96 protein-coding genes, 1 tRNA gene and 2 pseudogenes (2 of these 99 cut by a window edge) are annotated in these 115,343 nt (G+C 51.1%); 69 read left to right on the forward strand and 30 right to left on the reverse strand.

Annotated features, from left to right (window positions below; genetic code table 11):
* Positions 1-2,141, forward strand: partial view of a SpaA isopeptide-forming pilin-related protein gene (locus R50912_RS06765; RefSeq protein WP_042233403.1) — the 3' portion only. 4,216 nt of this gene lie to the left of the window's left edge; the window shows 2,141 of its 6,357 coding nt (coding positions 4,217-6,357); its start codon lies off the left edge, out of view; the stop codon is at positions 2,139-2,141.
* Between the two features lie 108 nt (positions 2,142-2,249).
* Here the strand turns inward: R50912_RS06765 and R50912_RS06770 are convergent, their stop codons facing one another.
* The gene (locus R50912_RS06770) at positions 2,250-3,395 is read right to left on the reverse strand and encodes a response regulator (RefSeq protein WP_081956401.1); all 1,146 of its coding nucleotides are present in this window, start codon (positions 3,393-3,395) and stop codon (positions 2,250-2,252) included.
* A gap of 272 nt (positions 3,396-3,667) precedes the next feature.
* On the opposite strand from R50912_RS06770, the gene R50912_RS06775 reads away from it, so the two are divergent.
* The 4 genes from R50912_RS06775 to R50912_RS06790 all read left to right on the forward strand — a co-directional run bounded on the left by R50912_RS06775 (position 3,668) and on the right by R50912_RS06790 (position 6,401).
* The gene (locus R50912_RS06775; RefSeq protein ID WP_042233405.1) at positions 3,668-4,210 is read left to right on the forward strand and encodes an RNA polymerase sigma factor; all 543 of its coding nucleotides are present in this window, start codon (positions 3,668-3,670) and stop codon (positions 4,208-4,210) included.
* On the forward strand, positions 4,207-4,671 hold the full coding sequence (locus tag R50912_RS06780; RefSeq protein ID WP_042233407.1) for a zf-HC2 domain-containing protein: 465 nt from the start codon (positions 4,207-4,209) through the stop codon (positions 4,669-4,671). The genes R50912_RS06775 and R50912_RS06780 overlap by 4 nt, the downstream gene beginning before the upstream one ends.
* Before the next feature lie 124 nt (positions 4,672-4,795).
* Positions 4,796-5,293, forward strand: a complete 498-nt coding sequence (locus R50912_RS06785) for a hypothetical protein (protein ID WP_042233408.1) — start codon at positions 4,796-4,798, stop codon at positions 5,291-5,293.
* Between the two features lie 19 nt (positions 5,294-5,312).
* On the forward strand, positions 5,313-6,401 hold the full coding sequence (locus tag R50912_RS06790; protein WP_042233410.1) for a DUF4097 family beta strand repeat-containing protein: 1,089 nt from the start codon (positions 5,313-5,315) through the stop codon (positions 6,399-6,401).
* A 102-nt stretch (positions 6,402-6,503) separates the two neighbouring features.
* Here the strand turns inward: R50912_RS06790 and R50912_RS06795 are convergent, their stop codons facing one another.
* On the reverse strand, positions 6,504-7,484 hold the full coding sequence (locus R50912_RS06795; RefSeq protein WP_042233412.1) for an aldo/keto reductase: 981 nt from the start codon (positions 7,482-7,484) through the stop codon (positions 6,504-6,506).
* A 240-nt stretch (positions 7,485-7,724) separates the two neighbouring features.
* Here R50912_RS06795 and leuB point away from each other — a divergent pair, with 240 nt between their 5' ends.
* The 5 genes from leuB to R50912_RS06820 all read left to right on the forward strand — a co-directional run bounded on the left by leuB (position 7,725) and on the right by R50912_RS06820 (position 13,345).
* Positions 7,725-8,807, forward strand: a complete 1,083-nt coding sequence (gene leuB, locus R50912_RS06800; RefSeq protein ID WP_042233414.1) for a 3-isopropylmalate dehydrogenase — start codon at positions 7,725-7,727, stop codon at positions 8,805-8,807.
* A gap of 238 nt (positions 8,808-9,045) precedes the next feature.
* On the forward strand, positions 9,046-9,585 hold the full coding sequence (locus R50912_RS06805) for a peroxiredoxin (protein ID WP_039301479.1): 540 nt from the start codon (positions 9,046-9,048) through the stop codon (positions 9,583-9,585).
* A 227-nt stretch (positions 9,586-9,812) separates the two neighbouring features.
* A complete protein-coding gene (locus tag R50912_RS06810; RefSeq protein ID WP_039301477.1) occupies positions 9,813-10,220 on the forward strand; it encodes a hypothetical protein in 408 nt (135 codons plus the stop codon).
* 331 nt (positions 10,221-10,551) lie between these two features.
* The gene (locus R50912_RS06815; protein WP_042233416.1) at positions 10,552-11,655 is read left to right on the forward strand and encodes an ATP-binding protein; all 1,104 of its coding nucleotides are present in this window, start codon (positions 10,552-10,554) and stop codon (positions 11,653-11,655) included.
* A gap of 145 nt (positions 11,656-11,800) precedes the next feature.
* On the forward strand, positions 11,801-13,345 hold the full coding sequence (locus R50912_RS06820; RefSeq protein ID WP_042233419.1) for a leucyl aminopeptidase: 1,545 nt from the start codon (positions 11,801-11,803) through the stop codon (positions 13,343-13,345).
* A gap of 112 nt (positions 13,346-13,457) precedes the next feature.
* Here R50912_RS06820 and R50912_RS36175 read toward each other — a convergent pair whose 3' ends face one another.
* The 4 genes from R50912_RS36175 to R50912_RS06835 all read right to left on the reverse strand — a co-directional run bounded on the left by R50912_RS36175 (position 13,458) and on the right by R50912_RS06835 (position 16,175).
* The gene (locus tag R50912_RS36175; RefSeq protein ID WP_256704057.1) at positions 13,458-13,589 is read right to left on the reverse strand and encodes a hypothetical protein; all 132 of its coding nucleotides are present in this window, start codon (positions 13,587-13,589) and stop codon (positions 13,458-13,460) included.
* 108 nt (positions 13,590-13,697) lie between these two features.
* Positions 13,698-13,880, reverse strand: a complete 183-nt coding sequence (locus R50912_RS06825) for a FeoB-associated Cys-rich membrane protein (RefSeq protein ID WP_039301473.1) — start codon at positions 13,878-13,880, stop codon at positions 13,698-13,700.
* A 43-nt stretch (positions 13,881-13,923) separates the two neighbouring features.
* The gene (feoB, locus tag R50912_RS06830) at positions 13,924-15,936 is read right to left on the reverse strand and encodes a ferrous iron transport protein B (RefSeq protein ID WP_042134496.1); all 2,013 of its coding nucleotides are present in this window, start codon (positions 15,934-15,936) and stop codon (positions 13,924-13,926) included.
* Positions 15,933-16,175, reverse strand: coding sequence for a FeoA family protein (locus R50912_RS06835; RefSeq protein WP_042134498.1), 243 nt, complete (start codon positions 16,173-16,175; stop codon positions 15,933-15,935). The genes feoB and R50912_RS06835 overlap by 4 nt, the downstream gene beginning before the upstream one ends.
* A 250-nt stretch (positions 16,176-16,425) precedes the next feature.
* Here R50912_RS06835 and R50912_RS06840 point away from each other — a divergent pair, with 250 nt between their 5' ends.
* The 3 genes from R50912_RS06840 (at position 16,426) to R50912_RS06850 (ending at position 19,848) form a co-directional block, all read left to right on the forward strand.
* Positions 16,426-17,385 (forward strand): aldolase catalytic domain-containing protein, encoded by a 960-nt coding sequence (locus R50912_RS06840; protein WP_197073108.1) that lies wholly within the window; start codon positions 16,426-16,428, stop codon positions 17,383-17,385.
* A 188-nt stretch (positions 17,386-17,573) separates the two neighbouring features.
* Positions 17,574-19,697 (forward strand): putative bifunctional diguanylate cyclase/phosphodiesterase, encoded by a 2,124-nt coding sequence (locus R50912_RS06845; protein ID WP_042233421.1) that lies wholly within the window; start codon positions 17,574-17,576, stop codon positions 19,695-19,697.
* Between the two features lie 77 nt (positions 19,698-19,774).
* Positions 19,775-19,848, forward strand: a tRNA-Gly gene (locus tag R50912_RS06850).
* 161 nt (positions 19,849-20,009) lie between these two features.
* Here R50912_RS06850 and R50912_RS06855 read toward each other — a convergent pair.
* Together R50912_RS06855 and R50912_RS06860 are read right to left on the reverse strand one after the other, a co-directional pair.
* Positions 20,010-21,365 carry a dipeptidase gene (locus R50912_RS06855; RefSeq protein ID WP_042233423.1) on the reverse strand — a complete coding sequence of 452 codons (1,356 nt, stop codon included), beginning with the start codon at positions 21,363-21,365 and terminating at the stop codon, positions 20,010-20,012.
* 157 nt (positions 21,366-21,522) lie between these two features.
* Positions 21,523-22,203 carry an SDR family NAD(P)-dependent oxidoreductase gene (locus R50912_RS06860; RefSeq protein WP_042233425.1) on the reverse strand — a complete coding sequence of 227 codons (681 nt, stop codon included), beginning with the start codon at positions 22,201-22,203 and terminating at the stop codon, positions 21,523-21,525.
* Between the two features lie 114 nt (positions 22,204-22,317).
* Between R50912_RS06860 and R50912_RS06865 the strand changes: the two genes are divergently transcribed.
* From R50912_RS06865 to R50912_RS34805, 4 genes are all read left to right on the forward strand, one after another.
* Positions 22,318-22,800 (forward strand): winged helix-turn-helix transcriptional regulator, encoded by a 483-nt coding sequence (locus tag R50912_RS06865; protein ID WP_231637795.1) that lies wholly within the window; start codon positions 22,318-22,320, stop codon positions 22,798-22,800.
* A gap of 44 nt (positions 22,801-22,844) precedes the next feature.
* Positions 22,845-23,795 carry a TRM11 family SAM-dependent methyltransferase gene (locus R50912_RS06870; RefSeq protein ID WP_042241772.1) on the forward strand — a complete coding sequence of 317 codons (951 nt, stop codon included), beginning with the start codon at positions 22,845-22,847 and terminating at the stop codon, positions 23,793-23,795.
* A gap of 78 nt (positions 23,796-23,873) precedes the next feature.
* Entirely contained in the window at positions 23,874-24,491 is a 618-nt protein-coding gene (locus R50912_RS06875) for an NUDIX hydrolase (RefSeq protein WP_042233427.1), read from the forward strand.
* 201 nt (positions 24,492-24,692) lie between these two features.
* A complete protein-coding gene (locus R50912_RS34805; protein ID WP_156122990.1) occupies positions 24,693-24,848 on the forward strand; it encodes a hypothetical protein in 156 nt (51 codons plus the stop codon).
* 97 nt (positions 24,849-24,945) lie between these two features.
* Here the strand turns inward: R50912_RS34805 and R50912_RS06880 are convergent, their stop codons facing one another.
* Both R50912_RS06880 and abc-f read right to left on the reverse strand, forming a co-directional pair.
* Positions 24,946-25,419 (reverse strand): ASCH domain-containing protein, encoded by a 474-nt coding sequence (locus R50912_RS06880; RefSeq protein WP_052416058.1) that lies wholly within the window; start codon positions 25,417-25,419, stop codon positions 24,946-24,948.
* 56 nt (positions 25,420-25,475) lie between these two features.
* Positions 25,476-27,413: a ribosomal protection-like ABC-F family protein gene (abc-f, locus tag R50912_RS06885; protein ID WP_042233429.1), complete on the reverse strand. Its 1,938-nt coding sequence runs from the start codon at positions 27,411-27,413 to the stop codon at positions 25,476-25,478.
* Between the two features lie 425 nt (positions 27,414-27,838).
* On the opposite strand from abc-f, the gene R50912_RS06890 reads away from it, so the two are divergent.
* Positions 27,839-28,216 carry a PH domain-containing protein gene (locus R50912_RS06890; protein WP_042241779.1) on the forward strand — a complete coding sequence of 126 codons (378 nt, stop codon included), beginning with the start codon at positions 27,839-27,841 and terminating at the stop codon, positions 28,214-28,216.
* 47 nt (positions 28,217-28,263) lie between these two features.
* Here the strand turns inward: R50912_RS06890 and R50912_RS06895 are convergent, their stop codons facing one another.
* Together R50912_RS06895 and R50912_RS06900 are read right to left on the reverse strand one after the other, a co-directional pair.
* Positions 28,264-28,803: a chromate efflux transporter ChrA gene (locus R50912_RS06895; protein WP_042233431.1), complete on the reverse strand. Its 540-nt coding sequence runs from the start codon at positions 28,801-28,803 to the stop codon at positions 28,264-28,266.
* On the reverse strand, positions 28,804-29,382 hold the full coding sequence (locus R50912_RS06900; protein WP_042233433.1) for a chromate efflux transporter ChrB: 579 nt from the start codon (positions 29,380-29,382) through the stop codon (positions 28,804-28,806).
* 237 nt (positions 29,383-29,619) lie between these two features.
* On the opposite strand from R50912_RS06900, the gene ggt reads away from it, so the two are divergent.
* The 15 genes from ggt (at position 29,620) to R50912_RS06975 (ending at position 48,937) form a co-directional block, all read left to right on the forward strand.
* Positions 29,620-31,206: a gamma-glutamyltransferase gene (gene ggt / locus R50912_RS06905; protein WP_042233435.1), complete on the forward strand. Its 1,587-nt coding sequence runs from the start codon at positions 29,620-29,622 to the stop codon at positions 31,204-31,206.
* 66 nt (positions 31,207-31,272) lie between these two features.
* Entirely contained in the window at positions 31,273-32,604 is a 1,332-nt protein-coding gene (locus R50912_RS35840; protein ID WP_042233437.1) for an amidase family protein, read from the forward strand.
* A gap of 689 nt (positions 32,605-33,293) precedes the next feature.
* The gene (locus tag R50912_RS06915; RefSeq protein WP_042233439.1) at positions 33,294-34,868 is read left to right on the forward strand and encodes a PucR family transcriptional regulator; all 1,575 of its coding nucleotides are present in this window, start codon (positions 33,294-33,296) and stop codon (positions 34,866-34,868) included.
* 43 nt (positions 34,869-34,911) lie between these two features.
* A complete protein-coding gene (locus R50912_RS06920) occupies positions 34,912-35,532 on the forward strand; it encodes an NTP transferase domain-containing protein (protein WP_052416060.1) in 621 nt (206 codons plus the stop codon).
* Positions 35,533-35,750: 218 nt separating this feature from the next.
* Entirely contained in the window at positions 35,751-36,923 is a 1,173-nt protein-coding gene (locus tag R50912_RS06925) for a BMP family ABC transporter substrate-binding protein (RefSeq protein WP_052416062.1), read from the forward strand.
* Between the two features lie 107 nt (positions 36,924-37,030).
* Positions 37,031-38,563, forward strand: coding sequence for an ABC transporter ATP-binding protein (locus tag R50912_RS06930; RefSeq protein ID WP_042233441.1), 1,533 nt, complete (start codon positions 37,031-37,033; stop codon positions 38,561-38,563).
* Complete coding sequence (locus R50912_RS06935) at positions 38,560-39,675, forward strand: ABC transporter permease (RefSeq protein ID WP_156122992.1); 1,116 nt, start codon at positions 38,560-38,562, stop codon at positions 39,673-39,675. The genes R50912_RS06930 and R50912_RS06935 overlap by 4 nt, the downstream gene beginning before the upstream one ends.
* Before the next feature lie 30 nt (positions 39,676-39,705).
* A complete protein-coding gene (locus R50912_RS06940; protein ID WP_039301426.1) occupies positions 39,706-40,635 on the forward strand; it encodes an ABC transporter permease in 930 nt (309 codons plus the stop codon).
* 252 nt (positions 40,636-40,887) lie between these two features.
* Positions 40,888-41,406, forward strand: coding sequence for a 2-oxo-4-hydroxy-4-carboxy-5-ureidoimidazoline decarboxylase (gene uraD, locus R50912_RS06945; protein WP_231637796.1), 519 nt, complete (start codon positions 40,888-40,890; stop codon positions 41,404-41,406).
* Between the two features lie 242 nt (positions 41,407-41,648).
* Positions 41,649-42,026, forward strand: coding sequence for a hydroxyisourate hydrolase (uraH, locus tag R50912_RS06950; RefSeq protein WP_042233444.1), 378 nt, complete (start codon positions 41,649-41,651; stop codon positions 42,024-42,026).
* Between the two features lie 66 nt (positions 42,027-42,092).
* Positions 42,093-43,487 (forward strand): allantoinase, encoded by a 1,395-nt coding sequence (locus tag R50912_RS06955; RefSeq protein ID WP_042233446.1) that lies wholly within the window; start codon positions 42,093-42,095, stop codon positions 43,485-43,487.
* Entirely contained in the window at positions 43,451-44,785 is a 1,335-nt protein-coding gene (locus R50912_RS06960; protein ID WP_231637797.1) for a Zn-dependent hydrolase, read from the forward strand. Before R50912_RS06955 ends, R50912_RS06960 begins: the two co-directional genes overlap by 37 nt.
* 73 nt (positions 44,786-44,858) lie before the next feature.
* Positions 44,859-46,091 carry a pyridoxal-phosphate-dependent aminotransferase family protein gene (locus R50912_RS06965; RefSeq protein WP_042233447.1) on the forward strand — a complete coding sequence of 411 codons (1,233 nt, stop codon included), beginning with the start codon at positions 44,859-44,861 and terminating at the stop codon, positions 46,089-46,091.
* 240 nt (positions 46,092-46,331) lie between these two features.
* Complete coding sequence (locus R50912_RS06970; protein WP_042233449.1) at positions 46,332-48,140, forward strand: adenine deaminase; 1,809 nt, start codon at positions 46,332-46,334, stop codon at positions 48,138-48,140.
* A 344-nt stretch (positions 48,141-48,484) separates the two neighbouring features.
* On the forward strand, positions 48,485-48,937 hold the full coding sequence (locus R50912_RS06975) for an IDEAL domain-containing protein (RefSeq protein ID WP_039301415.1): 453 nt from the start codon (positions 48,485-48,487) through the stop codon (positions 48,935-48,937).
* A 541-nt stretch (positions 48,938-49,478) separates the two neighbouring features.
* Here the strand turns inward: R50912_RS06975 and hemH are convergent.
* Positions 49,479-50,549, reverse strand: coding sequence for a ferrochelatase (gene hemH / locus R50912_RS06980; protein WP_042233452.1), 1,071 nt, complete (start codon positions 50,547-50,549; stop codon positions 49,479-49,481).
* A gap of 487 nt (positions 50,550-51,036) precedes the next feature.
* On the opposite strand from hemH, the gene R50912_RS06985 reads away from it, so the two are divergent.
* Entirely contained in the window at positions 51,037-53,310 is a 2,274-nt protein-coding gene (locus R50912_RS06985) for an FMN-binding protein (protein ID WP_042233454.1), read from the forward strand.
* 205 nt (positions 53,311-53,515) lie between these two features.
* The gene (locus tag R50912_RS06990) at positions 53,516-54,472 is read left to right on the forward strand and encodes a 3'-5' exoribonuclease YhaM family protein (RefSeq protein ID WP_042233456.1); all 957 of its coding nucleotides are present in this window, start codon (positions 53,516-53,518) and stop codon (positions 54,470-54,472) included.
* 90 nt (positions 54,473-54,562) lie between these two features.
* Here R50912_RS06990 and R50912_RS34075 read toward each other — a convergent pair whose 3' ends face one another.
* Entirely contained in the window at positions 54,563-55,957 is a 1,395-nt protein-coding gene (locus R50912_RS34075; RefSeq protein WP_081956404.1) for a TerD family protein, read from the reverse strand.
* 142 nt (positions 55,958-56,099) lie between these two features.
* Between R50912_RS34075 and R50912_RS35845 the strand changes: the two are divergent.
* Positions 56,100-56,573: pseudogene (locus R50912_RS35845) on the forward strand (TerD family protein); the annotation flags it as partial.
* Positions 56,574-56,774: 201 nt separating this feature from the next.
* Positions 56,775-57,440, forward strand: a complete 666-nt coding sequence (locus tag R50912_RS35850; protein WP_042241794.1) for a vWA domain-containing protein — start codon at positions 56,775-56,777, stop codon at positions 57,438-57,440.
* 328 nt (positions 57,441-57,768) lie between these two features.
* On the opposite strand, the gene R50912_RS07005 is transcribed toward R50912_RS35850, so the two are convergent.
* The gene (locus R50912_RS07005) at positions 57,769-58,899 is read right to left on the reverse strand and encodes an IS4 family transposase (protein ID WP_042233458.1); all 1,131 of its coding nucleotides are present in this window, start codon (positions 58,897-58,899) and stop codon (positions 57,769-57,771) included.
* A gap of 486 nt (positions 58,900-59,385) precedes the next feature.
* On the reverse strand, positions 59,386-59,970 hold the full coding sequence (locus R50912_RS07010) for a GNAT family N-acetyltransferase (protein ID WP_042233459.1): 585 nt from the start codon (positions 59,968-59,970) through the stop codon (positions 59,386-59,388).
* A 280-nt stretch (positions 59,971-60,250) separates the two neighbouring features.
* On the opposite strand from R50912_RS07010, the gene R50912_RS07015 reads away from it, so the two are divergent.
* The 12 genes from R50912_RS07015 to R50912_RS07070 all read left to right on the forward strand — a co-directional run bounded on the left by R50912_RS07015 (position 60,251) and on the right by R50912_RS07070 (position 71,435).
* On the forward strand, positions 60,251-61,147 hold the full coding sequence (locus R50912_RS07015; protein ID WP_042233461.1) for a LysR family transcriptional regulator: 897 nt from the start codon (positions 60,251-60,253) through the stop codon (positions 61,145-61,147).
* A 111-nt stretch (positions 61,148-61,258) separates the two neighbouring features.
* On the forward strand, positions 61,259-61,783 hold the full coding sequence (locus R50912_RS07020; protein WP_042233463.1) for a GNAT family N-acetyltransferase: 525 nt from the start codon (positions 61,259-61,261) through the stop codon (positions 61,781-61,783).
* Positions 61,780-62,661, forward strand: coding sequence for a transporter substrate-binding domain-containing protein (locus tag R50912_RS07025; RefSeq protein ID WP_042233464.1), 882 nt, complete (start codon positions 61,780-61,782; stop codon positions 62,659-62,661). The genes R50912_RS07020 and R50912_RS07025 overlap by 4 nt, the downstream gene beginning before the upstream one ends.
* A 35-nt stretch (positions 62,662-62,696) precedes the next feature.
* Positions 62,697-63,479, forward strand: a complete 783-nt coding sequence (locus tag R50912_RS07030) for an amino acid ABC transporter permease (RefSeq protein ID WP_042233466.1) — start codon at positions 62,697-62,699, stop codon at positions 63,477-63,479.
* Complete coding sequence (locus R50912_RS07035; protein WP_039301120.1) at positions 63,479-64,189, forward strand: amino acid ABC transporter permease; 711 nt, start codon at positions 63,479-63,481, stop codon at positions 64,187-64,189. Before R50912_RS07030 ends, R50912_RS07035 begins: the two co-directional genes overlap by 1 nt.
* Positions 64,186-64,938: an amino acid ABC transporter ATP-binding protein gene (locus R50912_RS07040; protein WP_042233468.1), complete on the forward strand. Its 753-nt coding sequence runs from the start codon at positions 64,186-64,188 to the stop codon at positions 64,936-64,938. Before R50912_RS07035 ends, R50912_RS07040 begins: the two co-directional genes overlap by 4 nt.
* Before the next feature lie 11 nt (positions 64,939-64,949).
* A complete protein-coding gene (locus R50912_RS07045) occupies positions 64,950-65,972 on the forward strand; it encodes an LLM class flavin-dependent oxidoreductase (RefSeq protein ID WP_042233470.1) in 1,023 nt (340 codons plus the stop codon).
* Positions 65,969-67,168, forward strand: coding sequence for an amidohydrolase (locus R50912_RS07050; RefSeq protein ID WP_042233472.1), 1,200 nt, complete (start codon positions 65,969-65,971; stop codon positions 67,166-67,168). The genes R50912_RS07045 and R50912_RS07050 overlap by 4 nt, the downstream gene beginning before the upstream one ends.
* Positions 67,161-68,342 (forward strand): N-methyl-L-tryptophan oxidase, encoded by a 1,182-nt coding sequence (gene solA, locus R50912_RS07055; protein WP_081956771.1) that lies wholly within the window; start codon positions 67,161-67,163, stop codon positions 68,340-68,342. Before R50912_RS07050 ends, solA begins: the two co-directional genes overlap by 8 nt.
* Positions 68,339-68,830, forward strand: a complete 492-nt coding sequence (locus tag R50912_RS07060) for a DinB family protein (protein WP_042233474.1) — start codon at positions 68,339-68,341, stop codon at positions 68,828-68,830. The genes solA and R50912_RS07060 overlap by 4 nt, the downstream gene beginning before the upstream one ends.
* A 29-nt stretch (positions 68,831-68,859) precedes the next feature.
* Positions 68,860-70,197, forward strand: a complete 1,338-nt coding sequence (locus R50912_RS07065; RefSeq protein WP_042233476.1) for an LLM class flavin-dependent oxidoreductase — start codon at positions 68,860-68,862, stop codon at positions 70,195-70,197.
* A gap of 5 nt (positions 70,198-70,202) precedes the next feature.
* Positions 70,203-71,435, forward strand: coding sequence for a M20 metallopeptidase family protein (locus R50912_RS07070; RefSeq protein ID WP_081956406.1), 1,233 nt, complete (start codon positions 70,203-70,205; stop codon positions 71,433-71,435).
* Between the two features lie 113 nt (positions 71,436-71,548).
* Here the strand turns inward: R50912_RS07070 and R50912_RS07075 are convergent, their stop codons facing one another.
* Together R50912_RS07075 and R50912_RS07080 are read right to left on the reverse strand one after the other, a co-directional pair.
* On the reverse strand, positions 71,549-72,217 hold the full coding sequence (locus R50912_RS07075) for a PspA/IM30 family protein (protein WP_052416067.1): 669 nt from the start codon (positions 72,215-72,217) through the stop codon (positions 71,549-71,551).
* A 48-nt stretch (positions 72,218-72,265) separates the two neighbouring features.
* Positions 72,266-72,481, reverse strand: coding sequence for a PspC domain-containing protein (locus R50912_RS07080; RefSeq protein WP_042233479.1), 216 nt, complete (start codon positions 72,479-72,481; stop codon positions 72,266-72,268).
* Positions 72,482-72,781: 300 nt separating this feature from the next.
* On the opposite strand from R50912_RS07080, the gene R50912_RS07085 reads away from it, so the two are divergent.
* Positions 72,782-73,411, forward strand: a complete 630-nt coding sequence (locus R50912_RS07085; RefSeq protein WP_042233482.1) for a YfbR-like 5'-deoxynucleotidase — start codon at positions 72,782-72,784, stop codon at positions 73,409-73,411.
* A 42-nt stretch (positions 73,412-73,453) separates the two neighbouring features.
* Here R50912_RS07085 and R50912_RS07090 read toward each other — a convergent pair whose 3' ends face one another.
* A complete protein-coding gene (locus R50912_RS07090) occupies positions 73,454-74,086 on the reverse strand; it encodes a CPBP family intramembrane glutamic endopeptidase (RefSeq protein WP_042233483.1) in 633 nt (210 codons plus the stop codon).
* Positions 74,087-74,384: 298 nt separating this feature from the next.
* On the opposite strand from R50912_RS07090, the gene R50912_RS07095 reads away from it, so the two are divergent.
* Positions 74,385-75,665: a glycoside hydrolase family 27 protein gene (locus tag R50912_RS07095; protein WP_042233486.1), complete on the forward strand. Its 1,281-nt coding sequence runs from the start codon at positions 74,385-74,387 to the stop codon at positions 75,663-75,665.
* A gap of 103 nt (positions 75,666-75,768) precedes the next feature.
* Here R50912_RS07095 and R50912_RS07100 read toward each other — a convergent pair whose 3' ends face one another.
* The 6 genes from R50912_RS07100 to R50912_RS07125 all read right to left on the reverse strand — a co-directional run bounded on the left by R50912_RS07100 (position 75,769) and on the right by R50912_RS07125 (position 83,572).
* Positions 75,769-76,464, reverse strand: coding sequence for a response regulator transcription factor (locus R50912_RS07100; protein ID WP_042233488.1), 696 nt, complete (start codon positions 76,462-76,464; stop codon positions 75,769-75,771).
* Positions 76,442-77,902 carry a sensor histidine kinase gene (locus R50912_RS07105; RefSeq protein WP_042233490.1) on the reverse strand — a complete coding sequence of 487 codons (1,461 nt, stop codon included), beginning with the start codon at positions 77,900-77,902 and terminating at the stop codon, positions 76,442-76,444. Before R50912_RS07105 ends, R50912_RS07100 begins: the two co-directional genes overlap by 23 nt.
* 69 nt (positions 77,903-77,971) lie before the next feature.
* Positions 77,972-79,144 (reverse strand): ABC transporter permease, encoded by a 1,173-nt coding sequence (locus tag R50912_RS07110; protein ID WP_042233492.1) that lies wholly within the window; start codon positions 79,142-79,144, stop codon positions 77,972-77,974.
* Complete coding sequence (locus R50912_RS07115; RefSeq protein ID WP_042233495.1) at positions 79,141-79,836, reverse strand: ABC transporter ATP-binding protein; 696 nt, start codon at positions 79,834-79,836, stop codon at positions 79,141-79,143. The genes R50912_RS07110 and R50912_RS07115 overlap by 4 nt, the downstream gene beginning before the upstream one ends.
* Positions 79,833-81,014 carry an efflux RND transporter periplasmic adaptor subunit gene (locus tag R50912_RS33135; RefSeq protein WP_052416073.1) on the reverse strand — a complete coding sequence of 394 codons (1,182 nt, stop codon included), beginning with the start codon at positions 81,012-81,014 and terminating at the stop codon, positions 79,833-79,835. The genes R50912_RS07115 and R50912_RS33135 overlap by 4 nt, the downstream gene beginning before the upstream one ends.
* Positions 81,011-83,572: a hypothetical protein gene (locus R50912_RS07125; RefSeq protein ID WP_042233498.1), complete on the reverse strand. Its 2,562-nt coding sequence runs from the start codon at positions 83,570-83,572 to the stop codon at positions 81,011-81,013. Before R50912_RS07125 ends, R50912_RS33135 begins: the two co-directional genes overlap by 4 nt.
* 442 nt (positions 83,573-84,014) lie before the next feature.
* Here R50912_RS07125 and sigK (R50912_RS07130) point away from each other — a divergent pair, with 442 nt between their 5' ends.
* Positions 84,015-84,719, forward strand: coding sequence for an RNA polymerase sporulation sigma factor SigK (gene sigK / locus R50912_RS07130; protein ID WP_042233500.1), 705 nt, complete (start codon positions 84,015-84,017; stop codon positions 84,717-84,719).
* 345 nt (positions 84,720-85,064) lie between these two features.
* Here the strand turns inward: sigK (R50912_RS07130) and R50912_RS07135 are convergent, their stop codons facing one another.
* The gene (locus R50912_RS07135) at positions 85,065-86,069 is read right to left on the reverse strand and encodes a LacI family DNA-binding transcriptional regulator (RefSeq protein ID WP_042233502.1); all 1,005 of its coding nucleotides are present in this window, start codon (positions 86,067-86,069) and stop codon (positions 85,065-85,067) included.
* 440 nt (positions 86,070-86,509) lie between these two features.
* On the opposite strand from R50912_RS07135, the gene R50912_RS07140 reads away from it, so the two are divergent.
* The 9 genes from R50912_RS07140 (at position 86,510) to ltrA (ending at position 104,181) form a co-directional block, all read left to right on the forward strand.
* A complete protein-coding gene (locus tag R50912_RS07140; protein ID WP_042233504.1) occupies positions 86,510-91,615 on the forward strand; it encodes a glycoside hydrolase family 66 protein in 5,106 nt (1,701 codons plus the stop codon).
* Positions 91,616-91,856: 241 nt separating this feature from the next.
* Positions 91,857-93,608 (forward strand): sensor histidine kinase, encoded by a 1,752-nt coding sequence (locus R50912_RS07145; RefSeq protein ID WP_042233506.1) that lies wholly within the window; start codon positions 91,857-91,859, stop codon positions 93,606-93,608.
* A 3-nt stretch (positions 93,609-93,611) separates the two neighbouring features.
* On the forward strand, positions 93,612-95,234 hold the full coding sequence (locus tag R50912_RS07150; RefSeq protein ID WP_042233508.1) for a helix-turn-helix domain-containing protein: 1,623 nt from the start codon (positions 93,612-93,614) through the stop codon (positions 95,232-95,234).
* 75 nt (positions 95,235-95,309) lie between these two features.
* Positions 95,310-96,272: an ABC transporter permease gene (locus tag R50912_RS07155; protein WP_042233510.1), complete on the forward strand. Its 963-nt coding sequence runs from the start codon at positions 95,310-95,312 to the stop codon at positions 96,270-96,272.
* Between the two features lie 12 nt (positions 96,273-96,284).
* Entirely contained in the window at positions 96,285-97,163 is an 879-nt protein-coding gene (locus tag R50912_RS07160) for a carbohydrate ABC transporter permease (protein ID WP_042233511.1), read from the forward strand.
* An 80-nt stretch (positions 97,164-97,243) separates the two neighbouring features.
* Positions 97,244-98,821: an ABC transporter substrate-binding protein gene (locus R50912_RS07165; RefSeq protein ID WP_042233513.1), complete on the forward strand. Its 1,578-nt coding sequence runs from the start codon at positions 97,244-97,246 to the stop codon at positions 98,819-98,821.
* A gap of 123 nt (positions 98,822-98,944) precedes the next feature.
* Complete coding sequence (locus tag R50912_RS07170) at positions 98,945-100,660, forward strand: glycoside hydrolase family 66 protein (protein WP_052416074.1); 1,716 nt, start codon at positions 98,945-98,947, stop codon at positions 100,658-100,660.
* Positions 100,661-100,671: 11 nt separating this feature from the next.
* Positions 100,672-102,303, forward strand: a complete 1,632-nt coding sequence (locus R50912_RS07175) for a glycoside hydrolase family 13 protein (RefSeq protein WP_042233515.1) — start codon at positions 100,672-100,674, stop codon at positions 102,301-102,303.
* A gap of 477 nt (positions 102,304-102,780) precedes the next feature.
* A complete protein-coding gene (ltrA, locus tag R50912_RS07180; protein WP_042233517.1) occupies positions 102,781-104,181 on the forward strand; it encodes a group II intron reverse transcriptase/maturase in 1,401 nt (466 codons plus the stop codon).
* Positions 104,182-104,292: 111 nt separating this feature from the next.
* On the opposite strand, the gene R50912_RS07185 is transcribed toward ltrA, so the two are convergent.
* Positions 104,293-105,213, reverse strand: a complete 921-nt coding sequence (locus tag R50912_RS07185; protein ID WP_042233518.1) for an AraC family transcriptional regulator — start codon at positions 105,211-105,213, stop codon at positions 104,293-104,295.
* 131 nt (positions 105,214-105,344) lie between these two features.
* On the opposite strand from R50912_RS07185, the gene R50912_RS07190 reads away from it, so the two are divergent.
* The 3 genes from R50912_RS07190 to R50912_RS07200 all read left to right on the forward strand — a co-directional run bounded on the left by R50912_RS07190 (position 105,345) and on the right by R50912_RS07200 (position 109,044).
* The gene (locus R50912_RS07190) at positions 105,345-106,400 is read left to right on the forward strand and encodes a Gfo/Idh/MocA family protein (RefSeq protein WP_231637798.1); all 1,056 of its coding nucleotides are present in this window, start codon (positions 105,345-105,347) and stop codon (positions 106,398-106,400) included.
* A 15-nt stretch (positions 106,401-106,415) separates the two neighbouring features.
* Positions 106,416-107,144: a ThuA domain-containing protein gene (locus R50912_RS07195; RefSeq protein WP_042233522.1), complete on the forward strand. Its 729-nt coding sequence runs from the start codon at positions 106,416-106,418 to the stop codon at positions 107,142-107,144.
* Between the two features lie 547 nt (positions 107,145-107,691).
* Positions 107,692-109,044, forward strand: coding sequence for a sodium-dependent transporter (locus tag R50912_RS07200; protein WP_042233524.1), 1,353 nt, complete (start codon positions 107,692-107,694; stop codon positions 109,042-109,044).
* 156 nt (positions 109,045-109,200) lie between these two features.
* Here R50912_RS07200 and R50912_RS36405 read toward each other — a convergent pair whose 3' ends face one another.
* Positions 109,201-109,347, reverse strand: coding sequence for a helix-turn-helix transcriptional regulator (locus R50912_RS36405; RefSeq protein WP_081956772.1), 147 nt, complete (start codon positions 109,345-109,347; stop codon positions 109,201-109,203).
* A 550-nt stretch (positions 109,348-109,897) separates the two neighbouring features.
* Between R50912_RS36405 and sigK (R50912_RS07205) the strand changes: the two genes are divergently transcribed.
* The 5 genes and pseudogenes from sigK (R50912_RS07205) (at position 109,898) to darG (ending at position 113,549) form a co-directional block, all read left to right on the forward strand.
* Positions 109,898-110,599, forward strand: coding sequence for an RNA polymerase sporulation sigma factor SigK (gene sigK, locus R50912_RS07205; protein WP_042233525.1), 702 nt, complete (start codon positions 109,898-109,900; stop codon positions 110,597-110,599).
* Between the two features lie 194 nt (positions 110,600-110,793).
* Positions 110,794-111,012 (forward strand): hypothetical protein, encoded by a 219-nt coding sequence (locus R50912_RS35855; protein WP_052416075.1) that lies wholly within the window; start codon positions 110,794-110,796, stop codon positions 111,010-111,012.
* Positions 111,013-111,303: 291 nt separating this feature from the next.
* A pseudogene (locus R50912_RS34815) lies at positions 111,304-111,516 on the forward strand (sigma factor); the annotation flags it as partial.
* 350 nt (positions 111,517-111,866) lie between these two features.
* Positions 111,867-112,502: a type II toxin-antitoxin system toxin DNA ADP-ribosyl transferase DarT gene (gene darT, locus R50912_RS07220; protein ID WP_042233529.1), complete on the forward strand. Its 636-nt coding sequence runs from the start codon at positions 111,867-111,869 to the stop codon at positions 112,500-112,502.
* A 12-nt stretch (positions 112,503-112,514) separates the two neighbouring features.
* Positions 112,515-113,549, forward strand: a complete 1,035-nt coding sequence (gene darG / locus R50912_RS07225; RefSeq protein ID WP_042233530.1) for a type II toxin-antitoxin system antitoxin DNA ADP-ribosyl glycohydrolase DarG — start codon at positions 112,515-112,517, stop codon at positions 113,547-113,549.
* A gap of 51 nt (positions 113,550-113,600) precedes the next feature.
* On the opposite strand, the gene R50912_RS07230 is transcribed toward darG, so the two are convergent.
* Complete coding sequence (locus tag R50912_RS07230; RefSeq protein WP_042233532.1) at positions 113,601-114,527, reverse strand: tyrosine-type recombinase/integrase; 927 nt, start codon at positions 114,525-114,527, stop codon at positions 113,601-113,603.
* Positions 114,528-114,538: 11 nt separating this feature from the next.
* Positions 114,539-115,343 carry the 3' portion of a tyrosine-type recombinase/integrase gene (locus tag R50912_RS07235; protein WP_042233534.1) on the reverse strand. The gene runs 290 nt beyond the window's last position, so 805 of the gene's 1,095 nt are visible here — the last part of the coding sequence; its start codon lies off the right edge, out of view — the gene reads right to left on this strand; the stop codon is at positions 114,539-114,541.

A 115,343-nucleotide genomic window follows, 5' to 3' on the forward strand; every position in this document is an offset into this window, starting at 1 on the left:
CCAATGGTGAAATTGTATTCGATGATTTGAAGCTTGGAACGTATACACTGGAGGAAGTCAAGGCTCCAACCGGATATGATTTAGATGGAATAGTGCGTAGTATCAAGATTGATTCAAAGGATCAGCAGGTGCTGGACCCAATTAAGAACACCAAAACCTTGGGCTCACTCAAGATAAGTAAGGTAGATTATTATAATGTGAATAAAAAGCTGGCCGGAGCAGAGTTCAGACTCACGAATACCAGCACAAATGTAGCGGTGACGGGTGTTACGAATGCCGATGGTGAGATTGAATTCACTGATCTGAATCTTGGGGACTATACCCTGGTGGAAACCAAGGCCCCATACGGATATGATTTGGATGCAAGGGTACGCAATGTCAAGATTACTTCGAAGGATCAGCTTGTACTGAGCCCAATTGCAAATATAGAGACCATAGGCTCGATTAAGTTTGTTAAGGTCGATGCAACTGACGGGAATAAGAAGCTTGAAGGAGCTGTATTCAAGCTCACGAATTCCAGCAAGGTTGTGGTAGGAACAAAGACTACCAATGCCAATGGTGAAATTGTGTTTGAAAATTTAAAGGTCGGAGTCTATACCCTGGAGGAGACTGCCGCTCCAGCCGGATATGACTTGGAGGGGACTCCACAGAATATCACGATTGATTCCAATGTACAGAAGGTGCTCGACCCTATTAAGAACCAGGAGACCCTGGGTTCGCTCAAGCTCATCAAGGTAGACGCCGCTGATGCCGCCAAAAAGCTTACGGGAGCAGAGTTCAAGCTTACGAATTCCAGCAGCGGTGCGGTAGTAACAGGCACCACCAATGTTAGTGGTGAACTGGTATTTAATGATTTGAAGCTAGGCAAATACACACTGGAGGAAACCAAGGCTCCAGCCGGGTATGATCTGGATGGAACAGTGCGTAACATCACAATCAGCGGGAAGGCCCAGCAGGTGCTGGCTCCCATTCAGAACGTGGAAACCTTGGGTTCGCTCAAGCTCATCAAGGTAGACGTCGCTGATGCCGCCAAAAAGCTTGCCGGAGCAGAGTTCAAGCTCACGAATTCCAGCAAGGTTGTGGTAGCAACGAAAACTACCAATGCGAACGGTGAAATTGTGTTCGATGAGTTGAAGCTGGGCACGTACACGCTGGAAGAAACCAAGGCGCCAACAGGATATGAAATAGATTCAACGGAGCGCACTATTACGATTAATTCAAAGGTGCAGCAGGTATTAGCACCAATCACAAACCAAGAGACCTTGGGTTCAATCAAGCTCGTTAAGATCGCCGAAGGTAATGCAGCGAGAAAGCTTGCCGGGGCTGAGTTTAAGCTTTATGATTCCAGCAAGAGCGTAGTTGCAACGGGAATTACCGACATGAATGGTGAGATTGAATTTAAGGATTTGAAGCTTGGAGTATACACACTGCAGGAAACCGTGGCTCCTATAGGCTATTATTTGGATTCATCGGAGCGCAGCATCATCATTGATTCGAAGGTACAACAGGTGCTGGCCCCAATTACGAATAAAGACATACCGGCACCGACAGGAGCGCCCGGAACGTACCCGGTGGTTACCCCAACACCTACTCCGGTTAGTACGGTAACGCCAGGTGTAACTAGTACACCTGGTCCTTCAGCAACAGGAGTACCTGGCGTAGCGGTTACACCGGGACCTACACCAATAGCGACCTTAAGTCCTACTGCACCTGCAGTAAGCAGTACACCGACGCCACAGGCTACGTCAGCAACTACTGTTCAGGATATTCCAATCGAGGGGGAGATTCCGCTGGGCGGCATTCCAAGCCTTAGCGTGGAACCGACACATGGTACAGTAGTCGTTACACCAGACGGCAAATGGACTTATACTCCTGATCCGGGATATACCGGCAAGGATAAGTTCACCATTACTGTAACGGATGAAGACAGCAATGATCAGGATATTATTATTGAGGTGGGTGTTGACGAAGTGCCGACAGGTACGGTAACTGATACAACCTCCAGTGAAGATGGCCTGCCTGGAGATCTCCCTAAGACAGGTGAAGAAAGCCCGCTTCCATTGTATCTGATGGGTGGAGGACTGATCGTTCTGGGGATAATCCTGGCACGGAGATTCAAGACACGCAATAAACCGGAGTAATAAGTGATAGCATAAACAAGGTTACAGTGGTATACAGACAACCCGCCCGAAGCAAATGCTCCGGGCGGGTTGTCTTGTTCTTATATTCAGCAGAAGCATAAGATTAATTCACAGACTTCTGAAATTATTCTGCTTCCATTCCTCGTACCACCGGGTTATATTTGCCGGCAGGCTGATCCCCAGTTCCCCGTTCCAAAGAGCTGTCATCGTGTTATATTGCTCCTCAACCCCTGAGCGTTCACCGATGATATCATACGTTTTCATAAGTCCGAAATATCCCTGCTCGAAATAAGGCTGAAGACGGACAAGACGCTGATATATCGTAACAGCCTCCGGGAGTTTGCTGGTCTCTATATAGAATGCTGCCAGACTCAGTGCATGATGCAGCCAGATCGTCCGGAGCCGCTGACGTTCACTCTCAGCCCACAAATAATCGTAGTCGGCCAAATAATCACCAGTGTAGAAATCCAGCAGACGCTGATGCTCTTGAATATTGCCTGCACTGACCGGCTCCAGAGTAAGAAGGCCTTTCTCCCATTCGTAGCTGTCAATTAAAGCGCCTCCGGTCTCCAGGGTATAGCCTTCTCCGCCGCTGACATTATTGATGGGGAGATCGATTTCTCCCTGCTTCAAGCACTGCCTTACCTGATAAATGGTAGTGTACAGGTGGGTTGAGGCTTTTTTGAGATTGAAATCAGGCCACAGGAGATCGATCAGGCTGTCCTTGCTGACAAACCGGTTACGGTTATGGAAAAGATAAGCAAACAGCTCCTGGGCTTTCGAGGTACGCCAGCGAATATTGCTTAGTGGCTGTCCGCCGCGCTCGAAACGCAGGGACTGGAGGCTGCGGATCATGATTTGATGATCTGCAATTTTCTTGTCGGGCTCCAGCTCTATCCGTTCCTCCAGCCGCTGGATAGTCTTCACCAGCCTGCTTCTGCTTACCGGCTTCAATACATAATCAAGCGCGTTTAGTTCAAAAGCATCTACAGCGTAGTTATTGTATGCGGTCACAAATATGATTTTGGCACGGGGGCAAAGATTCTGCAGGATTTCACCAGCTTGAACTCCATTCATCTCGGGCATATCAATATCCAGGAAAATAACTTCCGGGTCCAGCTCCGGCGCTGCTTTTACCGCTTCATAAGGGTCTGTAAAAGCGGCAAGGATCTGTACTGACGTTAATTCTTCAAGCATGAGCTGAAGTTTTATAAGTGCAAGACGTTCATCATCCACTAGCATAGCTCGAATCATTTCTGTCCACCGCTTTCCTTATCTTTATCGCTGAAACGGATAACATGCTCTTAAGGGGGAGCAGCCGCTTCTATTTGTATGCTGCCTAGCCATGATGATAAATGATTTCGACAAGAAAAGGGAATTCCCTTTCTGTAGAGGATAAGCTCCATGTAGGATATAGTAAAGTAGAATAGACTACAAAAATTATTTTTAAAAAATTCTACATATCCTGCAGGGGCATCAGCCTGCCCGGCGTCTAACGTTATGTAACTGAAGGAGGGGAGAATTACGTGGAAGAGACGGAGTGGATTACTGCTGTGCTCGGCGGAGAGCATCAGGCCTTTGGGCACCTGGTGACGCGTTATCAGGGCATGGTATATAGTGTATGCATCAAAATCACTGGAGAAGCCGAGTCGGCCAAGGATATGGCCCAGGAAGTCTTCATCAAAGCCTATAAGGCTCTCCCCTCCTTCAGAGGACAGTCCTCCTTCTCCACTTGGCTGTACCGTATTGCTTACCGGACCTGTCTGGACTGGAAACGGGCCAATGACCGGGAATGGCGGCACCGGAGCACTGCGGACTACACGGAGAATGATTGGGTGACTTCGCAAACGCCTGAGCAGATGGCGCTCCGTAAGGAAGCCTCCCAGGAGCTCGGTGAGAATTTGAACAGTCTGACAGAGCCGTACCGGTCGGTTGTGCAGCTGTACTACTTTCAGCGACACTCGTATCAGGAGATTGCCGATCAGAAAGGGATTTCGGTCAAAACGGTTGAATCGCAGCTGTATCGGGCCAGACAGATGATGCGCAAAAGCGGGGAGGAATGGCGATGAATTGTGCAACAGTAAAAGAATGGATGCCGCATTATATCGATGGCCAGCTGCCGCCTGAGGCGCAGCAGACAATCCGCCTGCATGCCGAGTCCTGTCCCGACTGCGCGCAGTGGCTGGAAGAGGCACGCGGTCTCGCAGCGCTGTGGAATGAGATGGAAGCAGGGCTGGACGGCCTTGGCCAGGAAGCAATGCAGCCTATGAACTTCCCTGATCTTACAGCGGATGTGATGGCTAAGATTGACCGTATGGAGAATGGCCGCAGGGAACGGGTAATTAAAGCAACAATGTCTAGACGGCGTACCGCCCCGGGAACCTCCTGGATGCATTATGGCGTTGCCGTGGGGCTGACTTTTCTCCTGCTGCAGTTCGGTGTGTTCGAACACCTTGCCTATGGCATTACCGAAATTAATGGGCAAATGTCCACTTCAGTCAGCGCCTGGTTCGGCCCTCAAGGCAAATAATCCAACAATCCGCAGGGGCTATTCCGGCTAATTCATACTAAAACCTGCGTACGATAGAAGCAGCTCTGCTGCAAGAAGATTTCGAAGAAGCGGATGTTCCGCAAAACTTTTAGGAGGGTATTATATGATTAAGAAAAGACGCTGGCTCACCTTTCTCCTGGCGATGGTTCCGGGACTGGGCCATATGTATTTAGGCTTCAAAAAGCTGGGTCTTGAGTATATGCTTGGAGCATCGCTGTGTATTATGTTCATTCCGTCGATGCCCACCGTATTTCCGTTCGCGCTGGCAGCACTCTGGTTCTATCAGCTATTCGATGCGCTGCAAAAAGCGGCCTGGATGAAGCTCTCTGCGGCTGAGCATGAGCGGATGATGTTCCATCCGGACAGCTTCGGGGCACCTTGGACTATGGGGATGCCGGCACCTCCGGTGTATCCGCATGATGATGTTAATCCGGTATGGGTAGGCATAGGCTGTGTAATAGCGGGTATTATGCTAATGCTCATTACGGCATTCCCAACCCTCTGGAGAATACTCAATGACATGAACATCGGGGCGATCCTGCTGTCTCTTGCCTTGATCGGATATGGACTGAGAATGCTGAAGAACAATTCTAAAGTATAGTGAAATGGGGAAATGAACCATGGGGAGATGGAAAATCGGCAGCTTTACCGCCGCGATAGGCTGCATTGTGATTGGGGTCATTGTAGTACTCGCCCAGTACGATGTAATCACTTACGAGGCGCTGGGCTATATCTGGCCGGCATTGCTTATTCTGTTCGGGCTGGAGATGCTGCTTAGGCTCTTCATTAAATCGGATGTCAAGAGCCGCGTGAGCGGCTGGGCGATTGTACTCATTATCGTGCTTGTCGCTGCAAGCGGGGCACAGACGGTACTGGCCGGCGGTTCGTTGAGCAGTATCTTGGGCAATACAACGCTTGTCCCGGTAAGCGGGACGGTAGAAGTGAATCAGGAAATTAAGAATGTGCGGATTGAATTGCCTGACGGCAAGGTTAAGATTGAAGGCGTGCAAGGAAACACCCTTGAGTATGAAGGAAAGCTGGAGCTGCCGGGCAATACGGACAGTGAAGCAGCAAGCGCACTGGAGCGTAAATGGAAAGTGACGACCGAAGGGGACACGATTGTCATGGAGCTGGAAGGAGATTCCGGCTGGCTCGCGAACATTCAATTCGGGATCAATGTCAAAGCTCCTTACCTGAATGTCAGCATTCCGCAGAATTTAGCCGCCCAGGTAGAGACCAGCGACGGATCCATCGAAGCTGCCGGTCTGACGGCAGGCATTGATGTGGACACCAGCAACGGGACAATGGATATCCATGATATTACCGGAGGCGTGGAGGCTCACACCAGCAATGGTACAGTAACCGTGCAGAATATACAGGGTAAAGTGGAGCTGGTCAGCTCGAACGGGGCGATCACACTGGGCAATATCGACGGCTCCTTATCTGCCAAGAGCAGCAACGGCAAGATTACGGTCAATTCTGCGGTGACAGGCAACTGGGAGCTGAAATCCAGCAATGGCAAGGTTGTGGTGGGCCTGCCGGCTGTTACGGATGCGACAATTCATGCGGATACGAGCAATGGCTCGCTTAAAGGGAATGTTACCTGGGACGGCGATGATGACAATGGAACAGCTGTGCTTGGAAGCGGAACCCATGAGGTTACTTTGTCCACCAGTAATGGTTCTGTGACGGTGGACACCGCAGAGTAAATTGCACAAAGAGCTGTTTACCGGATAATTGCCGGTGAACAGCTCTTTTTATGCCCTGCTATAGAATAGAATAGGAGTCAGATCTGGCTTCTTAAACCCTGCTTACCAAGCATAAGCCTTCGGAGCAGCACCGCCAGGTCCCGGGAAAATCTCGTCCAGACGTTTCAGCACGGACTCGTCCAGGGTGATCTCCAAGCTGCGCAGCGCGCTTTCGAATTGTTCCAGCGTACGCGGTCCTATAATCGGAGCCGTCACCGCAGGATTGGCCAGGAGCCAGGCCAATGCGAGATTATCCTGCGGTTCGCCCAGCTCCAGACTCAGCTCCGCAAAGGCTTCCAGCTGGCTCTTATGCTGCTCTACACGTTCTGAATTGCCCCCGCTGCGGCTGCCTTCGATCTTCTTCAAGGCATTGCGGCCGAGGAGTCCCCCGTCAAGCGGGCTCCACGGGATAATTCCAAGACCGAGATGCTGGGCCGCAGGCAGGACCTCCAGCTCCGGCAGACGGCAGGTGAGGCTGTATTTATGCTGCTCCGATACCAGTCCCAGGAACCCGCGGGCCTTCGCTTCCTGCTGGGCTACGGCAATATCCCAGCCGGCAAAGTTACTGGAGCCGACATAACCGATCTTGCCCTGGCTGACAGCAAGCTCAAAGGCGCCCCACAGCTCATCCCACGACACGTTGCGGTCGATATGGTGCATCTGGTAGAGTTCAACATGATCGGTCTGCAGACGCTGCAGAGAGGCTTCCAGGTGCCTGCGGATAATATAAGAGGAGAGGCCGGCCTCATCGTTTGGACCATCCAGCTTGTCACTCATGGCGCCATAGACCTTAGTGGCGAGAACGACCTTTTCACGGCGTCCGCCGCCCTGCTTGAACCAACGCCCGATAATGGTCTCGGTCAGGCCTGAATTTTCTCCCCAACCATACACGTTAGCGGTATCAAAAAAGTTGACTCCGGCGTCCAGCGCAGCATCCATGATGCGGAAGGCCTCTTTCTCATCGGTAATCGGCCCGAAATTCATCGTTCCCAGACAGAGGCGGCTAACCTTCATACCGGACTTGCCAAGCTTAGTATATTGCACCTTAGTATCACTCCCTCATTAAGATGGATGAACGGTTATTTACAACATTTGCATACTAATTGTAAACAACTTCAGATTTAAGAGCAAACTGTGCAGATTAAGTCAGTGCTTCCTCCTTTATAGGGAAAAACTATCAGTTCAATAGAATCTATATCTTTGTCCTTTGTCTGTTGTTATGATACAACAATATACAGAAGAACTATGTCTGCGAGCAGCAGGACTACCTAAGGAGTGACAGGAATGAGCGAGGTTAAGAAAATCGCCGTAATTGCCGGGGACGGTATCGGACCTGAAGTTGTGGCAGAAGCGGAAAAAGTATTGAAAAGAACGGAAGAAGTGTTTGGCTTTGCTTTTGAAACGGAGCACGCCCTCTTCGGCGGAATTGCCATTGACGAGCGGGGAACACCGCTGCCGGAGGATACGCTGGAAATCTGCCGCAGTGCAGATGCCGTACTCCTGGGAGCCGTTGGCGGACCAAAGTGGGATAACAACCCGAAGGAGCTGCGCCCGGAAACGGGACTGCTGGGTATCCGCAAAGCACTGGGTCTGTTCTCCAATCTGCGTCCTGCAGTTGTCTTCGACTGCCTGAAGGATGCTTCAACGCTGAAACCGGAAGTACTGGAAGGCACGGACCTGATGGTGGTGCGTGAGCTGACAGGCGGTATTTATTTCGGTGAGAAGCTGCGCCGTCAGGGTGAACACGGGGAAGAAGCTGTTGATACCTGCGTGTACAACGTAACGGAAGTAGAGCGCATTGTACGCCAGGCGTTCGAGATTGCCGGCAAACGCCGGAATAAGCTGGCCAGTGTCGATAAAGCCAATGTGCTGGAGACCTCGCGCCTCTGGCGTGAGGTAGTAAACAGACTGGCACCGGAATATCCGCAGGTAGAGCTGGAGCATGTGCTGGTGGATAACTGTGCAATGCAGCTGCTGCGCCGCCCTTCGAGCTTCGATGTTATCGTTACTGAGAACATGTTCGGAGATATTCTGAGTGATGAAGCAGCGATGCTGACCGGTTCCATCGGTATGCTGGCTTCCGCTTCACTGGGAGAAGGCAGCTACGGTCTCTATGAGCCGGTACACGGCTCTGCGCCTGATATTGCCGGCCAGGGGCTCGCGAATCCGATCGCGACGATTCTGTCGCTTGCGCTGATGTTCCGCATGACCTTCGGCTACGAAGAGGCAGCGGCTGCCATAGAAGCAGCTGTCGCTGAAGTGCTCGATGCCGGTCACCGGACCAGCGATATCGCGGTAGACAAGAGCAAGGCAATCAGTACTACTGAGATGGGCGATCTGATTGTTGCTGCTATCCGCAGAGCCTAGTTCTACCACATATGCCCTCCTTTGACGCAGTAAGAAGAAAAACTTCACAAAATGTTGCTTATTTATAATAATTATAAAAAAGTAATCAATGTAATATTGACTTTGATTTTGTACGATGATAACATTTGTTCTGTAGAAGCAACAATGTAACCATCCCATCAAAATCAAGAAAAGCATATTGCACCGGCTAACGGCACCGTAGTTGTTTTTCTTACATAATCAAAGGAGGATTTAAGCAATGGCAGAACGTTTGGTAGGTAAACCAGCCCCTGATTTCTTCATGGAGACAGTAACGGGCGACGGTAAGGATTTCGGTAAGGTTAGCTTGTCCGACTATCGCGGCAAATGGCTTGTATTCTTCTTTTATCCGCTTGATTTCACATTTGTATGTCCGACCGAAATTACAGCACTGAGTGATGCTGCGGCTGATTTCGCAGAACTCGATACAGAAATTCTTGGGGTGAGCATCGACTCCATCCACAGCCACAAAGCCTGGTTGACAACCCCTAAGGATATGAATGGCCTTGGTCCGGTTAACTTCCCGCTGGCGTCTGATATCACGAAGAAGGTTGCCAGCGATTATGGCGTCCTGATCGAAGAAGAAGGTATCGCACTCCGCGGATTGTTCATTATCGATCCTGATGGCGAACTGAAATATCAAGTGGTTAACCACAATGATGTAGGCCGCAGTGTAGAAGAAACTCTGCGTGTTCTGCAGGCTCTGCAATCCGGCGGGCTATGCGCTATGAACTGGAAACCAGGCGACAAGAATCTGTAAGCTGCCGGTCCTCATAGCTGCGATCTTTGATATACGAAGAGAACCTCCTTGCGGGAGTATTTCCCGGCAAGGGGGTTTTTTGCACCAAACGGCCCATCCTTACCGGACAAGCCGTTTGAAAATGGGCGTTAAGGTTAATATATAGCTTCAAGGAGAGGAATCTCTCCTGCCATTGTGTAATATAATAATAGGAATTCAACGGAAAAAATCAAGGAGGGTGAACAAAAATGAGCTTTTGCTGTGGAGCGAGTATGGTTGGAACTAAGGGGACCCTAAAGCATTATCGCACGCAAGTCCATAATGTTCCCCTGCTTTTTTGTCCGGTATGCCACCGGGTAGAGGTACATTATAAAGTCGAAAATGAATATGAAATCCTGGCAGAATATGCCCATGGCGACGGAGTTACGGATGTTGATTTCCAGGATTATGTAATGGAAGATGAGGAAGCGATCTTCGAGAATGTGATAAATATGGAGAGCGAGGATCCGCTCGCTATTGTGCGCAGCCAAATCGACATGTCGCTTGACCTGCTGGCCGTAGCCAAACAAATTGGCGATACCAAATGGGAACGTGAACTGAAAAAGCGTCTGGCGGTTATGAGTCAGCGGCGTCACCGGCTGCAGCAGAAAGCCTGAATACCAAGCTTAATGCTTCCACGGAATGTCATAAAAGAGGAGAGTCTTCGCGAAATGCGGAGGCTCTTTTCATTGTATTTGCAGGAAACGAAATATTCTAACGATATTTAATGTGTCTTAAGAATCATTTTAAGAATATTTTTATCATTCGACAGTTTCTCCGGTTGCGTTGTCTTCTTCTCTTGGATATGATTGGAATATAGTTGAAACGGTTGGATAATATAATACGATTTCCGAATGTTCTGGCGGCTTCGTCATATACTCATATACATAGTAATTTGATGTCGCTTAAGCGTCTCGTCAATTGCAGTAAAAGGGGGAACTTCGTATCGTGATAAGCCAATATCAGGAAAGCTTGCTTTTACCGGCAAGAACGTTTCAATCTGGACCGATGGATACTACATATGAGGATGTTCTGGAGCATATCGACAGCGGAATTATGCTTTTTGATGAAGAGGGAGTTCTGACGTTCGTAAATAAGCAGATGTACGGTATACTGGAGCTTAACCGCCATTCTCTACTCGGCTGCACTCTGAACCATCTGTTAGCCCATATTCAATTAAGCCGTTTTAAGAAGAAACAGGTATTGCGGAGCTACCGTGAAATGGTGGTCAAAGGTAAGCCAAGCTATGAATTTGTAGATGAATATGGCCGGTACTGGCGCGCTTCTCTCTGCAGTGGAGAGCAGATGAAGGGCTGCTACCTGTTCACGCTTAAAGAGATCTCAGACTTTAAGCTGATTGAACAGACAGCATACCAGAACGACAGTCTGGCGATGCTCGGCAGATTATCGGCTTCAATTGCCCATGAGATCCGCAACCCGCTGACTGCGATCCGGGGTTTTATTCAATTGCTGCATCCCCATCTTCACCTGCTCGGCAAGGAGGAGTATGCGAAGATTATATTGGCTGAGATTGATCGTGCCAATGACATTATTCATGAATTTCTGACTTCCTCCAAGCCATCGGTACCACAGGTCAGTATGATTCCTGTCTCGGCGCTGCTTAAGGAAGTTGTTCTGCTTACAGAGAGTGAAGCGCTGATGAAGGGCTGCCAGATTAATCTGCAGGTGCTTCAGGAAGATCTGTTCATCTCCGGAGACACGAAACAAATGAAGCAGGTCGTCTTAAACATGATTCGAAACGCTATGGAAGCGATCTCGGAGAGAGCGGATGATTCCATGGGCAGAATAGAGGTCGGAGCACGCAAAGAAGGAACAGAGGTGCGGATTTTTATCTCTGACAATGGCAAGGGCATGGATATCTGCACACTGGATAGGCTGTTCAATCCTTTCTTTACCACGAAGGAGAATGGTACGGGATTAGGACTCTCGGTCAGTGACCGTATCATCAAGAATCATGGAGGCTGCATCTCTGTCAGCAGCCGGCTGAATGAGGGAACCCGGTTCGTGATTTCGCTTCCACTCATTCATTAATCTCACAATAGACTCGGTATTTTCAGGCTTCCGGGTTATAATCAATATATTAAGGGCTGATTCCTGCAGTGCACGGTCATGTGCGGGAGATCGGCCCTGTCTGCGTTATTTGGAATAATACAGTGAGTCAGTGGAGGGGTGCAGCATGAATATTGAATGGAGCAGCGGTTCAGAGGCAGCTTCGCTGCAAGGCGATGCCTTATGTTTCATAGTCTCGGAGGCACAGGCGCAGGGAGAAGGACTTTCGGCGGAATGGGCGGAGAGGATCAGCCTGTTGTCCAGGGCAGGGCTGTTTAGCGGCAAGCTGGGGCAAATTCACCTGCTGCCGGTGACTGGCCGTCCGGAGCTGCCGGTTGTCATTCTGGCCGGAAGCGGCAATGGCAGCGCATCAGCCCATGACCTGCGGCTGCTGATGGCACAGGCCGCCAGGGCGGCTCACAGACTGAAGGCTGCTACCCTGATCGTGCAGATCCCCGATCAGCTGAACCAGCTGCCTGAGGCCCTGAAGGCAGAGACAGCAGGCCAGGTCCTTGCAGAAGGCCTGGTCCTTGGGGCCTACCGCCGCAGACAATACAAGCTGGAGCAGCCGGGCTACGCCGGCTTAAGCGCCGTAAGGCTGCATATGGAGCGTCAGTCCGAAGAGTCAGAGGATAAGCGATGGAAAACAGGCATGTTGCGGGGGCAGGCTTTTGGGGAAGCGACGAATCTGGCCAGGGACTTAACCAATCTCCCGGGTAATCTGCTGACCCCTTCAGAGCTTGCGGCAGCAGCCATAAAAGTAGCCGAACGCCACGGCCTTCCTGCTGAGGTGCTGGATGAACGTGAGATTGAGCTTAAGGGAATGGGCGGATTACAGGCCGTAGGCAAAGGCAGTGTGAATCCGCCGCGTATGATAGCCATTCGCTATCAGGGAACCAATCAGTGGGAGAATGTGGTGGGGATTGTCGGCAAGGGCATCACCTTCGACACTGGAGGTATTTCGCTCAAAAGAGCTCCTGGGATGGAGGATATGATCAGTGACATGGGCGGTGCAGCCGCAGTACTCGGAGTCATGGAGGCCTTGGGGCGTTTGCGCCCCCGGATCAACGTGGTCATGCTTATTCCGTCGGCGGAGAATATGCCGGCAGGCAATGCTTTTAAACCTGGTGATATTATAACCTCCCTCAGCGGAAGAACGATTGAAGTGCTGAATACCGATGCGGAAGGCAGAGTGGTTCTGGGAGATGCAATCACGTACGCGCGGGAGTGGGGAGCGGAACGGATTATTGATGTCGCCACGCTAACCGGGGCCGTCTTGTCCATTCTGGGCGATGTGGCTACGGGCGCTGTAACGAATGATGAAGAGTTCCTGGCGGAGCTTCTGGAGGCCTCCAGGCTGTCAGGCGAGCAGATATGGGCCCTGCCCGTCTATCCAGAATTCCGCGAGATGCTAAAAAGCGAGGTCGCCGATATCCGCAATGCTGCCGGAAGATACGGCGGAGCTACTACAGCCGGATTATTCATCGGCGAATTTGCCGAAGGTCTGCCATGGATTCATCTGGACATTGCCGGAACGGCATTTTTGTCGAAAGAGCGGGGAGTGAACCCCAAGGGGGCAACGGGTGTGATGGTGCGTACGCTGCTGGAATATCTGCTCCGCTTAGCTCCTGGCTCTGGATTCGAGGCAGATACTGCACAGTTCTCTTCATAAACTTGTTATGACCCGTATGTAGCTAAACAGCCGCAGTCTCAGGATTCCCGGGACTGCGGCTGTTTAAGCTTGGACTATTATTGAAAGAAGCGAGTTTAGTTTGAGTTACATCCTATTTTCTGGCTTTCATCTGTGCAGTAAAGGACTGGACCCCATTCATGATCTTGTCCCGCGTATTCTTATTCTTCAGCAAGTAGGCTGCTCCCAATGCTACCGTAGTAAACAATGTCTTTTTGGTGTTCATGGTAATTCCTCCTTGGTATGGTCTGGCTGTAATTGCTTATAACTAACATACCCGCATGCCAAGGATTCTAAACGAATTGTATTCTTTTCTCTAGAGACGCAGACGGATCTAGTGTTTGGGATCGGCTGTAGTTCCGCAGCAGGACAAAGGTGAATCCAGCGATGCGGCCGAACAGGTTTTGCTTTTGTCACAGCCGGCACAGGCGCCTTCTTTGCCCTTTTGAACATGACGGTACAGCATCCAGCCGGAGTACCCGAAGATAAGCGCTACAATCAGAATATTGACTATCATTGCTGCTCTCGCTTCCTCTCAGTAAATCTTGGACTTGCTGCCTCTACGACCATCCCAACAGCCGGCCGCCCTGGAAAATAACCAGTGACACGGCATACGCCAGTACCAGTGAATATCCCATGGAGAAGAAGGTCCATTTCCAGGATGCCGTCTCTTTCCTGATTACTCCGACCGTGGCCAGGCAAGGAATATAGAGCAGGATGAAGGCCATGAAGCTGATCGAACTAAGCGGTGTGAAGACTGAAGCGATTTGTCCTTCCAGCCCTGCGCTATCCGGCGCATGGTAAATAATATTCATGGTGGAGACCACAACCTCTTTGGCGAGGAAGCCGGGAACCAGTGTGGAACCGGCCTGCCAGGTGCCGAAGCCGAGCGGCTGCAACAGCGGTGCGATCAGCCCGCCGAATTTGGCCAGGAACGAGTGGTCCATCTCTACATTGAATCCGGCAGGACCCGCGTAGGACATCAGCCAGATAATGACCGAACCGGCAAGAATGATGGTTCCTGCTTTACGCAGGAAGCCTTTGCCCTTCTCCCAGGTGCTGCGGCCTAGTGTCTTGAACTGCGGCATCCGGTAAGGCGGCAGCTCGATGATGAAGATGGAGGATTCATTCTTGAACAGATGTTTGGAGAATAATTTACACAGAATCAGGGCGAAGACTACTCCCATCACATACATCGCCAGCACCGCCGTTGCTTGCCGGGCCGGGAAGAAGACCGCTGCAAACAGCAGGTACACCGGCAGCCGGGCTGAACAGGACATCAGCGGCATAAGCAGTGTTGTCAGCATCCGGTCTTTGGGCTGTTCGATACTGCGCGCAGCCATAATCGCCGGCACGTTACAGCCGAAGCCGATAATGAAAGGGATAAAGGCTTTGCCGTTCAGGCCCATCCGTTCCATCGTGCTGTCCATCAGCAGGCAGACGCGTGCCATGTAACCGGAATCCTCCAGGAAGGAGATCATCAGGAACAGAATGAAAATCTGGGGAACGAAGACAAGCACGCCGCCGACACCGCCGATAATACCATCGACAATCAAAGCATGAGTAAAGCCTGATGCACCGATCGCCTGCAGCAATGAGTTGGCTCCGTCACTGAGAGGGCCCCCAATGAAGCCGTCCAGAAGATCCGATAAAGGTCCGCCTGCCCAGTCAAAGGTCGTTTTGAACATAGCATACATAAAGACGATAAACAGAGGCAATCCCAGAAAACGGTGAGTCAGGATGGAATCCAGCCGCTCCGTCAGATTATGCGGCTTCTGCTTCGTCGCATCGATGGCCGCCGCGCATACACTGCGGATGTAGTCCATGCGGATGGAGCGGATCCATTGCGGGAGGGTAAGCGCCAGCTTCTGCTTTTGCAGCTGGGTCTGGCAGGCATCGCAGAGGAGCATCAGCTCAGAAGTATCCATACGTTTCTTGAGCAGCTCCAGTACTACCGGATTCTGCTCCATCAGCTGCAGGGAAACCCAGCGCAGGTTAGGCAGCCCGGAGATCTGCTGCAGTTGATTTGAAATAGAAGCTATCGTCGCTTCAACGAGTTCACCATAATTCAGATGGAAGCTCACAGGCGGAATATTAGCCGGCTTCTCCAGAACGCTGAGCACCTGGCTGCTGCCTTTGCCTGTTCTGGCAATCAGCGGTAACACGGTTATCCCAAGCTGTGCCTGCAGTACTTCAGGGTTGACCTGAATTCCGCGGGCATTGGCAACATCGATCATGTTCAATCCGAGTACAATCGGCTTGCCGTATTCGAGCAGCTGCAGGGTAAGCAGCAGATTTCGTTCCAATTGTGATGCATCGACAATATTGATGAGTGCTTCGGGTGATTCTTCGATCAGATATTGGGCGGCTACGCCCTCATCGCGGGAGAGCGGATGAAGTGAATAGATTCCGGGCAAATCGATCAGCTTGCCGGCTCCGTTCTTCAGGCTGCCGACCTTCTTCTCAACAGTAACGCCTGCCCAGTTCCCGACATATTCATACGAAGATGTGAGTGTATTGAAAAGCGAGGTCTTTCCGGTGTTTGGGTTCCCTACAAGGGCGATGGAGCTCATGAAACTTTCACCTCAATCATCGAAGCTTCCTTCCGGCGGATAGCGAATAATTGACCGTTGCATTCCAGCGTAATGGGGCCCATAAAAGGACCTTTACCCTTCAGGCGGATCATTACACCTTCGGATACTCCCAGATCGGCAAGGCGGCGGCGCAAGATGGGGTTCATGCCTTCGATTCTATAAATAGAGCCGGTAGTGCCCGGTTGTAAGCGCAGCAAGGAGCAGGATGCAGAAGCCATTGTAATCCCTCCGAGAGAGATTGATAATCAATCTCAATTATTTCTTGTACTGTAGCATTTTGTTAGGAACTTTACTGTGACTAATATCATTGTATTGATCTCCTGAAATCTATATGGAAATTACTGAAATTTTCTTTACAATTTATTCTTCATTAAAGTATGATTGAACGATAATGTAAGCATAGTAAGTTTGTGGCCTTGTTTATTATGAGGATATAATATGAAGCTAAGCCCGAAGGGAGAACAGATTGTGAAGACTAATCAGAGCAAAATTGTCGATTGTACCATCCGTGACGGGGGATTGGTGAATAACTGGGATTTCAGTATTGAATTTGTTCAGAAATTATACGCTGGTTTGAATGAAGCCGGTGTTGATTATATGGAAATCGGATATAAAAACTCACCGAAGTTGCTGAAAGGGTCCGAGGGTGCCGGGCCGTGGCGTTTTCTTAATGATGATTTCCTGCGCAAGGTTATTCCGCAAAAAGGCCACACCAAGCTGTCGGCACTGGTCGATATCGGCCGTGTTGACGTGAATGATATCCTGCCCCGCAGTGAGAGTATGCTGGACCTGATCCGTGTAGCCTGCTATAGCAAAGATGTGGACAAGGCGCTTGAGCTGGTGCAGACCTTCCACGATCTGGGGTACGAGACTACGATTAATATTATGGCTCTATCCAATGTCATGGAGAATGAACTGCTTGAAGCGTTTGAACAGATCCGCGAAAGCGTCGTTGATGTTGTATATATCGTTGATTCCTACGGCAGTCTGGATCACAATGACATCCATTACCTGGTAGAGAAGTTCAGAACACATTTGCCGGATAAACGCCTGGGTGTACATACGCATAACAATCTGCAGCTGGCCTTCTCCAATACACTGATTGCAGCGGAAAAAGGTGTCGAACTGCTGGACGCTTCCTGCTACGGCATGGGCCGTGCTGCCGGCAATTGTCCTACAGAGCTGCTGGTTACCCATTTGAAGAATACCAAGTATACCCTCCGTCCCGTTCTGGATATTGTTGAGAACCTGATGATTCCATTGCGCGAGAAGGAAGAGTGGGGGTATATCATCCCATACATGATTACGGGAACACTGGATGAGCATCCGCGCTCGGCGATGGCGCTGCGTTCTTCAGCCGATAAAGACAAGGCGGTTGACTTCTATGACAAACTGACTACACCTGAGGTTAATTTCGGGGATAAATAAACGTCCGGAAGATGAAAGCACTGACCTCTCTGTAGAGGAAGGTGCTTTTTTTCTGCCAGAGATGGTTTCTTTTAATATTGTAGGATGAACGATGTAACTTTACAGGAGTATTTAACCGATATTTATTCATAGGACCAAAAACACATCGACTAGTTATTATAGATATCATTTTTAGACGCGAGGGACATATGAGACAAGAAGAGAGAAAGACCATTCATGCGGCGATTATAGGGGCTGCGCTGTTCCTTCTGATCCAGATTTTCCGTACACCGCTGGGCCATATAGAGGATAAAGATTTACTGCTGGCATTCTATCTTATTTCGGGCTGCTGCACTGTGGCTTTCGGCTTTGCGATTTTTGCCCAGGGCTGGTTGTTATTCTCCAATAAATTATCCAGAGCAAGACTTTATACATCCGCTCTGTTTTTGGGTGTAAGCATCTTTGATTTCCTGCATGTTCTCGGTTTTGTAGGCATTCCCGGAGTTGCCTCTTATATTAGCTCCGGACAATCCCTATGGCTGCTGACCTTCTCGCGGCTTGCGAGTGCGCTGGGGATCGTGCTTATCTTCTGCAGGGCAGATCAGCCGATGTCGGTAGACAGCAAGAACAAGGTGTTCCGGAATTCCTTTTTGTTGATTCTGCTATCCGCGGCTGTGTTTGGCTCCGGCAACCTGATTGTTCCTGGACTGACGAGTTATCCGTGGGTGGAGACAGTAAGAGATTTGATGAATATGGCCGTACTGTTCGTTTATCTGCTTGGAGTAGGGATTATTGTATATCCGGGCAAAATTGAGAAGTCTGCTTCGCTTCTGATTATTATCCGCTCCCTTGTATTTTTTGCACTGGGCCAGGTCTTCTTCATGAATCTGTTCAGTGTCGGAGATATGGATTATCTGTTCGGGATGCTCAGCAGCGGAGTGGCTTATTATCTTCTGCTTACCGGTGTCTACAGATTAACGATAGAGGAGCCCTTTGAAGAGAACCAGCAGGCAGAGGCGCGGATTAATTATCTGGCCTTCCACGATGATCTTACAGGTCTTCCGAACAGGCGCCGCCTGATGCAGCGTATGGAAGAGATCGTGATCCAGAGTGAGAAGGACAAAAGCCGCGGATTCTCGGGTCTGGTCATCATGAACATCAATCATTTCAAGAATATTAATGACTCCCTTGGACATTATGCAGGAGATTTGCTGCTGCAACTGGTCGCCCAGCGGATCGGTAGTGAGGTTAGAGTGAATGAAGAGCTCTATAGTATGGGAGCGGATGAGTTTGCTTTTCTGATGACAGAGCGGACTGGTCTTGAGAACTGTCTGGTCCGGGCGAATGATCTGCTGCGGCTGTTCGAGACACCCGTAAGCCTCGAGTCCGGAGAATATCACATCTCGCTTAGTCTGGGGATGAGCATCTTCCCCGGAGACGGTGATACGGCAGAGCAGCTAATCCAGAACGCGGATACTGCTGTGCACAATGCGAAGATGCAAGGGGTGGATATCCGCCGCTATATTCCGGCTATGCAGATGAAGGCTAAGGAACGCCTCAAGCTGGAGAATGATCTGCGCAGAGCCCTAGAGCGGAATGAATTCTATCTCGTCTATCAGCCTCAGGTACTGCTTGAGACCGAAGAGATTGTCGGTATGGAGGCGCTGCTGCGCTGGAATCATCCCAAACGCGGACTCGTCTCTCCCGTAGATTTCATTCCAATCGCAGAAGAGAGCGGACTGATTGTTCCAATCGGGGAATGGGTGCTCAGAACGGCTTGCCAGCAGAATAAAACATGGCAAAATGCCGGTTATCGGCCCATTTGTGTCTCTATTAATCTATCGATGCGTCAGTTCCTGCAGCCGAATCTGGCTGGTAAGATAGGGGCGATTCTGCAGGAGATCGGTCTCGATCCCAGCTATGTTGATCTGGAGATTACCGAGAGCATGACACTGGACAAGGAGACTGCCTTTGACCAACTGAACCGCCTAAAGAGACTTGGCGTATGCATCAGTATTGATGATTTCGGCACAGGGTACAGTTCATTGCATTATCTCAAGAACATGCCGATTGACCGGCTCAAGATTGACCGCTCCTTTGTCTCGGATGTCATGGAGGACAGCAACAATGCGGCGATTGTCTCCACGATAACGTCCATGGCTCACCACCTGAAGCTTAAGGTAACTGCGGAAGGCGTTGAGAACAAGGAACAGCTGCAATTCCTGCGCCAGCAGCATTGCCATGAAGCACAAGGGTTTCTGTTCAGCAAGCCGGTCAAGGCGGAGGAATTCGAACTGTCTTTTTTGAAGCCGCTGCTGGAAATGCCATCGTAATATGATCCGGGAGATCCTGCTAGGGTTGCAATTTATTCGTAGTAATGCTACAATGTTTCTTGTACTCAATTTGAGTTGCGGGTGTAGTTCAATGGTAGAACTTCAGCCTTCCAAGCTGATAGCGTGGGTTCGATTCCCATCACCCGCTCCATATTTAAATTCCAAATCCTTGTCCGCAAGGGTTTTTTTGTTGTTTATTTTCGTTATACAACAAGTATTCTGATCCGCAACAAGCCAGGCTCCCGATTCTCCGGGAGCCTGGCTTTGCTGTTGCAGCTATTCGTGGACCAGCTTGGACAATGCTGTGCCGGATTATACGGTCTTCAGGAACTCCACAATCGTCAGCAGGCCTTTATCGAAATTCTCCAGATTGAAATGCTCATCCGGAGCATGCAGGTTCTCGTCGTCCAGCCCAAAGCCCATCAGTACCACAGGAGCCTTCAGGATGCGGGAGAAGCTCTCCATGATTGGGATCGAGCCGCCGTCTTTGGTGAAGAGGGCGCGGGTGCCGTATACTTTGCCGTAAGCATCTGCAGCGGTCTGCAGGATCGGATGAGAGGGATCGATGTTGAAGGCGCGGGCCTTCTCCATCTGTTTCACATGCACTTTCGCACCACTCTGTATATTGGCCTTCAGATGTGCTTCCACGGCATCCAGGATATGCTGCGGGTCCTGGTCGCCGACAAGGCGGCAGGTGATTTTGGCATGGGCTTCCTTCGGAATAACCGTCTTGCTGCCTTCGCCCTGGAAGCCGCCGTATACGCCGTTCAGCTCCAGGGTTGGACGTGCGCCAATGCGTTCTACGAAGCTGTAGCCTTCCTCGCCGTACAGCTGCTCCAGGCCAAGGGACGCTCTGATCTTGTCTTCGTCTACTCCCTGCTTGGCGAATTCATCGCGGAGGAGAGGAGAGAGTACAGGCACGCCTTCATAGAAACCTTCAACGGACACACGGCCCTTGTCATCATGAAGCGAGCTGAGAAGAGACACCAGTGCATGCAGGGCATTTGGAACGCCGCCGCCATAGGAGCCGGAGTGCAGATCCGTTAATGCGGTGTTTACAGTGACCTCAAGCGAGCATAGACCGCGCAGTCCGGTGCAGATCGCAGGGCGCCCGCGTTCCAGGAGGGAGGTATCCGAGACAAGGACGGCATCTGCCGCAAGCTTGTCCTGGTTGGCTTCCAGGAATGGAGGCAGGTTCACGCTGCCGATCTCTTCTTCGCCTTCGATGCACAGTTTGATGTTGACCGGCAAGGTGCCCTCCTGCTTGAGGATGGCTTCAATGGCCTTGATATGCATGAACACCTGACCTTTATCGTCAGTGGCTCCACGGGCGTACAGCTTGCCGTCACGGATCTCCGGTTCAAACGGAGGGGTGGTCCACAGGTTCAGCGGATCAACCGGCTGTACATCATAATGTCCGTACACCAGAATGGTCGGCTTACCTGGGGCATGAAGATAATCTGCATATATCACTGGATGTCCTGCAGTAGGGTGCAGCTCGATATTTTCTAATCCGGCGCGTTTCAGAGTCTCTACCAGCCAGCCTGCAGCGGCGTTCACATCCTCCTTGTGTACGGAGAGGGCCGAGATGCTGGGAATGGCCAGCCATTGCTTGAGTTCGGTTAGCTGAGCGTCACGCTCAGTCTGAAAATAAGTTTCGTAAGACATCGTAATTATGTACCTCCTTGGAATTCGCTGCCTAGTACCGCGGAGCCCTGTATCATGCAACGCAAGATGACAGGCCCCGTCGGTTTAGAATCGGCAGTGTAATGCATCCATTATACTGGAGATATAGAGATGGATCAAAAAGGATTGTTCAAGCACCTTACCAGAGGATGGTGGCTGGCGTTACACCTTGTGGAAAAGTATCCTCGGGCTGAGTTCTGCGGGAGTAAAGATCGTACCATGCACCGGCAATGAGATTCGGATCGGCATCAGTCCCGGGTCTGATAATGGCTCCTATAGCTAAATGACCTACATAAATGCCTAGTGGTGCCAGATCCGTGTGCAGGTTCATAGCGTAGTTGCGCAGCCCGCTAAATGCAATTCCCATGTTGCCCATCATAGGAATCGGATACAGGGAGGACAGTCCGGTTGTGAATAAAAGAGCGCCTGTATTCTTCTCCAGCATCTCCGGCAGCACCTGCTCCACACTACGGATCGCGCCGATGACCTGCGACTGGAAAGCGTCAAGTGCAATTTCTTCTGTTACCTGTGTTGCCGGAGTTGGAGGAAAGCTGCCGCTGGTAGGGCTGAATTCCAGTACATCAATGAAGCCGTATTTGTCTTTGATGTTCCGGAATGCTGTGGTGAGCCCTTCCTTGTTGTAAAGATCCGCAGGGAATGCGGCTGCTTCAATACCCAGCATTGTAAGTTCTTCTACCAAAGTTTTTAATTTGGCTCCGTTGCGGGCGATCAAAGCGACACGGAAGCCCTGTCCGCCAAACTTCTTGGCAATGGACAGGCCGAGGCCCGGTCCTGCACCTACGATAGCGATGGTTTGCATAGTCGATCAGTTCCTTTCAGGTTGTTGATTACTAACAGTAACCATGATAGACTTAGTGGGCCTAAGCGGCAAGAAGGCACTATTAGATGCTTAGGTTACATGGAGGTAACTGCCTTGAACAATCAGGAGAAGGATGGATTACAAGCTGGCCGGCAACTAACTATACTGGAGGATTGCACGGTTACCCGGCAGATCCTGGACCGTGTCGGAGATAAATGGAGTATGCTGATCATTGTGAACCTTGGAGCGCAGTCTTTACGTTTCAAGGAACTGCAGCGCCGTTCCGGCGGGATCTCGCAGCGCATGCTCACCCAGACGCTCCGCCATCTGGAGCGTGATGGACTGGTCTGGCGCAAAGCTACTCCGACAGTCCCTTTAACCGTAGAGTATGGTCTTACAAGTCTGGGCGAATCTCTTCTTGGCCCGCTGACTTTACTGGTAGAATGGGTGAGGGGAAACCGTGGAGAAATCGCCAAGGCAAGGATCAGCTATGATGGCGGGCATGGAGATGCTGAACCGGCGGATAGCCCGGAAAAGTTCAGTTTAGAATCAGAAACAGAAGCGCCGCAAGCGGCGGAAGCGATAGGAGCGGAATAACAGTGTCAGCGAATGTATCAGCAAGTCTTGAATATGAAGCACAAATGCCCGAGGGCGGAAACAATTCTTATATCTATACATACGCCCATTCTGAGGATGAGGCATCCCTATGCGGTATGGAGCTGCGCTGTCTGTTTGGCGGCGAGATCCCGCCGGCTATATTCTCAAGCGGGACCCGGGTGGACGTCAGCCGCAGCCCTTTTATCAAAGAGCGGATTGATGTGATGTACGAAGGGGACACGCTCCCGGAAATCTACCGGCAGACGGAACGGGTAGAACTGAATGGACGGACCTTTAAGGTGATTTTTGTGAAGACGAATGATCTGACACCAGAGCATAAAATTGAATACGATGAACGCAGAGTAATTGAACGGGAAATCGGCCTGCGGATCGAAGGCGAGGCGGATGTGAATCATCCGGAGCTGGTGTATGGAATTGTAACGCTGGGCGGACGCTGGTACTTCGGCGCTTATCATAAGAATAAGGCAACCTGGTTCCGGCAGATGAAAAAGCCCCGCAGCTACTCCATAGCACTCAGCACACGGGTGGCCCGGGCGGCGGTCAATATGGCGGTTCCCCGCATAGCCGGAGTGAAGATGATAGATCCCTGCTGCGGGATTGGCACGGTAATGGTTGAGGCACTGTCTATGGGAATCGATATTGTAGGACGTGACATTAACCCGCTTATTGCTGCCGGAGCGCGGACGAATATCGCCCATTTCGGCTTCGAGAGTGAAGTCACGCTCGGGGATATCGCCGACATTAAGGAGCACTATGATGTTGCTATTGTGGATATGCCTTATAATCTGTATTCGCGGATTACCCCAGAGGAGCAGTTTGCCATTCTCACCAATACCCGCCGGATTGCGGACCGGGTTGTAATTGTGGCGATCGAAGCGATGGATGAGATGATACATTCTGCCGGCTTCACGATCATCGACCGCTGTATTGCGAAGAAAGGTGCGTTCTCCCGTCATCTGATGCTGTGCGAGTAGCGCTAATATAATGAATGGAGCTGCTGGAGTTCTGAAAAAGTATGTTCTATCCCATATCTGATTAAAGGCGGTGTACTTATGGAACAGAAATGGTTAACCTGGGCCAAAGAAATACAGGGGATTGCCCAGACCGGTCTGACCTATGCCAAGGATGTATATGATATCGAACGTTACCAGGCGCTGCGGGAGCTGAGTGTAGATATTCTGGCTAACTATACGTATGAGAGCAAAGAACGCATCCGGCTCTCATTCGCGGGAGAGGGCGGATACAGCACGCCGAAAGTGGATATCCGCGGAGTGATTTTTGAGGATAACCAAATTCTGCTTGTACGTGAGAAGCTGGACGGTAAGTGGGCATTGCCTGGAGGCTGGGCGGACATCGGCTTGTCTCCAAGCGAAGTGGTTGTGAAAGAGATTGCCGAGGAATCCGGCTATCAGGCGGAAGCCGTACGTTTGCTCGCTGTGCTGGACAAGAAATTTCACCAGCATCCCCCGGAGCCTTATCATGTCTACAAAATGTTCATCCTGTGCCGGATTACCGGCGGGGCAGCGGAAGCGGGTGTGGAGACAAGTGGGGTAGGCTTTTTTGCCGAGGATGCCTTGCCTGAATTGTCTGAGGAGCGCAATACGGTGGAGCAGCTGCACACACTGTTCCAATATTTACATAATTCTGAAAAGGCAGTAATATTGGACTAAAGTACTGCATATAATAGATGATCAGGAGTATATAAGTTTTAAAGTAGACAAAAATTGGTTAATATTATTTATGTAAGCCTTTGCATTAATCAACCGCTGAGCCTTTATATCTAAAAAATTTATCAGAAACACAACTTTTTGGGCCAGGCGGTCTACATTTTTTCCTCTGCTGTGTCGATAACAATTTTAGGAGGGGATCACATGGAACAAGAAGAGTTAAGACTTCCGCTGACGCAGGAAGGTGTAACACGTCCTGCAGAAGGTAATATTGCCACCGGCCTGGTATGGGGCGTCCTAATCAGTATTCCATTATGGATCTCGGTTATCGGCTGGATTACGGGCATCTGGAAATTTTAAGATTCACCTTGAAGCTCTAACCTTATACTAACGTGCAACTATACAATGAAGGCTGCCTCTTCGGTTAAGAAGAAGCAGCCTTTTTAAGTGCTAAGATTTACAGTTTTTTATTGATATGCACCAGTCGAAAGGTCTCGCAGATGACCCGCATACCAGGGTCGAATGGCTTACCTTCATCCTCAAGCTCTCTGGTGAAGAATACTTCATGGTTATAGCGCCACGATTCGAGGCTGCGGTCATCCTCCCCTTCAGAATACGCGAACTCAGCCGTTACATCCGCAAACGGAACAATCTCAACCTTCGTAGTCTCGATGATTCCGCGCGGCTGCCCCGTACTGTCCAGCAGCACGGATAGCCCGCCCGCAAAGGGCAGAGGCGTACCGTGTGCATCATTTAACTCATAATTTTGTGCCGTTCCAGTCTTGATTCCAGCCAGGACCAGCTCCAGCAGTTCATCGGCCAGCCGGGGGTTGTCGCCAAAAGCCCAGGCGCTGTCGAAATTCTCCGCTGCCTCAGGATGGTCTTGCAGATAAGACTCCCAGTATTGTGCTATTGCCGGGGTTAATGTCACCTTGTTCACCTCTGTTATGGGATTAGTAATCAGTCTAAAGAATAATCGTAAATGATCTAAGAGTTATCCGCTTCGCTTAACCAGCTGCTGTACAAGTCATCCAGCTTCTGCTGTGCGGCATCCCGCGCCGTCATAAGCTCAGCCAGCTTCCCGGAATCGCTGGCAAACCGCGGGTTCAGCATCTCGCCGTCGATAACACTGAGCTGAGCCTCCGCAGCAGCAATGTCCTGCTCCCAGGAGACGGCCGGACGGGGCTTGCGGGAAGGAGCGGCGGATGCGGCACCACCGGCTGGATGGGGCTTAATGACGGCAGCAGCCGCACTCCCTGCTGCAGCTGCAGCTTGCCGTTCGGCAGCCGCGGCTTTCTCAGCCTGCTTCTCCTTGTAATATTCATAATTCCCGGAGAAGGATGAGAAACGCCCGCCATCAATATTCCATAGCTTTCCGAAGCAGCGGTTAATGAAATAACGGTCATGCGATACAGCCAGCACGGTCCCGGGGAACTCCTCCAGCGCCTCTTCCAGCGCTTCGCGGGAATCGATATCGAGATGGTTGGTCGGCTCATCAAGAATGAGCAGATTCGGACGGCGGTGCATCAGCACCGCGAAGCGCAGCCGTGTCCATTCTCCGCCGGAGAGATTGGTGATGTTCTTGAACACATCACTGCCGTAGAAGAGAAACCGGGCCAGCTGCCCGCGGGCTTCTCCTTCTTCAAGCCCTGCTTCCTCGCGGAAATAACGGAGCACGGATTGGCCGTTCTCCTCCGGTACAGCTTCCTGGGCCAGGTAGCCGACAACGGCTCTGGAAGCCAGCGTACAGCTGCCGCTGTCCGGGGCTTCCAGCCCGAGAATAATCCGCAGCAGCGTGCTTTTGCCTGCGCCGTTGCCGCCGATCAGTGCCGTAGTCTCTCCATATCTGAGAATATCACTGGCTGCCGAGAAGAGCTTACGCTCTCCGAAGGCTTTGCTAATCTGGTCAAGGATTACGACCTGATTGCCGGTCCGGTCATCCTGCTCCAGCTGCAGATCCATGGACTTGCGTTCCAGAACCGGCCGTTTGACTCTGACCATCCGGTCCAGCGCCTTCTGCATGGAAGCTGCGCGGCGGGGGAACGAGATGTTCTGCGGATTCAGCTTTCCCCATTCAATCAGCCGCTTGATGCTCTCCTGCATCTGCTTAATCTTCTTCTGCTGCTCCTGATAGTCAGCGAACTGCTGCAGGAGTCTGGCTTCCTTCTCCACCTGATAGCCGCTGTAGTTCGTATGGAAGGTGAAGGCTTCGCCGTCTTCGATCTCAATGACCTTCTTAACGACGGCATCGAGGAAATAACGGTCATGGGAAATGGCCAGCACAGTGCCGTCATAGCTCTGCAGGAACTGCTCCAGCCATTCGATAGCATCCATATCGAGGTGGTTGGTCGGCTCATCGAGCAGCAGAATATCGGGACGGCGCAGCAGCAGCTCGGCGAGGCCGACCTTGGTCTTCTCCCCGCCGGAGAGGGAAGAGAACCGGCGGTCATACTGGCCGCTTCCAATGCCAAGGCCGGCGGCAACACGGCTGATGGAGGATTCAATTTCATATCCGCCAGCGGCTTCGAATTTCTCCTGCAGGTTGCCGTATTCCTTAAGCAGCCGGTTCCAAGCCTGTTCATCGTCACTTGCACCGGAAGCGGACATGGTCTGCTCCAGCTCCCGCAGGCGGCGCTGCCACTGCAAGGGCTCCGCGAAGCTGCGCTGCAGAACCGCATATACGGTTTCATCGTCGCTCACCTGCTGAATCTGCGCGAGCAGTCCGATGACGCTGCTCCGGCGGATGGAGATCTGTCCCTGATCGGGACGTTCTTCCCCGCTCAGCAGATGGAAGAGGGTGGTCTTGCCGCAGCCGTTGCGGCCGATCAGGCCGATTTTTTCGCCTTGGCGGATATCGAAGGTGATGTTCTCCAGGACGAGCTGGGCACCGTGGTATTTTTGGACATTTTGGCATGAGATGATCATAGTTATTCTCCTTTTATAGGAACGCCCTGACTACAAAACAACATAAAAAGGCCGCAGGGAAATTTCCCCGCGGCCTGAGTATTCTCCGGTTTATGAGATCCGTTGAAGTGTAGGCGAGAAAGGCATTTCACAATGTTGTAGTGTTATTAAGTTCTTGTAAATGGACAGACCTCTCCCGTCCAGGGCATTTACATGAACGATGCCAGCCATAATATTAATCAGCCGGCTACTAACACTGTTGGTCCGATTGTGATCCATTCTCCTACACCTCCTTCTTCTAAATTTATAGTCATTTTAACCAATAAACCGGGAATAAGCAAGAGGGAAATCCCCTTGCTCTGGTATAAATCCATAAATCTGCAAGTAGTATGGACTATGGCAGAGGAGGATTTGCTGCCAATCTATTACAGGAAAAGGGGATGACTATGGCGATTTTTAACGGATTGCTGGGCAATGCTTCCCAGGTCCCGCTGGAAGATGTGAAGCGGGAATATGCGCAGATTCTGGCTCCGCAGGAAACGATCGAACGCGCCTACAAGCTGATCCGGGATATGTTTATTTTTACAGACAAACGCCTGATCCTCGTAGATAAGCAGGGGATGACCGGCAAGAAAACGGAATATCACTCAATTCCCTACAAAAGCATCACCCATTACTCGGTGGAAACGGCCGGGCATTTCGATCTCGATGCGGAGCTGTGCCTCTATGTGTCCGGTGCGGCGGTGCCGCTGAAGAAAACCTTCAACAAGTCCGTCAATATCTATGAGGTGCAGGCGGTGCTGTCGCAATATATTCTGAAGTGAGCGTGGTCCCGGAGAAGGTTATTAGCCAGGGGGAACGTGATCGTCAGCTAGAACGTGTACTGCAGCACCAGCCCGCCATAGGCAAAAGCAGCGAGAATAACCAGCGCGGGGTGGAGTTTTAAGTGCTTCAGGGCCCAGAAGGCTATTGCGGCAATGATCAGGGTCTGCCAGATGCCAATGGAATCTGCCGGGCCTTTGGCCATTTTAAAGGTAAGCACAACCATCATAATGGCGATAACCGGCTGGACAAGCAGCGTCATGCCTTTGACAACAGGCGACTGCTTGTATTTCTGCATCACGTTCAGCAGGATGATCAGCGCAGCAGCGGAAGGGACAATTGTCGCCAGCAGAGCAGCGGCCAGTCCGGGCCAGCCATAGACATCGTAGCCTACATAAGCAGCGATTTTGGTGGCAATCGGTCCGGGGAGCGCATTGCCGAGCGCCAGCATATTGGAGAATTCTTCATCGGTCAGCCAGCCGTAATGCGGCACAATCTCTTCGTACATTAGCGGAATGGAGGAGGGGCCGCCGCCGTAGCCGAGCACGTTGGCCATGAAAAAACCATAGATCAGCTTGAGCCATTCCATTTAGGCGGTCCCCCCTTTGTTCTGTTTCGCGAGTATCCGGTAATGGACTGTTCCATAACCGAGGTATAGCACGATGACTATGGCCGGATGCAGATGCAGCACTTCAAGCAGCACCAGAGCGAGCAGCAGGAAGCCGGTCCCGATCATTACACCAAGGCCTTTAAAAGCCTTCCGGGCAAATTCATAAGCCATCATTCCCAGCATAACCGCAATCACAGGGGAAACCGCAGCGATCATTCCGGCTACAACCTTGGAACCGCTTAAGTAATTTACGGCAGATAACAACGCGATCATCGCAATTCCGCTGGGGAAGATATGTGCCAGTACGGAGAGAGTGGCTCCCCGGACGCCTTTTAGCTTATAGCCGAGGTAAGCGGCCATTTTGGTAGCGATCGGACCCGGCAGCGCATTGGCAATGGCAAGTGTCTCGCCGAACTCCTCATCGCTCAGCCAGCCATAGCGGGTTACGGCATCATGCCGGATCAGCGGGATGACGGACGGTCCGCCGCCATAGCCGAGGATGCCTGTTCTGGACATAGCCATAGCCATCTGGATGTATTCGTTACCGGTGGTTTTCATTAGGATAGGCCCCATTTCATAAGTGGATTCCGCAGCGCGGAATGGTGCTTGGCCGCTTGATCAGCTTATTCTATACAATTCATATGCCCGGTTCTATATTACAGGCCCTTGTAGACGTAAAGTTTGTGCATGGCTCACAAAAATAACAGCGTGAATTTACGGTTTCCCGGAACCGATTGACAAAGGTTTCGGGCGTACTGTTAAATGACACTAACTTGAACGACACCGGAATGGGAGATGGTCAGCTTGACGAGAGGACCTGTAATCGGCACGAAAACGATGGTGGTCAGTCCCCATTATCTGGCATCCGCTGCAGGAGCACGGATGCTGGAAAAAGGCGGCAACGCCTATGATGCGGCGGTTGCAGTCAGCGCCGCGCTGGCTGTAGTCTATCCGCATATGACCGGGCTCGGCGGCGACGCCTTCTGGCTGGCCTACAGCGCCGGTGAAGGGCGCGTCCGGGCCTACAACGGCAGCGGACGATCCGGCTACGCCGTCCGCAGGGACTGTTACGCGGGGGAGAGGGCCATCCCGCAGCGGGGTGTGCGCAGCGCCATTACGGTACCGGGAATGGCGGACAGCTGGGAGGCCGTCCAGCGTGAGTATGGACGGCTGACTCTGGCTGAGGTGCTGGAGCCGGCAATCGGCTACTGCGCCGATGGATTTCCGCTGTCACCGGACCAGCATGGTGGCAGCGTTCTGGCCGGAGCCGCGCTGTCTCCTGAGGCAGCGGCGGTCTATCTTCCCGGCGGCCGGATTCCGGCGGCGGGCGGGAGGTTTGTGCAGCGGCAGCTGGCCGGGACGCTGCGGGCCTTGGCCGCCGGAGGCCGGGATGCTTTTTATAAGGGAAAGATCGCGGAGGAGATAAGTGAGTATATGCAGGCGTCGGGCGGATATCTCACCCGGGATGATTTCGCCGATCACCGGGGGAACTGGGAAGAGCCGCTGCCCACGGACTACCACGGGCACAAGGTCTATCAGGTTCCGCCCAACTCGCAGGGCTTCACAGCACTTATGGCACTCAATATACTGGAACGTTATAACTTTGCCGACATCGGGCATGGCTCGTATGAGTATTATCATCTGCTGGCGGAGGCGCTGAAGCTGAGCTTCCGCGACCGTGACCGGGTGCTGACCGACCCGGCCTTCAGCAGAATTCCGCTGGATCAGCTGCTGGATAAGCAGTATGCAGCGCAGCTGGCGGCATCCATCTCCCCGCGGCAGGCGTTGGCTATCGGCAGTGAGCCGGTCGGTCGGGATACGGCCTATGCTGCGGTCGTGGACGGGGAAGGCAACGCGGTTTCGTTCATCCAGAGCCTGTATTTCGAATTCGGCTCCGGGGTTGTGGCCGGAGATACGGGGATTCTGCTGCAGAACAGAGGCTCATTCTTCTCGCTTGATCCAGGTCATATTAATACGCTGGAGCCGCATAAGCGCACGTTCCATACACTGATGCCGGCGATGGCCTGCCGGGACGGCAAGCCCGCCTATCTGTATGGCACGCAGGGCGGCGAAGGTCAGCCGCAGACGCAGACCCTGCTGCTGACCCGGATGCTTCATTACGGCATGAACCCGCAGACGGCAGTGAATGAACCCCGCTTCGTCTGGGGCAGAACCTGGGGAGAGCCTACCCAGGAGCTGAAGATAGAGAGCCGGGTGGCAGCAGGCGTGCAGGCCGAATTGGCAGAAGCGGGGCATCTGGTCCGTGCGGTCGGGAGCTATGATGGCGTTATGGGCCATGCCCACGCCATCTCGATTGACGGCAACGGATACCGCAGCGGCGGTACGGACCCGCGTTGTGACGGTGCAGCCATCGGCTGGTAGCGGATTAACGGTAGCTGTAAGGATACAGAGGTACCCGGTCCGTCCGGGAAGAAAGGTGGGAACAGCATGGCTCTACATAATCATCACGGTGCGTTCAGAGTTCCGGAGCTTGCGGTTCCCGGCAGCGGACACGGAACCCTGATGGGCTTAAGCTTCACGGTTAAAGATGTATTCGCGGTGGCCGGACACCGTTCTTCCGCCGGCAACCCGGACTGGCTGCGCACCCATGAACCGGCGGCTGCCCATGCTCCGGCTGTGAGCAGACTGCTGCAAGCCGGAGCTGCGCTGCGCGGGGCGGCCCATACGGATGAGCTGATGTACAGCCTGGGCGGGGAGAATTATCATTATGGTACCCCGGTGAATCCGCATGGGGAGGGCCGGATTCCCGGCGGCTCGTCCAGCGGCCCCGTGGTGGCGGTGGCCTCCGGCAGTGTGGATTTCGCCTTAGGCACAGATACCGGAGGCTCTGTCCGTGTCCCTTCTGCCTATTGCGGTGTATACGGCTTTCGTCCAACGCATGGAGCGGTTGATATAGAGGGTGTAATCCCGCTGGCCCCGGGGTTTGATACGGTAGGCTGGATTGCAGGCAGCGCGGAGCTGCTGCTGAAGGCAGGTGAGGTGCTCTTGGGACAGCCCGTGAGGGTGACGGATCAGCCAGGTGAGATCCAAAAGGACAAGCAAACGGGTGCTCAAACCGGTGCTCAAACCTGTGAGCCAGCCGATATGAGGAACGGTAGGCAAACCAAGCCGCACAACATTAAGCCAAGCGGCAAGCAAACCGGCAAGCAAACCAATACGCACAGGCTGTCCCGGATGTTCATCCCGCCGGAATGCTGGTCATTAGCCGGTCAGGAGTGCGGCGGCTATCTGAAGCTGGGGCTGAATAGGCTTCAGACAGGTTCCGCATTGCAGACTGCCGTGATGGAGATTGCCCCGGAAGGCTTGAAGACATGGATGGATGTCTTCCGTGAACTTCAGGGCGCCGAGATATGGGCAACGCATGGCGCGTGGATTGAGCGGGAGCGGCCGGTCTTCGGACCGGATATTGCCGCCCGGTTCACTTGGGCGGCGGGGCTGGCCGGAGCGGACCACAGCGGGGCCCGCTCCTTGCAGAGGGGGTTCGCGGAGCGGCTGCGGGGGCTGCTCGGGAATGACGGCTGCCTCGTCATTCCGACCGTGCCCGGCCCGGCGCCGCTGCGCGGCGGAGATCCCGCGCAGCTGGAGCTGAACCGCAGCGGCGCCATGATGCTAAGCTGCATTGCCGGACTGGCCGGGCTGCCGCAGGTTACGCTGCCGGTGGCAGGACCCGGCGGCCTGCCGCTTGGACTGTCCGTTATCGGCGGGTATGGGCAGGATCTGGAACTCCTGTCATGGGTGCAGGAGGTATGGAAGCAGTGATACGCTGAGTACTGGGAAGCGAGTAAGAGAGGAATAAGAAGAGTGTGCTGACCATGTGGACGATACTTAAGCAAACGGGCAGCCGCAGAGTGAACCGGACTCAGAAGACCCTATTTTGCCCGAAAACCCATTATTCTGCCGGTTGCGGACTCAGGGGCCGTTATACTCTGAATTGGAGCTCAAAATGAGGAGAAAGTGGTTACTTAAGGGCATCTGTGTCCGCATAACCTGTGAAATGCTGTAATCCGTCCCGATAAAGGCTCTCCAGTCCGTAACGCTTCACGGCTATCGGTTTTAGACCCTTTAGCTAATTGGCCAAACCGGTGTTAGCCGCCGGATCATCCTGGAGGCAGCGCCAGCGGCTGCGTACAGCCCAAACATAAGCCATATTAAGTAGCACTACGCACAGAGCAAGCTCTAGTTCTCCCTGACGGAGAATCAGGGCTTTTTTCATATTGAACACCCTATCAAAATCTTTACTGAGGCCTTACAGATGGCCATTCACCGATAATTTGGTTTTTTACCAGCAACCCAATCGTTAAAATTCTGTGACTTACGTAATATTACCTGACATAACGGGTTTATATTTTCACTTCCCTCTTTCCATGAAGGGTCATTTTATCTATAATGTTACATAAAGTAACATAAAGATGAATTAAAAAAGATGAACCTATAGAAGGAGGGATGGCATGCATCTTACGGTTGAAGAAGCGTTGTCCATTTATCCTTTATCTGAAGCTAAACTCATTGCAGGTTCCAAGGGGAAACACAGGATTGTCAAATCCATCAACGTGATGGATGCCCCGGATATCTCGGATTGGATCAAAGAAGGGGAAATGCTGCTGACTACCGCCTATCTGATCAAAGACAGTCTCGAGGATGCCTCGGCACTGCTGCAGACGCTGAACCGCCGCGGATCGGCGGGTCTTGGCATCAAGCTGGGCCGTTTCTGGGATGCGGTGCCGGAGAAGCTGATTGCCGAAGCGGAAACGCTGAATTTCCCGCTGATTGAGCTGCCGTTCCAGTTCACCTTCTCCGATCAGATGAACGGCTTGTTCCGCGCCGAACTCTCGCGCAGCACAAGTGTGCTGCAGGGCATTATGGAGAAGCAGCGCAAGCTTATGCGCTTCGCCCTGCGTTCCGGGCGCAGCCGTCCGCTGCTCGAATCGGTCTCTGAGGTTATCGGCTATCCGCTGGCGGTGATCAGCGTCCGGGGTGCAGCGGTCTTCAATAACTCCGGTTATTCCGACAGCCAGCTGCTGGAGGGCTGGCCCTGGCAGAACCGGAATCAGCGCTTCCGCATCAGCGAATGCTCGGGATACCGTATTCCTCTGATGCAAGGCGAGAAATGCTCGGGTTATCTTCTGTACTGCAGGATTGATCCATTGCTGCTGCCGGTCGAGGAAAGCTTGTTTATCCAGGGTGCTGAACTTATTTCATATCATATCCATACCGGGTTTGAGGATTATTTCGAGCATCCCGAGCACCGGGAATTCAGCGGGCTGCTGCGGCGTTGTCTGAACGGCGGGCTGTCGTGTGCCGAGCTGTCCCAGGCGGCGCTTAAGCTGGATGTATTGCTGCTGCAAGCCCCGTTCCAGTTTCTGCTTACCGATGTGGCTGCTGCCGGAGAAGCAAGGCAGGCGGAGCTGCTGCGGCTGAAGGAGGAGTATCTGGAGCATCCGGTGCTGCATGGGCTGCAGGCGGTTCATTTGATAATGGAAGAGGGATTGCTCTCCCTCTATCCGGCAGGACCGCTAGCTCCGGAGCAGTTCCGGGAGCTGATTAATGAATGTTTTCACAATCTGAAGTTTGATAAAGGCTATTATCCGCGGGCTGCCGTCAGCGGGGTGAAGGTGAAGCCGGAAGGGCTGAAGGAAGCTTTTGCCGAGATTAAGGAATGTATGGGGATGGTCCAGCAATGGGGGGCACATGGAAATGTGGTGCATTACCGGCAGCTTGAGCTCCATCTGTTGCTGAACCAGATCCCGGCGGAGACGATGGAGAGATACTGCAGCGGCAGTCTGCGCGGTCTGCTCAGCCGTGAACCGGAATACGTCAAGGAAATGCTCCATACGCTGGAGGTCTATCTGGATAATGACGGCCATGTGAATGAAACTGCGAAGAAGCTGTTTATTCACCGCAATACCGCCACTTACCGCATTGAGAAGCTTAGTGAGCTGCTCGATGTCGATTTCAAAAAAATCAATGATCTCATGAGGCTGAAGCTGGTATTCCTGTTCCGCAGAATGCTGGAACGTGAATAGCTGTAGTATGCCTCTGCAAATTAACGGAAGGAGTGGAGTGCACATGAGAGTAGCCGGAATCTATCTGGCGGCAAGCCGGAGCAAGGAAGCAGCAACCGGAAGTGGTTCTCTGAAGCAGCCGGGTGGGATGTCGGCGGGAGCAGCCACGCTAAGTGAGCTGGAGAGATGCGGGCTTGACCCGCTGATTGTGGTGGTCCGGGCAGATGATCCTCTGAAATGGATGCCTCCCGCCAGTTCCCGGAGCAGCAGGCGCACGGAGACCTGCCTGACGGCTCATTTAGGGCTGTCCTTCTCTCTCCGGTGCGGATTGAATGCCATATCATCTCTACAGCCTGATGCCGTTGTCATCGCTCTGGCGGATCAGCCGTTTATTCCTGCAGCGCTGGTGAACCGGCTGACGGATGCCTTTGAGCGGAATCCCGGTCTCGACTATGTGGCAAGCATAACTGAAGGCATGGTGAATCCCCCTGTGTTGTTCGCGAAATCTGTGTTTCCGGAGCTTCAGGCACTGGACAGTGATAGGGGGTTATCGGCTGTTTTTCATTCTCCAGGCTATAAGGGAATGATGCTGCAGAGTGATTCCGGCCGGGATTTCATGGATGCGGAGCTGCCGGTCAGCTTTGGGGAGATTCGCAGGGAATGGAGTGCGCCAAGGGACATCTGACAGAGAAATTGCTATTTTCCAAAATTATGTTAGGGAATATCACATATTTTAAGCATAATTCAAGGTACTCTAGTGCACAAAACACAAAAACGATAGCAATTCTTATAAAATGACACAAAGCTATGTTATATAAATTTACGTAACTGCCGTGTCTCAGTATAGTAGAGATACATTAATGGCTAGAGCCATTAGAAGAGATATCCTGGAGGAGGAGAATTATGAAAAGAAGGGGTCAGGGATTTAAATTCAGCCTGGTAACCATGTTCCTGTTAGCGGTGGTTCTGACGGGGTGCGGCAACAACAATACGGTATCGAACACGAACGCGGCGGCCACTGAGGCGCCTGCGGCAACGAATGCAGCAGCCACCGAGGCAGCAGCAACAGCAGAGCCGGCAGCAGAGAAGCCGACGGTTGCTTTTGTCTACATCGGGCCTCCGGGTGACGGCGGGTATACGTATCAGCATGATCAAGGCCGTCTGTACATGGAGAAGGAACTGGGCATTAAAGCGGATTTCGTGGAAAATGTACCGGAAAGCGCCGATGCGGAACGCATCATTACAGAACTCGCCCAGAATCATGACATTGTCTTCACCACAAGCTTCGGATATATGGATTTCACCTTGAACGTAGCCGGCAAATTCCCTAATGTGAAGTTCCTTCATGCCTCCGGTTACAAAACAGCCGATAACATGGGGACTTATTTCGGCAAAAACTATCAGGCAAGTTATCTGTCCGGTATCGCGGCAGGCAAAATGACGACGAAGAATCATCTTGGTTATGTTGGAGCCTTCCCGATCAGCGAAGTTATTTATAACCTAAATGCTTTTACCCTGGGAGCACAAAGTGTAAACCCTGATGTCAAAGTGGATGTAGTATGGACCAACACCTGGTATGACCCTGCTACTGAACGTCAGGCGGCAATCAGCCTGCTGGATAAAGGTGCAGATGTTCTGCTGGCTTACCAGGATTCACCGGCTACGCTGCAGGCTGCTGCAGAACGCGGAGCTTTTGCCGGAGGAAATGACTCTGACATGAGCAAATATGCGCCGGACAACTATTTGACCAACCCTGTATGGAACTGGGGCCCTTATTACGTAAAAGCCGTTCAATCCGTTATGGATGGAACCTGGAAGAGCGAACAATACTCCGGCGATATGGCTGATGGTATGGTTGAGCTTGCGCCGTTCGGCAAGAAGGTTCCGGATGATGTGAAGCAACTGGTGGAAGAAGCCAAAGCCAAAATCATCAGCGGAGAGCTGGATGTATTCACCGGCCCGATCTCGGACAACCAAGGAAATGTAGTGGTTCAAGACGGCCAAAAGCTGACGCTTGAAGAAGTGCTTTCCATGAACTGGCTGGTTAAGGGTGTTGAAGGTACCATCCCGCAATAATGGCAGCTTTGAACTGAATACAGCACGGCCTTATGGGTGGGGCGGGTTCCGTATGTCGGAATCTTCCCCACCCGTACTACAACTATAAAGGAAAGGAGCTTCCCACAATGCAGGACCATTCAGTTGAAATGCGCGGGATAGTGAAAAAGTTCGGTTCTGTAACGGCCAGCGATCAAGTCGATTTTTCGGCAAATGCGGGTGAGATTCACGCGCTGCTTGGTGAGAACGGAGCAGGGAAAAGCACAGTCATGAGTATGCTGTCAGGTGTGTACAGGGCGGATGCGGGGGAGATCCTCATTCACGGCAAACCAGCCAAAATCCGTTCTCCGAAAGATGCGGCACTCCTCGGGGTAGGCATGGTATTTCAGAACTTCAGACTGGTGCAAAGTCTCACGGCAGCGGAGAACATCGTGCTTGGCGAAAAGTCGTCTTTCTGGCGTGGCAGCAAGTGGATCAAGCATAAACATGAAGAGATTGAGGCGCTCGGAGAACGGTTTGGACTTAAATTTCCGGTTGACCGGCCGATCTGGCAGTTGTCTGTCGGTGAACAGCAGCGTGTTGAAATTGTCAAAACCCTATACCGCGGTGCAGACATTATTATTCTCGATGAGCCGACCTCGGTGCTGACACCGGGAGAGGCGGAGCAGCTGTTTGAAACCCTCAAGGTGATGAAGCAGACGGGGAAGACGGTAATCATGACGACTCATAAAATGAAGGAAGTCATGGCTTCCTCAGACCGGATCTCGGTGATGCGCAAAGGGAAAATGATTGCCACTCTGGAGACGGCAAAGACGGATGAGCTGGAGCTGGCCCGGCTGATGGTGGGCAGAGAAGTGACGATCACCCGTCAGGAGCGCGAGGCTACTGCAGGTGAACCCCTGCTGGTTGTTAAGGAGCTGGATGTTGCTGCCGATCATGGACGCAAGGCACTCGATGCCTTGTCGCTCACCGTACGTGAAGGCGAGATCGTAGGGGTGGCCGGTGTCGCCGGCAACGGGCAGAAGGAGCTGGCCGAGGTGCTGACCGGGCTTAGAACGTGGAAGACCGGCGAGATTCTTTTTGACGGCAGTCCTGTAAAAACAGCCTCGGTAAGAGGCGCCATCGACTCCGGAATCTCGCATGTGCCGGAGAACCGGATGAAGAGCGGTCTGGCCGGACGTCTCGGTTCGGTCGATAATCTGCTGTTCAAGTCTTACCGCAGTGAGGAGCATTCCAGATTCGGCTTCCTGAAGGCTGCGAAGAACCGTTCCTGGTCACAGGAGCTGGTCCGCCGCTTCAATGTGAAGACACCGGAGCTGGATACCCCGGTGCAGCAGATGTCGGGCGGCAATCAGCAGAAGCTGCTGTTCGCCCGCGAGGTCAGCCACCAGCCGAAGCTGATGGTTGCCGTTCATCCGACCCAGGGGCTGGATGTCGGCGCGACGGCTGGTGTCCACGAGCTGCTGATGGAGCTGCGGAGCTCCGGCAGCGGCGTACTGCTGATCTCTGAGGATCTCGATGAGCTGCTGCAATTGTCTGACCGCATTCTGGTCATATACAACGGTTCAATCATAGGGGAAAGCGATCATGAGCATGCGGACCGGGAACAAATCGGACTGATGATGGCCGGAATCCGGAACATGGAGGGGAGCGCCGTATGAGTCCGAATACTGGAAGCAATTCTACAGTGCTGGAGCCCTCACCGGGGAAAAGCGGGAAATGGTACTCCCTCAGACTTGAATACGATTCAAGCCGTACCCGTTCACCGTGGTGGACGCCTGTTCTGTCTGTTATTCTGGCGCTGCTGCTCTGTGCGGTGTTCATTGCCGCCAATGGCATGAGCCCGATTGTTGTATACGAAAAAATGTTCCGCGGAGCCTTCGGGACCTCCTACGGCTTCACAGAAACCATGGTAAAAGCCATTCCGCTATTGCTATGCGGACTTGGTATCGCGGTGGCTTACCGGATTTCCGTCTGGAACATCGGTGCGGAGGGCCAGCTGACTGTAGGGGCTATGGCGGCTACAGCGGTGACGATTTATTTCCCTGATCTGTCTTCGTTCTGGTCGATCACACTGATGCTGGTCTTCGGTACGGCGGCCGGGGCATTGTGGGGTCTGATGACCGCAGTTCCGCGGACGCATTTCGGTGTCAATGAGCTGATTACCTCGCTGATGCTGAACTACGTGGCTCTGCTGGCTCTGGACTATGTGGTCTTCGGACCGTGGAAGGACCCGAAGGGCTTCAACTTCCCGGGTTCACCTATGTTCACCGCTGCTCAGTCACTGCCTGTCCTGGGAAGCACACGGCTGCATATCGGGCTGATCTTCGGGCTGGTGGCCGTCCTTATCTATTATCTGATGATCAAATTCACCCGCTGGGGCTATGAGCTGCGCCTGATCGGTGCCAATCCTACAGCTGCCCGCTACGCGGGGATTCATATCAAGAAGCATATCATTATCGTCATGCTGATTAGCGGCGGCCTTGCCGGTATTGCCGGCATGGCTGAGGTCTCGGGGGTTACACATAAGCTGATGCAGGGGATATCACCCGGTTATGGCTATACGGCAATCATCGTGGCTTGGCTTGCCAAGCTGAACCCGCTGGGTCTTATTGTCACCTCCATTCTGTTCGGCGGACTGATCGTCGGCGGCTATAGTGTACAGACCATCGGACTGCCTTCGTCCATATCGGAAATGCTGCAGGGTGCGATCCTGTTCTTCCTGATTGCCGGCGACATGATTCACCGTTTCCGCATCCGCCGGAGCGCATAACAGCATTCGCTTAGAGAAGGGAGTTTACTCATGGATTTCACTACACAGTTATTAATAGCCGCCATATCCGCCGGAACACCGCTGCTGCTGGCTACACTGGGAGGCATTCTGACCGAACGGGCCGGCATCATTCAGCTCGGTGCGGAAGGGCTGATGCTGATGGGGGCGGTGACGACCTGTATCGTCTACATCCGCAGCGGGAACCTGATCCTTGCCCTGCTCGCGGCTGTAGCCATTACTGCGCTTCTGGGTATGGTGCATTCCTTCCTTACAGTTACCCTCCGGGCGAACCAGACCATGTCAGGGCTTGCCATGACGCTGTTCGGCAGCGGACTCAGCGCCTATCTAGGTAAGTCCATCAGCGGCATTCCGCTTCCCGGCACCTCACCCAAGCTGGATCTGGGGGCGCTGAAGTCGGTTCCGGTGATCGGGGATATTTTTGGCCGGATGGATTATCTGACCTGGTTCAGCCTGCTACTTGTTCTCGTGCTGCATTTGCTGATTCATCATACCTCCTGGGGCCTGCATCTGCGGGCAGTCGGAGACAATCCGGCTACTGCGGACGTCATGGGCATCCGTGTACAGCTGATCCGCTATAGCTACGTTACAGCCGGAGCTGCACTGATTGGTCTTGCCGGGGCAGATATGGTGCTGGCCTATGCACCGACCTGGAATGAAGGCCTTACGGCCGGCCGGGGCTGGATCGCCGTCGGTCTGGTGATTTTTGCCAGATGGAATCCGCTGCGTGCGCTCTTCTGCGCATACTTCTTCGGGGCACTCGATTCCCTGGGCTTCCGCATACAGCTGCTGGGCAGTGTGGTGCCGTCGTATTTCCTCAAAATGATTCCTTATGTCGTTACGATTCTCGTCCTGATGTATCTCGGATACCGCAACCGCAACAAGCCTTCCGGCACGCCGGAATCGCTGGGAACCCCTTATGTTCGTGAACAGCGGTTCTGAGTTGCTGAATGCTGCATAGAAGGTACAATATAAGATAGTAAGTATATGCGAACAGGAAGGAATATCACACGGATTTCAGAGTAATACCGGTATGGTCCATTTCATGCAGTTCGGACATCTTAAATCACTAAGAGATCGGCACTTCAGGTGCTGATGGCTAAGTAGATGGCTTGAATGCGGAAATGGGCTTTTTTTACCCTAAATAATGTTTGAATTTAAACTATGCAAATTAGATGGATGGAGGATGAGCCATTGAATACACCTGCGGATATTGTGACACTGGAACAGATCAACAGCATGGAACAACCGGAATTTGTAGAGAGCCTTGGTGGTATATTCGAACATTCGCCCTGGGTTGCGGAAGGCGCCTACAGTGAGCGTCCGTTTGAATCGGTGCAGCAGTTGCATGACACTATGGTGGAAACGGCACGGAAGGCGGATCGTAGCCAGGTACTTGCGCTGCTCCGAGCCCACCCTGATCTGGCAACAAGGCTGCAGGTCACTCCGCTATCGGCGGCAGAGCAGCACGGGGCCGGGCTGGACCGGCTGACACCGGAGGAATTCAAGCAGCTTACGAAGCTGAATGCCGCCTATACTGATAAATTCCAGTTCCCGTTCATTCTGGCTGTGCGCGGCAAAAATAAAGATGACATCATTAAGGCCATCCGTGAGCGGGTGGACCGAAGCTTGCAGGAAGAATGGGATCAGGCGCTGCAGGAAATCGGCAAGATTACCCGTTTCCGGCTGGAGGATCTGCTGGCGGAGGAATAGGGTACAATGCAAGTGGCCTCATCCGATCCGCACATTACAGCATACTTGCTTCTAACAAATCAGCAGGAGGTATCGTTCATGACCGGAACCAGCGGCTTAATCCTTAGTATGGTGCGAAGAATGAACAAAAAAATAGGCAAAAAGTGCGGCAATCTGTGCGGGGGAAATAACCCAGAAATGCTTCTGCCGGAACCGGAAGTCCGCTGCATCAATAGATGCAGCAGGACTGGAGGGTACCTGTCATGAGCGGGCGGTTAACGACTCATGTGCTGGACCTGTCGCAAGGGAAGCCTGCAGCGGGCATGTCGCTACAGCTTTGGAGTTTCGGTGAGGGAATGCCCTCACTGTTATGCGAGGCTGTCACGAACAGTGACGGCAGGCTGGACGCTCCCCTGCTGGCAGGGGAAGCATTGCTGGCCGGAAGCTACGAGCTGCTCTTCATGGCTGGTGATTACTTCAGGGGTGCTCAGGCGGGTGCTGGCAGTGAACCGGCAAGCGGGACCGGCAGCATGTTTCTTGAGCATATCCCGATCCGCTTCAGCATTACGGACCCGGCAGAGCATTATCATGTGCCGCTGCTGGTTGCACCGGGAGGATACAGCACATACCGAGGCAGTTAAACGTACCTATACAAATACAAATACGAATACCATTACGAATACCACTAGACCGGAGGTGACCGTTACATGGAGGAATCCTATGAGCTTATTATCAGGAATGGGGATGTTGTACTCCCTGGAGAAGTCCGTAAGCTGGATATCGGTGTGAAGGACGGCAGAATCGCTGCCCTGGGCGAAGCGCTGCACGGCTCACCTGCCACTACAATAATTGATGCAGCAGGACAATATGTGCTCCCCGGCATGATTGATATGCATGTTCATTTCAATGAGCCGGCGTTCGGCCATTGGGAAGGCTTCCGCAGCGGATCGGCTTCCCTTGCTGCTGGAGGCTGTACCTGTTATGCGGATATGCCGCTGAATGGTAATCCGCCGACTGTAAATATAGAAGCACTCCGCTTGAAGACAGAAGCTGCAGCCGGGAATTCGGCGGTGGATTATGTGCTGTGGGGCGGACTCGTGCCCGGCAATCTGGAGGACCTGGAGGAGCTGGCGGCGGCAGGTGTTACCGGCTTCAAGGCGTTTATCTCGAATCCCGGCGGTGAAGGCGAAGGCCGGTTCCGCGAGGTGGATGACGACACCCTGTATCAGGGGATGGTCCGCATCGCCGCAATCGGCGGCATTCTCGCCCTGCATGCGGAGAGTGAAGAGATGACCTCGGCGCTCGGAGCAGCTGCACTCCGCGAGGGGCGGAGCACTGCGCGTGATTTCGCCGCTTCCCGCCCGCCCGAAGCAGAGCTTGAGGCTGTTGCACGGGCACTGCTATATAGTGAACGGACCGGCTGCCGGCTGCATTTCGTGCATATCAGCACCTCCGCAGCCTTGGAGCTGATTCACGAGGCGAAGAAGCGGGGGCTGGATGTTACAGCGGAGACCTGCCCTCATTATCTGATTCTGAACGAGGACAGCATGGAGGAGCTGGGGCCGCTGGCGAAATGTGCTCCGCCGCTGCGCAGCAGCGGGGAGCGGGAACGTCTGTGGGATGCGGTGGCTGCGGGCCTGGTGGATCTGATTGCTTCTGATCATTCCCCATGTCCGGCGGAATTGAAGCTGGCGCCTGGCTTGTCTTTTTTTGAAGCCTGGGGAGGAATATCAGGGGCGCAGAGCAGTCTGGAGCTGATGTTCCATGAGGGGGTGCGGGTGCGCGGCCTGCGGGTCACTCAGATTTCAGCGCTGTTGTCGGAGCTGCCTGCCCGGCGTTTCGGACTGGAGCAGCGCAAAGGCTCCATCGCTCCGGGGCTGGATGCCGATCTGGTGCTGCTTGATCCGAATGCGAATTATACCCTTCAGGCGGAGGATTTATATTACCGCCACAAGCATAGCCCTTATGCCGGTATGACCTTATCCTGCAAGGTAACGGCAACCCTCTCCCGCGGCAATGTGGTTTATACAGCCGGAGAAGGCATTGTTGCAGCGGATGGCGGTGAATGGCTGCGGATCTCCAGCCGCCGGCCGGCCCGATGAAGCTGCCGGTCCGGCATGTCCCGGCCGGAGAGATGCTGAAGCTGCTGGATGAACTCGCAGCCTTCAGTGCTCCCGGCCCGGGGGTTACCCGGCTGCTGTACACGCCGGAGTGGTACCGGGTTCAGCATTTTTTGCAAGAGAGAATGTCTGGACTCGGTCTTGAGGTCAGAACGGATGAGGTCGGAAATGTATACGGCAAGCTGGCCGGATCAGAGGTGGAAGATAAAGTCATCTTAACCGGCTCACATATCGATACGGTGGTGAGCGGCGGACGTTATGACGGTGCTTACGGAGTAGCTGCTGCTGTAACTGCACTGCATTATCTGCAGAGGACCTTCGGCCAGCCGCTGCGGTCGCTGGAGGTTGTGTCCTTTTGTGAAGAGGAGGGCAGCCGCTTTCCGTTAACGTTCTGGGGTTCGGGCAATGTTACAGGGCTGTATGACGGAAGTGAACGTGAGAGCTGTGCTGATGCCGAAGGGGTAACGCTCGCGGCAGCGATGGCTGCCTGCGGTCTGGGCGGCAGCCTTGAAGCCTCGGGAACCGGCTCGTATAATACTTCTGAGAGCGGAGACGCTGTCTTCGGACACAGTCCGGTCCGCAGTGATATTGCCGCCTACGTGGAGCTGCATATTGAACAGGGTATTATTCTGGAACGGTCATCCCGGGAGATCGGTGTGGTGCAGGCGATAGCCGGTCAGCAGAGATACAAGGTCAAGGTGTGCGGAACGGCCAATCATGCCGGAACAACGCCGATGGGGCTGAGGCAGGATGCGCTGGCAGGCAGCGCAGAAATGCTGCTGGCGCTGGAGCGTGCCGCTCTGGCGGAAGGAGATCCGCTGGTGGCTACATCGGGCAGGCTGGAAGTCTATCCGGGGACGCCGAATGTCATTCCGGGCGAAGTGCAGTTCACACTGGATATCCGGCATAGCGAAGCCTTGAGGCTGGAGCGCTTTTGCTCAGGAATTCTTGATGAATTCGCAGACATTGCCGGTAGGCGAGGCCTGATTCTGGAAGTGCTGCCTCAGTTGGCCACCACTCCTGCACCAATGGATGCCGGGTTGTGCACGCTGCTGGAACAAATCTGCCTGGAGCAGGGGCGATCGTACCGGAGCATGGTCAGCGGGGCAGGGCATGATGCCCAGCTGTTCGCGCCGCGCTGCCCGTCGGCAATGATATTCGTGCCCAGCCGGGGAGGGGTTAGCCATTCTCCTGATGAATATACGTCACCGGAAGAGCTGGCTGCGGGACTCGAAGTACTGACGGCAATCTTATATAAATTGGCTTATACAGAGAACTGAAGCTCAGGGGTTCATGAGAGGGTGCAATTCCGGAGATTCAGGAGATCCAGAGAGACAAGAGGGGGAGAGAGTGATGAAGCGCTACGAAGATTTATCGCCGTCCTTGCGGTGTATTATGACTCCGGGACCGGTAGAGGTTGATCCGCGTGTGCTGCGGGCCATGTCGTATCCGGTATTGGGTCAATTCGATCCCGAGTTTACAGATATTATGAACGAGACGATGGAGATGCTGCGGGAGCTGTTTGCCACAGGCAATAAGTGGGCCTATCCGGTGGACGGCACATCACGCTCCGGGATTGAAGCGGTAATGGTCAGTCTGATCGCTCCGGGAGACCGGGTGCTGATTCCGGTCTTCGGGCGGTTTGGCCATCTGCTGCATGAGATTGCCGAGCGCTGCGGTGCGGAGGTATTCATCATTGAGCAGACCTGGGGCAGCGTGTTTCCGCCGGAGGATGTGATCGCGGCCATACGCAGCTTTAAGCCGGATGTGGTGGCGATTGTCCACGGTGAGACCTCTACGGGACGTGTGCAGCCGCTGGCCGAGATCGGGCGGGCTTGCCGTGAGCAGGATGCCCTGCTGATTGTGGACGCGGTGGCGACCATTGGCGGGGTGCCTGTGGAGACGGATGCCTGGATGCTCGATGCCGTGGTCGGCGGAACGCAGAAGTGTCTGTCTGTCCCTTCGGGCATGTCCCCGGTCACCTATAACGAGCGTGCCGAAGCTAAACTGCTGAAGCGCAAACAGGTAGAGCGGGGCCTTAGAACCGGTGTCGATGAGGCAAGCGAGCTGCCGGTTGTCCGCAGTAACTACTTTGACCTCGGCATGCTGCAGGATTACTGGAGCCCCCAGCGGCTGAATCACCATACGGAGATGACCTCCATGCTGTACGCATTGCGTGAGGGACTGCGGCTGGTGCTGGAAGAAGGGCTGGAGGCCCGGCATGTCCGTCATAAGCATCATGAGCGAGCCCTGGTAGCCGGCCTGACCGCAATGGGGTTGGAGCTGTACGGTGATCCGGAGAGCAAGCTGACGGTAGTCACCTGTGTGCTGATTCCGGAGGGAGTGGACGGGGAGTCGGTGCGTTCCATGTTGCTGAACCATTTCGGGATAGAGATTGCCAGCTCGTTCGGTCCGTTAAAAGGAATGATCTGGCGCATCGGCACCATGGGCTTCAGCTGCCGGGAGAATAATGTGCTGCGTCTGCTTGGAGCAATGGAGGCGGCGCTTGTACGCCACGGATTCGCCGTTTCAGCCGGCCAGGGTGTCCAGGCGGCACTTGACGTATACGAGTCAAAAGTAAGATAATCATAAAAATGCGCTAAGTGGTGAAAGGTAAGCAGCACAAGTTACGCTCCGGAGCAGCCGGACGGCTTGTGTTTTGGGCTAAATACGCTGTATAAGCATCGTTAAGCTCCGCTTAGATAAGCAGTCATGTCTATTCTCCTGGCGATAGTTCAAACAACGGCTTGCGACCCGTGAGGGGCGTCAGGGCCGTTTTTGCTAAATAGAATATAGGAAACCAATAACAGGAAGGGAGTGTGTATTATGACTTATACAAGAAAACCACTTGCGGACTGCGTGCCTGGACTTGTGGCTACTGCCCGCGGCGACCAGCCGGCGACACTGGTGATTACTGGCGGCAAACTGGTCAATGTATGCTCCGGAGAGATTCTGGAGGGGATGTCTGTAGCAGTACAGGGCGGACGTATTGCCTACGTTGGCAAGGATGTCTCGCATACGATCGGTGAGGGGACACAGATCATTGATGCTGCAGGCAAATACATTGCCCCGGGTCTGCTTGACGGGCACTGTCACATCGAGAGTACACAGCTGACGGCGACTGAGTTTGCCCGTGCAGTGCTGCCTATGGGCACGACCGGCGGATTCTTTGATGCTCATGAGATCGCCAATGTATTCGGGCTGAAGGGCATTAAGCTGATGCTGGATGAGATGCGTGAAACTCCGCTGGCGGCTTATATGCAGGTTGCCTCCTGCGTACCTTCAGCAGGAGCGGAATTCGAAACAACCGGCGCATCGATCGGACCGGAGGAAGTAGCCGAGGCCTTTACCTGGGGCGAGGATGTCATTGCGCTGGGCGAAGTGATGAATTTCCCTGGCGTGGTGTACGGCGATGAGAAGATGCTTGGGGAAATTCAGGCGACTCTGCGCGCGGGACGTTATGTAGACGGTCATTTCACCTGGCCGGCGGATGACTGGAGACTTCCGGTTTATGCCGCCGCAGGTGTAACCGGCGATCATGAGTGTGTGACGGCGGAGGATGTAATCGAACGCGTACGTCTTGGGATGTATGCCAAAATGCGCCGCGGCTCCGCCTGGCATGATGTGGCGAAGACCATCACCGCGCACACCGAGCATGGGCTCGACCCGCGCCGGATGATGCTGGTGACCGACGACCGCAGCTCGGAGTCGCTGCGGGATGAAGGTCATATGGATTTTGTGGTGCGCCATGCCATCTCCCAGGGCCTTAAGCCGGTCACGGCTTTTCAAATGGCAACGATCAATACCGCCGAACGGTTCGGGGTAGCCCGTGATATCGGCTCAATTACGCCGGGCTCCTGTGCAGATATCATTCTGCTGGACGGAAATCTGGCTGATGTACACGTCGTGATGACGATTGCGGCTGGAGTTATCGTAGCAGAGAACGGGATCATGACGGCTGAGCTGAGTCCGTACACTTATCCGGATGAAGTGTTGGCCTCTGTACATCTGCCGCAGCCTCCGGTTCCGGAGGACTTCGTAATCCACGCGCCAATTGCTGAAGGTATTCTGGCCACACGGATCATCAAGGTGATCGAGAATCATGTGGAGACCGGGGAACTGATCATCAATCTGCCGGTCGCTGAATCCAAGCTGTTGGTCCAGGGGGGCTTGTGCAAAATCGCCGTCCTGGAGCGGCATAAGGGAACCGGCAACAAATCGGTTGGCGTGGTTGAGGGGATCGGCTTCCATGAGCCTGCTGCGATTGCCATGACTGTAGCCCATGACAGCCATAATGTGCTGGTCATCGGCAATGATGATAACCTCATGGCTAAAGCTGCGGGTGCAGTAGCTGAAGCTCAGGGCGGTGTTGCGGTTATTACCGCTTCCGGAACAACTCTGTTCCCGCTGGCAATTGCCGGACTGATGTCGGCAGAGCCGTTCGAGATTGCTGCAGCCCAGTCTGCGGCCATCAGTAAAGCGCTGTATGATGCAGGCTGCACATTGAATTATGCTTTTATGACCTTGTCGCTGCTTGCACTGGCGGTCATTCCGACGCTGCGGATTTCAGATAAAGGGCTGGTGCGGATTTCGCCGGAAGAGGGGATTCAGCTGGTTCCATTGTTTGTGAGCTAAATCTACGTTCAGAAGCCGGCAAAAGTCTTGCAGGATCATACAGACATCACCGAAACGGGATGCTGCCCGCTCATTATAGAGCCTGGGCAGCATCCCTTATTTGCATGTGATTTCTCTTGTCAGAATAGCCTTTACTGCTAAATTAATGACTTTAATCCGGTGCGGGGCATATAATTAACCATTTCAACACAATTAGAAACATATTTTTTTAAAATTTTAATGAAAAACATTAACAAATTGTGAGAAAAAGTCGATAATACTTTTAAATTAGTTAAAATTATTGTCGAATCGTGTATGTGCAGAAAAATACTGAAAGGCCAAATATAAGGAACGGGGTGTATGAGATGATGAGATTAGAAACACAGGACATCGTGAATATCACCAAGAAGCAAATTACCGGTATTTTTAAAATGGAGCCGGTGGAACTGAGATTTGTCAACGACTTTCAGGGTGAGCAGTATCTCTTGACCAATGATAAGCTGCATCTCAGCAACCAGCATTATTGGGCCAAAGTAATGGATTGTGTCTTCGACAGTCATGTCAGACCTGTATTGATGTGTGAGGTGCTATACTTCCTGCGGAATGAGTTTCTGGAGAGTGATATCAAGCTGATGTTTTCTTATGACTTTGCGGATGGGGCAGATGGGGCAGCGGTCGCTACTGCTGAAATCAGCTTCAATGATTCGCCGGAGCTGCAGCCGGGAGAGATTGCCGAATTGATTGATTTTGCGTTGACTTTGCAGGATAAACAGTGGTTCGAGGAACTGACTGCCAAATATAAACAGCTGACCGCTTGAATCTTATGCGGAAGGTAAGCTGCCTGAATACAATTCAAATAATAAAGCCGTCCGGGCCGCAGGGGAAGTCAGCCTGCCGATCAGGCGGCTTTTCGGTTGTATAGGAAATGATGATATTCGTCTGTCGGGGATAAAACCCGCATGATGCTTTGGATACGTTTCTTTGGGAGTTGGAGCAAATCCGCCTAAAGGACGAATTTGTCCTTGTATCAGGAATCCCGCTGAATCCGCCGAAAGCGGGCGGTAGGGGGGAAAAGGGATAAATGCCTCTGCTTCTACCGGAGGCTGCCAAAAGGAAGAAATGAGGGGCAATAGTGCCCCTGATTACACCGGGATGATGTCCAAGAGGTAGTCTGAATGGAGCAATGTGAAGTGGCCTATAATCTGCATAAGCTGCTCAGGCCGCATAAGCCCCGTCTTGATTCACCCGTTAGGGTAATTTTTTCTTTAAATATAGAAGGAATGTTTACGCCATACTTTATCCTTATACTTCCCGCTGAAACGGGAGTCGTCCCTTAAAGGACTGCATAGCCGCTTCCACTTAGGTACTGAACGTCTCCGGAGTGGACGATTCCACAGCTTCCACAGCTTCTGCAGCTGGGAGCCAGCCCAACGCTGTGCCATTCACCATCCGGGCGAGGAAGTCTATCCATTCCGGATGGTCATTCAAGCAGGGGGCGACAGTTAAATTCTCAGCCGTTCCACCGCCTGAAGCGAACAGCTCCCGGCCTTCAACAGCCAGCTCATGCAGCGTTTCCAGGCAGTCGGTTACAAGCCCCGGCGAGAAAATCATAGGCCTCCGAATTCCGCGTCCGCTGAGCTCTTTGAGCGTATGGGCAGTAGAAGGGCCGACCCATTTCTCGGGTCCGAAGCGGGATTGGAAGGAAATCTGCCAGCGTTCCGGTGCCCAATTCATAGCCTCGGCAAGCAGACGGCCGGTCTGATGGCATTGCTGCGGATACGGGTCTCCAGTCTCCGCATAACGGCGGGGTATTCCATGGAAGGACAGAATATAGTAATCTGGTTCTTCGTCCAGCTCTCCAAGCTTCCGGAGCAGCAGCGACTTCATCGCTGAGATATAGTCCGGTGCATCATAATAGGCTTCTATGAAACGCAGCGCCGGCACGAAACGCTTGGAGACCTGCCCTGAGCGGCTATCCCTTCCCAGTGCGGCGAAGCTTGCAGCTTCATAGACCGACGCAGTTGTGGTCGAGGAATACTGCGGGAACAGCGGCAGTACAATGATCCGTGTAATACCTGCAGCTTCCAGCTTGCGGAAGGCTTGCGGCATGCTTGGCTCGCTATAGGCAAGTCCTAATTCAACCTGGTAGCGGCCGCCAAGCAGGGACTGCAGCGCAGTCTGCTGAGCCCTGGAGTGGACGAGCAGCGGGGAACCTTCCTTCATCCAGATCTCCTGATACAGCTTCGCAGACCGGCGCGGCCGGGTGCGCAGAATAATCCCGCGCAGCAGAGGCTGCCAGAGCAGCGGATGATAATCAATGATTCTGCGGTCAGACAGAAAGCGCTTAAGATATGGACGAACCGCCTTGGCGCTGGGGGCGTCAGGTGTTCCAATCTGAGCAAGAATAACTCCTATAGAAGGCTGATTCATGAGCAGTAGCGGCTCCTTTTCACGAACATGACATCGTTTTAAAATATCACATTAAGGGGCTGAGTTACAATATAATCTGTCACATTAATATCATAAGACGGTGTAAATGGGAGAATTTGAGAGGGATAACCATTGTACTTTTTACGTTAATTTCGAAATAGTGATGTTTCTTATAGGGTGTGTGATTTTATATACAGAGAAAAGTGTTTCAAATTTGATACCATCAAGCCAGAAATTACCGCTAGCAACCTGAAATCCTCTTATGTGAATTAATTCACCTTTTTATGTGAATTGTTTCACCTTTTGAAAGATTGTATAAATGGATGCATCTTTTTCACACACGGGATGGGTCGCGCAGGAACGGGAAAGGGGGGATGACCTCTTATGTAGAGTCCGGGTACTCTTCGTAAGAAGGGATGGTGTGAACGGGAAGAACAGTTTAAAAGGGCTACATACTACTGGGGATATAATAAAGGAGAATACGCATTTGAAAAAACTAATTGCTTTGACTGTAAGCGCAGCCTTACTGCTTGCGCCACTCGCCTACACGATTAATGCACCAGCCTTGAACCTGAAGGTGGATGCGGTGTCGGCAGCTTCGGAGGAAGCTCCGGCAGCTACTGCCAAACCAGCTCCGAAACCGACAGCTAAACCAGCTCCTAAACCTACCGCTAAGCCAGCAGCAACACCTAAGGCAACCGCTAAGCCAGCAGCAACACCTAAGGCAACTGCTAAACCGGCAGCAACACCTAAAGCAACTGCTAAACCGGCAGCAACCGCTGCACCTGCAGCATCCGCCAAAGCATCTGCTAAACCAGCAGCAACAGTTAAGCCAGCTGCTACAGCTAAGCCTGTTGCAACAGCAGTACCAGTTACTGTTAAAGCAGCCGTGTATCAAGACGGAGTCTATGTAGCCTATGGCGATGCTTACTCCAAAGGTACTGAAGGCGCTAAAGTTACAATCAAAGACGGCAAAATTGCCGACATCGAGCTGCTGAGAACCAGCCCGAAAATTATCGACCGGAACGCCCGTGATAACTACAGCGGCGTATGGGTGGCATACGGTCTGATGAAAGACAGACTGATTGGCAAAACGAGAGACGGCGCAGCAGCTGTTGACGCTGTATCCGGCGCAACCCGCTCCAGCAACGGCTGGAAATTGTCGGTGGACAGAGCGTTCGAAAGATCGCTGCAGGATAAGCCGGCTGATGCTACTTATTTCGCCGGCGTTCACATGGGTGTAGATCCTGAAGCCAAATATGCAGTGTTTGCTACTTACGATGCAAACAAACTGACAGCAGTTAAATTGTACCCGCTGACTGCAACTGGTGATTTCGCAGATGAGAAGACTTATACTGCTGAACAAACGGCAGCGATTGCAGCAATTACACCAGTACTGCTGGCCAATGGTTCTGCTGCCAAGTCTGTAGCCGGCTTCGAAGCTGAATCCAAAGCTGCGATCAACGCTTTCTGGGATGCTGAGCAAAATGCCAGCATCAACAACGCTTCCGCTTATGTGGACGGGTTCTACTCTTCCTACGGTACAGCAAGAAGCGTAGGCGTTGAGAGAGCCGATGTTGTAATCCGCAACGGTAAGCTGGTTGATGTGAAATTGTTCAGACTTGGCACTAACCTGATTGACAGAGGCGCAACTGCTTATGCTGAAGTAGTGAAAGCAAATGCTCCTATGACTGCTAAATTGCTTGCGAACGGTTCTTATATCGCTAATTATGATGAGAAGGTAGACGGAATTTCGGGCGCCACTGAGAGCAGCCACGGCTGGAACCAGGCTGTAGAAAGAGCTTTCGAGAAGGCTCTGAAGGTATCTGCAGAAGGTAAATACTTCGACGGCAAATTTGCCGGAGTGGATAACCAGTCTAAAGTTCTTCTGCTGGCAGATGTTGCTGGCGATCAAGTAACTGCTATCAAACTGAGCCTGTTCGGTACAGACGGCAAGATTATTGCTGATGACAAGCGTACAGATGCGCAGAAATCCCTTGTTGATCAACTGACTGCCGGATTGCTTGCAAACGGCGTGGACACTGCTGATATCGCTGGCCAGGAAGCTGTATCTGCTGCAGCAAAGGCAGCACTGACTGATGCCCTGACCAATGCTTCCAAAGTACAAGGCACTTATAAAGACGGCACGTTCACCGCTTACGGCGACGCTTATGACAAGGGTACAAACAAAGCTGACGTTACCCTGCGTAACGGCAAGATCGTAAATGTTGCTCTTTCCCGTGTAGGAATGAACATGGTAGACCTGGGTAAAGCCGCTTATGCTGAAGTTCAAAAAGCAATTCCGGTGCTGACAGCTAACTTCCTGGCTGCAGGCACAAGAGAAGGCGCAGCACAAGTAGATGCTGTATCTGGCGCTACCAGCAGCAGCAATGCACTTAAAGCTGCCGTTGACAGAGCTTACGGTAAAGCTGAAGTTGTTGAAACCGAGAAGGCTGCATACTTCGATGGGATCTTCATCGGTGCCAGTGCAGACAAATCCGTAAATGTAATGGTTACTACTAAGTTCAATGTTCCAGTAACTATGGTTGTTTACTACCTTGATGATAAAGGTAAAGTAAGATACAACCTGACGGATGACGAATTGCTCGTGAAATACGAAATCGAGAATACTTCGAACGGCAAAGGACTGCACAAGTACGGATACCGTGCTGCAGCATTCGGAACGAATGATGCCCAGAAAGCAATCTCTGCCAAAGCTATTGAAGCGATCAAAGCAGCACTTGAAGCAGCTGGAAAATAATTAAATCTAACCTCAAAGGGGCGTCCTTGACCATGCAAATGGTTGGGGACATCCCTTTTTTATTTTTGCACGAACAGGCTGCAAGGGGGAATGGACATAATTAAGAATGGATATCGTATAGTAATTTAAAGGGATTTCGGATGTGAATGTCTAAACTTTAATATACACCGCAGGTTCAAAGCCTGTAAGTAATAGGAGGCTCCTCATGACATTAATTAAACAGCTATCCCCACAGGATGAATTCACCGGCTTCTATCTGCTTAGGGAACTAGTGCTAAAACAGACAAACGGTACTCCTCCAAAGGATTATTTTGATATCGTACTTGGTGATTCCAGCGGCCAGCTGTCGGCTAAATATTGGGATGTAAGTGTAACGGATAAAGAAACATTTTTCCCGATGGCCCTGGTGAAGGTCCGCGGGATTGCCCATACTTACCGGGAGAAGCTGCAGGTCAAAATAACCAAAATCAGACTCGCGGATGAGTCCGATGGCGTGTCGCTTACCGAGTTCATCCGTTCAGCCCCTGTGCGTCCTGTGGATCTGATCCACACAATTAAGAATGCAATGGCCAGTATAACCGACCCGGAGGTCGCATCGATCGTTTCCTTCTGTGTGGGGAAAGTGGAAGAGAAGCTGATGCACTATCCTGCAGCCAAAACGCATCATCATGCTTATTTTGCCGGACTGGCTTATCATATGGTGCGGATGCTGGAGATCGGGGATTTCCTGTGCAAGCAGCGCCCGTTCCTGAATCCTGATCTTATAAGAGCGGGAATTATCCTCCACGATATTGCCAAACCGGAAGAAATGATCTCGCAATTCGGTATTGTGTCGGATTATAGTGTGCAGGGCAAGCTGATCGGTCATATTTCGATGGCGTCGAGCTGGATTACGGAAGCGGCTATCCGCACCGGCATTGATCTGGAATCGGAGAAGGTATTGGCACTGCAGCATCTGGTATTGTCGCATCATAATCTGGGGGAATGGGGAAGTCCGGTCCAGCCCCAGACAGCGGAAGCGGTCGCCTTGCATCATATCGATGCCATGGATGCCAAGCTGCAGATGGTGGAGGATGCGCTGGATACTACTCCCGAGACGGAGGAATGGACACCGTTCATCAGGGGACTGGAGAATAAGGCGGTTTACCGGATGAAAATCTGAGGCTATGCTGTAACGCGTAAGAGATAACAACACCCCCAAGCCATGATTGCGGCTTGGGGGTGTTTGTGTATGCCATAAGGGGCATGAATTCTATGATTTGCGGGCAGACGGAGGGATCCTGCCGGCTGTTCGTACTATTTCTGCAGTTTCTATTGTTGCGGCTGATTCAGCTGTAGACTCAGCCGCAGCTTCAGGAGGTTCCACCTCAAGACCATAATGATTACACAGGGCACGGAGTCCGCCCGGGAATCCCTCTCCAATGGCAACAAATCTCCATTTGTCCTTGTACCGGTAGAATTCGCCTATGACTACTGCCGTCTCAAGGCTTAAGCCCAGGCCAAAGGGAAAAGAGGCCAGCCTGGTTCCCGACTGGGAATCAATTAGTGAGGCGGAGGTGTAATTGATCTGGCCCGGGTTCTGGCCGGAAGCCTCCCCATAGAGTGTGAAGGTCAAGGCGACCCGCGTAATGGACGCAGGCAGCTTCGCCAGTTGAAGATGCAGATGTCCCGCGTTTGGAGCAGGCTTCGAGTAGAATACAGAACCGCTGGGGTCTTCCATGTTTCCATAGAAGACAAAATCCTGATCCTGTTCGCAGCGTCCTGTCTCCCGGAGCAGGAAAGCAGAGTTGTCCGGCTCCATGGCGGAAAGCGTAGGATCCCACTCCACAGACAAGAGAATTCTCGAAGCACTGAGCTTGCTGCCGATATCCACGCGCTGGCCTCTCACCAGCTCGGGTACAGGTTGAATTTCAGGGGCAGGCGGTGTTGCAGCCGGGAGACCTGCAGAAGAAGCATGACGCTGTGTGGATACGAGGGGAGCTTCGCGATCCGGTACAGCCGGGCTTACGGGAATTGCCGTCTTTGCAGCAGTCTTTGGGGCCGCCGGTTTCTTGGCGGCTTTCTTGGGGGATGCCTTGAAGGCAGTATATCCGCCCGCATACATCGTGCCTGCCTGGTAGCCCTGGCTGCCGGCTAAGAGGAGGGGATCGAACTGCTGCCACTGCTCCATCAATTTCAATAGAATGAGTGCCGAAGCTCTGGCATCATCCAGCGCATCATGGTGTTTCAGCCTAATGCCGAAATGCTCCGAGACTACATTCAGTTTATGGGAGGGCAGCTCCTGAAGCATTTTTTTGCCCAGCAGGTAGGTACACATATATTTGAAATCCGGATAGCTGAATAACGAATCATCCAGGCAATAACGCAGAACGCTCATATCGAAGGAAGCATTATGCGCAATCACAATCTCGCCTTGCAGCAGCGGTTCAATCGTGGGCCACAGCTCTGCGAAGGTCGGTTTGCCTTTAACCATCGAGGGCGTAATTCCGTGTATTGCGATATTCATTCCGTCGAACCTCTGCCGCGGGTCAATCAGCCAATCATATTCTGCGGTGACCACACCATTTCTAACCTGAACAAGCCCCAATGCGCAAGCGCTGGAGCGGCTGGAATTGGCTGTTTCAAAGTCTATTGCTGTAAAATCCATAGGTAAAGCCCCTTATCTATCATGTATATGGTTCATATTAAAGGAGCGCAGAGAGAATTACAATCCAGTAGAATGTACAAAATGCAGCGGATATGGTATGCCTTATCTATGAACTGCTGGAATATGCTGCTATAACGGGGAGATGAGAAACTTGCAGCTCTTAAAAGGCCAAAAAGTAGATATCACTAAGGGAAAGGGCGTACGTGATCTAACCATTCGGTTACGCTGGAATACGGAGCTTGCCGGAATCAGTGTGGATGCAGCAGCTTTTTTGTTGTCCGGACAGAACCGGTGTGAACGGGACGAGGATTTCATATTCTATGGTAATCCGGTATCAAGGGATGGAACGGTAAGTCATACAACAGAGGGGGAGAACGAGGAGAGCCTCTTGATTTCATTATCCGGAATTCCGGAGCAATATACCCGGATTGCGGTGACGTTGACGATCTACGAGGGGGAGCAGCAGAATCTGCGGATGAAGGAACTGTCCGGACTGCAGCTGTCACTAATGGACCGGAAGAACGGTGAGGAATTATACCGCTTCGATTATGGAACGGATCTGTCCGACGAGACAGCAGTGGTGGCCGGGGAGTTGTACCGTCATCAGGGAGAGTGGAAATTCAGCGCGATCGGCAGCGGTTTTAACGGAGGATTGGCTGCGCTCTGCAAGAGCTATGGACTTGAGGTTGAACCGGAGGCAGGCAACGAAGCGGCAGCGACAGCCGAACTATTGGAGAAGACGGAGAAGCTCGAGGCGGTATTGGAGGCGGCGGAGACCGTCCTTCCGCAGACTGCACCGGCCGCCGATGTCAACGTCCTGTCATCCATAGATTTGCGCAAGAAAATAGTCGGGTTCACCCTGGTCAAAAAACAGCTGACCAATGTAAAAGCCAGGGTTGGAATTGTGCTGGACATCACCGGCTCCATGAGAAATCTCTATTCCAGCGGTGTCGTACAGGAAGTGGTGGAACGTATTCTGGCCGTAGCCTGCCAATTGGATGACAACGGCTCGCTGGATGTGTGGGTGTATGATACGGAATTCAGCAGGCTGCCGCCGGTAACGGAACGGGATCTCGGGAGCTATGTCTTCAATCATATTATGAACAACGATTCAATCCATAAGTTCGGACGCAACAATGAACCGCCGGTGATGGAGGATGTGATTCAGAAATACACCCGCGAGGAGATGGATACAACTCCGGTTTTTATTATCTTTATTAATGACGGGGGCGTAGTGAAGCCAACCCAAAAAGTAATTATGGCGTCTTCCTCGCTGCCGATCTTCTGGCAGTTTGTGGGGATCGGTGATTCCGATTTCGAGGTACTGAAGCAGCTCGACACGATGGGCGGAAGGCTGGTTGATAACGCAAACTTCATCCATCTGGAGCGCATAGAAGAAGTGAACGACGAGCAGCTCTATGATCAGCTGTTGAATGAATTCCCGCAGTGGCTGAAGGCGGCGAAGGCGAAGCGGATTCTCTAGCGACTAACGCCAGTATGCGTTCACAGTGAATAGCGTTTATTCTAGCCGTATTCACCATTATGGCGCTCACACTGGGTAGCGTTTATTCATAGCTACTCACCCGTATGGCGCTCACACTGGATAGCGTTTATTCATAGCTGTATTCACCCGTATGGCGCTCACACTGGATAGCGTTTATCTATAGCCGTATTTACCACTATAGCGCTCACCAATGATGACCTTCACACTTTATAGGCATTATTGTTGTACTTTTTACAACTTTGACTCGCAGATAGTTGGGCGTTTGGGAAGATTGTTGTATGAAATACAGGCCTGTTGATTCCCCATATTATGGGATGGATATAATCCCCAAAACCCCTTTGTTCCTGAGCAGACTAAGTTGAACCTGCCACTCCAGCGGAAGACTAAATATACGCCAATGCTGCATAAATTCCCAAAGGGTCAGTTGAGCAAAGGCAGGCACGTTGGGGTGGATTTCATCATAAACGCGTTTCAGAAGCACATAGACAGCAAGGGCCACAAACAATTGGCTGTATACCGCATTTTCGGTGGTTCCAAATAGACATGGCACGTTCAGATGCTGTTTAATCCAGCGGAAAAAGACTTCAATTTCCCAGCGTGCCTTGTAGATTTCAGCGATCACATGAGCGGACTCTTTTCTCAAATCGGTCACGACCCGTACGACTTCACCCCGGTCATTTTCAAATTCTACGACCCGGTGGCGCTGAGCAGATTGGCACTTCCCTTGACCGATATAACAAGTAATATCACGAACAATTTTCGTTTCTCCCTCTGCGGGTCGCTGGAGTTCTCTTGGCTTCACCAAATGGAGATTGTCTTTGAGCCGAATCACAAACGACTGGCCCTGGAGCACATATTGATCCAATCTGCTGATTTTTCCATACGCCCGATCCTGTACCAAAATGTAGTCCGTATCTGCCAAGACTTCTCCAAACGGAGCGTCATTGCGCTTCGCGATCGATTCCTTCACGTTCAGGGGTGAACGCTGGCCATGCGAAAGAGCAACATGCAGCTTAATGCCCCCTCTGAATTTTTTGTACGAGGCCCAAGGCATTCTAGAGTTCGCCGCCGTGACCGTAGTCGAGTCAATCAGCAAAAGATCTTTAGGAAGGTTCAAATGCCGCCGGGTTTGGCGGTTACATTTCGTGACGAGCATTTGAAAGATACGTTTGAAGATTTCGTAAGGGACTTCACCGGCCTTGCCGGAAAGGGTGGAGTAATGAATTTCTGGCAAGTCAAAGCTTGGGCCTAAGCGGGCACTCTGCCGGAATCCGTCCCATTTGTGGTAGCAGGCTTGGACAAAGTAATCGAGCAGCAACCCGACGGTCATTTTGGTTCCTCTATCCACGTAGTCCTCGGTTTGTCCGGTCACCATTTGGACTTCTTCCGGTGTTAACACTTGTTTGAAAACGGCTAAAAATGGGGTATATTTATTCATGAGGTCGCCTCATTTCGGTTTGGTTTGGTCGTACTTACCATTACCCGAAATGGCGGCCTTTTTCGTCCCTTTTTTTGGGAAATCAACACGCCTATATGAAATACAACAATCTTTCCCGCTAAGCGGCTTAGAGGAGGAGGAATGCTGTATTTTATACAACAATTTTGGATTAGGGCTGAGATTATGAGGAAAATGTTGTATTTTGTGCAGGATTTTTTAAATATCCCGGATTTCCACCATGATTGGCAGATCTCCACCATAATTAGCATATCTCCATCACAATCACAGGACCTCCACTACTATCAGCGGCTAAAATAAACCAAACCCCCCGGCCTGGACGGAGCTATAGGCTCCTGCCCAAAATAAAAGTCTGCCTATCAGCGCAGCTAAGTACTCCTGCTCGGGTTTTATCCTGCAGGCGGGTTTCTTTCAGCACAACCACCGCATACTTTATCCTTATATTCCCGCTGGAGCGGTTACCGTCCCCTAAAGGGCGGCGGGACGTTTCCGCTCAGCTGTGGAGGTGGAGGTTCGTTGCGTCTGCAGGCCCGCGGAGACGGGCAGCTCCAGGCGGTATCCTTTGACCAGCGTGTCCCCGTTCTTAATATCCGTTTCATAAGCACGCTGGAAGCCGAGCTTCTCGTACAGCTTGATCGCGGATACCATCATATCTGAAGTATGAAGATTCAGGCTGGCTGCTCCAAGCAGCATGGATTGTCTGGCGGCCTCGCTGATCAGCAGTCTGGCAACCCCGCGTCCACGGACAGCCGGAGAAACAGCGAGCAGACGGATGATTGGCGTGTGGATACCCAGCTCCGGCCTGCCGTAAGCGGCCTCTGAAGAGGTGAACAGCAGCACACTGCCTATGATCTGCCCATCCAGCTCCGCTACAATCCGCGAGACTGGAGCGATGCCATGGACGGAATCGAGAATGGAGTCGCGGTACTGCGCCCAAAAAGGTTCGGGCAGCACGGCTGAATATTCGCTGTAAGCCTCAAGCAGAACTCCTGCGATAGCCTCGCGGTCAGCATCTGCGGCTTCACGGATTACAATTTCTGCGGAATGATTCATCGGGTACCTCCTGTTCAGAAATGGGATGTGACGCTTATTATAATCCACAATTCCGACGAACATAAGAGGAATTTAATAAAACCGATTAACAGATAGAAAAGTTCTATCTGGTTTTGTGATCTATGTAATGGTTTTTGCTGTATATTACACGATGAGTCGGTTGACAAAAAAAGGGCCGGTGACTAAGATATAAACAAAATCTATACATACGTACGGCATTAATTCCATGTTAATCGATTGGAATAGTTAATTTAAATAAAGTTGTGGAGGAGGACTACACATGAATATCGAGAACATTGAAGCCTTTGTCTACATCAACCACTACGGAAGCTTCAACAAAGCGGCAGATGTACTCTACATCTCCCAGCCGACAGTAACGGCTCGCATCCAGTCGCTTGAACGGGAGCTGGACTGCAGAGTATTCGACCGGCTGGGCAAGCAGATTAACCTTACGGATAAAGGACGCCAGTTCCTTCCTTACGCGCAGCAGATTTTGCAGGTCTACCAGAACGGCAAACATCAGATCCAGTCCAAGGGCCAAATTCCGGATGAACTGAGAATCGGCAGCACGGTGTCGGTCTCCAATTATCTGATGCCGCAGCTCCTGCTGCATCTGAAGCGGAAATATCCGCAGGTCCACTTTAAACTGACGACCTCATCCACCGATTCATTAATTGAGAAGCTGAAGGCGAAGGAGATTGATCTCGCTTTTATCCGCAAAGTGGTCAATCCGGCCATTCAGTCGTTCCCTTTCTGTGAAGATCCGATCTCGCTGTATGTATATGCCGGTCATCCGCTGGCCCGCCAGGGCCGTGCCTCTATCCAGGAGATCCGTGAGGAGACTCTCGTATTCTTCGAGTGCGGTTCGCTGGACTGGATGCGCCTGCACCGGGTATTCGAGAGCATGGAGCAGCCGCCGGACATTGTGTATCAGGTGGATAATCTGGAGACGGCCAAGAAGCTGGTGCTGAGGCAAGCGGGGATTTGCTTCCTTCCGGCCCTCAGTGTGCAGGAGGAAGTGGAGGCAGGAACGCTGATCAGGGTGGATGTCGCCGAGACGGAAGGGATTTCCCTGAGGACCAGCCTGATCTCGCTGAACGGGGAGAATGCGGAATTCATTGAGTCGCTGCTGGAACTGGCGGTGGGCCGCAGCAAGCCGGATCGACTTCTTGTATAACAGTATTAAAAAACTCTATTAGCGCATGGCTGCATGCAGTGATAAAGTTAATTGCATATAATTACCACTAAACAGATATGAATTATATAAATTGAGAAACGGGGGCACGAAATGAGCGAGGTATACCGGCAGGCCGGAGAGAAGGATGCCCAGCAGCTGCTGGATGTGACCTATCGTGCCTATCAGCTGATCCGCGAGCTTGGACTGCACTGGCCGGCGGCAAACGCCGATTTGGCTCTAATTCAGGATAACATCGCCACCAATGAATGTTATGTGCTGGAGATCGACGGCAACGTGGAGGCGACGATCACCCTCTCGAAGAGCGGAGAGGTCAAGGCGGTAACCGAGCTGCCTTTTGTGAAATGGTTCGCAGTGAATCCCGAGCGCAGCGGCAAAGGTTACGGCGGGAAGCTGCTCGACTGGGTGGAGGAGCATATTATTCACGGCAAGCTGGGGGCTTCCGCTGTAACCCTGGCTACGGCGCAGAAGCATCCCTGGCTGGTTCCCATGTACGAACGCCGGGGGTATGAACGGATTCTGGAGCTGGATGCACAGAATGGTGACGGCATTATGTATCTGATGAGAAAGACACTTACCGCTCAACCATACTACAACCTAAAGGGGATAGAGAGATGAAAAAGACCATTTCGCTCACAACTGCATTGGCATTGACGCTGGTGATCGCCGGCTGCGGCAGCAATAACAGCGCGAACAGCAGCAGCAGCGGGAATGTGGCGGAAGCAGCACCGCAGACCAGTGCGGAGGCAACGACTGCAGCCGCAGAACCGGCAGAGGTGACCAAGATCGTGGTCGGCACAGGCACCGCTTTTCCGAATGTCTGCTTCATTGACGAGAACGGCAAGCTGACCGGGTTCGATGTAGAGCTGCTGAAGGAAATTGACAGCCGTCTGCCGGAGTATGATTTCGAATTCCAGACGATGGACTTCAGCAATCTGCTGCTGAGCCTGGAGACCAAGAAGATTGATCTGGTAGCCCATGTTATGGAGAAGAACCCGGAGCGGGAGCAAAAGTATTCTTTCAACAAAGAAGCTTATGCCCACTGGAGAAACCGCATTATTGTAGCCAAAGGCAATGATTCGATCCAGACGCTGGACGATCTGCAAGGTAAAAAGGTGCTGACAGGCGCAACCAGCGCACAAGCGCAAATTCTCGAGAATTACAACAAGGAGCACGGCGCGGATTCGATCAAAATTGTCTATCAGAACGGTGCGGCCAACGATACGGTGAGCCAGATTGATTCGGGCCGTGTGGATGCTACGCTCGCTGCGGATTTCGTACTGCCGATTATTGATCCGCAGAGCAAGCTGCAGGCGGTAGGTGCTGAGCTGTCCTCCGCTGACATTCTGTATGTGTTCCGCAAGGATGATGCCCCGTCGCAGAAGCTGTCGGATGCCATTGACGGAGTGGTCGCAGAGCTGAAGGCAGACGGCACGCTGGGCAAAATAAGTACGCAGTGGCTGGGGGCTGACGTCACCACATCCGCGGTTCAATGATGAGGCTGCCGTTATAGCGGAGAAGGAGGGGCAGGATGGGAGCACCGTTTGATCTTAGTTTTGTATTCTCTTTTCTGCCTAAGCTGCTGACTACGCTGAGCACAACACTGCTGATCGTAGCCTGTTCGCTGCTGGCAGGTGTGATTGTCGGATTTATCATTGCCCTTCCCCGCCTCTACAAGGTGCCGGTCCTGAAGACCTGCGCAGAGGTGTACATCTCATTCTTCCGGGGGACGCCGATTCTGATCCAATTGTTCCTGTTCTATTACGGTCTGCCCGAGGTGCTGAAGCTGGTAAATCTCGATATGACGCGGACGCCGGTGCTGGTATTCGTAATTCTGACCTACGGCCTGCATACGGGAGCTTTCATGTCGGAGATGATCCGCGCTTCGGTAACGGCTGTCGATAAAGGCCAGGTGGAAGCGGCTTACGCCACGGGGATGACCTCTTATCAGGCTTTTACCCGGATCGTATTGCCCCAGGCACTGGGGATTGCCATTCCGGTGTTCTCGAACCTGGTCATTGCGCTGCTGAAGGATACTTCGCTTGCGTTCACGCTGGGCGTGATGGAGATGACGGGTAAGGCGCAGACTTTGGGCAGCGTGACCCAGCATTTTATTGAAACCTATATTGCACTTGCACTTATCTATCTCGTGATTAGCTTTACGATTGAGAAGCTGCTGCTGGTGGCGGAACGCCGGTTACTCCGTCATGAAGACCAGGGCAGTCCGGTGAAGCGGAAATTCAGTCTGCAGAAAAAAGCGTCCTACCGCCATATCATTGCGGACATGGGACCGGGTAAAGGAGGCGGCGCGTAATGAAGCTGGACCCATCGTTTATCTGGACGGCGTTCCTGCAGATTCTGGGTGCCATTCCTACAACGCTGTATATCACGGTAGTCTCAGTATTGGCCGGTTTCGCGATTGGAATTGTGGTGGCACTGGTCCGGATTTATAAAGTACCTGTCCTGTATCCGCTGGCGGTGGGGTATGTCACCTTCATCCGCGGCACCCCGATGCTGACTCATCTGCTGCTGATCTATTTCGGGCTGCCGATGATTATCGACGGGCTTGCTGTACAGTTCGGATGGAGCTTCCGCTCGGTGTCGATTCCGATGATCGGCTTCGCCTACATTTCCTTCTCCATTACAGCAGGAGCCTATATGTCCGAGGTGGTCCGTTCCGGCCTGCTGGCGGTGGACCGCGGTCAGATCGAAGCTGCACATTCCATAGGGATGAGTACTCCCCAGGCGCTCCGGCGGATCGTATTCCCCCAGGCGCTGGCGGCGAGCCTGCCCAATCTGTCGAATTCCGTGATCGGAATGCTGCACGGGTCTACGCTTGCTTTTACCGTATCGGTCGTGGATATCAATGCCCAGGCGCAAATCGTAGCTTCGACAAACTGGAAATTCTTCGAGGCGTATCTGGCGGCGGCGCTGATCTTCTGGGGGCTGACCTTCCTCATTGAGCGGGCCACCGCCCTGATCGAAAAACGGATAAATCTGTATAACCGGGGTGGAGTCGCATGATTAAGCTGGAACGTATATCGAAGTCTTTCGGGCGCCATCAGGTACTGAACAATATTGATCTGAAGGTGTCCAAAGGGGAGGTTGTCGTCATTCTCGGCCCCAGCGGTTCCGGCAAAACAACCCTGCTGCGCTGTGTGAATTATCTGGAGAAGCCAAGCGGCGGCGAAATCTCGATCGGTGAGTTCAAGCTGGACTGCCGGCATGCCCGCAAAAAGGATATTCACCAGCTGCGGCAAAAAACGGCCATGGTCTTCCAGCAATACAATCTGTTCCGCCACAAAACGGCGCTGGAGAATGTGATGGAAGGGCTGCTGATCGTCAAGAAGCTTCCGAAGGAGGAAGCACGGAAGAGAAGCATCGCACTGCTGGAAAAGGTCGGCTTAGCAAGCAAGCTGGATGCCTATCCAAGCCAGCTGTCCGGCGGCCAGCAGCAGCGGGTCGGCATTGCCCGGGCGCTGGCGCTGGAGCCGGAAGTGATTCTGTTCGATGAGCCGACCTCTGCACTCGACCCGGAGCTGGTTGGCGAAGTGCTTGCGGTGATCCGCAAGATTGCCAAAGAAGGGATAACGATGATTGTGGTGACGCATGAGATGGGTTTTGCCCGCGATGTGGCGAACCATGTGGTGTTCATGGACGGCGGCGTGATTGTAGAAGAAGGCACACCCACCGAGGTGTTCAACCATCCGCGTGAAGAAAGAACGAAGCAGTTCCTGAAGCGGATTACGCCGGAGCTGAACTATTCCATCTAGGAGGCATAACTATGGCGATTACAATCAGCGTTTTGGATCAAAGCCCGATTTATCCGGGAGAGACGCCGGAGGAGGCCTTTCAGCATACCATCAAGCTGGCGCAGCTGTCGGAGCGTCTCGGCTTCCGCCGGTTCTGGGTATCCGAGCATCATGATTCCGAGCAGGTGGCCGGTTCTTCACCGGAGGTGCTGATCTCGCATCTGCTGGCCAAGACTGAGAGTATCCGCATCGGGTCCGGCGGGATTATGTTGCAGCACTACAGCCCTTATAAGGTGGCTGAGAACTTCAACGTGCTGGCTTCGCTGGCGCCGGGCCGTGTAGATCTGGGCGTCGGGCGTGCTCCCGGCGGGCTGCCGCGCAGTACGCAGGCGCTGCAGCAGGGAGGCGGCGAGGCTCCTTCACTGACCGATAAAATCATAGAGCTGGAGAAATATGTACATAACCGGCTGGAGGAGGATCATCCGCTCACCGGGCTGAAGGCTGGCCCGCTGCCCGGAACTCCGCCGCAGCTGTATTTACTGGGGGCCAGTGTCGCCAGTGCCGAAATCGCTGCGGAATTGGGGCTGCCGTATGTGTTCTCTTTGTTCATCGGCGGCGATCAGGCCGTTGCCCTGGAAGCGGTGCGTGCTTACCGCAGCGGCTTCAATACCAGCAGCGGGAAGGAGCCGCAAGTGATTATCGCGCTGGCTGTAATCGTGGCCGATACGGAAGAGGAGGCCAAAGAGCTAGGCGGAGCGCATAAGCTGATCCGCATTCAACTCGCCAGCGGGAAGAAGCTGACGGTGGCCACCCGCGAGCAGGCGGAGGAGTTCACCCGCCAGACCACGGAGCCTTACACCCTGGAAGAACGGGAGCCGGAGGTTACCAAAGGAACGAAGGAAAGTGTCCGCGGGCAGCTGCTGGCGTTGGCTGAGGCATCCGGGGTGGAGGAGTTTATTATCACGACCAATGTGCAGCCCTTTGACAAACGGCTGCGTTCCTTCGAGCTGCTGGCTGAAGCGCTCGCCGGGGTTCCGGCGGAGGCCTCATCATGACAAGTACAACTGCGGAATCCGCTGCACAGGCAGTTAACAGGTTATCGTTCAATGAGCGGCTGGCCCAGATCCGCCGTCATCTGCATCGGCATCCTGAACTCTCTAATGAAGAATATGAAACTACGAAATATATTACCTCACTGCTCAAGCAGGTAGGCGTGAAGATAGCAGATTACGGGCTGAAGACCGGAGTGATTGCTGAAATCGGCGGCTTGCAGGGCGGTCCGGTGATTGCCTTGCGGGCCGACATCGATGCACTGCCGATTCAGGAAGAAACCGTATTGCCTTATGCCTCGCAGGTTCCCGGCAGAATGCATGCCTGCGGCCATGACTTCCATACGGCGGCGCTGCTGGGGGCGGTTTATCAGCTGAAGGATCAGGAGAGCAGCCTGAAGGGAACGGTCCGCTTCTTGTTCCAGCCTGCCGAGGAGAAGGCAAAAGGCGCGCAGCAGATCATCGCTGCCGGAGGGCTGAATAATGTCCGCGCGGTCATCGGGATGCATAATAAGCCGGATCTGCCGGTAGGGACCATCGGTATTAAGGAAGGTCCGCTGATGGCAGCTGCTGACGGCTTCATAGCGGAGATCCGCGGGTTCGGAACCCATGCGGCAGTGCCGGAAGCCGGTATAGACCCCATCGTAGCAGCTTCCCATATCGTTACGGCGCTGCAGTCCATCGTCAGCCGGAATGTGAGCAGCCTGAACAGTGCCGTCATCAGCGTTACGCAGATTCACAGCGGGAACTCGTGGAATATCATCCCGGAAACGGCGGTGCTGGAAGGGACGATACGTTCGTTCGACGAAGCGGTGCGCGGCAGGGTGCTGAAGCGCTTCGAAGAGGTGGTGACTGGTGTTGCGGCCGCACTGAGTGCCGAAGCCAGCGTGCGCTGGATCGGCGGACCGCCGCCGGTTATCAATGACGCGCTGCTGGCCCGGCTTGGAGAAGAAACGGCCGCGGACCTTGGCTATACCTCTGTTAAGCCGGTACCATCACCGGCCGGAGAGGACTTCGCCTTCTACCAGCGGGAGGTTCCCGGTTTATTTGTCTTTACCGGCACGGCCGGAAGCCGGGAATGGCATCACCCTAAGTTCGATCTGGACGAAGCGGCTCTGCCTGTGGGTGCCGGGTTCTTCAGCAGTCTGGCGGTACGGGTGCTGGAGCATTTCGCGGCTGAAGGGGGTGCGGATCATAGCTGACCATCCCGTATATGACGTGATCATTGTTGGCGCAGGGTCGATGGGAATGAGCGCGGGTTATCATCTGGCCCGGCGCGGCGTGAGGACGCTGCTGATCGATGCTTTTGATCCGCCGCATACCGAAGGCAGCCATCACGGGGAGATCCGGCTGATCCGGCATGCCTATAGCGGAGATCCGGCCTATATTGACCTGGCGCTCCGTGCCCAGGTGCTATGGGAAGAGGCCGAAGCGGAGAGCGGGACGGAGTTGCTTGTCCCTTCAGGCGTGCTCAATCTGGCAGACAGCGGCGTCTATTCCTTCGCCGGTCGCCTGGCGGAAGCGCGTAAGCGGAAGGTCCGGGCCGAGCAGCTGGATGCGGAGGAGATCCGCCGCCGCTGGCCGGCGCTGAAGCTTCCGGAATCCTTCGAGGCGATGTATGAGCCGGATGCGGGTTACCTCTACAGTGAACGGTGCATAACAGCCTACCGGCAGCTGGCACTGGCTCATGGTGCAGAGCTGCTGACGAACACACCTGTGCTGAATGTAACGGCCCGCGAAGGAAGTGTCACCGTTCATACGAAGAACGGCGATTATCAGGGGGCGGCTGCTGTGCTCAGCGCTGGAGCCTGGTTCAGTTCATTATCACCCTTCGTCAGCCTGCCGATTAAGGCCGTCCGTAAGGTAGTGGGCTGGTTTGGGAGTACGCCGGACTTCGAGGCCGGGAAGTTCCCAGGCTTCACGCTGGGCGCTGAGGAAGGAGGCTTCTACGGCTTCCCCAGCATCGGCGGTGCTGGACTGAAGATCGGCCGCCATGATACAGGCGAGGAATGGAGGCCCGGCGAACCGCTGGCACCGTTCGGCAGTCTGGAGAGCGATGAAGACGATCTTCGCCGTGTATTGGAGGCTTATATGCCTGGCGCAGCCGGGAAGCTGCTTAAAGGGTCCGTCTGTAAATATGAGCATACGCCGGATGAGGATTTCATTATTGACCGCCACCCGGCCTACAGCAATGTGCTGCTGGCCGGAGGCTTCTCGGGACATGGCTTCAAATTCTCCAGCGTGGTCGGGGAGATCCTCGCAGATTTGGCTGTACAGGGAAATACTAGGCAGAATATTGCGCCATTTGTGCTGTCACGCTTCCCTACCAGGCCTGACCAGCCGCAACCGAAACTTATATTGGAGGAGATCGAATGAGTAGTGTGGAGCTAACAGAGTACTTGAATACGCACGGGCAATTGATGCAGGCACTGGAAGGCTTATCCGATGAGCATCTGAAGTGGAAGGCGGAGCCGGCCAGCTGGAGCGTAACCGAGGTACTGTCACATCTGGCTGATCACAGCATTGTGGTCTCCTTCCGTATCCGTGATATTCTGGCGGATACGAAGGTGCAGCTTCCGGCATTCAATCAGGATGCCTGGGTCAGCGGGCAGCACAGCAATCTGGGTAAGGCGACAGACAGCCTGGAGCTGTTCCGCAGCCTGCTGCATTACAATAGTCTCCTGCTGGGAAGACTGACTGCCGCAGAATGGGAGAAAAGCGGGATTAATGTCAAGGGAGACACCGTCCGGATTGCCGATATCGTCCGCAGCTTCACCGCCCATGTGCAGAACCATCTGGCCCAGATCGAACGGGTCAAGCGGGGAGCAGAAGCCAGTCTCTCTGCCCAGCAAGCCACTTTGTAATGAATACACAACCTTGAGGAGGAATGAACATGACTAAAGCGAGACAATTGAAGCTGGGAGCACTGCTGCACGGGGTTGGAGGAAGCACCTCCATGTGGCGTCATCCCGATGCGAAGCCTGATGCCAGTGTGAACTTTGAGCTATACAAGGAATGGGTGCGCAAAGCGGAGGAAGGCAAGCTGGATCTGATCTTCATTGCAGATGGTCTGTTCATCAATGAGAAGTCTATCCCTCATTTCCTCAACCGTTTCGAGCCGCTGACGATTCTTAGTGCACTGGCGGCGGTCAGCAGCCGTATTGGTCTGGTAGGTACCCTGTCCACCTCCTACAGTGAACCGTTTACTGTGGCCCGGCAATTCGGCTCGCTGGATGTCATCAGCGGCGGACGGGCCGGCTGGAATGTGGTGACCTCACCGCTTGAAGGCTCAGCTCTTAACTACAGCAAGAAGGAGCATCCCGATCATGGCAAGCGGTACCGCATTGCCGCCGAATATCTGGAGGTAGCGCGCGGGCTGTGGGATTCATGGGAGGATGATGCATTTGTCCGCAATAAGGAGACGGGCGTCTTCTTCGATCCGGGGAAAGTGCACACGCTTGATCACCAGGGTGAATTCTTCTCTGTGAAGGGACCGCTGAATATCGCCCGCTCGAAGCAGGGACAGCCGGTTATTTTCCAGGCAGGGTCCTCAGAGGTCGGCAAAGATTATGCCTCGAGTGTAGCAGATGCCGTCTTCACGGGTCATGACACGCTGAAGTCTGCCCAGGAATTCTATAAGGATGTGAAAACCCGCGTAGCTTCGTTTGGGCGCAATCCCGAAGAAGTGCTGATCTTCCCTGGAATAGCACCGATTCTGGGAGCTACCCCTGAGGAGGCGGAACGCAAATACCAGGAGGTTGCCGGTCTGGTGACGATCGAGAATGCGCTGAACTATCTGGGCAGGTTCTTCGAGCATCATGATTTCTCGCAGTATCCGCTGGATGAGCCATTCCCGGATGTCGGTGATCTGGGCCGGAACAGCTTCCAGAGCGGCACGGACAAAATCAAAAAGGATGCTAAAGAACAGGGCTTAACTCTGCGGCAGGTAGCCTTGCAGTCTGCTACGCCTCGCAGCAGCTTCATCGGCACGCCGGAGCAGGTGGCTGATCAGATTCAGACCTGGTTCGAGGCCGGAGCAGCCGATGGCTTCATGCTGGCAGCCGCCGTACCGAACGGGCTGGAGGAATTTGTGGATCTGGTCGTTCCGATTCTGCAGGAACGCGGACTGTTCCGCACCGAATACGAAAGCGATACGCTGCGGGGCAATCTCGGACTGCCAGTGCCGGAGAACCGTTACTCTAAGGCTTCTGAACCGGCAGGGCAGGTGTGACGCAAATGCAGTCCGGTGCAGACCGTCTGAAACCGGATCTTGAAGCCATGATGAAGTATGCCGGCGGGCTGGAGGCGGAGCTGATCGCGATCCGCCGTGATCTGCACAGCCATCCGGAGCTGCTCTACGATGTGGCCCGCACTTCCGGCAAGGTTGCTGCGCACCTGGAGTCATGGGGGATTGAAGTGCGGCGGAATGTGGGCCGGCATTTCGGGAGGGGAGTCACCGGGACGCTGCGGGGAACGGCAGGGAGCGGACCGGTAATTCTGCTGCGGGCGGATATGGACGCGCTGCCGGTTGCTGAGCTGAATGAGGTGGACTATAAGTCCAGGAATCCTGGTGTTATGCACGCCTGCGGGCATGACGCCCATACGGCGATGCTGCTCGGGGCCGCGCAGACACTGGCGGCATTCCGGCATCAGCTGAGCGGGACGGTGATCTTCGTCTTTCAGCCGTCGGAGGAAGGCGCAAGCCGGAGTCCGCTGGACGGGCACCTGCTCTCCGGCGGTAGGGATATGATCGAAGACGGCATTCTAGAAGGTGTGGACCAGTGTTATGCGCTGCATGTGATGCCGGAGCTTGCCGTTGGTAGGCTGGGCATTCATCCCCGGTATGCCATGGCGGCCTCAAGCCATTTCACCGTGAAATTCCGGGGCACCGCCGGACATCACAGCGCACCGCATGAAGCGGTCGATGCTATACAGATGGCGGCACGGTTTGTGACCGAAGCCAATGGGCTGATGGCCAATCGGATCAATCCGTCGGAAGCAGCGGTGCTGGCCTTCGGCACACTGCGTGCTGGAACAGCAATCAATGTCATTGCTGAGCACAGTGAGCTGACCGGCACCTTCAGAGCCTTCACGAAATCAACCGTCAGCCGGATTACGGAAGGACTGAAGCGCCACGCTGCAGCGATAGCCTCGGCATATGGAGGCAGCAGCAGCCTGGAGCTGCGCGAAGGCATTGCCGTGGTGAACGACGGCTTGGCCGTTCAGCGGATGCTCGGCGCAGCGCGCAAGGTGCTGGGAGATGAGAAGGCGTATCTGCTGGAGCAGCCGAGCCTGGCCGGGGAAGATTTCGGCTGGTATCTCGATCAGGTGCCCGGGGCGTTTGCCTTTATCGGCTGCGGCAATGCGGAACAGGGGATAACCTATGCGCTTCACCAGCCCCGGTTCAACATTGATGAGGCTGTGCTGGTACAGGGCGCCAGAGTATTGGTGAGGCTTGCTGCTGAGTAGTATTAAATCAGGTATATTACACATTTGGATAAATTGTATATCAGCAAAAGAAAGGATGCCAGCCCTTATGAAAAGGGAGGCATCCTTGTTGTTGCTGACCTCACGCTGTCAGCTTATTTGCGGTTACGCAGGCGCTCAAGCTCAGCCTCTACCGCGCTATTCATCGGAGATTCAGGAGCTGCTGCTGCTGTTAGTCCGGATTGCTCAGCAAGGGCTTCCTGCATGGCAATCTTGTCCTCCATCCGTTCGAAGCCGCGGGATGCGCTGCCGGCGTTCAATACCTGGCCACGGCATCCGGCCGGGGAACCAGAGGCGCTTGCTTGAGCCGCCTGCTTCATCTCTGCCGCTTTGCGGGCACGTTCCGCCAGCTCGGCTCTTTTGGCTTTGAGGCGTTTATGTTCTTCCTTCACATTCGCCAGTTGAACCTCAAGCGAGGCGAGTGTGGCCTGAGTCTCCTGCAGTCCGGCTGTGCATTCCTGTCCGCTCTCCGTATAGCGCAGTTTAGCCATTACCGCAGCGCGGGCTGCCGGCTCATTGCCTTCACTCATGGCTTGAACGGCTTCCGCTTCGCTGCGCTCCGCAAGCACCTGATATTCATAGATGCGGCGCTCCAGCACACTGGCAGCGGCTTTGAATTCACGCTGTTTGCTCTCGGCATCGGTGATTTTATCCTCCAGATCCCGCAGATACTGGCCGGTAAGCAGCATCGGATCTTCCAGTTTGTTCAATCCCTCGTGGATAGCTGCTTTGGTTAACGTTGTGATTCTTTGAAATATACTCATGATTATGATCTCCTTTTTAGTTGGGGTAGGTGTAGCAGAAATGAAGGATTAGTAGTCGAAACCGTCAGTGAAGCCGCCGTAGGATTCTTTGGGCACAATGACACTGCCGATGACATAGAGGACTAGGACGGTACCGAAGCTAAATACGGCAGCGGCGGCTACGAGCAATCTAACAAGGGTAGTGTCAACATTGAGCCAGCGTGCCAATCCTCCGCATAAGCCTGTAAGTTTGCTGTCAGTTACGGAACGGGTTAATTTTTTCATATGAATATCTTCCTCTCTTATATGGTGATCGCCGGTTCGCGGCGTGTTCACTGCGTTGTCTATGTATGTATTGTACGAATTAATCCCGCGCAGCAAAACAGCCTGCAGACTGTTCTTTGTTCCCGACCTTAGTCGGGGATGCTGACCGCAATAGGACGGGGGAAGGCCGGGAAAATACGGATTAACCAGGAAAACACGGATTTTACACAAAGAGGTCCTGTTGTTCATTCGGGGTTAATACTGGAGGATTAAACTGTACTCTAGCGGAGCCTATCATAAACATACGGGAGGACTGGCCTCATGGGGATTCACAAGTATTTTCGCTCTCTGAACGAACTGGAACGCATTATCCGCTGTCCGGGCAAATTCAAATTCGAGGAGCACAGCGTAGCGGCCCATTCCTGGAAGGTCGTACAATACGCCAAAACACTGGCTGATATTGAAGAGAAACACGGTGCGGTGATCGACTGGAAGAAGCTGTACGAGATTACGAGCAGCCATGATTACGGAGAGATTTTTATCGGGGACATCAAAACGCCGGTGAAGCACTCCTCACTCCAGCTAAGGTCGCTGATTCAGCAGGTTGAGGAGGGCATGATCGACAACTTCATCAAGGAGCATATCCCGGATGAGTTCAAAAGCACCTTCTACCATCAGCTGCGCGAGGGCAAGGACGAGTCGATTGAAGGCTTGATTCTGGAGGTTGCCGACAAAATGGATCAGGTATATGAAGCTTTTGCCGAGCTGCAAAGAGGGAACACGGAGAAGGAATTTGTGGTGATGTACCGCAATGCCCTGATCAAGATCAAGAACATTGAGCTGAGATGTGTGGATTACTTCCTGGCAGAAATTCTGCCGGATATGGTGAATGAAGAAACACTGTCCTCCATTGATATTAAAAGAATTACGGAAGAGGCGCTGGCTCTGTAGATGAGCTGTGGCTCTTTTTTCATATATACATATAGAAATACGTCAGGCCTGAAGGTGCTTGCTTGCGTAAGCCCGGGCATACAGCACGGCCGATCCGTTAAAAGCGATATGCAGCGGAATCGTCAGCAGGAGGGAGCCAGTCACCTGTGCGAATAACCCAAAGAAGATCCCTCCGGTAAAAGCAAAGAGCATAAACCTGACGCTCTCGCGGTTCAGCCTGTAATACTGCAAATGGGACACCGCGAACAGCAGCGAGGTTAGGAGAATAGCCCAGCTTATATCGATGATGGAATTGGAATGCAGCTGACCGAGTGCCGGATGGCGCGCAAGTACGGGTAGGATAAGTCCTCTGAAGGCAATCTCTTCAAAGACAGGGAAGGCAAGGACGAAGTTGATTGTATTATAGGTTCCCGCAGGAGAATAGCCGGAGGTTCTTGAGATGATCAGGTTCACAAGCAGAATGACAAGGAATAACGGAAGCACCTTCATCACTTGCTGTGGAGCGTTGAACGTATAGCTGTTGTTCCAGAGAACACTTACCCCAATCATGGCGGCTCCCCAATAATAAATGGTAAATCGTGCTTGCTGCTTAGAGACAACTCCCAGTATTCCCTCGAATATCTTGTATGAAAAAGACAGCAGCATAGCAATAGCGAATGATTCCAGTAACAGCATAAGTGATTACCCTCCGGTGAAAGTGAAAGTGTGTTCAAAACTTCTTCTGATTCTTGCAGCTTTGCAGTTAGAAATCTATTACATATATTACAATAATGAAGGAGATGAATGTTACGGCGGGAAGTTCGGATGAAATGCTACGATAAAGGAAAAATAAGAATGGTGCGTTATATTAGACAGCAATTTTGTGCTATTTGTGAATCAATTTTACGGTGGAATCAGAGAAGGATAGCCGATACAATGATTCTGTATCCACAATAAAATACAATTCATTCACAAATGGAGGTTACATTAACTTATGAATCATAGGGAATTTGCCCCTACTCCGCCAATGGGCTGGAACAGCTGGGATTGCTATGGTGCTTCAGTGACAGAGGCGGAGGTGCGGGGAAATGCCGATTATATGGCCCGCAACCTGAAGGAGTATGGCTGGGAATATATTGTGGTTGATATTCAGTGGTATGAGCCTGGGGCAGTGTCGGACCAATACCGTCCTTTTGTCCGTCTGGAGACAGATGGCTATTCCCGGCTGATCCCAGCGGTGAACCGTTTCCCTTCGGCAGAAGGCGGCCTTGGATTTAAGCCGCTTGCAGATTATGTGCATAGTCTAGGCCTCAAGTTCGGAATTCATATTATGCGTGGTATTCCCCGGCAGGCGGTTCACGACAATACACCTATTAAGGGAACAGCGGTGACAGCACGCGATATCGCGCATACCTGTTCCTTCTGCGGCTGGAACACGGATATGTATGGTGTGGATGCTTCTAAGGAAGGTGCGCAGGAATATTACAATTCTTTATTCGAGCTGTACGCTTCATGGGATGTCGATTACATCAAGGTGGATGACATCGCAGATTCCTGGCTGCATGGCGGCCCGCATCTTGCTGAGATCGAGCTGATCCGCAAAGCCATTGACCATACTGGCCGCAGTATTGTGCTGAGCCTGTCGCCGGGACCTGCACCTGTGAAGCATGCGGAATTCTTGGAGAACCACGCGAATGTATGGAGAATGACGGATGATTTCTGGGACCGCTGGCCGCTCCTGCTGGATATGTTCGACCGCTGTTCCACTTGGGAAGGCCGGCCTAAACCCGGCTGCTGGCCGGATTGTGATATGCTGCCGCTTGGGCGTATTGGAATACGCGGTGTACAGCATGACCGCTGGACAAACTTCACGAAGGACGAGCAAGTAACGATGATGACATTATGGACCCTTTTCCGTTCGCCGCTGATGTTCGGAGGCGAGATGCGTGACAACGATGAATGGACACTGTCACTACTGACTAACCAGGATGTACTGAATATGCACCGCCACAGCTGTAATGCCCGCCAGATCAGCCGTACCGGTGATAGGGTAGTGTGGTTAGCCGAAGGACCTGAAGGAGAGCGGTTCGTAGCCTTATTCAACACAGGGGAGTCACTGGCGGAGGTATCCATATCTATTGCCGATTTGGGAATAGAGGGCAGGGTTAACGCCAAGGAACTATGGACCGGGAAGCAGACAGGTCCGCTCGAAGATACGCTGAGTTCAGCTATTCCGCCGCATGGAGCAGCGTTGTTCAGAGTTTCGGCGAGGTGAGATATACCTCGATAATATAGCGACAGTGACATATAAAAGTAGAAGCAGTACATTAGCATTATAGCTGACGTCCTGCTTCTATATCTGTCCTGCCGCAGCAACTTTACACTTGAAAACGGTACCCCGCTCCCCATACAGTCTGAATATACTTCGGATTGCCGGGGTCCTGTTCGATCTTGTCGCGCAGCCTGTTGATATGAACAGCTACTGTGGCATTATCCCCCATGGCATCGAAGCCCCATATGCGCTCATACAAGGAATCTCTGCTGAACACGATGTCAGCATGGATAGCCAGGAAATGCAGAAGGTCGAATTCCTTTTTCTTCAACTCCAGCTCCCGGCCATGAAGATAGGCTCTGTGAGATAAGGTGTGGATCACGAATGGACCGATTTCGATGCTGCTGCTCTGGGCTGTCAACCCGTTCCCGCCTTTGAGGCGCGAATATTGAGCTAAATTGGATTTGACCCGGGCCACCAGCTCACTTGGTGAAAAGGGCTTGACGATATAATCATCCGCGCCTAGCCCAAGCCCGCGGATTTTATCGATATCCTCCTGCTTGGCAGTAACCATAAGGATAGGAATATCCAATTGGCCTCTGAGCTTGCGGCAAACCGAGAAGCCATCTTCCCCAGGCAGCATCAGATCGAGCAGAATAAGCTGGAATTGTCCTGAGAGTGCCAGCTCGATCCCGGTGATCCCGTCTTCCGCGACCTCCACGGAGAATTGATTAATTTCCAGGTAGTCACGCTCAATGGATGCGATCGCACTGTCATCTTCAATGATTAATATTTTTGTCATAGTTAGCCCCTTTATCCAGCACTGGCAATTGGATGATGATGCACAAGCCTCCTTCAAGAGAGGGTTTAGCGTGAATACTGCCGCCCATCCGGCTGACTGCTTTTGCGGTTATTGCAAGCCCTAATCCACTGCCCTTGGTAGGGTTGTTGCGCGAAGGATCGCTGCGGTAGAACACATCAAACAGCTTATCAAGCGCATTCTCCGGCACGCCGGGTCCATTATCCTCCAGGTAGATAAACATGTCACTTCCCTTAACTTCGGTACGAATAGTTACTTGAACACGCTCTTTCATTTTATATTTCCAGCTATTCTCCAGGATATTGAAGAAGATACTGCTCAGCTGCGCCGGATCGGCAAAGATATGCACATCTTGAGCCAGAGCAGCAATGATTACATCCAGCCCTTTCTCTCTATATTCTTCGGCAGTAGCTTTAATTAAGGAGAGAAGCTCTTGATTGACTTCCAGGACCTCCGGTTCATAAGGATAATCCCCCAGATCCATTTTGGAGAAAAGAAAGATTTTACCCACCATCCGGTCAATATCCTCAGCTTTAGTCTTGATCATGTGAATATATTTCTTCTGGGATTCAGGGGTTGTGGCCACACCATCCAGCAGACCCTCTGAATACGCCCGGACCGAGGTCAGCGGAGAACGGAGATCATGCGAGATACCGGCAAGCAGCTCCCTGCGGCTCTCATCCTGCTTCTGAATCAGCCGCTGAGACTCCTTAAGGCGTAGGGCCATGTCATTAAAATCTTCACAAACGGGAGCGAATTCATCCTTATTCTCGTAGTGAATTCTAACATCGAGATTGCCGTCCCTGATCTGATGAACTCCCTCTGCCAAAGTATCCAGGGGCTGCTTGATCCGTTTGAATACAAACCGGGTTAGAAATTGATTCGTCAAAATAATAGTGGCGATGATCCCCAGGGTGATCACAATAATGAAGGTAACCATAGCTGGAGTGACCTTCCCGTTATCGTAGTTGGTTGCCGTGCTGAAAATGCAAACGGTATATGCTCTGCCGCCAACCCGCAGTTGTTCTGCATAGACCTCCTGGTCCTTGACGGAAGCAAAACCCTCTCCATCCATGGCCCAAATCGCCTGCAGCAGCTTGTCTGTCTGCCCGCCCTCAAGGAGGCCAAAGCTGAACAGACTTTTCGTTGAGGAATAAATAACGAGACTCAACCCGTCTCTCTGCAATATATCTTCGATCTTACGTGTGGTTTGTTCCTGATTCCCGTCTCTGCTGTCCTCAAGCAGCTTCGTGGACAGCTGAATCAAATCATCGTATCCGGTATAGAACGGGCCTTGCTTATCCTGCTTCGATACTTGAAAAAGAAGTGCCACACCAACAAAAGCAATGATCAGGGAAATACATACCGGTATTACAATCATAAGGATATTTGAGATGAACAAGCGCCGCTTAATGGTCATACCCGGTTCCTTCCTGTCGACATTTTCTCGTATATTTAATGCAATCATAACATCCTTGCAGCAGGGCTGCTAATCTGTACGCAAGGCGTAGATGGGCCGGAGTCTTGCCGCTTTGTTGGCGGGCATGATGCCGAAGAACACACCGATAAAAAGTGAGAATATAAACGAAATCGTCACCATGTTCCAGGCATAACCTACCTGCAAGGCTGTCAATTGGCCGACAAGCCAGGTTAGCCCTAATCCCACTCCAATGCCGATGATTCCGCCCAAGGTGCTAAGCACAACCGACTCAATGATGAATTGCAGCAGAACATCTATCTTTTTGGCGCCAATCGCTTTGCGTATGCCGATTTCGCGGGTGCGTTCGTTCACCGAAATAATCATAATGTTCATAATTCCGATTCCGCCGACGAAGAGGGAAATCCCGGCAATCCCGGCGAGGGCCATGGACAGGGTGCCGGAGGTCTTCTTCAAGGTGTCCAGCATCTGCTTGGAATCGAAGATGCTGTAGGCATCCTTGGCGTGCAGAAACTTTTTGTCCAGAATCTGTGAGACGGCTGCTTTAACAGGCGCTACGTCAGTTTCACTCAAGGCGGTTATGGCAAAAGTCTGAATGCCCTTGCTCTGCAATAGCCGCTCGGAAGAAGCCAAGGGGATCAGGATTTTCTTATCATTTGATCCGCTGAGTGAGGAGCCTTTCGCCTGCAGCAAGCCTACAATTTTGAAGGTTGTGCCGTTCAGCTGGAGTTCATGGCCAACCGGGTTTTCAGCACCAAACAGCTTTTTAGCGGTTTCTGTACCGATTAGAGCAGTCTTCTGCCGGTACTCGTTGTCGATATCAAGCAGGAACCGGCCGGACTGAACATGAAAGTTCTGCACCTTCTCGTAACTCGGGGTGATGCCTTCGAGCGAGACGGTGGTATGGACCGAAAGGTACTTGGCGGTTACATTGCTGCTGATCGTAGGCGAAACCTGGTCTACACCAGGCAATTTGCCGAAAGCTGCGACTTCCTCATTCGTGAGGGAGGTGACTGTTCCGCGTCCGGCGATCATTACCGTTAACTGGTTGGTGCCCAAATCACTGAACTGACTGGTGATCTGGCCCGTGACACCCTGTCCAACCGAGACAAGCAGGATGACCGAGGATACCCCGATGATAATACCCAGCATGGTGAGGAAGGAACGAACCTTGTTGCCGACGATGCTCATCAGCGCCATTCGTATACTCTGAAAAAGAATCATTGGTCATTTCTCCGATCTTCCACCAGACATCCATCTTGAATCCGGATCACCCGCTTCGCTTGTTCAGCAATCTCCAGATCATGAGTAATTACAATAATGGTATGCCCCTGTTCATTCAGCATTTTGATCATTTGCATGACCTCTTGTCCTGTCTTGGAATCCAGTGCCCCGGTAGGCTCATCGGCAAGCAGAATGGGGGGATTGCCGGCCAGTGCTCTGGCGATGGCGACTCTCTGCTGCTGGCCTCCCGACAGCTCACTGGGACGATGATGCATCCGGTCCTGAAGGCCCACCTTCTCAAGAGCTGCAGCGGCCAGCTGTCTTCGCTCACGGTGAGACAAGCCCCGGTAGACAAGCGGCAGTTCGACATTTTCGATAGCGGATAATTTCGGAAGCAGGTTGAAGTTCTGGAAGATGAAGCCTATTTTCTCGTTACGGATTTGCGCCAGACGGTTATCGGATAATCGCCTGACGTCTTGACCGTCCAGCAGATAGCTTCCTTCATTGGGAATATCCAGGCAGCCTATCATGTTCATCAGAGTTGATTTTCCTGATCCAGAAGGGCCTATGATGGCAACGAACTCGCCGTGATGGATAACAAAAGAGAGGCCTTTGAGTACCGTCATCTGTTCCTTGGCCATCATATATCCGTGGACCATATGCTCAATCCGGATCAGGGGTTCTGCAGTCATTGGACACCGCCTTCAGCGCTGCCGCTGTTGTCGAAGCCGCCTTCATCTCCGCCACCCATGTCGAACAGGCCCGGGGCCGCAGGAGCGGCAGTGCTGGCAGCCACGATTGTTGGAACAATCACCTGTTCTCCTACGCTCAGACCACTGGCAATTTCAATCCGGCTTTCATCGTGTATACCTACAATAACAGCCTTTGTCTGTATTGGAGGCGGAGTGGCGGAGCTGCCCTTGGCGGAAGGGGTCTGCTCCGGCTTCTGCTCTTGCACCTGAACGTAATATTTGCCATCCTTTTGCGTCACGGACTCGATGGGAAGGAGGAGAATGTTGTTCTTCTCCTCAATCGTAATCAGCCCTTGTGCCGACATGCCCGTTCTGGCTCCGTTAGAGTCAGCGAGCAGAAGAGTCACTTCAAAGACGGAGACGCCGCCCGTCACCGTTCCCTCGTCAGCAATTCGCGTGACTTTGCCCGGATAGGCTGTAGTGGGCAAGGCATCCATTCTAAGGGTCGCCGGCATGCCCAGCTTAATCTTGGGAATATCCAGTTCATCAATCTTGATAGTAACGCTCAGATTCTTGTAGTCGGTAATGGAGAATACTTCGGCTCCGTCCGTGACCATCCCGCCTGAGGAGGCGCTGATCTTAGTGACTGTTCCGTCCATAGGTGCCTTAATGGAAGCGGGAGGGATGTGATCCTTCTTCAGTGCTTCAAGCTCGGTCAGTGTCGCCGTAATCGTATCCTTAGTTCTTTCAATAGCAAGCTTCGCCGCATCGACTTCGGATAGGATAGCACCGTCCATGATGAGCTTCTTATACTGATCCTGTTTTTCCTGCAGATCATTTTGCGACTGTCTGAGCGTATTTTCCTGTATTCTCACGTTGCTGGCTACATTGGCTCCCTCATAGGTCAGCAGAACCTGGCCCTTTTTTACCTGTTCATTTTCCTGAACCGATACCCGGGCTACATTCCCCGAGTCCTTAGCATAGACAATTTTTGTATTCGTGGCTTTCACAGTGCCGGAGCCTTTCACGGTGACGGAGAGATCGCCCTTTGTCACCGCAGTTGTTTGAACAGCGGGATGATTTCCTTGCGTGCTCTTGTCCGGCCACAAGCTAAAGGCTATGATTCCTGCGGTCACAATTATTGCGGCTGATAGCCAGACTGTTTTTTTGATGTTCATAGCGATCCTCCGCTATCTGGATTTGTCGTGTTTTTCGGGGCAGTGGTTGCCTCCGGGGCTTTCGCCGCAGGCGTGTAGGTCAAGTTGTAGCTTTGGCTGCCCAAGAGAATTTTCTCTCCCTGGAACTCATCATATATAGTCACAAGGAATTTTCCGCTCCGGAGTGTCTTATAAGCGCTGCTTGTCAAGGTTGCCGAATAGGTCAGGAATCTTCCTGTCACCAGATCGGTCCCAGGTACAAGTGTCTTTTCCTGCGTCTGACCGAGAGGATCTGTCAGCTGCACGACCAGCTTATGCGCGTAAGCGCCCATATCATACAGATTATCCTTGGCAAGGGAGTAGATCAGATTAACATTCAGCGTATCCTGCCCCTCAGCTACAGCTCCCGTGGCATTGGTTACTGTGAACGTGTATGGGAACAATTGCAATCCGTTACCAAGGGTGGTCAGTGCAGCGGGAGTCTGAATATGGAGTCCGAGTGCTTGAGGGTTAATATAGGCTGTCGGAGTCCCGCTTGGTGCTGTCAGCTTACCTTCGCTAACCCCTTCTCCGACGGAGAGCATCAGCTGGGAGGCATCGAGGGATGCGGGCAGCTTGCTCCACACGGTCACCACATTCTTGCCCTTGGGTGCAGTCGCAAGCACGGATTGGCTGACTTCCGCTTCATAATAGGTATTGTCTGGCGTCTTGTAGTACGCCACGAGTCTGGACAATTCCGCTTTCCGGGCTTCAAGACTGTTTACCTCAAGCTCCGTATACACAATATTCTGGCTCGTCCCGTTATATAGGATCGTCCGGCGTTCTTTGACCTCCGCCCGTTTGCCTGCGGTTTCGATGTTGAACGCTGTTGTACCGTCGGCTGCCGGAGGGATGCCGGGGGCTACCTGCCGTGTGTTCAGGGAGAGGAAGGCTTCCGCAGTATCGTCCGCACCGCTGTTCAGTCCGATCTTGATTTGATCGAGTGACTGCTCATACGGGAGCTTGCCGATCACATAATACACTGCGCTAGCTCCTGCGGCGAGCTGCTGGCTGGAGCCTGCGGCCACTACCTGCACCGAAGGGTCCAAGGCGGTTTGTCCTGCTTTGATTCCCCCTGTAAAAGCAGGGAGTATCACTGCCGCATCTCTGGCATTGCGGATCCTGATTTTGGCCACAAGCAAATCCTCGGTAGTCCACGGCAGGCGCTGAACCGATTCCAGAACGACGCCGAAGGTTCCGAAGCTGTTATCAATGGTGTACTCGGAGTCTACGGAGTTATTCATTTCCAGAGCATATGGGATTTGGTACAAGGCTGCAGGAAAGAGCACCTTGCCCTCGGCGGCCGGCTCCACCAATTGGAGCTTAAGCGTCCCCTGGTTCACATTAAGCGGTACTTCAGCAGAGAACGGCAGGATTTTCTCTTCAAGTGGCTTCAGCGTAAGGCTTGCAAGCGCCTTGTTATTGATGGGGAAGGAGTAGCCTTCCTTGGCTATTACGGATAATTCATAAGCCGGCAGGGTGACTGCTTTGTTACCGGCATTTTTGATCCGCAGCTGTATCGTCCACAAGGCTTTTTCACCTGTAGAGGAGACAGATGCTTTTTGTAGCTGGGTCTCAATGGTATTGCTGTTGATCCCGATTTTTTTGACCGCATAGGTATTCACGTTAAGGCTTGGATAGGTTGCGTCCGGGAGCCGGAAGGAGACCACAGGCAAGTCAACCTTAAGTCCTGCATTCTCCTCAGTAATTAACAACGACATCTTTGTTGTTGTTATGTAGGAAGGAATTTCAGCCAGGTAGTAGACCTTCTTATTCTCACCGGACTGCACTTTGTAATCACGGCTGGCACTATCCAGCGTCAGCTCAAGTGTGGAGCCGCCGGAGGATTCGAGGTACACCCGGTGGCCGGGTGCAGAGAGTGCCTTAGCGCCAAGATTCGTTAAGCCCAGAGCGACTTTGGCATAGGTCTTGTTATTGAAGCGGTAGATTTGCAGACTGTCCGGCTTCAGGGTAATCGGAAGGTTGCTGATGGTGATTTTTTGGCTTATACCCTGCTGAACGTAAGGGGTATAAACGGCCGGAACAGTGAAGCCCCCAAGCTTCTTCTGGTAGTCAGAGCCGCTGAAGTCGAAGCCGAATAGTGAAATCTTGATTCCGCCAGGCTTGGCTGTCTTATTGATGTTCACATAGTAGGTTACAGATAATTGTTCCTTTGGAGCGACCTCCAGCTTAGTTTTATCCTCCGGAATAGGGCTGCCTTTAAGTGTTGCTCCTTCTGGAGTGGTAACCTTGGCGAAGATATTGAACAGCTTATAAGAGCTGCTGCTTGTATTGCTATAAGTCAGTGTATAAGTCAGACTGTTTCCGCCATTCCCCCTGGCCAGCTGCACATCGGTCAGCTTTACGCTAACTCCAGCCTGAATGGCCACAGAGGACAGTTGAGACAAGGCGTGGGTATGATTTTGCTGCGGCTTATTTACAGTAACGCTGCTGGACGCCGCAGATGCAGATAAACTGAAGTGCTGACTTGCAATAATTGCTCCTAACACCAGAACGGCATAGGCACGGTAATTCTTCATTTCATTCCCTCCCAATATTCATAACCCGTCTATACTTGAAACAATCCTAGAGGATTATTCCTATCTTACGGGAAAGGTTTAACACAAGAATAAAAAAAGAGGGGAAGAACCTGGTATAAATATAAATAGGAGTTAAACTTTTTATAAACTCTTAACGGTATTTCATCTTTTGAGACGAAAAAAGACGAATGACAATTTCTCCATTCTATCAATTTCGGATTATTTCCGCCGCATTCAGTTTTTTTAACATTCACTTAACAGGTATAATCGCGGCGAGAGAAGAGTATGTCTTGAAACATTGCTTAGAATATATGGAGGCCCGTACCTATTTTCCCCGTACATGCACTTCTAGGCACCTACCCACATACATTAAAAGGACCATGAACCCGTAGTTCTCGCTTGCAAATCGGTTTATTGTACCTGTGCGGGAGGTGTCGCCAAGGTGCCTGGAATCATAAGCACGATTGCGCTGCCGATCAAAGAACTGACGCTGCTGGTATCCTACGTAAGGAACAACGCTTTTCTCCAGCCTCTATCGGAGCAGGATGAGAGCAAATACTTAGGGATGATGGCAGAGGGGGACGCCAAGGCACGGAATTTGTTAATTGAGCATAATCTGCGGTTGGTTGCCCATATAGTGAAGAAATTCGACAACACCGGCGAAGACATGGAGGACCTGATCTCCATCGGAACGATTGGACTCATTAAAGCTATCGAAAGCTACCGTCCCAACAAAGGGACAAAGCTGGCCACTTTTGCTGCCCGTTGTATTGAAAACGAAATCCTGATGCATCTTCGTTCGCTGAAAAAGACCCGGAAAGACGTGTCCCTGCACGATCCGATTGGGACAGACAAGGAGGGCAACGAGATCACGCTGATCGATATCCTCGGCGGGTCTGAGGATGATGATGTCATTAAGGAAGTTGATCTGAAGATTGAGAAGAGCAAGATTTACCGTAACCTCGATATTCTCGATGAACGTGAGAAGGAAGTCGTGGTCGGGCGGTTTGGTTTAGATACTGGCGGGCAAGAACGGACGCAGCGGGAGATTGCGAAGGAGCTGGGGATTTCGCGGAGTTATGTTTCACGGATAGAGAAAAGGGCGCTCATGAAGCTGTATCATGAGTTTTATAAGGCGAAGCGTTGAAAGTTTAAAGATTAAACGAAGGTAATTCACACAGTAGAATGATCTCTAAACGACTTGTCTATGGATAAGTTGCTTTTGTTTAATCACAGACAATAATGCAAAGGGCAAGGAATACTAGACATCTTATTGTGCAGACGAATTTATACGAAGCGTTTCCTGAATATCCTTTTTTCATTAGCCAGCTCAGAAAATAATCAGATGGGGGCGTCCTTAAAAGGGCGCCCTTTTTAATATAGCATACGGACTGGATGGGCTAGTAATAAGAAGGACTTTTGCCCTCGATATCTTATGGATACTGGACACTTCCAGTCAAGCGGTTCGGGCTGCATAGAAATGATAAAAGACTCAGGTAATTGCTCTAACCGTTTGCCGTTCCACAATGGAGTGGGTACAGATTTGGCTCTTCGCAGGTTCCCCCGTTTCAATCATGCTGATCAGCTTCTCGGAAGCGATCATTCCAATGTCAGACAGCGGCTGGCGCACCGTAGTCAATGGCGGATTAACCATCCGGGCTAATCGGAGATCGTCGTATCCCATGATGGAGATATCCTCAGGCACATTCAGTCCATGTTTTGTAACGGTGGAAAGGGCACCGATTGCCATTTCGTCACTGGCAGCGAAGACAGCGGTAATCTCCGGCGTTTTCCGTAATATCGTTTCCATGGCTCTGCTGCCGCTCTCATATAGAAAATCACCATAAACGAGGTAACGGCTCTCAAAGGCAATGCCGTGTGCTTCCAGCGCTTTGCGGTATCCCTCGACTCTTGGAGTTCCGGCGATGGGATCGCCCTTGGTTCCGCTGATCATGGCGATCTTGCGGTGGCCTTTGGTGAGCAGATAATGGACAGCATCATAGGCTGCCTGGTAATCATCGACCTTCACATAAGGGACATTGGCAAAATCGGTTTGGGATGAGATTAGCACCACCGGGATTCTCATGCTTTCCAGCATGTCATAATACTCTTTCTTGAGCACTTCACTGGAGAAAATAATCCCGTCCACCTGTTTCTCGCGCAACAGCTGCAGATACTTCAGCGTACGTTTCCCGTCCTGATCAGTATTGCAGACCATTACACTATAATTGCGGTCATGGACGAATTCGTCGATTCCGTGGAGCAGATCGGAGGAGAAGGCACTCGACACATCAGGAAATAATACGCCGATGGTTTGGGTACGCTTGTTAATCAGTCCGCGGGCGATAGCGTTCGGCTGGTATTTAAGCTCTTTGATGGTCTGGTCGACCTTTTGCTTCGTTTTATCTGAATATCCGCCTAAGTTATGCAGAACCCGTGAGACGGTGGCAATGGACACATTCGCCTTTTGGGCAACATCTTTAATTGTGGGATTCATGTAATCTCCTACCTATCGCTTAGCAGTAAAGTAACATTCTCATTTGTTAGAAATTAAAACTTTAGGAAGTAAACGTTTACTGAAAATATAATTCCTAACAGATATTTTGTCAACCGGAACTAAAAATGGAGAAAGTAAGCATTGACAAGGAAAAATAAACAAGATAATTTTATGGTAAGCGTTTACGTAGTGAGAATTTAAGGTTATGAGCAATACAATACATAACTTAGATTTAAGTAAACGTACAAATTTGCACCAGGGATATTATCGGATGGGGAGGGGAATGTCCTACTAAAGGTATATTTTTGCCCACTTGAGTAAACGTTTACGTTGCGACAGCACCTTTTCCTGAAGCTATGTCTTTATGCAAGCCGCCATCCGTATTTCAGTCTTTATAGCATTGTGTATTCTCAAAAATGTGAGTATGAAGGAGAGGTCTTATGGTCAGGAAACAAGCAGTTCTTTATTTCAGTTTACTGTTATTGCTGGTTCAAACTTGTACAACAGGCTACGCCCGCAGCGGAACGGCTCAGGCGGAGCCAGCGGGTGCAGCGCATTCTAAAATACTAAAAATGGTGCCCTCAAAGGCACGATTCGCCCCGGGTGAAGCCGCAGAGCTGGTTTTGACCCTTGATCAATCTGCCGGTTGGAGTGGCAAGCTGCATCTGCAAATTTATCAGCTGAATACCCTGGTTGCCGAAGGCGACAAGGCGCTGACAGTTTTGCAGGAAGGAAGCAACAAGCTTGCCGTGGCCTGGACGCCCCCTGCTGAGGATTTCCGCGGCTATACGGCCAAAGCATGGATTGAGGGCGATGCGCCTACTGAGTATATGACCGCAGCGATCGATGTTTCGAGCGATTGGACGCGTTTCCCAAGATACGGATACGTAGCTGATTTTCCGCAGGAGACGGTGGAGGAAAGTGATTCCAAGCTCAAAGAATTGTCCCAGGACTACTACATTAATGCCTACCAGTTCTATGATTGGATGTGGCGGCATGATGTTTCGGTCTACTCCAAAACCGACGGGAATGGACAGCCGCTGAAGGATGCGGACGGCAATTTCATTGATGAAGACATAAATGCGGATACACACTACACAGATCTGCTGGGCCGTTCGCTGTATCCCCTGAGCGTTAAGCAGCAGGTAGAGGCTGCGCAGAAATACGGCTCTGCAGCCATGGCTTATCAAATGAATTATGCGGCGCGTGAGAACTATGAGGACTTCGGCGTTAGCCCCGAGTGGGGACTCTATAACAGTGCCCAGCTCGACAAGAGCAATCCACAAAAGGACCAGAACGGATATACCTTCGATGTGAACGGGAAGACGACATCCCTGTTCCTTCAAGACCCGGGCAGCAAGTTCTGGCAGGACTACATCACCAAGCAGTTTGACCGTTCCATTAATACCTTTGGGTTCAATGGCATCCACCTGGATCAATGGGGAGCCAATGACAACAATTTCTTATACGACTATAACGGTAACAAACGGTATTATTCCCTGGATTATGCCCAGCTGATTAATTCGGTCAAGGATTCTTTGCTCGCAAATAATCCAGGGAAGAGCAAGGTTACGTTCAATATGGTGGGAGGCAACGCTGAATACAGCGCTGTTCCAAGTCCGGGTACAAAAACCGATTTCGACTACAGTGAGATTTGGCAGGACCGCAACAATTACCGCGATATTCAAAAGGTCGTGGAAGCTACCCGGGAAAAAGACGGCGGCAAGGCAATGGTGATCGCCGGTTATATGAACTACAAAGAGGCTACAGGTCTGCCGACCAGAGGAGCGGAAGCGCAGGATGTTCCGGTAACGCTGGATTACCAGTCCCGGATTGCCAAAGCTTACGGCTGGGTGGGTAACTTTGGCCGCAAGGATACAGATGCGGTGACGTTTACGGTAAATGCGCCAGCAGACGGTATGTATACGCTTGCCCTGAATTATGGACAGGGCAATGGCTCCGGTTCTCCGGAAGGCAAGCTGATGGTTAACGGTGAAGTTGCCGCAGCGGCCATTTCCTTCGATGCCAAGACGGGGTGGGGCAATCCGACTGCACAGGCCAGGGTGGCAGCAGCGCTGAAGAAGGGCGAGAATTCAGTTAAAGTTACGCTGAATACTAACGACCTTTGGCTTAATCTGGCGGGCCTGGAGGTCCAAGGCCAAGGAATCAATGAACGCTACGAGGCGGTAGATGCCAAGCTGGATACCGTAATCGTGGATCAGTACAGCCATGTGTATTATTTTGATACCGCAGGCGATTACGTGAAGTTCCATGTGAACGTTCCCGCTGAAGGAGATTATCCGCTCGGATTCAGCTATGCTTCAGATTGGCAGGCAGTGAACCGTCACCTGCTCGTTAATGATGCGCCTCAAGGTGAGGTCTCATTCGCAGGTATAGGTACTTGGGATAAATTTTTAGAGCAAAATAATCTGGCAAAGGTTCATCTGAACGCAGGCGACAATACCATAACTCTTAAGGCACCTACAGATGATCTTGGTATCAAGCTCAAGTATATGACTGTCGGCGCGCAGAAATATTATGCACTGTATGCAGATGTACCACAGACCAACAGCATTAAATATAGCGAGAGCAAGACGGACAACTTCGGACAAGCCGGACAGACCGTCACTTACAATGTATATGCAGACCACGCGCTGGATGCAATTACGGTGCTATATCATGGTGACAACGACCCTGTGATGTCGGTACTGGTGGACGGGGAACCGGCTCCGCAGGCGCAGAATATCACGTTCCCTAAAACAGCCGGCGGCTGGGACGGCTCCATGCAGCCCCATGAATTGTCTATGCCTGTCAAAGGAGGACTCCATAAGATTACGCTGAAGATGGAATCAAGCGGACAATATACCAATGTGGGGGGGATTATTGCCGGAGGGTACGAATACAGCACTGGCGGCGCTGAAACGACTGAAGGGGTTGCACCTATAACCGGCTATGCCTCTGATTTCAATAATGTCAATGACCGGGTAGCCTTCACTGTGAGCGCGGCTCAGTCAGGCCTCTACGATCTCGGCTGGATTTATCAAAATGATGCCCAGGGGGCAGTGACCGTCAGCCGCAGTGTGTATATTGACAATGGCGCGGGCACTCCTGTAAGCTTTGCACCAACCGCTGGCTCCGGGTGGGGAGTAGCGGCAGTGAACGGCATCCAACTGGCGGAAGGCGCAAACCGCATTGTCATCAAAATGCCGGAGGGGCAGGACAGCGGGATCAAGCTGGATAAGCTGACCGTTACATTGTCCGGTGATTCGAACGCTGTAACCCGCAGCTATGAAGCCGAAAGTACCGAAACGGAGCCTCCTTTTTCGCTCTACAAGGATACCGTGCTGAATTTTGGCGAAGCGGGAGAGCAGGTGAGTTATCGGGTGAACATCCCTCAATCGGGTGAACAGAGTCTGATCTTCACCTATTCCAATGCAGGCGGCCTAACTACCCGTTCGGTCTACATTGACGGCGTGCGGGCCAAGGATGAACAGGGCAAGGATCTGAAGATTGGATTGGATGGTACAGAGAGCAGTGAGAAGTACAGCGGGGACGGATATGTGATTATTCCACACATGGAGGCGGGAACCCATACCGTTACATTGAAGATGGAAGCGGAAGATATTGCCGGAAGCGTCCGGTTGCGCGGTGTAACGGCTGGCTATTTCAACGAGCCGTCCTTGCGCCTGATGGATGCCGGGCTGGCATCGATGGGTGCAACCCATATTGAGCTGGGAACGGCCGAGAAGCAATCAGAAGGCCCGAATATGCTGGCCCATGAATACTATCCGAACCGCAGCAAGAAAATGCTGGAATCCACCAAGGACTCCATGCAGGAATACTATAAATTTAATGCTGCCTATGAAAACCTGCTGTTCGGCAGCAAGGCCGATGCATCCGCTGTAGTGTCCGTCGAAGCGGCTGGCGGCAATTTGGCAACAAGCAAAGACGGAACGGAGAATACGCTCTGGACAACGGTCAGAAAAAATGACGCGAATCCAGGCTTTGAGCGGTATGATGTGCTGCATCTGATCAACCTGCTAAGCAATGACGACAACTGGAGAAATGCAGCCAATGAGCCATTGGTCCTCCATTCTTTGAAAGTGTCATACGACGTCGGCATCACCGAGAACGAAGCGCCGGATCTGAAAGTCTATGCCGCTAGTCCTGACACCGGGCATGGTCTGTCACAAGAGCTGAAGTATACCTGGAACGGTGAACAATTGCAGATTGAACTGCCGTCACTGCAGTATTGGACGATGATTTATATCGACAAGGCACCGAAGACAGCAGCGGTTCAGCCGATCTTCCGTGCTGAAGAGCCCAACCTTCCAAGCCCGGCACCGACTGCAACCGCAGCTCCGACCCCGGCAGCTACTGCAGCCCCCGGAAGGACGGAAAACTCTGCAGGAAAGCCGTCGGCAACGCCCACACCTGAATTGGCGGAACGTGGTGCGCTCGTGTTGAAGGCGAAGGACTTAAGCAGAGCGGTCGACGGGACAATCACAATCGCAATTGATGAGGAGAAATACAACCGGATTTTGATTCCTGTCTTTGTTGCGGAAGGAATGCAGGGAAAGAACCTGCAGCTTCAAGGAAGTGATTTCACACTGGATTTCATCCATGACAATATCCTTCAGCTACTGGATGAGAACAAAGGGAAAGTAGCCGCCGGGTCACAAATTCAAATTACCTTCAATAAGATCGCGCCGAAGGACGCTTATCTTCCGGGTGTGAAGCCTTGGGTTCCTGCAGGAGCGGCCTATGATTTTGAATTCGGAGTAACGGCGGCAAACGAAGGATTATCCAGACTTGGTTCCTTTAGAAGCCCGGTTCAGCTCACCTTAAAGGTTGGTGAACAAGGAGATTTGAGTGAATTGCTGGGAATCTACTCTTTCAATGAGCTATGGAAGAAATGGGAATACATCGGCAGCAAAACAGACAGCGCCAAAGGGGCAGTTACAGCGGCGCTTAGTCACTTCAGCCGTTATACCGTGTTCGCTTACGACAAAACGTATGCTGATGTGCCTGCGGATCATTGGGCATACAAAGCCATCCATACACTGACGGCGAAGCATGTGATCAATGGAATGACAGAGAACACCTTCAATCCATCGTTGAAGGTCACACGCGCACAGTTTGCAGCCTTGTTGGCCAAAGCGCTTCAATTGAAGGGAGACGGTCCTGCTCCATTTACGGATGTAGCTGCGGGCAGCTGGTACGCAGGTGATGTGGCCGCAGCTTATCAGGCGGGCCTGGTTACCGGAAGAGGCGAAAAGCTGTTTGCGCCCAATGAAGCGATAACCCGGCAGGAGATGGCGGTGATGCTGGCTAAAGCATTCGAGAAAGTCGGCGGCCCCGGCTGGACAGAGGAGGCAGCGCCAGCATTCGTGGACCGCAAAGAAATTTCAGCCTGGGCACAGGCAGCTGTTCAGATTGTAAAATCAGCCGGTCTCATGAAAGGATACAGCAATGGGACCTTTGCACCCGGAGATAATGCTACCCGGGCAGAAGCGGCACTATCTATAGTAGATTTAATCCAATAGAACCAGTTATGACTTGTATCTCTTCTGTTTCTGTTTCTTGATAGGATACTAACCGATTAATAAGGGTGATTCTGGTGAATACAGAAGTCATCCGTTGCAGTTCAAGGGTCACTGAGGTGGCCCTTTCTTAAATAATAGGAATTTATATGTTTTGGGTCCCCGCAAAGTAATTGACTAATCCTCGAAGCTAAAGCCCCACTTTGTGGGGTTAATTTAGGTTATGTCACAGAAAGGATGCATTATGAAAAACAGAAAAAACTCGCTGGGTGTAAGGCTTATTCAACTGTTTGCTGCTATAACGATACCGCTTCTTTCCGTGCTGTTTGCAGGGGGATACTATGCCAAGGAAAATGTATTAGCTCAGGTATCCAGATCCTATCAGAATTTGGTCAACTCCAATTTGAAAATGATGGAGAGCAGTCTTGAGGATATTACGATTAATCTGGTGGATATTGTCGATCATGACGTGAATTTTCTCCAATTCAATACTCCGGGGCTGACAGACTCCGATTATTATTTTGCCCGTATGGGAATTATGCAAAGAAATCAAGCCTATCAGGCCTATTATCATAGCGTGGACATGTTTTATCTGTACTCCGGCGTCAACGATACGTTGACATTATCCAATGTATTAGGAACGACGGAGGATTATATGGATGAGGTACGGGCTTGGATCACGAACAGGGTCCACAATGAAGATCATTTAGAACCGCTCCAGTACAAGTGGACAATCGTTAAGATTGCAGGGGATTACTATTTAAACCGGACAGTCGGCAATAATCTGGGCAATCCCTCCTATATCGGTGCGCTTATCCGGATTGACTCCATGCGCTCACCGCTGGGCAATCTAAATCTGCAATCCGGCGGTGATGTTCTTATCGTAGATAATGAAGGGAATATCTTAACCAGTCCTTCGGAAACGATGGGCAGCGACTTCAAGCTGCCGCGTGAGAAGTTGAACCGCAATTCTTCGTTTTCTTTTAAGCATGGGGGCGTGAAATTGTTCGTGGTGTCCAGCCAATCAGCCACCCTGGGAATCAATCTTTCCGTGGTCATCCCCGATTCAGAGCTGCTGCAGGGATTGAATATTTTCCAGATGATTATTAATGTGCTTCCCTTTTTTATTCTGATCACTCTGCTGGTCTACTTATATTATTTCCGCCGTATGGTCATCCGTCCGATTCTGGATTTGCTGGGCGGTATCCACCGCATCAGAAAAGGGTCCATGGAAACCCAGCTTCCTTCTTCTAACCTGCTAGAGTTTCAGGCACTGAATCAGGCGTTCAATACTATGGTTGTAGAAATACAAAATTTGAAAATTGATGTATACGAGGAACGGCTAAATGCGCAAAAAGCAGAGATGAAGCATTTGCAGATGCAAATTAATCCTCACTTCTTTCTGAATACGCTCAATATCATTTTTCAGCTTGCCGACCTCAAGCGTTACGAATTAGTGAAAAAGACCGTGCGTCACCTGGTGCAGTATTTCCGCTTTATGCTTCAGGTCAAGGATAACAGCATTACTTTGGGACAAGAGATAGCGCATCTCAGCAATTATCTTGAAATTCAAAAGATGCGCTACCAGCAGTCCTTTGATTTTCAGATTACCATAGCCGAAGATCTTAGGAGCGCCTTTATACCGTCCTTGATTGTACAGCCCTTTGTAGAGAATGCCATGCTTCATGGCATAAGTTTGAAAGCAGAGAAGTTCTATTTGGAAATTTCGGCCGTCCGCTCTGAAGAAGAGAACGGTACCATGATCATTGAAATCTCGGATAACGGAAAAGGCAGCAGTGCCGAGAAACTGCAGGGTTTAAATTCACCTGATTACACGCCCGGAACTGAGGAAGGGCACATTGGCATCTGGAATGTAAAGCAAAGATTGGCTATGCGTTATGAGGGGAATGCCGGGATTTATTTCAGCGGGAATGAGCCGTCCGGATTCCGTGTACGGCTGATTCTGCCCATTGAATATACAGAAGGAGAACGATAAGCTATGCGGTTATTAATTGTAGATGATGAACAGTTTGCCGTAGAGGGGCTTCTCTACTGCTGCGACTGGAAGGCGTTTGGGATTGAAGAGGTCTTGACGGAAAACAGGGCAGACAGAGCCAGGGATATTGTAAATGATAAAAAAATAGATTTGCTGATTTGCGATATTGAAATGCCTGATGAAGACGGGCTTTCGCTGGTGGGCTGGGTGAGGGAGCACTCTCCCTGGACGGAGTCGATATTTCTGACCTGTCATTCCGAATTTTCCTATGCAAAAAAAGCCGTTAACCTCGGGAGTTTTGATTATCTGCTGAAGCCGGTTGACACGGATGAACTGCTGTCTGCGGTATCGGGCATGATTGCAGCCGTCCGCGAGAAGGAAGAATATGAGTCTTACAATAAAATGTACCATAAGTATTTAAATCTGTGGCAGCAAGAAAAGCCGATGCGGGTGGAACGTTTCTGGCAGGACTTATTGTCCCGCAGCATCCTGACTTTTGGGGATTTTTTTGAACGGGAGCTGGCCGGTGCGGGTGTGGGGCTGCATCCTGGCGATCTGGTGCTTCCCATTCTGATCAGCATTGAGGAGTGGAGTAAACCCTTAAGTCCGCGTGATCAGGAAATCATGGAATATGCCGTGAAGAAAGCGGCGGCGGAATTTTTTACAGAAGCGTACCAAGGGGAGGCAGTGACAGACAAAAACGGGGTTCTGTTCATTTTGCTGTACGCCAAAGGGACGGAGGGCGGACGGGCGGCTGAGAACCTTAGTATTCAGAAGCTCATTGCCACGGGTATACGTTTTATCAAGGCATGCCAGGAGTTGTTCTACAGCATAGCAACCTGCTATGTCGGATCATTCAAACCTCTTCAGGAGCTGCCGGTAATGTGCGAAAGTTTAAAGAGCATGGAACGTGACAATATCTCCCGGACCCAATCCGTGCTCTTATACTTGCCGCAAGACCATATGCTGCGCTCCCCTAATCCGGATGACATCCGGCTCGATGATCTAATCTCTTATATGCTAAACGGAGAGTGTGAGTCCGCTGTCCGTTTTATTCATAACCTGACAGAGCAATTGGAAGCCAATCCTTGCTTTCAGGGAAGAAATCTGGATGCCTTGCATCAGGATACCTTGCAGATTATATACCACTTCCTGCAGGTAAGAGGAATCAACGCAGGAAGCATTGCCCTGTTTACAGACTGGACAAACGCCCGTATACGGGGGCTGCTTCAATACAGGCATTGGGCAGAAGGGATCGTCTCAGCGGTCATGGAAGCGGAATTCGAGCGGCAGGAAAAGGGCGGGGTGATTGAGCGGTCCATCCGGTACATCCAGCAAAATGTAGAGGAAGAGATCTCCAGAGCGAGTGTCGCTGATTATGTGGGTTTGAACCCGGCCTATCTTTCCAGGCTGTTTAAAAAAGAGACGGGCCAAAACCTTATTGATTTCCTTATTTCGGTGAAGATGAACCGCACCCGCGAGCTTCTGGACACAACGGATATGTCGGTCAGCGCGATAGCGCAACAGGTAGGGTACAGTAATTTTTCGCATTTCACCAAAATGTTCCGTAAGCAGTTCGACGTGAATCCCCAGGAATACCGGAAGGTCACAAAACGATTAGACTGAGGTTATAAAAACGGCAGAGCAGCTGCAGGCAACTCCTTATAATGAAGCCATAACCCAATAAGAAGGTGTGGAACTATGGCTTCGGTAAAAGTAGCAATAACTCAACCCGGCATCTCGCGGCCGAATACAAAATGGAGAACCTTATGGAAGTACAGGGCATTAGTTGTTCTGGCATTGCCGGGAATCCTGCTGATGTTAATCAATAACTATCTGCCTATGTTTGGTATTTTTTTGGCCTTCAAGGACCTTAATTATACAGACGGAATATGGGGAAGCAAATGGAACGGACTGGACAACTTTAAGTTTTTGTTTGCTTCAAACGACGCTTGGCTGATCATAAGGAATACACTGTTGTACAACATCAGCTTTTTGCTTATCAATACGATATTGGCAGTGCTGCTGGCACTTCTCCTCAACGAGGTCAAGAATAAATTTGCCTCCAAATTCTTTCAGAGCACAGTGATCCTGCCTAACTTTATTTCTATGGTCATTGTCGGCTACATCGTTTATGGATTTTTAAATCCGGAACTGGGGTTTATCAATAAATTTATTCTGGAGCCCTTCGGTATTGATCCTAGAAACTGGTATGCGGAAGCGCAGCATTGGCCTTATATTCTGACCATTGTCAACACCTGGAAGGGTGTGGGCTACTCGGCCGTCGTTTATCTGGCAGCCATTGTCGGGATAGACTCTGAATATTATGAAGCAGCCGTCATTGATGGGGCCAGCCGCTGGAAGCAAATGACGAAAATTACGATTCCGCTGATTGCTCCGATTATTATCATTATGACCTTGCTGGCGATTGGCCGGATTTTCAATGCCGACTTCGGTCTGTTCTATCAGGCAACCATGGCATCCGGAATGATCAAGGATACTACTGATGTTATTGATACCTATGTATACAGGGCGTTAATGGTTACCGGCGATACGGGACTCGCCTCCTCGGCAGGGCTGCTGCAATCAGTTGTCGGCTTTACACTTGTCATTACCGTCAACCTGATTGTCCGTAAATTCAGCAAAGAAAATGCTTTGTTCTAAAAGGAGAAAACCATGGAGAAAAAACGAACTAATCCCTTTATCATTATTTTCCTGTCTTTGTTTAGCCTGGCCTGCCTGATCCCGTTCTGGCTTGTGTTCATGATATCGGTCGCCGATGAAGACTGGGTAACTGCTAATGGTTACAGCTTCTGGCCCGGAAAATTCAGTCTTGTCGCTTATCGGTATTTGTTTGAGGATGCCGAGAAAATATTGCGGGCCTATGGTGTTTCTGCCTCGGTAACGATGATTGGTGTGGTCGTCAGCTTGTTCGTGACTTCCGCAATGGCCTATGCCTTGTCGCGCAAAGAGTTTCCGCTAAGAGGTGCGCTGAGCATTTTCATCTTGATCACGATGTTGTTCTCGGGAGGCTTGCTGCCCTGGTATCTTGTCTACACCCGGTTCCTGCATGTTCAGGATACGTTGATGGCCCTTATCATTCCGGGTCTGATCGGCGGCTTCAACGTTATCATCATGCGGACATTCTTCACGAACAGTATACCGCCTTCACTGATTGATTCTTCCCAAATAGATGGGGCGGGAGAATTCCGTACCTACTTTAGCATTATTTTGCCCCTGTCCCTTCCTGTCATGGCTACGATCGGACTGTTCACCACGGTTTCCTACTGGAACGACTGGTTTACAAGCCTCGTCTTCATCCAGAATGAGAAGCTGTTCTCGCTGCAATACCTATTGACCAAAACCTTAATGAACGCTTCGTTCCTGCAGACGATCGCCAATAAGGCTTATAGTTCAACCGCACAGGTCACAACGCCGCTGGAATCCATTCGGATGGCGATGGCGATGATTGCAATCGGACCGCTGGTGCTGGTATTCCCTTTCCTGCAGAAGTATTTTGTAAAAGGTCTAACCGTAGGTGCTGTGAAAGGCTGATCCCGGCGTAACGCCGGATTAGTATACAAGTAAAGAATTTAAGGTAACAAACAGAAGTATTCCAGGGAGGTCTACTATTTATGAAGTGGTCAAAAAAGAGTTCTGCAGTGCTGGCATCGTTGATGTTGACTTCAGTCGTAGCGGCTGGTTGCGGCGGCGGGAACAATGCAGCGAATTCACCGGCGGGTTCAGCTCAGCCGGACGGGGCTGCCAGCTCGGCGCTGAAGCCTTATGAAGTCGTAATGGTGTTCCCCGATGCGCCGCAAAAAGACAATGAATTGGTTCAGAATACGATGAATGATTATCTGAAGAAGACTTATCCGGACCTTAACATGACTGTTAAGCTGAATCCCATTGACTGGGGGGCCTGGAGCGATAAAACGAACCTGATGATGGCTTCCGGCGACAAAATGGATTTGCTGTTTACGGCGGATTGGCTGGGCTTCCAGCAGCAGGTTACCAAAGGCGGGCTGCTGCCGCTAGATGATCTGCTCGCCAAGTACGGTCCTGATATCGAAGCGGTAGAGAAGGATTATCACGAGCCGGCTAAACGCGACGGCAAGCTGTATGGTATCCATACCCACCAAGAACTGGGCGGCACTCAGGGCGTTTATTTGAACAAAGAACTTGTGGATAAATATAAGTTTGATCTGACTGCACTGAAGTCGGGTAAAGTCGAGGAACTGGAGCCTATGCTCCAAACCATCAAGGAGAACGAACCGGGTATTACGCCTTTAGTGGCACCTAGCTTTCCGCTCGAGGCTTACTATTCATCTACGAATCTGGACTCTATTGTAAGCATCGCTGCCATCAATACCGTAGGAACGGCTGCTGATGATTATACAGTAATCAATTCATTCACTACTCCGCGGTATATGGAGCTGGCCAAGCTGACCAACAAGTGGTACAAGGCAGGATATATCAACAAGGATGCACTGACACCCGGTTTAGATGCCTGGAAGAAAATGCTGGCCGGCAAAGGGTTCGCCTTTGTGGGGGATATGGATATTCTGGCGGATATGGAAATCGGCAAAGCAGCTATTTCGCCGAATGGTTCGATTAAAGCGGGCCGTGAAATGCTGCAGATTCCGCTTAATATTGACCGTTTGCAGACCGGAAAGATGACAGCAACCATGTATGCGATTTCAAAAAGCTCGGAAGATCCAGAACGTGCCATGATGCTGCTTAACCTCTTTTATAAAGACAAGGAATTGCTGACCCTCTTTAATTTCGGAATTGAAGGCAAACATTATGTGCTTAAAGATGGTCAAATTGCCCTGCCGGAAGGCCAAACTACGGATAGCGTCGGCTATTATCATGATAATATGTGGCAACTCGGCAATCAAATGCTTAACTACACCCGGGTGGGAGAAGATCCGAATAAATACCAGAATTATGAGAAATTCAATGAACAGATCTCTTCGAACCCTTCCCGGATCTTTGGATTTGTATTTGATCCGGAGCCTGTAAAGAATGAATTGATCTCCATCGACAATGCCAATAAAACGTTTGTTGACGGGCTGAAGTCCGGTCAATTGGATCCGGAAGAGGTTGTTCCTAAGATGCTGGAGAAACAAAAAGCAGCGGGAGCCGACAAAGTAATCGCTGAAGCGCAAAAACAGCTTGATGCCTGGCTTAAAGCAAACGGCAAGAAATAAGCGGAGCTTCATCACTGATCTCATTGGTTAAGCTAATCTGTCAGATAAAGGGGCATAAACCTTCGGTTATGTCCCCTTTACATTGTAAAAGATCATACATCCGAAGTGGAGTGGAGCATTCACATGGAAAATTCAATGCTGGCCTATATAGATATGTATCCCGATCAAGCCCAGTACAAATCCGGCCAAACGGGCAACCTTATAGTCGAACTGGAGACCCGAGAGGATAAGATGCTGGAGCTCGTTGCCAAGTTCTACAAGTTAGAACAGCAGGTTGCCGAAGAAACAGTTAGAATCAGTACGGAACAAGGATTGAGACAAACGGTGCGCATTCCCTTGTTCACAGAAGATACAGAGTGGGCCGGTTACGGGGTCCAGGCTACCGTTTTTTGCGATAAAGTTGCCGTGTCAACTGCCTATACTTCGTACGATATTGCCGATCATTGGAGCCGGGCGCCCCGGTATGGCTTTTTAAGCGATTTTCGGACGGATGAATCCGGAGATTTCCGTGACGTTGAAAGTATGAACAAATTCCACCTGAATGTCATACAGTTCTATGATTGGATGTATCGCCATGATGATCTTGTTCCCCGTCAGGACGAATTTGTCGATCCGATGGGCCGGACCATGTCCTATAAAGTGATCCGTGAAAAAGTGGCAGCCTTGCACGATAAAGGGATGGCAGCCATGGCTTATGGGGCAGTGTACACGGGTCTTAAGGATTTTTTACAGGCACATCCGGAATGGGGACTTTATGACCGCAAGGGTGAGCCGTTTCAATTAATCGACTTGTTCTATATTATGGACATCACACCCGACTCCCCTTGGACCGATCATATTGTTGAACAGTTCCGTCAGGCCGTAAGGGCCGGATTCGACGGGATTCATATGGATCAATACGGCTTTCCCAAGAAAGCAATGCGCCGGATCGAAGGCAAAGAAGAAGTGGTCGATCTGGCGGAATGTTATCCGCCGCTGATTGACCGGACCCAGGCGGCAGTGAAGGAAATCAAGGCAGAGGCAGGGGTTATCTTCAATAATGTGGGCAACTACCCTATAAGCAAGACTGCTTCTTCGGATCAGGAGGCGCTTTATATTGAAGTGTGGCCGCCTGTCGTCCGGTTGCGTGAGCTGAAGGGACTTATTGATAATGCGCGTTCACTTAGCCCGGACAAGCCGGTTATCCTGTCCGCGTATCTCCCCTCCTTCTACCCGGAAGCCGGGCATGACAAGGAATGGGCCGAGAACGGGGCGCTGCTGACCATGGCCTCCATATTTGCCAGCGGCGGGTATCACCTCTTATTAGGTGAGGACCATGGAATGCTGACCATGCCGTACTATCCCGATTATGCGGTGATGCGGCCTGAATTTGCCGTTGAAGTCAGACGTTACTACGATTTCATTGTGCGGTTTGGTACGCTGATACACGACACGCAGCTGGAAGATGTATCTTATACCTATACAGCAGGAGTTAATACCGAGATTACCTTCGAAGGCAAGGTGCCTTTTGCGCCGAACGGAGATATTAATTCCGTGTGGACCATCATCAAGCGGATGCCGGGCTATCAGATCCTGCAACTCATTAACCTTGCCGGGCTTGAGGATGATTATTGGGAGCATGGCAAGAAACAGCGGCCTGAGCCCCAAACCGGAGTGGTGTGCAATTTGCTGATTGAACAGCCGCTGGAGTGCATTTACACGGCAAGCCCGGATGATCTTAACCAGGAAGTCTGTTTCCTGGATTACGAAATTGTTCCCCATGGGCAAGGACTGGCGGCCAGATTTACTCTCCCTTCCTTAAAAATTTGGTCCATGATCGTAGTAAAATACTGCTTATAGGAGTGAATGATTTGAATAGTACGAAATGGTGGCAGACAGCGGTTATTTACCAGATTTATCCTAGGAGTTTTCAAGACAGCGACGGGGACGGGATTGGCGATCTCCGGGGAATTATCAACCGGCTTGACTATTTGGAGCAGCTTGGAATCACGGCAATCTGGCTTAGTCCTGTATACAATTCACCCAATGACGACAATGGCTATGACATCAGTGACTATCAGGATATTATGGCCGAATTCGGCACGATGGCGGACATGGAGGAATTAATCGAAAGTGCCAAGCTCCGTAACATCCGGATCATCATGGATCTGGTTGTCAACCATACCTCAGATGAACATCCATGGTTCATTGAAGCCCGCAAGGGAAAAGACAATCCGTACCGGGACTATTATATCTGGCGTGACCCTGTAAACGGCGGGGTTCCCAACTCTCTGCGTTCAACATTCAGCGGATCGGCCTGGGAGCTTGACGAAGCGAGCGGCCAGTACTTTCTGCACTTGTTCAGCCGCAGACAGCCGGATCTGAACTGGGAGAACGAGAAGGTCCGTCAAGAGGTATGGGATATGATGAATTTCTGGCTCGATAAAGGCATCGGCGGTTTCCGCATGGACGTGATTGATCTGGTCGGCAAAATACCGGATCAGGAGATCACAGGAAATGGCCCGAAGCTTCATGAATATCTGCAGGATATGAACCGGGAGACGTTCGGTAAGCATGATGTTCTGACCGTAGGAGAGACTTGGGGAGCGACTCCCGAAGTGGCCAAGCTCTATTCCAATCCCGACCGGGGTGAGCTGTCAATGGTATTCCAGTTTGAACATATCGGTCTGGATCAGCAGGACGGGGGAGAAAAGTGGGATTTGAAGCCCCTGAATGTAAGCGAATTGAAGCAGGTGCTGGCGAAATGGCAGACCGAGCTGGGGAACGAAGGCTGGAATAGTCTCTTCTGGAACAATCACGATTTGCCGAGAATTGTATCCCGTTGGGGGGATGACAAGCAATACCGTGTGGAGAGTGCCAAAATGTTCGCCATTCTTCTGCATTTGATGAAGGGCACGCCTTACATTTATCAAGGCGAAGAACTCGGGATGACCAATTATCCGATTCAGGATATCAGCGAAGCACAGGATATTGAGAGCATCAATATGTATCATGAACGGCTTGCAGAAGGGTATGCCAGGGAGGATATTATTCATTCCATCAATACCAAGGGAAGGGATAATGCCCGGACCCCGATTCAGTGGAATGCCAACGCTAACGGAGGATTTACAACCGGTGAGCCGTGGCTGCATGTAAATCCAAATTATACGGAAATTAATATGGAAGCCAATCTGGAAGATCCCGATTCGGTGTTCTACTGCTACCGTAAGCTGATTGAGCTGCGGAAGAACAACCCGATTGTTGTATGGGGCGATTTTGAACTGGTGACAGGCGTGCGTGATCAGGTGTTCATGTACTTCCGCCGCTATGAGGGACAGACCTGGCTGGTTACAGCCAATTTCAGCGGGGAAGAGGTTCCGCTGGAATTGCCGGAGATAGGGCCAGCCGGTGAGTTTATCATTGGCAACTATTCCAGAAATGACGTGGACTTTAAGGAGATACAATTACAGCCGTACGAAGCATTTGCCGTTAAAGTAATCTAGGTCTTACCCCCAGCCGGGGCAACATCGGGTACACCTGATGCTGCCCCGGTTTTTGAGTGCGCCCGGCATGGGCGATAACTTGGCGGTGAAAGTCCGCTACAGGCTTGGCAGTAGGAACTGTTAGCTGAAGGCAAGGGTGTCCACCGCGAGGTGGAATCTGAAGGAAGCCGGAGGCAAACCCTCGGTCTGACGAACAGGAATCACATAGAAGGCATGCTGGGACGGACGAGCTTGCTCAACAAAGCGAAGTCCAATACTGCCCAAATCCCAGGATGTAAATGTGGCAGATGGATGAGGGGAAAGTTATCGCTCTTACCCGGGGAGATCTCACAGACGCCCAGTAGGAAAAAAATCCAAAAGACGGAGTAAAGCTTGCTGTGAGAAGTCAGCAGAGGCCATAGTAACGGAAAGTTTTTTTTTCGGGAAGGGCCGAACAATCGTAAGTCTCGAGTACATACCGGAAGGAGAGTCGGCGCGATGAAAGCAGAATACCGAAAGGGCTGCCTGCAAAGGGATAGCGTGGAACGCGAACAGTATACGGGAGCGCGGAGCGTCGGCATTCGGGAACGTAGAGAAAGAGGCGGTGCAACGGACTTGCTGGAGCAGATTCTGGACAGAGACAATCTGAACAGAGCTTACAAGCAAGTCAAACGCAACCATGGAGCGCCAGGAATCGACGGAATGACCGTAGAAGATGCACTGCCATGGTTGCAGGAACATAGAGATGAGCTGTTGCAAAGCATCCGGGAAGCAAGGTACAAGCCAAGCCCGGTACGTCGCAAGGAAATCCCCAAACCCGATGGAAGCGGAGTGCGGAAGCTGGGAATCCCCACAGTCGTGGACCGAGTAATCCAGCAAGCTATAGCACAGCAGCTGCACCCCTTGTTTGAGCCGCTCTTTTCGGAGGGAAGCTACGGCTACCGCCCAGGGCGGAGTGCGCAGCAAGCCATCCGAAAAGTGAAAGATGATGCGGGACAAGGCTACGGCTATGCGGTAGAAATCGACCTCTCCAAATACTTCGATACGCTGAACCATGAGCTGCTGATGGATCTTTTGCGCAAGCAAATCCAGGACAAGCGTGTAACCGATCTAATTAAGAAATATCTGAAAAGCGGGGTTATGGAGAACGGGGTACACTGCAAAACGGAGGAAGGCTCTCCACAGGGAGGCCCTTTATCTCCACTGCTCGCGAACATCTATCTGAACGAATTCGACCAGGAGATGAGAAACCGGGGAGTGAACGTCATCCGATATGCGGATGACATCGTGGTGCTCGCCAAAAGTAAACGGGCAGCGACGCGTCTTCTGGGGTCCTGCAGAAAGTACCTGGAGGACAAATTGAAACTCCAAATCCATACGCAGAAAAGCAAGGTAGTCAGCGTAGTGGCCCGGAAGCACTTCAAATTCCTTGGATTTGCCTTGGGAAAGAACAGAAGTGGCGTGTATATTCGCGTCCACGGGCAATCCCTCGCAAAAGCAAAGAAGAGGCTAAAGGAACTCACGAGTCGCAGTCAGGGCAGGAATGTTCGAGAAGTCATGGAGAAGGTGAAAATCTACATTCGCGGATGGATCGGTTACTACTATGTAGCCGACATGAAACGGATATTGCAAAGCTGGAGCGAATGGCTGCGAAGACGACTTCGAATGTACATCTGGAAACAATGGAAGAAGCCGAGAACAAAGGTACAAAACCTGCGCAAGCTGGGGATACCGGAGTGGCAGGCTTACCAATGGGGAAACTCTCGTCTGGGGTACTGGCGTATCGCTGGAAGCCCGGTGCTGTCTCGTTCCATAACAAACGAAAAGCTCGCACAGGCAGGATGTTATGACTTTCCTGCGCAGTACGAGCGACTACGTCAATTGCACTTATGCGGTTGAACCGCCGTATACCGAACGGTACGTACGGTGGTGTGAGAGGTCGGCTACTCACAAATGAGTAGCCTCCTACTCGATTAGGTGTGGCTGCTCTCCAATACTTGTACTGCCGGCTTACAGCTTCCGGTTAGAGCTTGAATGATCAAGCTTCCCCTGTTCCCGCACCTCTCTGTAATACTCGGAAGGTGTAACTCCAACGTACTTTTTGAACACTTTGCTGAAATAAAAGGGATCATCTAATCCGGTCAAATAGCCGATTTCGCCGAACGGCAGGTGCGTGGCTTCAATCAGCTCCTTCGCATGGTTGATCCGCACCCGGTTGACATAGCGCATGATACTCTCGCCGGTCAGCTTGGTGAAGATACGGTTCATGTAATCGTAGTTGCAGTCAAATTCCTGCGCGATCCCGCTCCCTGTAATTTTGTCCGTGTAGTGCTCGTGAATGTACTCCAGCAGGGTATGGACTTTGATCAGGGGTTTGGTACTGCTGCCTTCATGCTCTTGAAGTGCTGCAATGAAATGCTCCCGGGATACTTCAATGAGCCATTCCATAAATTTCAGGGCGGTTAGCCCGCGGTTGAAGTATTTTCTTCTATATAACTGAAGCATTTCATTCATTGCCTGAAAGGAGAGAGACAGAACTTTTTTGGACAAAACGTAATGCTTGGGAAAGTGGCAGCTTGAGCTGCCCCCTTCGGCTTGCTGTGTCTCTTCCTCCAGAATGAAGCGCCTGGCCATCGTGAGCATATCTTCCACCTGAACGAAGTTTATATCCGGATGTTCAAAATGAATATAGTAGTAATCGCAGACATGCTTTTTCGTTCCTGCATGCTCCAGATTAGGCTCCAGAATAAGGATATCTCCCTTTTTTAGTATATAGTGCGTTCCATTCTCCGTAAGGTGGAGTTCTCCGCTTTTGATGAAATACAGAACATACTCGTTGGTAGTTCTTGTAAAATGTACCCAGGGCTGCTTATAAGAAACGAATCCCATAAGTTTAATTCTCGGCAGCATCTCGATGTTAACAGCAAACAAATTATTCGCCTCCTTAAGGCTATTGAAAAGTAGCTTTTGTACAAAAAGGGTATGTTTCCGCCATGTTCGTTTATTCTAGCACAAACTATACTTTAGCTGTAATACAAACGATGTGGATAAGGGGCAGGGTGATGCGGTTGGCTAAACTGAAAGTCGGTGTAATTGGTCTTGGTGGAATATCAGACATGCATATTTCGGGACTTTTGGCGAATGAAGAAGCGGTCTTATGGTCGGTTTGTGATTGCAAGGAAGAGGTGCTGGCGAGAAGGGGAGAACAATATAATATCCCGGAAGCACGAAGATACTTAAATTACACAGAAATGCTGGCAGACCCTGAGCTTGAGGCTGTAAGTATCGGGACGCCGAATTATAACCATTTCGAAATTGCCTGTGAGGCAATCAAGCATCAGAAGCCGTTTGCCCTGGAAAAGCCGGTGACACTTGGTGCCCAGGAAGCCGCCGCATTGCGGGATCTGGTAACGGAGGCTCACCTACCGCATATGATCTGTTTCAGTTACCGGTACAAATCGGCAGTAAGATTTGCCAAATGGTTAATCAATCAGGGCAAATTAGGGGAAGTCAAGCATGTTTACGGCCAGTATTTGCAGGGCTGGGGGCTGGACGGGCAGCTTCCGCTGGTCTGGAGATTCCGCAAGGAGCTGTCCGGCTCAGGCGTTCTTGGAGATTTAGGTTCGCATTTGCTCGATCTGCAGCGTTTTCTTGTAGGCAATGTAGAACGGGTGATAGCCGATGCCGACACGATTATCAGGAAGCGCACGCTGCTTGAAGGCGATGGAGAAGGCAAGGGTGAGGTAGATGTGGATGATTTCTGTCATGTGCTGGCCCGGCTTGAGGGGGGCGCATCATCCACGATGGCCATTTCGAGATTCGCCTTCGGCCGGGGCAACTTTCAGCAGCTGGAAATCTTCGGGGACCGCGGGGCGGTTCTGTATAACCTGGAAGAAGAGGATGTCCTATATGTTAAGTTGTCCGAAGATGGCGACGAGGTCTTCAGAAAAGTGGATATTCCCGAAGAATTTCAAGTGGATCAAATGGCCGCTTTTGTGAATCTGGTAAACGGCCAGGGTGACGGATGCGACGCTACTATGGAAGACGGTTACATCAACCAGCATGCCATTGATTCCATTCTAGTCTCACTGACAGAACAACGCTGGATTTCAATATAACAGGGAGGGCATATCATGCCTACAATCAAAATCACAGTCTGGAACGAGTACCGTCACGAAAGACTCAATGAGGAAGTACAGGCGATATATCCCGAGGGTATTCATGCGGCGCTTGCCAGCTACTTGAACACGCAGGAAGATATGGAAGCAAGAACGGCGGTTCTGGATGAACCGGAACACGGATTGACCGCTGAAGTGCTGGAGCAGACGGATGTGCTGCTCTGGTGGGGGCATCTGGCCCATGACGAAGTTAGTGATGAAGTTGTCAAAAAGGTCCGGCAACGGGTGCTGGACGGCATGGGATTGATCGTGCTTCACTCCGGACATAATTCGAAGATATTCCATGCTTTAATGGGGACTAATACCGGCGCCTTGAAATGGCGTGACGACGGCGAGAAGGAGCGGATCTGGGTGATAGAGCCGGGTCATCCGATTGCCCAGGGCCTCGGACAGTATGTTGAAATTCCGAAGGAAGAAATGTACGGGGAACGCTTTGAGATTCCGGCGCCGGATGAGCTTATATTCATTTCCTGGTTCGAAGGCGGAGAAGTGTTCCGCAGCGGCTGCTGCTATAAGCGCGGACAAGGCAATATCTTTTACTTTAGACCCGGGCATGAGACTTTCCCGGTCTATCATCAGCCTGAGGTGCTTCAGGTTATCAGTAACAGTGTTCGGTGGGCGGCAAAAAGCGGGCACATCCAAGTCTCTTACGGGCGTGTAGCGCCGCTGGAACTTATTCGCTGATAAAAATCGGCGTAATTCAGAGAAGTTGGCGATGATGAAAAGTCGTTCATGGGAATTATTCGATGAACGGCTTTTTGCTGTTCAATCCAAATGCAGCGGGAATGTGAGAGCAGCGGATATCCTATCCTGCTGTGTTCTCCGCGTCACAGAGGGAAAGGCGAGGGCTGGGCGGAGCGAAACCGCCGTTGCTGGTCAATTGGTTAAACGCCATTCCCGATCTGTACGAATCGGGAACGATCGTAATTGGTTTATTTTTTTTGACATCGTTTCGTGGTGTCCACAACCTCAAGACGTTTGGACGAGCAGGGTGGGCGGGGACTCATCATTGTGGCCAGTATTCAAGATTTGTCGGAAATAACGGCGGCAGGAAGAGCATGATTCGAAATCTGACTGTAGACACGCTTGGCATTAGCGTTAACATTGACCCTGATGCTTTGATTTTTTAGTCAGAAAAAAGTAATAATTATTAGAAAATTAGAAAATTTTCTTATGACTCTATTGGTACTTAAGCTATAATTAGGTCTAAAAAAGAAAATGGGGTTAGTAAATGAATCAGTTTAAAGGTGACAAAAATATGCTCACGGAGAAGAAGGAGCGATTTTCTTCCAGTGGTTTTATTTTCGCTGCCATCGGCAGCTCTGTTGGTCTAGGGAATATGTGGAAGTTCCCTTATATTACAGGGGAAAATGGCGGTGCGGCTTTCTTCCTTCTCTTCATCGTCTGTCTGGTACTGATCGGCTTGCCGGTGCTGCTGGCCGAACTGGCCATCGGACGCAGCGGACGCGGAAGCGCGGCGACTTCGTTCATACGTGCCGGAGGCGGGAAAGGCTGGAAGGCAGCCGGAATTCTGCAAGTGGTGGCACCTTTTTTAATCCTCTCCTTTTATATTATTGTTGCAGGCTGGACGCTGAACTATGCGATGATTGCCTTCAATGGACAACTGTTCAGTAGTAATGATTACGCAGGTGAATTTGGCTCCTTTATCTCAGGGTATATGCCGATTGTCTGGCAGGGCGTAGCCATCCTGATTACGGCGGGCGTAGTCATCCTTGGGGTTTCGGGCGGGATTGAGAAATTCAACAAAGTATTGATTCCCAGCCTAATCGTTCTCCTCATTGTGTTGATGATTCGCGCGCTAACCTTGCCGGGTGCAGACCAAGGTGTATCCTTCTTCCTCAAACCGGACTTCTCGGTGCTGACGGCGGAATCTGCGCTGGTCGCCTTGGGACATGCCTTCTTCTCATTGTCGCTCGGGATGGGGATTCTACTGACTTACGGTTCTTATGTGGATAAAAATCAGTCGCTGGGTACCGCTGCATTTGCGATTGGCGCCGGAGATTTGCTATATGCGTTTATCGCCGGATTGATTATTTTCCCGACGACGTTTTCGTTTGGCATTGCCCCCGATCAAGGGCCTTCGCTGATTTTTATCGCTCTGCCAGCGGCTTTCTCAGCTATGCCTTTCGGTGCGTTCTTCGGCGGTCTGTTCTTCATCCTGCTGGCGATTGCTGCTTTGACCTCGGCCGTATCCCTGCTAGAAGTACCAGTATCCTTCGCGATGGAGCGCTGGAACTGGAGCCGCCAACGTTCGGTCTGGATCTTGTCTCTGCTCTGTTTCCTGCTCGGTGTTCCTTCAGCGATGTCGCTGGGGATGTTCCCTGGGCTTACGTTTGGTGGCAAAGCCCTGTTTGACTGGATGGATTTCATCACCTCCAACATTATGCTGCCGGTTGGCGGTCTGCTGATTACCATTTTTGCCGGATTTTTCTGGAAAGGGGCAGCGGAAGCAGCTGGACTACAGGCACGCTGGTTCCGCATCTGGTTGTTCATGCTCCGGTATGTTGCGCCTGTTCTGGTGTTCCTGGTGTTGCTCCATACCTCGGGAATTCTCACCTTCTAATTCAACAACCATTCATCTGCAGAATGAATAATCAACGGGGTGCCCCGAGCCATTTCATGGCTTTCTGGACACCCCCTTTTTGAATGAATTGTTTCTTTTCCTTATAAAACTCATGATACAGTATGGATTAGTCAGGTTTTTTCCAGATGCCCTCCACTATGGAGAAATAGAGAATGTTTCTTTAAACAGCTTTCTGAAATATACCTCGCTCATATATGACATTTCTGCAAGCTTTCTAACCGTAATAGAAGAATCCGTATAGTGACTATGAATATAATATTGCTCGCACCGGAGGTTTTCAATTCATTCTGTATCATTGCAAGAATTTCGTGAAACTGTGCAGAGCAATGATATTGATATCCTGCTTTCAAAAGCTTTTCTAAACTCCGAATAATCTTTGGGGATGACCACCTGCTGATGCTGTTGTTGAATATTGTCTGAAAACCCATATAAGAATGAAGGGCCATCCCCTATTCTGGCAGGAATTTATACCAGCATGGTTGTAAAGAGACTAAAAGAAATAGCTCAAAGATATGAAATGATACAGTGGGTGCTTCGTTCTATGATTATAGAGGTGAATATAGCGGTTATTCTCAGAATAATTAAGACATGCTGCAAAAAGGGATAAGAATAGACGAAATAAGGACCGCAATAAATATGTAATGTCGGATGATAGCTATTCGCAAGCCCTTCTAGGATCCATTCCATAGTAAATCCTGTTCACCATAGCTCGTACCTATTTACCCGTACATGCACTTCTAGGCATCTACCCACATACAATAAAGAGACCATGAACCCGTAGTTCTCGACTACAGATCGGTTTCATTGTACATGTGCGGGAGGTGTCGCCAAGTTGCCAGGAATCATAAGCACGATTGCACTGCTGATCAAAGAACTGACGCTGCTGGTATCTTACGTAAGGAACAATGCTTTCCCCCAACCTTTATCGGAGCAGGATGAGAGCAAATACTTAGGGATGATGGCCGAGGGGGACGCCAAAGCACGGAATTTGCTGATCGAACACAACTTGAGACTCGTAGCGCATATAGTAAAAAAATTCGACAACACCGGCGAAGACATGGAGGACCTGATCTCCATCGGCACCATTGGGCTGATTAAGGCGATTGAAAGTTATCGGCCTAATAAGGGCACGAAGCTGGCGACTTTTGCTGCCCGCTGTATTGAAAACGAAATCCTGATGCATCTCCGGTCGCTGAAAAAGACCCGGAAAGACGTGTCTCTGCACGATCCGATTGGGACAGACAAAGAAGGGAACGAGATCACGCTGATCGATATCCTCGGGTCTGAGGCGGATGATGTAATTAAGGAAGTCGACCTTAAAATCGAGAAGAGCAAGATATACCGTAATCTTGATATATTGGATGATCGCGAGAAAGAGGTCGTGGTCGGCCGCTTCGGTCTGGACACCGGCGGTGAAGAGCGGACGCAGCGGGAGATCGCGAAGGATCTGGGGATCTCGCGGAGTTATGTGTCGCGGATCGAGAAGAGAGCGCTGATGAAGCTTTATCATGAGTTTTATAAGGCGAAGCGGTGAGGTTAGAAGTTGCCTGTGGGAATGAGACATTAGATGTCTCGATCCTGCAGGTTATTTGTGATTTCTAAGTTAGGAATTCAAAATTCACTGTATTGTGCTTAAGCTCTAGGCGGATATAAAATGCGCTGTACTGTAGTATACTCGAACTATAAGTACGGGAAAGATCGAGAATATGAATGAACAGGACTTCATCCATGAATGAGACAAAGGCAACGATGTTTGTGTTTGCCGGTAATAATGGGCATCCTGAAAAGAGTAAAGTATCTGCTGGAAAAGAAGCCATAAGAATAGCCAGGGAATGTATCCGGAATAAGTGGGACTTCACCGTGGAAACTACTTTAGCCGGTGGTAACGTTGTAAGGCAGATGAGAGCTGCACAGGAACAAGGGTTTAAAATTATTATGTTTATGTAGGGTTAGGAGATATTCGGTTAAATATTGAACGTGTTGCTTTGCTCGTGAAAAACGGTGGTCATCATATTGAAACGAGGATATTGTTAGACGCAATGTAACAAGTATGAATAACCTGTTATCTCACTTAGACCTGATTGATCAATTAATTGTTGTTGATAATAGTAAAGCTGATGGGGAATTTATTCTTGAAGCAGATCAAAGCGGGATAAAATATTATTTAAAGGAATTACCTGAATGGGTCAAAATAATTGATAAACAATTACAGATTAAATACAAAACGTAAAAGAACCAATTCGAATCGGAAACGATCGTGATTGGTTTATTTTTTTGACATCGCATCGTGTCCATAACCTCAAAAAATTCGACAACACCGGCGAAGACATGGAGGATCTGATCTCCATCGGCACGATCGGGCTGATCAAGGCCATCGAGAGCTACCGCCCGAACAAGGGCACGAAGCTGGCGACTTTTGCTGCCCGCTGTATTGAAAACGAAATTCTAATTACAATAGTGGTGCTGTTAATTTTAGATTCATTTATGAAGTCACATCAGAGTATGTGGCTTTTTTTAATGAAGCAGGATCAGTGTAAATTAGGTGATGTTAGTGGGGGAAAGTATACTTTTACGTTTTTTCTATAGGAGTCGATGATTTTGATTAGGAATTCACCGTTTAAATTGGAGCAACGAGGTAATACATGTCTTTTGACTTAATTGATAAAATTGAGTATAATTGTGATGAGGCGAACGTATATTCTTATTTTCTTAATGATACAATTATATCATTGATTAAGAGGAAAACCCGATCTTTTGTCGAATTAACTTAAAAACGTGAATTTGACATGGAGTGTAGCATAATGGTCCCGAATCCAACATTAATTTATCATATTACGAGCGTTGAAAATCTACACTCGATACTGGACAACAATGGACTCATCAGCATTAATAAGTTACAGAGAGATGGAAGCTCGTTTGTTAATATTGCTTTTGAGCAAATCCAGTCGAGACGTTCGGAGAAGCAAGTACCTTTACCTCCATATGGTAATTTACATGATTATGTTCCTTTTTATTTTGCGCCGCGATCTCCTATGTTGTACACAATTAAGCAAGGAAATGTCCCGCAATATCAAGAGGGACAAAGTCAGATTATTTATCTTGTATCTACTATACAGCAAGTTATCTCTGATCAAATCCCATTCGTATTCACTGATGGACATGCAATCATTAATTATTCTGAATTCTATAATGACACTGAGGATTTAGATCAAATTGACTGGGGCATAATGAACTCTCGATATTGGAATGATACTACAGATTATCCGGATAGGAAGCGAAAACGGCAGGCTGAGTTCTTAGCCTTCGAGTATTTCCCACTAGCCAGCATACTTGAAATCGGTGTAATTAACGTTAGTATTCATGATCAAACATCAAAGATCATCCAGGAAAAAGAAGTTCATATTCCCGTCAAAGTACGCAGAGATTGGTATTATTAAGGTGGTGAGAATGTGATTGAATATAAAAAAGGAAACTTGTTAGAAGCTGAGGCAGAAGCGCTGGTAAATACAGTGAATTGTGTCGGGGTTATGGGGAAAGGGATAGCCTTACAATTTAAACAAGCCTTTCCCGGTAATTTTAAGGAATATGCAAAAGCATGTAAAAACAATGCAGTCATGCCTGGGAAAATGTATGTGGTCCCTACAGGATACATGCTCAATCCTCAGTATATAATTAACTTTCCAACCAAACGGCATTGGAAGGAAAAGTCCAAAATTGAGGATATAAAGTCAGGGCTTATCGATTTTATAGACACTATTAAAGAGTACGGAATCAAGTCAGTTGCTGTCCCACCTTTAGGTTGCGGTAATGGTGGATTGAACTGGAGTCAAGTAAAACCCTTAATAGAAGCATCAGCTCAAGAGGTGCCGGATGTCTTATTTATGGTTTATCCTCCCGAGGGTAGTCCGGAGCCGGATAAAATGCGCGTAGGAACTGAAAAACCAAAATTAACACGGGCTAGAGCTCTTCTTATAATGCTAATGAACTTGTATGCTGCCCCGGGATACAAATTGTCTATGTTGGAGATTCAAAAGCTCGCCTATTTTCTACAAGAGTCAGGCGAAGATTTAAAGCTAAGATTTGTAAGTGCACAATATGGTCCATATGCAGACAATCTAAATCATGTTCTTCAGCGACTTGAAGGGCATTTCATAAGAGGCTATGGAGATCGTAACAGAGATGCCCAGATCTATTTATTACCTGAAGTTATTAAGGAGGCGGAAGCTTACTTAAACTCGATCGAAGATGCCACCTCTGAGGAAAGACTTGAGAATACAAAAAAAATAATTGAAGGCTACGAAACACCGTATGGACTTGAATTATTAGCTACAACCGATTGGGTAATTAAACATAATCCGGATGCCCAGGCTAGTGAGGATCGTGCAATTGACCATTTTAAAGCATGGAATGATCGTAAGAAGAAAGTATTTAAAGAATCTCACATCAAGATGGCGTGGAGACACTTAACTTCAAATGAAATTTAAATGTCACAATATGAATGCCCTGTCCAATTTAACTTGGCAGGGTATTTTTTCTTACTCCTCATCCAAAATCAAACTATCCGAAATCGATAGATATTCCAGCGTAGTTCCTAACAGCTCGTGTCTTAATTGTTGCTGAATTGCCCTCAAGTTCGCACCACTTTTGAGCATTAAGAATCCTGTTGTTCTTCTTAAGTCATGGGGAATGACTCTTCTATCAATTTCAGCTTTTTCAGAGATGGTCCTAACAATAGATACTAATTGTTTATTCGAGAGTTTCCGATTATTCCTAGAGAATACATTTGGACTAAAACATTTTTCAATAGTCTCCTTGTAATGTTTGAAGTGTTTCAGTTCATTTGTTAGGAATCGAGGAATAGCGATTCCTTTGGCGTTTGTTTTTTGACCTTTGTTAACGATCACCATGTTATTTTGAAAGTTGATCTGCTCAAATGAAAAGCAACATAGTTCATTGTTTCTTAGCCCGGTTGTAATAGCTGTCCAAAATAACAGATAATAATATTTGGAAAAGGGATCTTCCATAAGAGCTGCTTTCAGGAGCGCTTTACACTCAACTTCAGTCAAAAAATTAATATTTATATTTCTTTCATAATATTTGTTTGTATAATGGGCCATCGGGTTGTGGCTTATCATATTTACTCTATCAAGAAAGTTGAAAAAGCTCTTCATTGAACTGATTTTATTGTAAATTGTTTTGTTTGAAAGCCCTGGATTAGATGATACAAGATATTGAATAAATTGATCAATGAACGATTTATTAATCGGTTCAAAATCATTTGATTTAACATAATATGTAAACCGGTCGAAGTCTAGATTACCTTCAAAACCGTTCTCTAATAGAAATTCTTGAAGTGTAGTGAGAACCTTTATAGTTGCTAAGCATGCTGGCTTTTTTAAGCCAGAGTGTTCACTCCAAGTTTTAAAATAAGTCGAGTCGAATACGACTCCAGAGAGTATCATTTGTCTCCACCTCAATCAAATAAATTGGCTGCTAACGAATGAGCAAAAGGATGTTTTTCGATTGCCTCCAACAGCATGCTGTTAAAGAGTTCCAGATAGATGGTTGTTGTTTTTAGTGATCTATGCCCGAGAAATTTTGAAATACTAACAATATCAACGCCTCCCTCTAAAGCGAACAGTGCGAAAGAATGTCGTAAAGAGTGAACAGACAAACGCTCTTTCTCTTCTTTAGAAATGCTCTGCGCCTCAGTAATTAATCCATCTAACATCTTTTGAACTGCACTATCGCTAATTGGATTAACTCCTTTGTCAGTTGAAAAAACATACAAGTCAGTGTATTTAGGATGGCTTTTAAGTGAGCCATATTTAAAGCCTACATATTTTCTAAGTAGTTCTAATGATGTAGATGTAATCCTTCGAGGAACTTTTTGAAGTTTTTTTCCTTTTACACGCACTTCTATGTTCTGTGAGTTGTAACAAATATCCTTGATTTGTAGTTGGGTTAGCTCGTTAAGGCGAATACCACTCCCAAGAAACGTCCATAGGATGACAAAGTTTCTAAAACCATCGTTGGTTAGGCGCGACAAGTTTATAATTTCCTCAACTTGTTCCTTCGTAAAAGCTTTTGGAAGATCTTCATCAAACTCAACCTCAAGCACCAAGGTTTCCTTGATCTTTTTAATATCTATCTCGAAAAAACGTGTAAATGTAACAGTAAAAAAGTCTCTTAAAAATGAAGACTTTTTAAATCTGGTGTTTTGAGTTTTAACTGGCTTAAGATAATCCAGTAGTATTTTGGGATTGTTTTCAAATGAA

Origin of the sequence: Paenibacillus sp. FSL R5-0912, assembly GCF_000758605.1 — a bacterium.
GTDB lineage: Bacteria > Bacillota > Bacilli > Paenibacillales > Paenibacillaceae > Paenibacillus_AQ.

Coding starts and splice junctions, on each gene's coding strand:
- R50912_RS06930 (WP_042233441.1), top strand. CDS start 37,031: ATGCAGGACCATTCAGTTGAAATGCGCGGGATAGTGAAAAAGTTCGGT.
- R50912_RS07030 (WP_042233466.1), top strand. CDS start 62,697: ATGGGAGCACCGTTTGATCTTAGTTTTGTATTCTCTTTTCTGCCTAAG.
- R50912_RS07095 (WP_042233486.1), top strand. CDS start 74,385: ATGAATCATAGGGAATTTGCCCCTACTCCGCCAATGGGCTGGAACAGC.
- R50912_RS06895 (WP_042233431.1), bottom strand. CDS start 28,803: ATGGAATGGCTCAAGCTGATCTATGGTTTTTTCATGGCCAACGTGCTC.
- R50912_RS07080 (WP_042233479.1), bottom strand. CDS start 72,481: ATGAAAAAATTAACCCGTTCCGTAACTGACAGCAAACTTACAGGCTTA.
- R50912_RS07150 (WP_042233508.1), top strand. CDS start 93,612: ATGCGGTTATTAATTGTAGATGATGAACAGTTTGCCGTAGAGGGGCTT.
- feoB (WP_042134496.1), bottom strand. CDS start 15,936: ATGAGCTCCATCGCCCTTGTAGGGAACCCAAACACCGGAAAGACCTCG.
- R50912_RS07070 (WP_081956406.1), top strand. CDS start 70,203: ATGCAGTCCGGTGCAGACCGTCTGAAACCGGATCTTGAAGCCATGATG.
- R50912_RS06975 (WP_039301415.1), top strand. CDS start 48,485: ATGATGAGATTAGAAACACAGGACATCGTGAATATCACCAAGAAGCAA.
- R50912_RS34075 (WP_081956404.1), bottom strand. CDS start 55,957: ATGGATTTTACAGCAATAGACTTTGAAACAGCCAATTCCAGCCGCTCC.
- R50912_RS35855 (WP_052416075.1), top strand. CDS start 110,794: ATGAATGAGACAAAGGCAACGATGTTTGTGTTTGCCGGTAATAATGGG.
- R50912_RS34805 (WP_156122990.1), top strand. CDS start 24,693: ATGGAACAAGAAGAGTTAAGACTTCCGCTGACGCAGGAAGGTGTAACA.
- ltrA (WP_042233517.1), top strand. CDS start 102,781: ATGAAAGCAGAATACCGAAAGGGCTGCCTGCAAAGGGATAGCGTGGAA.
- R50912_RS06955 (WP_042233446.1), top strand. CDS start 42,093: ATGGAGGAATCCTATGAGCTTATTATCAGGAATGGGGATGTTGTACTC.
- R50912_RS06785 (WP_042233408.1), top strand. CDS start 4,796: ATGATTAAGAAAAGACGCTGGCTCACCTTTCTCCTGGCGATGGTTCCG.
- R50912_RS06890 (WP_042241779.1), top strand. CDS start 27,839: ATGGCGATTTTTAACGGATTGCTGGGCAATGCTTCCCAGGTCCCGCTG.
- R50912_RS07230 (WP_042233532.1), bottom strand. CDS start 114,527: ATGATACTCTCTGGAGTCGTATTCGACTCGACTTATTTTAAAACTTGG.
- R50912_RS07135 (WP_042233502.1), bottom strand. CDS start 86,069: ATGAATCCCACAATTAAAGATGTTGCCCAAAAGGCGAATGTGTCCATT.
- R50912_RS06900 (WP_042233433.1), bottom strand. CDS start 29,382: ATGAAAACCACCGGTAACGAATACATCCAGATGGCTATGGCTATGTCC.
- R50912_RS07025 (WP_042233464.1), top strand. CDS start 61,780: ATGAAAAAGACCATTTCGCTCACAACTGCATTGGCATTGACGCTGGTG.
- R50912_RS06835 (WP_042134498.1), bottom strand. CDS start 16,175: ATGGCTTCTGCATCCTGCTCCTTGCTGCGCTTACAACCGGGCACTACC.
- R50912_RS06770 (WP_081956401.1), bottom strand. CDS start 3,395: ATGATTCGAGCTATGCTAGTGGATGATGAACGTCTTGCACTTATAAAA.
- R50912_RS07115 (WP_042233495.1), bottom strand. CDS start 79,836: ATGACTGCAGAACCCCTGATCCGGATTGAGCATATGGTCCACGGATAT.
- R50912_RS06990 (WP_042233456.1), top strand. CDS start 53,516: ATGACATTAATTAAACAGCTATCCCCACAGGATGAATTCACCGGCTTC.
- R50912_RS07015 (WP_042233461.1), top strand. CDS start 60,251: ATGAATATCGAGAACATTGAAGCCTTTGTCTACATCAACCACTACGGA.
- R50912_RS06845 (WP_042233421.1), top strand. CDS start 17,574: ATGAGACAAGAAGAGAGAAAGACCATTCATGCGGCGATTATAGGGGCT.
- R50912_RS06915 (WP_042233439.1), top strand. CDS start 33,294: ATGCATCTTACGGTTGAAGAAGCGTTGTCCATTTATCCTTTATCTGAA.
- R50912_RS07005 (WP_042233458.1), bottom strand. CDS start 58,899: ATGAATAAATATACCCCATTTTTAGCCGTTTTCAAACAAGTGTTAACA.
- R50912_RS06920 (WP_052416060.1), top strand. CDS start 34,912: ATGAGAGTAGCCGGAATCTATCTGGCGGCAAGCCGGAGCAAGGAAGCA.
- R50912_RS07190 (WP_231637798.1), top strand. CDS start 105,345: ATGCGGTTGGCTAAACTGAAAGTCGGTGTAATTGGTCTTGGTGGAATA.
- R50912_RS06780 (WP_042233407.1), top strand. CDS start 4,207: ATGAATTGTGCAACAGTAAAAGAATGGATGCCGCATTATATCGATGGC.
- darT (WP_042233529.1), top strand. CDS start 111,867: ATGGTCCCGAATCCAACATTAATTTATCATATTACGAGCGTTGAAAAT.
- R50912_RS36175 (WP_256704057.1), bottom strand. CDS start 13,589: ATGAACACCAAAAAGACATTGTTTACTACGGTAGCATTGGGAGCAGCC.
- R50912_RS07140 (WP_042233504.1), top strand. CDS start 86,510: ATGGTCAGGAAACAAGCAGTTCTTTATTTCAGTTTACTGTTATTGCTG.
- R50912_RS06965 (WP_042233447.1), top strand. CDS start 44,859: ATGAAGCGCTACGAAGATTTATCGCCGTCCTTGCGGTGTATTATGACT.
- R50912_RS07020 (WP_042233463.1), top strand. CDS start 61,259: ATGAGCGAGGTATACCGGCAGGCCGGAGAGAAGGATGCCCAGCAGCTG.
- R50912_RS07010 (WP_042233459.1), bottom strand. CDS start 59,970: ATGAATCATTCCGCAGAAATTGTAATCCGTGAAGCCGCAGATGCTGAC.
- leuB (WP_042233414.1), top strand. CDS start 7,725: ATGAGCGAGGTTAAGAAAATCGCCGTAATTGCCGGGGACGGTATCGGA.
- R50912_RS07085 (WP_042233482.1), top strand. CDS start 72,782: ATGGGGATTCACAAGTATTTTCGCTCTCTGAACGAACTGGAACGCATT.
- R50912_RS06960 (WP_231637797.1), top strand. CDS start 43,451: ATGGCTGCGGATCTCCAGCCGCCGGCCGGCCCGATGAAGCTGCCGGTC.
- abc-f (WP_042233429.1), bottom strand. CDS start 27,413: ATGATCATCTCATGCCAAAATGTCCAAAAATACCACGGTGCCCAGCTC.
- R50912_RS06940 (WP_039301426.1), top strand. CDS start 39,706: ATGGATTTCACTACACAGTTATTAATAGCCGCCATATCCGCCGGAACA.
- R50912_RS06790 (WP_042233410.1), top strand. CDS start 5,313: ATGGGGAGATGGAAAATCGGCAGCTTTACCGCCGCGATAGGCTGCATT.
- R50912_RS07145 (WP_042233506.1), top strand. CDS start 91,857: ATGAAAAACAGAAAAAACTCGCTGGGTGTAAGGCTTATTCAACTGTTT.
- R50912_RS06810 (WP_039301477.1), top strand. CDS start 9,813: ATGAGCTTTTGCTGTGGAGCGAGTATGGTTGGAACTAAGGGGACCCTA.
- R50912_RS06805 (WP_039301479.1), top strand. CDS start 9,046: ATGGCAGAACGTTTGGTAGGTAAACCAGCCCCTGATTTCTTCATGGAG.
- R50912_RS06855 (WP_042233423.1), bottom strand. CDS start 21,365: ATGTCTTACGAAACTTATTTTCAGACTGAGCGTGACGCTCAGCTAACC.
- R50912_RS07165 (WP_042233513.1), top strand. CDS start 97,244: ATGAAGTGGTCAAAAAAGAGTTCTGCAGTGCTGGCATCGTTGATGTTG.
- R50912_RS06935 (WP_156122992.1), top strand. CDS start 38,560: ATGAGTCCGAATACTGGAAGCAATTCTACAGTGCTGGAGCCCTCACCG.
- R50912_RS07035 (WP_039301120.1), top strand. CDS start 63,479: ATGAAGCTGGACCCATCGTTTATCTGGACGGCGTTCCTGCAGATTCTG.
- uraH (WP_042233444.1), top strand. CDS start 41,649: ATGAGCGGGCGGTTAACGACTCATGTGCTGGACCTGTCGCAAGGGAAG.
- R50912_RS33135 (WP_052416073.1), bottom strand. CDS start 81,014: ATGAACATCAAAAAAACAGTCTGGCTATCAGCCGCAATAATTGTGACC.
- R50912_RS07200 (WP_042233524.1), top strand. CDS start 107,692: ATGAATCAGTTTAAAGGTGACAAAAATATGCTCACGGAGAAGAAGGAG.
- hemH (WP_042233452.1), bottom strand. CDS start 50,549: ATGAATCAGCCTTCTATAGGAGTTATTCTTGCTCAGATTGGAACACCT.
- R50912_RS06825 (WP_039301473.1), bottom strand. CDS start 13,880: ATGATAGTCAATATTCTGATTGTAGCGCTTATCTTCGGGTACTCCGGC.
- R50912_RS06970 (WP_042233449.1), top strand. CDS start 46,332: ATGACTTATACAAGAAAACCACTTGCGGACTGCGTGCCTGGACTTGTG.
- R50912_RS06925 (WP_052416062.1), top strand. CDS start 35,751: ATGAAAAGAAGGGGTCAGGGATTTAAATTCAGCCTGGTAACCATGTTC.
- R50912_RS07170 (WP_052416074.1), top strand. CDS start 98,945: ATGGAAAATTCAATGCTGGCCTATATAGATATGTATCCCGATCAAGCC.
- R50912_RS07160 (WP_042233511.1), top strand. CDS start 96,285: ATGGAGAAAAAACGAACTAATCCCTTTATCATTATTTTCCTGTCTTTG.
- R50912_RS35840 (WP_042233437.1), top strand. CDS start 31,273: ATGGCTCTACATAATCATCACGGTGCGTTCAGAGTTCCGGAGCTTGCG.
- R50912_RS07040 (WP_042233468.1), top strand. CDS start 64,186: ATGATTAAGCTGGAACGTATATCGAAGTCTTTCGGGCGCCATCAGGTA.
- R50912_RS07155 (WP_042233510.1), top strand. CDS start 95,310: ATGGCTTCGGTAAAAGTAGCAATAACTCAACCCGGCATCTCGCGGCCG.
- ggt (WP_042233435.1), top strand. CDS start 29,620: ATGGTCAGCTTGACGAGAGGACCTGTAATCGGCACGAAAACGATGGTG.
- R50912_RS07065 (WP_042233476.1), top strand. CDS start 68,860: ATGACTAAAGCGAGACAATTGAAGCTGGGAGCACTGCTGCACGGGGTT.
- R50912_RS07060 (WP_042233474.1), top strand. CDS start 68,339: ATGAGTAGTGTGGAGCTAACAGAGTACTTGAATACGCACGGGCAATTG.
- R50912_RS07110 (WP_042233492.1), bottom strand. CDS start 79,144: ATGATTCTTTTTCAGAGTATACGAATGGCGCTGATGAGCATCGTCGGC.
- R50912_RS07125 (WP_042233498.1), bottom strand. CDS start 83,572: ATGAAGAATTACCGTGCCTATGCCGTTCTGGTGTTAGGAGCAATTATT.
- R50912_RS07075 (WP_052416067.1), bottom strand. CDS start 72,217: ATGAGTATATTTCAAAGAATCACAACGTTAACCAAAGCAGCTATCCAC.
- R50912_RS06875 (WP_042233427.1), top strand. CDS start 23,874: ATGGAACAGAAATGGTTAACCTGGGCCAAAGAAATACAGGGGATTGCC.
- R50912_RS06870 (WP_042241772.1), top strand. CDS start 22,845: ATGCCCGAGGGCGGAAACAATTCTTATATCTATACATACGCCCATTCT.
- R50912_RS07105 (WP_042233490.1), bottom strand. CDS start 77,902: ATGACCATTAAGCGGCGCTTGTTCATCTCAAATATCCTTATGATTGTA.
- R50912_RS07050 (WP_042233472.1), top strand. CDS start 65,969: ATGACAAGTACAACTGCGGAATCCGCTGCACAGGCAGTTAACAGGTTA.
- R50912_RS07100 (WP_042233488.1), bottom strand. CDS start 76,464: ATGACAAAAATATTAATCATTGAAGATGACAGTGCGATCGCATCCATT.
- R50912_RS06820 (WP_042233419.1), top strand. CDS start 11,801: ATGAATATTGAATGGAGCAGCGGTTCAGAGGCAGCTTCGCTGCAAGGC.
- R50912_RS06860 (WP_042233425.1), bottom strand. CDS start 22,203: ATGCAAACCATCGCTATCGTAGGTGCAGGACCGGGCCTCGGCCTGTCC.
- R50912_RS07195 (WP_042233522.1), top strand. CDS start 106,416: ATGCCTACAATCAAAATCACAGTCTGGAACGAGTACCGTCACGAAAGA.
- R50912_RS07045 (WP_042233470.1), top strand. CDS start 64,950: ATGGCGATTACAATCAGCGTTTTGGATCAAAGCCCGATTTATCCGGGA.
- R50912_RS07090 (WP_042233483.1), bottom strand. CDS start 74,086: ATGCTGTTACTGGAATCATTCGCTATTGCTATGCTGCTGTCTTTTTCA.